Source organism: Photobacterium damselae subsp. damselae, assembly GCF_038086725.1.
Taxonomy (GTDB): Bacteria; Pseudomonadota; Gammaproteobacteria; order Enterobacterales; family Vibrionaceae; genus Photobacterium; species Photobacterium damselae.
The window spans coordinates 288,357-403,699 of the sequence record NZ_CP146971.1 but is presented as its reverse complement, the minus strand read 5'-3'; the positions used below and the strand labels follow the sequence as shown (position 1 = coordinate 403,699).

The following is a 115,343-nucleotide window of genomic DNA, read 5'->3' as shown; positions in this document are numbered from 1 at the left end:
TAATATAACAGTTAATCACGAAAATAAAAGGGCAAATTTAGATGAAAAGACCAAAAAGCTTATCAATGAAGTATTCAATCAATATCGTATTAATACCAATGTCCCCGCTATAAAAGCCCATTTGGTATATTTGGTAATCAAATTTTTGTGAAACTTAGCCTTAACTTCTTATTTTATAGATTTTTTGTTGTAATTCACTCTAGTTAATTCCTAAAATAGAGTGGTTTAGGATAGGTGACTATAAAGGTTCAAATTAGGATGAAGAAACGATTATTTCATCGAGGTTATCTAATTGAAAATAGCGATGGCGATCCAGATCACTGGAAAGCGGCAATAAACTTAAATGCTATTTCTGGTCGACTATCGGATATCAAAAAAAGTATTGATTGGTGGTGTGATATGAAGACGTTTATGCCGCCAGAGCGATTTAATACAGTCGCAAAACCGCAAGCTCAATATCAAACAGAAGAGTACCGTGGGTTTAAGTTGATCAATGACAGTGGAAAACCAAATGAATGGTACATCACGCTACGAGGCCAGTTATTAAAAGGCTCAACGGCGGCTATCAAGCAATATTTAGATAAGGTTCTGTTACAACTTGCAGCGCAAAAAAAATAAAGCCCTGTCAGAAGGGCTTCATTCGCTGTGATGTTTGTCAGTAATGTCTCTTAATTAATGCTTGTCTTTACTGTGTATTGATACATCAACAAGATAATCATCATTTAGCCAATTGCGTCCGATCAGCAATTTATATTCAAGTTTGCTGCGATTGCGTAGGTTAACTGCAACTGCTTTGTTCTTACCATTGAGTTCAAGATCCATCACTACTGCATAACGACGCTCAACCCCTTGAGCGTTGCGGATCTTACTTACACGAATAATTTTGCCCTTATAAGTAGCAACTTGGCCTTTCTCATTTTTGGTTTTAAATTCAACCTGTTCACCAAGATTATCTCGCATATTTGAGTTATCAGAGCCTAGCACTTTAATATCATATGCATTTATTGATGTAGTAGCAGCACCAGTATCAATACGAGCTTCATAATCCATATCTAGATTATTAACTCGAATCGTTTCAACTTGACCAACAATTTCTTTTCCGTCGCAACTAGATGCCGCATTTGCTCCAAAGGTAACCGCAGATAGTAGAATTAGCGTGCTAAGTAAGCCTTTCTTCACAATGTCTCCTAGATAATCTTTTGCATTTTTTTGTGATTTATCGCATCTAGTATAGTCTTCTTTTCTGAATATTTGTTAAATAACGATAAAAAACATCACTATAAACGGATTTTTTCAAGAAGTTGTTTGTAGCATTGTGATGACTTGTCAAAAAGAACAGTATCAAAGCCAAGTTGTTTTGCCGCTAATATATTATCCAGATTGTCATCAATAAAGAGGCTCTCTTCGGCCTTTAAAGCGTATCTATCAAGAAGTAGTTGAAAGATTTTTGGCTCGGGTTTTATCATTAATTCTTTGCCTGAGACAATGCCTCCATCAAATTGAGAAATGATAGGGTGTTGTTCATTCAATGATTCAAAAAAGGACTCTGACATATTGGTTAAATAAAATGTTTTGAATGATGATAGAGACAATTCAACGATATCAAGGGTCGCATTAATGAGTGTTAAACTTTGAATCACATGATGGATAAAATCTTCAATTTGGTTTTCAGGTAACCCTGTTCGGGCAGAAAATTTAGGGATCACTTCTGCGATTAACATGGTGCCTCTGTCGAGTGATATCCAATCAGGATGTTGGAGCACTTGTTGCAAGAGTAAATTTTGTTCTTCATCAGACGGAGTAAATGTTTTTACTATCTGGTTTGGATTCCACTCAAATAGAACTGCACCAAAATCAAAAATGACATTTTTTAACATAAGTGATTTCCGTTTTATGGCCTTTTACTGATAGTATGCATAAAATAAAGATTAGGTTAATACAGATAATCTTTCTGTGACCTTTTTATACAATACGATGAAATTTAAGAGATTGTTACAACATGACTTTAGTCTATTCCACAGAATGTGGACGAATCAAAGAAGAGAAAACACAACCAGAACGTCCAAAGGGTGATGGTATTGTTCGCATCCAACGACAGACCAAAGGTCGTAAAGGTAAAGGCGTTTGTGTCGTAACAGGTCTGGATGTTGAAGATACGCAACTAAAACTTATTGCTGCTGAACTTAAAAAAGTGTGTGGTTGTGGTGGTTCTGTTAAAGATGGCGCAATCGAAATTCAGGGCGATAAGCGTGATGTGATCAAAACTGCTCTTGAGAAGAAAGGCTATACAGTTAAACTGGCTGGCGGTTAATGCGATATTTTTCTCTAGCATAGTATTTGAAAGAAAAGGGAACGCGAATGTTCCCTTTTCTATTTAGAAATTACTTCGCACCAAACTGAGGAGTAATATCTTTGTAAGTATATGAATTTTCCATCTTAACAACAGTTGGCTCTTTAATTTGCTTGAGAGCTTGTGGAATATTCACTTTCATTTCCATTGGTGTTAGGTAGCTCTTAAAGTAATAATCTTTATTGGCAGTGTCTACAACAGATGTCCATACCGTATAGTCAGTTAGCGCTTCATGTTCTGGTGAACGAATAGCACCTTTAGGAATATCAAACGCATTCAATAAATGAAAAGCGGTAAACACTGCATCATCGACAGTCTTACTTGGTAAGCTTGCGTTTACAAAAGTTGCTGCACGCACAAAGCGGCTAGGTGATGTATAATCACCAGGTAGGCCTAACAAACCTGAACCTTCACCTGTTGGCGTGATTTTAACACCGTTAATTTCTACAGCTTCTTTGTTATATGGTGTTAAGCCAATGTAGTTACGAAGATTTGCAATATGCCAATCGTAAGTTGGGTTGTTTGTTACTACACCAATCTTATTTTCGTGAACCTGTAATCCAGCTTCTGTGTATTCAATAACAATTGAACGACCAGAAGGATCCGTTACAGCGTAATGGAATGGTGCAAAGGTTTTAATCTCATCAATATAAGAACCAACAACAACAATATTTTTAAGCCCTTCGATCACTTCATCAACAGTGGCAAAATTACCTAGAATATAATTACCCAGTTCTTCGCTGGAAACGGCTTTTGATTTGTTTTCGTCTGTAAGTTCAGCAAATTTGGCTAATCCTGAAAAGTAGAACGCACCAAAGTAGAGTCCTTTTTCATTGACACCATCAACAACCATTTTTTTGTCTAATGCATTAGCTCCGCCGAAACCATATTTTGCTGTATAAACAAGACCTGTATTCTTAGGATCATTAACTAATGACGTAATCTCTGTACCAGCAGGTACAATTGCGATGTTTGATTTAACATCAAAGCCAAATTCCATAGTACGAGCGGCAACAGCTTTGCCATCTTCACTTTTAACTAATATACCAGTACAAGCTTGAGTCAATACAGGTGCAAGTGTTAAGCCTAGCGCAACAGCTAAAATGGTTTTTTTAGACATTATTAATCCTTACAATAAAATGAATGAACATTGTAAAATTAAGTCTAGTACACATCTAATTTTAATATCTAATATAAAACTTTTAGTTATTTCATAGGCTTATGGAGTACGACAATCTTCGATAATTTGAGCTAAATGTTGGCCATAAATATCGTGAGAATTATTCCACCCAGCAGGATTCTCTAAATTAGGCATTGTCATATTTGCAGCATTAGTTAGTACAAGTGTGCAATAACCGTATGATAAATCGGCTATTTCATGACATGATGCACAAGTTCCAGTGCCAAGCTCTGTATGTGCCGGTGGGTTTTGCCATTGCTCTTGCTGTGAAACGGGGGTATAGCGAACAGCTGGTTCTAAAGTGTATTGATCTGATATATCTAAATTAGTACCAGGATGGATTAAGAAAACATTACTTCCACGATGACATTCAGTACAGTTTTCAGCAAGAATGTCCCCGTTGTGAATATCTTCAATAGCGAATGTTAAATCGTCTCCACCTGTGATCCGTAATCCATTTTCTTTACTCAAATTATCCCAAAAACATGCTTTTCCTGTTGTTGAACTTTGGCAAATAATGCCTAATAAAGATACAACACCAGACTCTTTCCGAGGTAAAGCGATACAGGTGCCTGCCACATTTGGATCAGAATAGGCCCAGATTTCTGTTAACTCATTTCTTAAAAAATCAACTTCAGCATCTCCCATGTAATTCCAATCACCTGAACCCCAATCAGGAGGAATAGGAACATTATTTTCTCTACAAGTTTGAATATAATCGTCTTCAGTATCAGGAATATATAAAGGTAAATGCTCTAAGATAGAGCGGGCAAAGAGGAAATCAGTTAAAACAGGAAAGTCATCAATTCGAGAGATAGGAAAGAGTAGGTGAGTATGATGCTGAAAAAGTCTAACAGAGGGCTGGTATCTTAGCTGAGTTTTTTGATCGGTTTCATCAAGCATTGCATTTAGCAACGCATTTTGGAACAAGACTGTTTCAGTTTCGGTTTTGAAGTCATAATTTGAAAAATCCTCGAGGTATTGTTGATATTTATTAACGGAGTCTTGTGGAATATGTTGCTTTAGCTCATCAATAAACTGACGCTGCATAGGAAGAATATCATCGGCCTTGATGGAGACTTCATCGCCGCCAGCAGTGTACATTTTGCCATAATATCCATTTGATAAATCGGATATTTTGATAGCAAGATCTTGAGGGGAATCATCGGATAGTGGATTTTGAGTTGTGTTATCTGAACTAGAATCCCCACCACATGCAACCATTGTGGCTAGAAAAGTAAAAAGAAGCGTTTTTTTCATGAGATGCTCACTAAACAAGAAATAACAAAGCTAATGCACAAATCATGCTCTAATAATAAAACAAAGTTTTTGAGCTATTATCAAAATTTCCATTTTAGCAACATTAGTAACGATATATGGATATTTTAGGAATCACTTCTATTTTATAGACTTACATCATTCCACTCTAACCATCGACAGAAAAAATCTGCTGTTTGTTACTTTATGGTAGTGAGCTTGTAAAATTTTCTGAGACGATAAAAACAAAACATAGTTCATAACAAATGTCTTTATATCGCCTTAAAAATCTATCTAAAAGGGTATTAAGAACGGTTTTCCCTTTATTTTTTATAACCTTATCTTCGTCCGTTTTAGCACATACATCATCTAATGGTTACTATTTGCCATCGGGTAATTATATCTACCGTTCACATATAAAATCATCAGTTAAGCATCATCGCTTATCATCAAAAACGCGCTCTAAAATACTTCATTCCTACCATCGTTGGGAGCATACACCATATAGATATGGCGGAACGACTCATCGAGGTATCGACTGTTCTGCATTTGTCGGAAAGGTATTTCGTGAGGTATTTAAAATCCACTTACCAAGAACATCCATGCAGCAAGTAAAATTGGGATTTAAAGTAAAGCGAGAAAATGCTCATTTTGGTGATTTGGTTTTCTTTAAAACAGGAGATTGGCATCATCATGTAGGTATTTACCTTGATCATGGTCGGTTCATCAACGCAACGAGCTCTCGTGGTGTAGCTATTTCAAATTTAAACCACAAATATTGGCGACATCGTTTTTGGCAAATAAGACGTTTAGTTGCGTAAACTCCAGCAGCAATTGAGACTCCAAACGCAGTATCTGTTACAGTCAGATGCTGCGTTTTTTTATTGTGTAATTTACAAATAAATTGAAGAACTAAGCAAACTGAACATTTGCTGCAGAGCTTAAATTTAAGTGTAAATTACCTATTTTATGGTAAATTGCCAATACTGTTAAATAGTCCTTATTTTCAAATGCTCCAAACTAAAGAGTAGAGTAGCTAAGGTGTTGTCTATGAAGATATGGCTTGGATTATATTAACTTGGAGATCTTATTTAACATAACCTATATAATGCGCACTAAGGTTGATAACCCAAAGTTAAAATGTCTCTTTTCTGCAAAGCTAAAATGTCCTGTTTTTCTATAGTGATCGGTATCTGCTGATCAATGTGAGTTAAACAAAATATGTTGGTGACCATGAATGACAAAGAGATATTTCGCTTAGGTACAATTCGTGATGTTTGCGAAAAACGGATCAGACGCAAAGATGCTGCTCAGCTTCTTAATGTCAGTGTTCGTCAGGTTCAACGATATCGAGATCTTCGGCCTTTGAATTCTTTATAGAGTTCAATGAAAAAGTTCATTAATCCCACAGATGGTTCCGCATTACTATACTCTTGAGCTGCATATGTAAAGTTTGATTGAAATTTTTCAATAGCTTCTTGAGGAGTTTGTGCAAGAATATAATCATCTTCAATTTCAAATCCTTGCTTTAGCAGTTGCGCTTTCTCATCGAGAAATGAGTTGCTGCCCATATCAAGGTAGGTGAATTTTTTACGTTTAGAATCTGGTATACAGAAGAATTGATACTTAGGCATAATATATCCTTAATAAATGCTTTATTGTGTATAATACAGTTTGCATAAAGTATAAAACATCATCTGTTTCACATATCGTGTCTTTTCTATCCTACGAATGTAGACCTATTTTTGAGTATTTCTTCTTTACATAAAAATGTCCTATTCCCCCTCTACCTAACGAAATCAATTCACTAACCATAAATGGTAAAGAGATATAACATTTTATGATTTTTTCGTCTTTTCATCGTATCTATTCGAATAGTACTCACAACTAAACAGTATTGAGTTTGTTAGCTATTCAATTCTTTTTTATTATAACTTATTGAATATTAATTGATTTGTATCTTGTTCGGGATCCGCTTCTTCACTCTTCTAAGAGTGTGTATTTGTAGATCAAACAATAATTATGAAACAGAGTCTTTATTTGCTCTTAATCGAGATCGTTATCACATAACAGTAAAGATAAAGTTAAGTTTCTCACATAATATATTTTTGGAGTTTTACTTCACTTACAGTTTGAAATATAAACTTAGGTAATCTTTCATTGTATGGTTAATTTATGTGAGGCGTTATGGAATGGTCTGCTGTTAACTGGTTTGTCATTGCTTTGTACTTTGCTGGTATGCTTGGTATAGGCGTATATTTTTCTAAGCGTAACAAATCAACGGATGACTACTTTAAAGCTGGCGGTCGTGTTCCTACATGGGTAACAGCTTGTAGTGTGTACGCAACTGCACTATCTTCAATCTCATTTATTGCGATTCCAGCATCAATTTATGCAAATGGCGCAATCATGGGACTTGCTCCTCTTGGCATCATGATTATGGTGGTATGGGCAGCTCTAGTTTTTGTTCCATTTTTTAGAAAAGTAAATGTAACAACAGCTTATGAATACTTAGGTAAACGTTTTGATCCCAAGCTATGTTATGTAGCAAGTATTTCATTTATCGTTTTCCATATTATTCGTATTGCTGTTGTTCTGTACCTACCAACTCTTGCACTACAGCAAGCACTACCAGGTGTCGACCCAGTTATTTTGGTGGGTTCAGTTGCACTTATGTGTGTAATTTATACTTCAATTGGTGGTATTGAAGCTGTTGTATGGTCCGATGCGATTCAAACTATTATCTTATTGGCGGGTGCCGTAGTGATTGCCGTTATTGGTTATAGTGCATCACCTGATGGTCTATTCGCAGCATTTGATCGCCTAGTTGCAGATCAAAAAACGCTTCCTGAGTCTGCATTTAATATCAGCTTCGCCGGTACAACTCTTATTGGTATTATTCTTGGTGGTGTGATCAACTCAATCTATAGCTATGTTGGTTCCCAAGATATCGTTCAACGTTATAATATTACTAAGACAACTAAAGAAGCGCAAAACAGCTTATTTATGAACGTACCATTGCTATTTACTAGTATGGCTATCTTCATTGGTATGGGTACTGCACTTTATATCTTCTTTGCTTTCACAGCTCCACTTCCTAGCGAGATTAATGGTAACGCAATTCTGCCTTATTTCGTTATTAAGTATGTTCCGGCTGGTTTATCAGGTCTTATCATTGCTGCAATCTTTGCTGCTGCGCAATCAACGGTTTCTTCAAGCTTGAATGCGATTTCAACCTGTGTCACTTCAGACCTTGTAAGTAAAGCGCGTCCAGATATGGATGACTCTAGTAAACTGAAAGTTGCAAAAGGTGCAAGCTGGATTATTGGTCTAATCAGTACCGCACTTGCTCTTCACTTCTTGAAAGCAGGTCAAGGCGATATGTTCCTTTACTTCCAAGCTATCACTGGCCTACTTGGTGGTCCAATTGCTGGTCTGTTCTTAGCCGGTATCTTTATTAAGCGTATCAATGCAAAATCAGCATGGTTTGGTTTCGGTATCTCAATCATTGTCGCAACCTATATTGGTGACCCAGCAGGATTACTAAGTGGTTATATCCCAGGCTATGTTAAACCACAAATCTTTGAGTTTATGATTTCACTAGTGGTTATCCTAGCATGTGTGGTTCCAGCTTATATTTCATCTTTCTTCTTTGTTACTTCAAATGAAGAATCAGCACGAGCTGAAGGGCTAACTTATGCAACAGCAACTGGCAGTAACTAAGATTTATGAGACAGAGGCTCTTGTTATCGGTAGCGGTATCGCCGGATTAGTCTCCTGTTTTAATCTATTACAGCATGGTTGTCAGACAGTATTAACTACAGATAAAAAGCTTGCCGGAGGGGCAAGCTTTTCTTCTATTAAAGGAAGTCTTGGTATACAAGTTACTGATAATGATGCACAAGATATCGAATTATTTAAAAAAGATCTGACTAGGATTGGCGTTGGTATGGATAATCCTGACCTTATCGATACCTATATTCAACAGTCTCCAAGATCAATTGTAGAACTTCAAAATATTGGGTTTAAACCGTGGCTGAGAAGTGATAGACGCCCTGCTTGTTTTGCGGATTATCCAAGGGATATCTATCTGATAAATGATTGGAGACAAGCCAAAGATAATGCAAAAAAAATCTTCAACCACCCTAACCTTCAATTATTAGAGGAACATAGATTATTAACTATTTTGACTGAAAATAATGTTGCCATTGGTGCTCTATTTATTACCGCCACCAACGATTATCTTCTGATTAAATCTAATAATATTGTTTTAGCTTGTGGAGGAATTGGCGGCTTATATCAACACAGTTTATATCCAACAGAAGTGAATGGTTCTGGACACTTAGCGGCTTTAGATGCTGGAGCAAAGCTGGTTAACATGGAGTTTGTTCAATTTATACCCGCCCTAGTGACACCTAAATACAATACTTTATTTGGTGAACATACCGCCAAGTATTGTACGAAATTAGCCGATGAATTTAATCAGGATCTACTTTTACATATACCTAAAGAACAGCAACAATCCCTATGGCAAGAATACAGTGGTTATGCACCATTTAGTTGTGACTTCCCTAGCCATATCATTGATTTAGCAATATTTAAAGCTATCTCTAGCGGAAGTCAATTTGCCAAAATATCTTTTTCAGAAAAGCTATATCATGATACTCAAGAGTTCTATACCTTATATCTTAACTGGCTAGAAAGCTTAGGCATAAATATGTGCCGAGATGAAATTGGTATTGCACATTTTGCGCATAGCTGTAATGGTGGAATACAGATTTCAACAGAAGGCGAAACTGCTGTCAGCGGCCTATATGCTGTAGGTGAGATTTCTTCTGCCATTGAAGGTGCTAATCGATTAGGTGGCAACTCTGTTGGTGGTGCTCTTGTCTTTGCAAAGCGAGCGGCAGATCATATAAATAATAAGAAAGATAAATCATTGATTGGTGATGAGCTGTTATTGAGTAAATTTCATCATTGGTATCATAAAGTTATAAATAGTGATAATAATGATTCTATTCGATCGCCAAGAGAAATCAGTCATCAGATACAAGCTATTCTAGCATCTAGTGCCAACATTGTACGGTCTCATAAACAATTACAACGCGCCTTAGCTCAGATAGATGCTCTGACTAAACAATTTTCAATTACAGAACATCAAACTTACTTAGGTTTCAATGCGTTATCGAATTTGCGTATGGCAAAGGTATTATTATCTTGTATGTTGGAAAGAACAGAAAGCCGAGGTGCTCATTATCGAGAAGACTTTCCGCAACGAGATCCATCGTCCTATCGTATTGAGATTTCGATGAGCCAGAATAATGATATTGAGCTTAATAAGATATTTAGGAGTTAATTTTGACTAAAGAAATTAATAATAGAATTCAAAATTACGATACGTCTATTTATAAATACTGTCTAGAACACAAAGAGAAAAGTGTTTTTGATTTAATGGCTTCTTTTTTCTCAGATAAATCAAATTTAGATAATAAGATACTGTTCAATCAGGCAGAACAAGTTGCGAAAGAGTTTAATCTAAATTTAGATAGTGATGTACTACTCTCTTTTTGTAATCGTTTAAGTATACTTCAAGCCTCAAATGCGATGAGTCAGTATATGGGTAAAATGGACAGTCATAAAAATATGAGTAAACAACATACAGCGAATATTGTCATGTTTGGGGACTCAATTACAGATTGGGGACCTTGGTATGAGCTATTTCCAGAAAAAAGTATTGTTAATCGAGGCATCGCAGGTGACAATACTCAAGGAATGCTATTTCGAATACAAGACATCCTACCGTTACAACCAAAGCAAGTTTTTTTTCTAGCTGGAATTAACGACTTAGCTCAAGGTTTTGCTGTCCATGAGGTGTTTTCACGTTATTGCTCTATGTTAGTTTTTTGCCAAGAACATGGCATTGAGCCGATTGTTCAATCCACTCTATATGTAGGATCTCGTTTAGCACAATTAAATCCTTTAGTTGAGCAGTTAAATCAAGAATTAAAGTCATATTGCGTTGATAAAAGTATTACCTATATCAATCTTAACTGTGTGTTGTGTCCAGAGAAAACATTATTGCCGAAGTATACTCGTGACGAACTGCATTTAACCGCTCTTGCCTATCAAGAATGGGCGGCGATCATTAAGCCTTTATTAAACGAGTAAAATAAAAAGCGAACCACTTCTAAGTAAGTGATTCGTTTTTATTTCAGAATATTATATTACTACTTCTGTTTTGCTAACCATGACTTCATAAATGCAACCTCGTGCTGCTGGGCTTTGACTATATTGGTTGCAAATGTTTTTATCTGCTCATTCTTTAGATAAGGCATAACAACTTCAGCCATTTTGATTGCAGCTTCATGATGTGGGATCATACCTTCAACAAAATCTATATTTGGATTACCAGTTAATTTTACTGTCATCATACCGTGCATAACTTGCATTGATTTTGTCATCATCTCTTGCGAAGCTTTCATATCGACGTCTTTCGGATTGATAGTCTTATGAGAGGCTAGCCATTTCTTCATAAAAACAACTTCTTCTTTCTGACTCTTAATAATGTTTTCAGCAAGTTGTTTTATTTGAGGATCAGTTAACGATGGTAAAATTTTCTCACTCATCACTATCGCGCCCTCATGATGAGGAAGCATTCCTGCAATAAAATCATAAGATGGCACACCTGTTAGTTTCAATGTGTGCATACCATGCATTGCAGCCATTGAATCATTCATCATGTTTTTTGATGCGGTTAAATTATCATGCCCATCATGTGCGTAAACAGCAGTAGATGATAATAAAGCAATAGCAATAAGGGACAAACTGACTTTTTTCATTATAAATATCTCATTGTGTCTGTGTTTAAAGAACAATAAGGTATCCAGTAACTGGAAGGTCAACATAATATTTTAATAATTAAAAAGGTAAGCAAAACGACTCTTTGCTTACCTTTTATAGTAAAAGACTATTTTTTAATACCTTCAACATGAAGTTCTAAATCAACATAACTTGAATCTCCCATCACTGGGATTTTAAACTCTGCTAATTCCAAACGAGTTGCACCGATAAAACCTATACGCTCACCACCCCAAGGATCTTTACCTGCTCCAATAAGTTCAGCAGCTATAATAATGGGCTTTGATTGGCCATGAAGCGTTAAATCTCCAAAAATTTCGAGATTACCATCCCCTTTATCTACGACTTTTGTACTAACAAATTTGGCCTGTGGGTATTTACTCGCATCAATAAAATCATTACTACGGACATGTTTATCACGTTCTGCATGATTTGAATCTAAGCTTTGGGTATTCACGATAACTTCAACATTAGATGCAGAAATATTTGTTGGATCGTAAGAAAATTGCCCACTAAAGTCATTAAATCGACCTTTAATAAAACTATAACCTAAGTGACTAATTTTAAAATTAATTGAAGCATGAGCCCCTTTGGTATCAATGATATAATCAGCCGAATTTGCCGAAAAAGACATCATTGCAGCAATTAACATCCCCGCTGTTTTTTTCATTTTGACTCTCCTATCATTTTTCGTAGCGTATTATCTTTATTGATAAAATGGTGTTTTAACGCAGCAAGTACATGCAGTAACACCATAAAAATCAAAGTCCATGCAATATAAAAATGCACCTTACCTGCAATATCCGACTGTTGGGTAAATAACTCTCCTGATCCAGGAATAGAAAACCAATTAAAAACATCAATGCTGCGGCCATCAGAAGTTGAAATTAAATAACCACTGACAAATAATCCAAACAAAAGAGCATACATAGCAATATGCCCAGCTGTCGCTAAATAAACTTCTATACGGTTTCCATCAATCTTAGGACTAGCCGTTAAATGCTTCCAAATCAATCGGAAAATCGTTAAACCAGCAAATAATATTCCCACCGATTTATGCCAGTGAGGTGCTGTTTGATACCATGTACTGTAATAGTTAAGGTCAACCATCCATAACCCAACACCAAACATGGATATAATAATTAACGCTGAAAACCAGTGTAAACATCGCGCCACATAATTGTATTTAGAGACAGAATTTTTTCTCATCAATTAACCTTAATGTCCATATCATGTTAATTTTTAATATAACTATAGTATTTGACAGAGAATTGAAGAAAGAAATTTCAAACAGGAATAGAATATTTTCACTTACATAATAACAAGAGAAGTAAAATGAAAAAGTTCCTACTTGTTGGCTGCCTGGCTCTATTCCTTACCGCTTGTAATGATGGTTCATCGGAGCAAACTCAATCAACAGCAACACAAAAGACAGCATCCGTTGTAACATCAATGCAATCTTCAGTTGCCATTCCTGATGTTTCTAAAGAACCACTACCTGTATGGATCAAACAAGCAAATAAGGTGACTGCTCCTATTGGAGACACCGTGATTGATGGTAAAAGTTTTACTGCTACAAACTATTGTAAACCTCACGCGTGTGGTAATAACTTTATGATTACCCTATCAAACCAAGATAAAAAAGACGTTTCTTTGGTTGTTTCAGTAAAAGATACAGACGGTGCAATTACAGAGCCGAGCAAGTATGCAACCTACTGGTTTATTGGAAATCCAGATCAATCAATGAAGGAAGCTTTAGTAAAAACACTACAGCAAAATCCTAATTGGAAATAACGTTAAAAAATGCAACGAGCAGGTTTCTATTGACCTGCTCCTTTTCAAATTAGAAATTAACTCACAATCCATGGTTCATGGATATCTAAATTAAATACTGCAACATCTCTATCTAACTCAAAATAGATTCTTTCTTCATACATATCGATTTCATCTTGATTATTGCACGGCCAGAAGAAATGAATACCATAACGAATATCAGCATATCCAACAGGCTGTTCAGCATCGACATGTACATTATCAACAACTAATGATTGATCCGCGAATTGATAACGTTGATCTTCGATATCATGCTTAGAAAAAAGAGGCTCAGCAAATTCTTTTTCATTTTCAATAATGCTAAGAGCGATACTCTCTGTCAGTGAATGAGATACATTTAACTGACATCGAATCATTTTTGTTACTTTCATTATATTTATCCTACAAATACCATATCTAATTAATATTCCTTTTTACGTCAGATTTCAAGCATAATGCGCACCATTAGTTACACTGTCACTGTTGAGTGATAAATATTTAATAGTGACATACTAGTCAATTTCGTGCTCGTTTCCCAAGATCTTATTTAACATAAAAACCAGATTGAGAGATCTAGTCATTATTTATAATGTGTTGTTTTATATGGCATTTAAATCTCAATCTTATATAATATCTCTTATAGCAGATTAAGAATTACGTAAAGATCCAACCTGAATTAATGCAAAACCTTATTCTTCGCAATAATGATCTCTTGGCTCCTAACCGATCATTAATTGAAACAAAACATAACTACGCAAGTTCAATTAGTATTAACCCAGCCCTTGCATATATCTACTCATTAGCAGCAACAGACACATCAGGAGGAAGAGTTAATGCGAAATACACTTTAGAGCGCTTTGCTCGTTTTAACTTAGGCCCTAGTTTTGTAAAAGTGGATTGGCAATTTTTAGTTAAACAGCCTCGCCTTATTCAAAATCTACTGCATTCGTTTTTTATTTATCGAGCAAAACAGAAAGCTGAAGCTAAACAGCTACGCCACTATTCTCTTAAAAATTTACAAGTTACTCCACTGATAAATGCGTTATTAGAACTATCTAACTGTATGTTTTTAAATGGGGAAATATCAGAATGTGAACTTAAAAAGTGGCAAAACCAGTTAAGTAATTATGTAATTGAAGATATTGAAACACCAATTGAGCCCTCTTCATCAGCCGAGAATCGCATTGATTATTCGCTTAGCTTGTCAGTTAGATCACAAATAAGTTTAGAAGCGTTTTCCTGTTTCTATATTGGTAGCTGTATTGAAAGAATGGATTGGTATCAGGTTCTTTATGCCCCTGTTTTACAGAATTTGATGCAGCAGTTTTTGAGTGAACGAAATGATCGGAACCTTATAAAAACAGGCAGTTACTCTCCTGCTACTGCAGATAATCTATTACGAATGCTCCGTGGTGTTGCCCATCATGCATGGTTAAGTGAATCAATTACAGTTGAAACACTAGAGCGCATAAAAGCAATTAAACTGCCTAGAGGTTCTCGCCAATCTAGCGGCCGATATTTAAGTTATAACGAGCTCGATAAAATCTCAGCTATTTGCCTAAATCAAACTAATAAAATCAAAGGGATACGTGATAATGCTATATTCTGGTTGATGTATGAATCAGGATTACGCCGTGCAGAAGTCGTCAATTTATCTCTCGATGACATTGATATTGATCGAGGTACGATCCATGTTGTCGGTAAAGGTAATAAAGAACGCTATGTGCCTTTTTCATTAAAAAGTGACTTATATCAGGCATTATCTAAATGGTTTGATATTCGATTAAAGTTACGTGGTAACATTTTTAATTCGTTGTTTTGTGTAGTCAATAAAGCACCAACAAGTAATAGCTAAATCATTAACGACGCAAAGCTTGAACGATTTATGTAAGCAAATTCAACGAATGGGATTTGAACGAATAGTATCTCCTCACGATTTCCGACATTCTGTTGCAACAAATCTACTTCGAGCTGGTCATGATTTATTACTGGTCAGTAAATTTATGGGTCATAGCAGTGTTACAACAACTCAGCGTTATGACCGCCGTAGTGACGATGATTTAAAAGGTTTGGCATTACGAAGATAAAAGCTAAGGCTGCTTAAAATAGCAGCCTTAGTTTTTTGATAAGAGGAATATTACTGCTATGCTAATGTCACCATCAAATAACCATTTAGAGCAAGAACTAAAGTCACAATAACCACACCCAGAATATTAACTGTTTTAGTGTTCTTGAACTCCCCCATTAAGCGTTCACTATTTGTAAACATAAGTAATGGAATAATAGCTAGAGCGATACCAAAGCTTAGCACTACCTGGCTCATTACAAGAATCTGAGTGGTATCAAGACCTAATCCGATAACAATAAAAGATGGAATCATTGTGACTGAACGGCGAACCCACATTGGAATCTTAAAGTGAACAAAGCCCTGCATAACTACTTGACCAGCCATTGTACCAACAACAGTTGACGATAAACCTGAAGCAATTAATGAGATACCAAATAACAATGAAGCCGCTTTACCAACAAGTGGTGTTAATGTCATATACGCTGTTTCTATTTCAGCAACATGTTGATTACCTGAATAGTGGAACACTGCAGCAGCCATAGCGACAATAGCGATATTCACGAAACCAGCAATAACCATCGCAATTAATACATCTACTTTAGTTGAGCGTAAACGAGTTTCTGTTTTCTCACCATAGCTATTTTTAAATAATGCAGAGTGCAGATAGATTACATGAGGCATAACAGTAGCACCAAGGATACCCGCAGCCAGATAAATTTCATGAGCACTATTAAATGAAGGAACGATAAGACCTTTAGATAACTCACTACCAGAAGGACCAGCATAAAATAGTTCAACAACATAAATAATGGCGACTAGCATTAATAATGAACCAATTACTGCTTCTAAAGGTTTCTGCCCTCTTTTATTGAGCATTAAAATAAGTATTGAAGCAACAGCTGTAATAATGGCACCTTCAATGAGAGAGATCCCAAAAACGAGCTGGAAACCAACAGCTGCTCCGATAAATTCTGCCAAGTCTGTCGCAATAGCAATAATTTCTGCCTGAATCCAATATGGACCTATTGCCCACTTAGGTAAATGATCTCTAAGATGCTCTGCAAGATTTTTTCCTGTAACAATACCTAATTTTGCTGAAAGATACTGAATAAGCATAGCCATTAGGTTAGCCCAAAGCACAACCCATAAAAGCTGATAACCATATGATGAGCCAGATTCAATATTAGTAGCAAAGTTACCTGGGTCAATATAACCAATAGCAGCAATAAAAGCTGGCCCAAGGAGCAATAGTTTCCGTTTAAATTTTGAAATAGTTGTATTATAAACTTCTGCTTTATCTGCAGTTGCAATAGACATAGACATAAATATTCCCCTCAATCATCTAAGGTTTAATTTACGCCACCCCCAAATGAGAATCAATCTCAAATAGATAGTCAAAAATGGAATCTTATATATCGCCTATTAATTTAATCACAACAATAGGTTTTTGTGATTAATCATCTAAGTGAAAGAAAAAGTAATACTTTATTCATAAATAAATTGTAAAAATAATGTGTACCATTATGTCTAATATTCTAAATGTGTGTTATTGCTTATTGGTATAATTAATTTAGATCGGGGTAAAAACAGATCATGAAATATCTCATTGTTTTACTGGATAAAATAAGTATTAGAAATAAGCCTAATCTAAGACCAAAGTATGATACTTATTAATCAATTTACATAATCAATTGATAGAACATATGAAAATATTATGTTAACGTATGGTTGTTAAATAAAAATAGAAAAGAATTAATTATGTAGTCAGTTAGTCACAAAGTTAGGGGTAAATGATATGGATATCAAAAACAAAGTCGATGATACAACGTCTTTTGATAATGATGTGATTCAACTTTATCTAAAAGATATTGCACACAAGCCTCTACTAACCAAAGACGAGGAAATCCTCTATAGTCGTAAAGCGCTTGTAGGTGACGCTAAGTCTAAAAAAGTTATGATCGAAAGCAATCTTCGTCTTGTTGTTAGTATTGCAAAGAAATATCGCGGCAGTGGCATGCAGCTAAGTGATATGATCGATGAAGGTAATATTGGCTTAATTACAGCAGTGGAAAAATTCGACCCTGAAAGAGGCTTTCGTTTTTCTACATACGCTACTTGGTGGATTAAGCAAACTATTGAACGAGCAATACATAATCAGGCTCGTACCATCCGCTTACCGGTTCACGTTTCGAAGGAAATCAATACCATTCTTCGAACTCATAAGCAGCTTATGAAAACAAATAATAGTGAGCCTACACACGAAGAAGTGGCTGACGAATTAGATAAAAGTGTTGAAGATATTTCAGCGCTACTCTCCTATGATGCACCCGTTATGTCTTTTGATCAGACGATCTCATCAGAAGACTCTAACTCTCAAACGATGGCCTCATTTATTTCTGACGATTCAGATAATGGCCCAGATGCCCAAATTGATAAAAATGATATACAAAAGCTCACCCTTACTATGCTAGAGGGATTAAATCCAAGAGATCGTGAAATACTATGTCGTCGTTTTGGTCTTATGGGTTATGAAGCTCAAACCCTTCAACAGGTTGCTGAAGAAGTTGGTTTAACTAGAGAGCGCATTCGTCAGCTTCAAGTAAGCTCTTTGAATAAACTTAAGAATGTTCTACAGCGCGAAAAATATGACCTTGAGTTACTATTTGCCGAAACTGCATAATGCAGACAGTTGATACGATAAGGCTCCAATGCTCAAAGTTGGAGCCTTTTTTGATCCAATTCACTCCTTTTTAATAATTACCTTCTACTCTTTACCAAAAAATCTGCGACCCATCTTATAAATATTGTTTGAATTTAAAACGAGAAGACCTCTTTGTCATGCTACAAGTTAACAAAATACAAAGAAGGTTAATATTATGAAATTGCTGATCTGTTGTACGATAGTTTTATCTCTTATCGTAGCGCCAACTTTTGCGAGTTCTAGCCAATCAAAAAAGGCTAAATGCCTCAAAGTTCGTGAAAATATTGCTAAGATTCAACAGAAAATGCGACAACCCTATTCCGCAAAACAAGGTCGTAAGTATCACAATAGCTTACATAAGCTCTATAAAGCTGAATTTAAGTACTGTACTTGAGGTGATCTTAGTTAGCCTAGATATAAAGTTATAGTGCATTAGATATGATTAATAAAGCCACTTCATGTTTGAGGTGGCTCATCTGAATTGTCGTCTATTTAAATCAAGGTATATAACACAAGTAACGATGCCAAACCCCAAATTGGTAAGTTGTATCGTTTTAACAAAATCCCGCCAGTAATAACAACGATCAGATCAAAGATACTATGTATTGATGAGGTAATCACAGGAGATATGAAGGCACTAGCAAGTAAACCAACTACACTTGCATTCACTAAACTTATCGCTATTTGTAATCTAGGATGACTAAATAAATCTTCCCATGCCGGTAAAAAAGCAAATAGCAATAATGCTCCAGGCAAAAAGACCGCAATAGTCGCAACAAGGCTGCCAAGAATAGGACTTGTAGTATAAGCAGCGGCACCCAAATAGCTTGCCATAGTAAACATAGGACCCGGTACTAATTGAGCTGAAGCATACGCGGTTAAAAACTTATCTGGTTCAACCAAACCATCCATCATCGGCTGTAGCAATGGTAACACGACATGACCACCACCAAAAACAAAACTGCCTGCTTGATAAAAGATGTTAAAAATATTAGCTATTGGTAATATGTTAGCGATAAATGGCATGCCTACAAGCAGTATGCAAAAGCAGCTCAAAATAACTAAATTAGGCTTCACCTTGGGTAACTGCTTAGGAAATTGTGTTGCTTCGTCCTGCCCTTTCTTAACAAAAGAGAGTATATAACCTATTACCGCAGCAGATAAAATCGGTAGGATTTGACCTAAAAGACCACTGCTAAAATAGACCCAAATAGCGGTGACTAGACAGGCAATGAATGTGACTTTTGAGGTTATATTTTTCTTCCCCATTCCCCATAATGCATCAGCAACAACAATAACCGCTAACAATTTTGCAGCTTGTATGACAGCATCGAGCCAACCGGAATTCGATAAACTGCTACTCATAACAGCTAGAAAAGTTAACAACGCAAAAGAGGGTAAAGTAAACCCAACAAAAGCTGCTAGAGCTCCAAGATAGTGCCCTTTTTTGTATCCGATAAACATGCCTAACTGACTGCTCGCCGGTCCAGGTAGAAATTGGCATAGTGCAACAGCCTGATTAAATTCACTGCTGGTTAACCATTTTTTATCTTCGACAAATGCTCGTTGAAAATAACCAATATGTGCAGCAGGTCCACCAAAGCTATAAAGTCCTAGAACTAAAAAGTGCCAAAAAACACTTAACATTTAAATCTCTCCATAAATACTTAATACTCAAGCAACCTAAAGTGCCGGATACGAATACATAGTACAAAGAGCCTTTAAATTAATCTAATCGTTAGTTTTAATGATATGAATCGATTAAATTAATGTTTATTTTCATCATCAAGCTCACTCTCTAACACGAACATAGTCGCGCCAAATCCATGATTGGGTATAATAACTAAAGCACTTACAATCGGTTAAAAACAATGCTAGAAAATCTTCATCAAATGGTCATTCTTGCAACAATCAGTCATGAACAAAACTTCACAAGAGCGGCTGATAGATTGGGAATTTCAAAGTCACAAGTGAGCAAGCAAATTCGCCTTCTTGAAGAGCGTTTAGGTTGCCAACTGGTTCAGCGAAGTACTAGAACCGTTGTTCTAACCGAGATTGGATTACAATATGCCGAGTATGGCCAGCAATTGTTAGATACGGTTAACGAAGCTGAAGCTATGGTGGCAGGTTATCGAAATGAAGTGAAAGGTGTTCTAAGAATCGGTATTGCTCAATCCTTTGGTAACCATCAAATTACTCCAGCTCTGGCTGAATTTCAGCAGCTACATCCTGAATTGGAGCTAGAAATCAGTTTATTTGATCATAGACCTAACTTGTTAGAAGAAGGGTTTGATTGCTGGATCGCCATTCATGAACATCCGCCAGAAGGAATGGTAGCGCGACGATTAGCTAACTGCCATTTTATGGTTGTCGCTTCGCCAGAATATATTGCCCAGCATGGAAAGCCCGAAACACCAGGGGATTTACGCCGCCATAACTGTATTACTTACCAAAGTCGTGAGCGAAAGTACGTTAACTGGGAATTTACTCGTGATGGTATTCATCAATCAATAAGAGCTCGTGGAACATATCGAATTGATAATGCACCTGCAGTACTTGATGCAACGGTAAGTGGTTTAGGTATTGCCTATCTATCAACATATCTACTGACAGATGAGATAGAGAAAGGAAAATTAATTCAATTACTACCCGAATGGAAAGCTGACTTAGAACTGCCTATTTATGCGGTATATCCAAGAAGAAAATACTTAGCCCCTAAGGTACGGAGTTTTATCGATTTTATGTCGGAACGAATGGCTAAACCGCCCTATCGAGATCATAGCCCATTTCTTGACTAAATCACTCGTTACCACCACATACCAAAGCTAAAAATAAAGCGACCTCTTAACAATTTAATTAAGTTGGTCGCTCTACTTATTATTAGAAAATAGTAAATCTAGGCTAATTTCTTTTTAGCAGGATATGCATACATCTTTTTCAATAAGTCTGCTTCACCAATTGATAGGGTTGCCAATTTTTCATTAAATTTAGCAATTTCGCTCTCAGTAACAGAACCATCTTCAATATCTGCTGCAATATAGTTCGCCGGGAACAGATGATAGTTTTTGGTTATTTGACGGTCAATCTCTTCCGCCAATTCATCAGGAGTTTCGAATGGCTGAGTAATGACGTCACCAAAAGCGATATGAATACGTCCCTTATAGCCAACAATACCTTTAATGATACTGTCGATATCTTCAAACTCACCCTTCTCATAGCTACCATGGGATTGAATTTGGTATAGCTCATGAGCTTTAGCTGCATCACACGGATCATTCTCGTAAGAAATGCTTACCGGAACAATGTTTAGCTTTGGCATAAATTCAGAAAATGCTTCTTTACGTTTGCGACCTTCCATAAAGAACATCTTCATTAAAGCAGGATCAGTTCTATCATTGCCATCTTTCGCTCGCCCCTCTTTTTGAGCGATCCAGATATTATGACCTGTTTCTAATGAATGAGAGATATAACCAGATAAAAGACCTAATGCTTTCATCATTTCACGAGGAGCTTTAACCGAACGTTTAACAATAAAGCTTTTGTTTAAACGCATTAGTTCTGTAGCACACGGTTTTTTTAGTAGATTATCACCGATAGCAATACGAACCGTATTAAAGTTTTCATGGAATAGAGCCCAGTTCACCATGGCTGGATCCATTGCTATATCTCGGTGATTAGAAACAAATAGATAAGATTGATTAGGGTCAAGCTTATCCAAACCACTCCACGTTACACCGTCACAAGAGTTATCCAGTGTTCCTTGCATATACTTAGCAACATGGTGTTGAATCTCTTCTACCGTTTTAACATTAGACCACTTCTTGATTAAAACTCGCTTAATCAAGGGGATCAATAACCAGCCAAACATGCCAGATGCTTGCGGAAAACGGTACTTCAAAATAGCATTGATAAATTCTTTATCATCAATCAAACGTGCAATCGCTGCACTGACTTCATCGTCATTGTAAGGACGAATCTCTTTATAAATATCGTTATTTGTTGGCACAATGATGCTTCGACTTTAATGAAAACTGCGCTATTTTACGCACATTTTAGGGTTTGCCCAACGGTAACCGCCAATACAGTAAATGGTTGGAGGTCTTACCAGAATAATTTGATTAAAACATATCCATTTTAATCAAAACAAAACGCGATAACAGTAAAACTTATCACTATTTCTTATAATTTTGTCCAATAATTGCGTGTTTACTTCTAGACTTGTTGACGATCTCTTCAAAAGACAAGATCATACCTACGCATTACCAACTAGAGACCTGCTATGAAACACGCGATCGAATTTACCCATCATAATCACCCTTTTTTACATGTTGGCTCTCGTAAAAAAAGTACTCATTCCTTTTTTATTGTGGTTGAGAAAGGAGCCGTTCTTGTTCGCCTAGGTAAAAATGAACATTTAGTTTCAGCAGGGACAGGATTTTGGCTCCCATTTGATTGCCTACATGCTTTAACCGCACTTCCTGGTACTAATTACTATCAAGTCGACTTTTCAATTCGTCTTACTACAGCTGTATGTAGCCACGCAGGTTTTTTCAAAGTTACGCCATTAATTGCTGCTCTTTTAGATGAATTAAGCCAAACAGCAAGCGAACAACATCAATGGGACGGCCCTGAAGGTCGTATTTTAAAAGTGCTTGCAGACAAAGCAGCACAGTTGAAAGTATCAACAAAAACTCTATCACCAGTGCTTGCTGAACGATATCATCCAGCATTAACACTGATTTTAAACGGTTCTAAAATCACAGAGAATAGCGATATCAAAGCGATAGAATCTGTGTTTAACCAGTCAGTGAAAGAGCTTGAATCTTGTATGGTGATGCGTGAAGCCATTCGATTACAGCGTTCAGGACGAAAACCATCTCAAATTGCGACTGAGTTATCGGTACCTGAAACTCTACTCAACACTTTAGCTTTACCTATATTAGGTAAGCCATTATAAAAAAATCCCCTTTGAGCGATCAGTTCAGCCACTCAAAGGGGATTTAAACAAGTTACTAGGCAGAAAGAATCAACCGCGTTTCTATTCTGCTTCGTGATACATGCGGGTTGTTAAAGCAATACGATTCCATGCATTAATAGTCACAATCTGCATTAAGCATTGCGCTGTTTTCTGCTCACCCATTAGCTTAATACAAGCTTGGTAAACTTCTTCAGATACTCCACCCTTAGCGATCTCAGTCACCTCATCAGTAAGAGCAAGTACTGCACGCTCTTCATCAGTAAATAATGGTGATTCTTTCCAAGCAGCAACAGCAAATAGTCGATGATCTGTTTCACCTAACGATTTAGCTTTATCTGTATGCATCTGAATACAAAAAGCACAACCATTGATAGTTGAAGCACGAACCTTAATAAGTTCTTTTAATTTAGGCTCAAGATCTGTCTGATCAAGATACCCTTCTAAGCCAAGCATAGGTTTATAAGCTTTTGGTTCTAGTGCACTTAAATCGAAACGATGTTGCATAATAAATTCCTCTAATATAACCACACCTAAATAAATTCAAAATAATTCTTGTCATTTATTAATGATGTGTTCTTAAGTTGAATGTATTGTGCATCAATTAATTAATGCATAGAATACCGCTAATAACTGAAATAGTTTTGCGCATAATGCAAAAGCAGCAAAGGTAATGCCTCAATGTTCAATTTAATCAAAATATTCCTTAAAGTCGTTGAAGTTGGCAGTTTTTCAAAGACCGGCCAAATTTTGAATATGGCACCTTCCTCTATTGCAAGAAATATAGATCAGCTAGAAAAAGAGCTATGCGTTACTCTATTTCACCGAACAACACGCCAACTAACACTCACAGATGAAGGCCAAGATTTCTATCAAGGTGCAACAGAACTAATCCATAACGCAGACGATCTCTTTAACCAAACCAAAAAACAGAATCAGCATCCTCAAGGTACAATTCGCATCTCGGTTTTTGAAAGTTTTGGTCGCCAATGGATATCACCTCTACTTCCAAAATTCCTGGCTCAATATCCAGAAGTTAAAGTTGAGATTGAATTAGAAAATCGAATGGTAGATATCAATAGCGAAAATATTGATTTAGGCATTCGAATTGGTCGCCCTGTTGACTCTGGATTACATGCTAGAATGCTGTTGCCAAACCAAACATGGCTTTGTGCTTCACTAACATATTTGGCCAATTCAGAACCTCTGAACAGCCCTCATGATTTGGAGAACCATAATTGTCTATTACTTAATAACGATAGACAAAAAGTTTACTGGTACTTTAATAATGGGAAACAGTGCTTAAGAGTATCTGTGGCGGGTAATATTACATCCAAAGGAGGAACACCATTAGTTGAGGCTGCCGTTGCCCATGGTGGCGTTGTTCTTATGTCAAATTGGATGATGGTTGATTTGGTAAAGGAGGGGAAATTAATTCGATGCCTTCCAAATTGGCATTCATCGTTGCATGAGGGCTCAAGTGGTGAAATCTATGCCGTATATAGTGGTAGTAAATTCCCTCGCCCAGCATTACGTGCTTTTATAGATTTTCTTGTTGCAGAGATTAACAATATCGACTTGTCGTTATAATACTATTCTCTCATCACATTCCTATTGAAAGGGTATCTGTACATGCATGGATAAGCCCGACTCTTCACGTTCGTGCCAGCGGTAATCAAATCTAAACCGAGGCGAATTTGGATCAGTGCCGGTCATACCAAAACTCATCTGAAGACCATGCTGTCGAATCCAGTCTTCGGGGTCATCCACATCTGCAGGTTGGTATTCATACTTTTCTGGAACCCAAAAACCCAACCCATAAAAAGTTGATGCTTGGTATTCGGTAAATACAGGTGTCTCAACATTCAATTTGTCCCAATGATTCCAAAAAAGTCTTCCCCTATCAAGGGTATCTAAACGCCATGGAGATGCGTAACTAAATAAACTGGAAGAACTCGGTGAAACATTGCAGGCATCAACAACGGCAACTTCACTCAATTCCGGTTGACATATCATAGCCGAGCAATCCCATGCAACCAAACTGCTTGAGAATACAAGCCATCCAATTAATTTAGTACTGCAATAAGACAATTAACCATTCCTATCTGTTCGATGTAAAATCAAATCGAGAACTATTCAGTAGTTTAGCGACATTTTCTGTTGTTAGATGTGAAATAGCTCGACCTTCCTCTAAATATTCCCGGATCTGTGTACTTCTTACTGAAACTGTTTCAGGACAAGCCAGTATTTGCCAACGTTTCAATATCTCTTCAAAGCGGTAAAATTTAGAGAAGTTCAATAAGTTATCAGGACCAATAACAAAAGTAAGATTTGCATTTGGATATCTCAGCTGCAATTGGCTCATTACATCGAATGTCGTAACCGCTTGACCATGAACCGCTATCTCTTGCTCTATTTGGCACAGTTCTAAGTTGCTTAATTGACTATCTTTAATGAAAGTCGATATTAATTCACACCGTAACTCGTAATCTAACATCACTTTGCCCCAAGCATGAGCGTAACTTGGAAGAACAAGCACCTTATCAAAGTGACTAAGACGCTCTAAAACAGATAGATGTCCAAGTGTTGGAGGATTAAATGCACTACCAAAGATCGCAATTTGAGGCTTCATAGGATGTTATTCTCTACTTTATGACGATAAATCACACAATATCATTACTTAGTAATAACAGTTTGGAAGTATTTTGCTTGAATTGACAATCGAGCATTGATCCAAAACATAACTTATCGCATGATTTTACATAAGGGTTAATCAGTTAGTGAGAAAGAACTCATTTTTCTGATTCAATTGATTAGATTTTGGGCTAAGTACCTAAGGTAGCATATAAAATGGAACAGCTAATTCGTCAGAACATGCGTGTTTTACCTTCAATTGACGTTGAGTTTGAGATTCAACGCCGAATTTCATTCATTCAAAAGAAGCTAAAAGTATCAGGCAGTAAGTCTCTTGTACTGGGTATTAGCGGTGGTGTTGACTCGACAACGTGTGGCCGTTTGGCTCAATTAGCCGTTGAAGGACTTAACAAAGAACATAACACAACAGACTACCAATTTATTGCTGTTCGTTTACCTTATGGCGAGCAGCAAGATGAAGATGAAGCCCAATTAGCACTTCAATTTATTCAGCCAACTCACTCTATTAGCATCAATATTAAAACGGGTGTAGATGGTACTCACGCAAGTACTCTAGACGCTTTAGATGGTACTGGATTGATTCCTAAAGATGAAGCTAAGGTGGACTTTGTTAAAGGTAATGTAAAAGCCCGTACTCGTATGATAGCTCAATACGAAGTTGCTGGATTAGTAGGTGGATTAGTTTTAGGAACTGATCATTCCGCTGAAAATATCACAGGTTTTTATACCAAGTTTGGTGATGGTGCCTGTGACCTTGCTCCATTATTTGGTTTGAATAAACGACAAGTGCGCCAAATTGCGGCCCATCTAGGTGCGCCTGAATCATTAGTGATAAAAGTACCTACTGCCGATTTAGAAGAGTTAGCACCTCAAAAAGCTGATGAAGATGCCTTATTAGTCAGTTACGATCAAATCGACGATTTCTTAGAAGGCAAAGATGTTGAACCTCATGTTATTGAACGTCTGGTTAATATCTACAAAGCCACTGAGCATAAGCGTCAGCCTATCCCAACTATTTACGAAGACGAATAAATCTCCGAATTACTTCAAATCGTGATAGAAAAAAGGCTTTGCAGGTATCATCTTCAAAGCCTTTTCTTATTTTGCCAAATTTAATGGCTAACAATATCAAAGCCCATTAAATTATCTAATTCCCACCAAATCGCTTCGCATAATCCTTGGCGATAAACGGCCTGCCTGAACTCAGCATATTCGCTTTTATACATTTGATAGTGTCTTTGTGAATTATATTTACTGGCACGAACATTAGCTAGCCTATCACAAGCTTTAACGATCAATGCAAGGCGTGCTGCTTCTTCCGTCTCATCGAGTCCAGAAAAACGTTTGTTGATTTCATTTTTTCTTGCACATCGATCTTCTAACTTCCCGTCGGACATATAATTTACAGCATCAGCTATGGTAAAACCAAAATCAGCAATCAATTCTTCTACGGTCGTTGAAGTATCCTCAATAACATCATGCAATTGAGCAATAATCATAGCATCAGTACCAAACGGTGTTGCTAATCGAGAAACCGCTTCGAGATGAAAGAAATACGGTACATCTCCATACATTTGCTCTTTATGTCTCGCCCGAGCCAGAGTTCTTGCCTTCATATAACGATTATTCATCATTAATCCCTTTCATCTTATACATCATACAAAGAGACAAAAATCAGTCTAACCGTATCTTATTTCAGCTATATCTATTTATCTAAGAGTTGTTTGGCGCTATGAGAATTAACGCACAATTTCAAAGGTAATAATGGCGACTTATGAGGAATGAAACGCTAAAAACAAAAAAGAGAGCCATATAGACTCTCTTAAATCAATCAGATTAATCGGATGACTTCCGTATTATTAATCTTGCTGTTCAGCTTTTTTCGCTGCTTCTGCACGGATCTGATCAGCAATAATCTTAATTGCCTCACCAGAACTAATACCTTGAGCCATTAATTCATGAATACGCTCTGCAGCTTCTTGCTGCTCACTGTGAGTTAAAGTAAGCATTATATCTATCTCAAATCAGTTTAATTAGAATCGCGTAGTTTAGAGCTTAATAATACAATTGTCATCCAATAGTTATTAGCTCTTTAACCTGGACGACCATCGGCACGGGGTTTAGTCAAAATTGGATAGTACACAATAGTAAATATAGAGAACGCAATCGCCCACAAAATGGCAGAGAAAACATAGCCATTAATAGTCAAACTTGGATAAACCCAAATCAATACACTACGAACAAGCGTTGATAATAATAAACAAACAAATGCAATTTGAACCCAGTATCCAACCTGTAGACTACGTCCTGTATGCCCTAATGAAACACGAGCCATCATAGACAAAATCATACCGCCGATACCACCAACAGTCATAAGATGCAGTGCAATACTATAGCTCACAACATGACTGACCATACTTAGGCCAATGGCGAAAAGTCCCAGAATCATACATAGATATGCGAGATGCAGGCTCCATAACAATGGCACTTTCAAAGTGGACAATGTACGCCAGCGGACAAATCGAATCATATTTGTCACTGCAGTCACCATCAGTAAATTGGCAACAATCCAATTATAATTGCTAGGTAATGGCAGAAACGTTGCGATAAGTAATAACCATACAGGAATTAATGCAGCATATTCGATCCATTTAACACGAGTAATCTGTTCAGTCTGAGTCCCTCTCCATGTAAAAAATGGGATAACTCGTCCGCCAACAACGAGTACGATAATCGCAATTACAACTAAAGCAACAAAAGAAGTTTGACGCAATGAGTTCTCAACGAGCCCCATCGCAATTAAATGAAGTTGGACATTTAAAGCTGTCAGTAACAACAGTAACGGTGCGAAAAAAAGATTATTCCATTGACGGCGAAGCAAAATGGGTTTCAACAAGAAATATGCTGCCAGAGGAATCCATGAGAGATCGATAAACATCCAAATGTAACTTGGTTGGCCAAATAGCAAACCAATTCTAGCAATTAACCATAACGTAAAAACGATTGCCAATTTAGTACTACGAATACCCTGAACGCCAGTCCAGGTCTGTACTGCAGTTAATAGAAAGCCAATAATGATTGCCCCAGTAAATCCAATCATCATTTCATGAGCATGCCACCAGATAGGCTGACCATACATTAAACCTGTGACATGGCTGCTACCTGACCAAAACATAGCCCAAACAACCATAGCAACAGCGGAGAAAAGAGCTGCAGATAAAAAGAAAGGTCGAAACGCTAACCTAAAGATAGGGATGATCTTTTGCTCTTTTTCGTTATCAAGAATTTGCATCATATTCGTGTACCTCTTAAAACATGCAAATATGATACACCTTTAAAGATGCAAATAAAATACACCATATGAAAAATGTGTCTAATTCGGGTATATAAGTTTAGCGTGAAGAATATAGAAGAACGGAACAGCCAATATTTGTCGATGTAAAAATATACAAATATAAAAAGGGCCCCTATCTGAAGCCCTTAGTTATTAACTTGACCAATAATTTATTACAGTGGAAAATCAACTGGTTGAGTGATTCGTTGAATATCTTTAATTGCGATATCACCTTGCCAACGACTCTTTATTAAGCCCACACTTAACCAATAGCGACCATCAGGTAAAGAAACTTCAGGTAACTCATTTGGTAAGTCTTTATTATTAATTCTTTGCGACCATACCGGCGTCCAAGAAGAATTGTTAAGATCAAACAAATCAACCGTTAACGCTGGTGTTGGACACGAAGGATTCTGAAAATAGTTATGCTCAATACGCCAATGAGAGCTATCAACCCAGCCAATCTGCTGCTTAAGAGCAGGCTCTGCTAAAACAATCCAACTATTCCAAGGCTTCTCATCTTCAGCTTGGATACTGAGTCGATAGAGACCGGCATGAATCGGTTTTTCCAATCTTCTGGCTTCAATATTAAAATATCCCCCCTCTTCAATGAGAGGTGTCCCCTTAATTATGTCCATATCAGGCCATCGACTGAAACTTATTGACTTAATTTTATTGCGGGTAAGACCAGTTATTGAAAGCTTGAGCATCAATTGGTTGGTATTTTGAATTACTTCTCGATTAACCGATAGCTGTGATAACCATTGCGGTAACACTTTTTTATTCAGACTATGACCACAATCATCCGTTATCGCTAAATCAAGAAGATTATTTAAATTTGCTTGATGAATCGCATCTGGCTGTTGCTGCCAAGCTTGAATAATGGTATCGAAAGATTCAGAGGTATGTCCTTCAAGTAGCTTTTCATTGGCAAGAGTATAAAGATTTTTGCTAATAAACCACTTTGCGCTAGCGCTCGGCGTACAAAACGCCGAGCCAACTAAAAAGAGTGAACAGAGAGAGGCTGTCAATCTTTTCATAGAATTAAGACTTCATTCGATAGCCAACGCCGCGTAACGTTTCAATCTCAATACCAACAAGCTTTTGACGTAACTGAAGGATATGAGTATCAACGGTTCGTGTTGTTGGGTAATGGTTATAACCCCAAACCTGATCCAATAGCTCATCACGAGTAAACACGCGACCAGCATTTTTGGCTAAAAATACCAATAGCTCAAATTCAGTACGCGTTAACGTAATAAACTCATCACCATGGCGAACTTCACGACTATCAAGATTGATCTCAATTTGTCCGGCTGTAATGATATTACTTGGCTCAGCATCGGCACCATTACTGCGTAGATGTACTCGAATACGAGCTAATAACTCTTCAACAGCAAAAGGTTTAGTCAAATAATCGCTAGCACCAGAATCAAGGCCAACGACTTTATCTGTAATAGAAACCATAGCAGTTAACATAATTACAGGTAAGGTTTTAATTTTTAACCAATCTTTGAGAAAATCAAGAGAGTCACCCTCCGGTAACTGGCGATCTAAAATTACGATCTCCGCTTGATCCCACAAACCTGCAACTTTCGTCGCACAGTCTGCGTATAAACAATTGTATCCGGCTTGCTTCAAGCTCTCGAGTAAACCATCAGCAAGGTTGCGGTCATCTTCAACCAGTAGCAGAGTCTGATTCACACGGTATCTCCAAAATAAAAGTTGTTGGTGGACCATCTAAACGCATAGTTCCACCCATACGACGTATCATCGATTCAACGATTGTTAGACCTAGACCTAAACCTCTTTCACTTACAAAAGGCTTTCGTAACCTAGCCCAGTCTTTTTTACCTAGTGGCCCCTGATCTTGTACCACTATTTTTACTTTTCCATCGTTGAAAGATGCGGTTAATGAAATTGGCGCTACCCCATATTTTGTGGCGTTTGATAATAAGTTATCAATACAAGTCCCTAGCCAATACATATTTAAGCTCACTTGACGATCTTGCTCTGGCAGCGTCAATGCAACTTCATACGGTTCAACTAAGAATTCTAACCACTCGTTAAACGATTCAATTTCTTGAACGCTCAATTCTTGCTGATTGGCTTGTAAGTAATCTTTACTTGCTTCTGCCAACTGGCGTAGTCGCCGTGAATCTTCGGTTAAACGACGAAACTCATCGTATAACTCTTCTGGTAATAAATCGAACTGACGTCGAAAACCTTCTACCGTCATAGCTAAACTAGCTATAGGTGTTCGCAGTTCGTGCGTAAGAATCTGTAATACTAACATACGTTCTTGCATTGCACGACGACGAGAGCGTAAACGCAATACACCCCATCCGATCAAAATACCTAAGTTGGCAACAAATAGTCCCACTAACAGATAGTATGTTATATGCGACTTGTCTTCTTCTTGCCAACAAATATTACCACTTTTAGCTAAGCAAAAATCATTATCACTCAATCGCTTAAAGTGAACATCATAACGATTTAGAACAGATGACCAGGTTGGCTGATCATAAATTTTATAATCATTATCATATCTAACCCATAACTCACCATTAGCAATAAAAGCATCAGCTCCTGCAATAAAAACTTTGATCTCTTCATCACTCATACGTTGCAAACGACCTAATATCGAGTTTGCTTCAGCTAAAGGTCGCTCTTTGATATGAAGATATCTATCCAGTTTTTTATTATCTTGCGGATGCTTTTCTAAATAACGGTATGCATAACTACCACCACCTGGGTGAATATAGCCAGCACGAACAAACCATCCTCGAGGTAACGGTGTACCAAAACACATCGCACGAACAAAAACCACAGGTTGAGTTACCAAAGGACTTACTGGCCATGGTCCCTTACAGACAAGAGACTGTTTATAGAGCTGTCGTAACGCTTTAAGCGGATACTTAGCTGATTGAGGCAGTAAAGACGAAGGCAACAGCAAAGGCGTTGGATATCGGCTCTGTAACTGACGGATATCGTAAGTTGCTAATGGCTCGGTTTTCAACAGATCGCCACGAATAGAACTCAACCGCTCAGGCAGACTCATAGAATCGGCAAAGCTTGTCGAGGACAAAAACAGAGACATTAACAATACGTACTTTTTCATAGGCTCAGTCTATCATTGATTTCGTTTTAGCATTGTCAGAGATATGTCATTACCTATTGCTAAAATCCACTTCTATTGTTACTTCTATCATCTTGATTTACAACTATTTATAGCAGGATTATTTATTAATACATAAAAAAACGCCGCTATCTGTGATAACGGCGTTTCATGGTAACAAATTTAGTTATGCTTATAGATGCTCAAGAATATCTAAGCAACTTTGTTTTGCATCACCAAATAGCATTTGAGTATTTTCTTTGAAGAACAATGGGTTTTGTACGCCTGCGTAACCCGTATTCATAGAACGCTTAAATACGATTACATTACGCGCATTCCAAACTTCTAGTACAGGCATGCCTGCAATTGGACTGTTTGGATCTTCCATTGCCGCTGGGTTTACAGTGTCATTTGCACCGATAACTAGTACCACATCTGTATCAGAGAAATCATCGTTGATCTCATCCATTTCTAATACGATGTCATAAGGCACCTTAGCTTCCGCCAATAGCACGTTCATATGACCAGGTAGACGACCTGCTACAGGGTGAATACCAAAACGAACATTAACACCTTGAGCACGTAGCTTGTCTGTGATTTCATGTACTGGGTACTGAGCTTGCGCAACCGCCATGCCGTATCCAGGAGTGATGATCACAGATTTTGCATCTTTAAGCAGTTCAGCAACTTCTTCTGCTGAAGCTTCACGGTGCTCGCCCTGCTCTTCTTCTGTTGATGCTACACCGCCATCAGTACCAAAACCGCCAGCAATAACACTAATAAATGAACGGTTCATTGCTTTACACATGATGTAAGACAGAATCGCACCAGAAGAACCTACTAGCGCACCTGTTACAATCAACAGATCGTTTGCTAGCATGAAACCTGCTGCTGCCGCTGCCCAACCTGAGTATGAGTTAAGCATAGAAACCACAACTGGCATGTCAGCACCACCAATTGAAGCAACAAGATGGTAACCAAATGCTAGTGCAATCAGTGTAACCAGAATCAACGCAATCATTGAGCCTTCTGCTTTCACAAAAATAAGCATTAGGATAAATGATGCAACGATAGCCGCTAAGTTTAGTTTATGGCGATGTGGCAGCATTAGTGGTTTAGAGGAAATAATGCCTCGTAGTTTAGCAAAGGCAACGATAGAACCGGTAAAAGTAACCGCACCAATGAATACACCAAGGAAGATTTCAACAAGGTGAATAGTCAGCATTGCGCCAGTCAAATCACCATGATCTAAATAGGTGTTAAAACCAACTAGAACCGCCGCTAGACCAACAAAGCTATGAAGAATAGCCACAAGCTCTGGCATTTCAGTCATTTCAACTTTCTTAGCGTAGTAGATACCAATCGCACCACCGATGATCATCGCGATAATGATCCAGCCAGTACCTTGTGCATCTGGGCCAAAGATGGTCGCAATTAACGCAATCGCCATACCAGCAATACCGTAGTAATTACCGTTACGAGCCGTTTCTTGCTTAGACAGTCCCGCTAGAGACATAATAAATAATACAGCAGCAACAATATAAGCTGCTTGCACGATACCTGCAGACATTTGTTACTCCTTATTTGTCTTTACGGAACATTTCTAGCATACGTTTAGTGACCGTAAAGCCACCGAATATATTGATGCTAGCAATAAGAATCGCAATAAACGCGAGGACAGAAACACCACTGTGTCCTTGTCCAATTTGCAGTAGAGCACCCACAATAATGATGCCTGAAATTGCGTTAGTTACTGACATTAGAGGTGTATGCAACGCATGGGTTACGTTCCATACCACGTAATAACCCACCACACACGCCAATACGAATACCGTAAAGTGAGAAAGGAATTCTGCAGGAGCATTATTCGCTACCCAGCCAAAAGCAATCGCTGCAGCTGCCAAAATACCGTATTTTTTCGCTGGAGAAGTCGGTTTTTCAACTTTTGGTGCAATGGCCGCTTTAGGTGCTGCTTCTTTTTTAGGAGCCGCAGATACTTTAATTGGAGGTGCAGGCCAAGTGACTTCACCCGCTTTAATCACAGTCAAACCACGAAGCACTTCATCATCAAAGTTGATATCAATGTTGCCATCTTTCTCTTTGCAAAGAAGTTTAACTAAGTTAACAAGGTTAGTTGCATAAAGCTGAGACGACTGTGTAGGCAAACGGCTAACCATATCGGTATAACCAATGATTTTCACACCATTTGCTGTTGTAATCACCTTATCAGCTTCAGTGTAAGCACAGTTACCGCCATTTGCTGCTGCAAGATCGACAATCACACTGCCCGCTTTCATTGAATCAACCATCTCTTTGGTGATCAATTTAGGCGCAGGACGACCTGGGATCAATGCTGTTGTAATGATGATATCAACATCTTTTGCTTGCTCTGCGTACAAACGCTCAGCCGCTTTATTGAATTCATCAGACATTTCTTTAGCGTAACCATCTCCCGTTGAAGTATCTTCTTTGTAATCCACTTCAAGGAATTCGGCACCCATGGATTCAACCTGCTCTTTTACTTCAGGTCGAACATCGAATGCGCGAACAATAGCACCTAGGCTACCTGCTGCACCGATAGCTGCCAAACCAGCAACACCGGCACCTGCAACTAAAACTTTAGCCGGCGGTACTTTACCTGCGGCTGTAATTTGACCGGTAAAGAAACGACCAAATTCGTGCGCAGCTTCAACAACCGCACGATAACCTGCGATGTTAGCCATTGAACTTAACGCATCAAGAGCCTGTGCACGAGAGATTCGTGGTACAGAATCCATAGCCATTACGTTAATGTTTTTCGCTGATAGCTTTTCTAATAGCTCTGGATTTTGGGCGGGCCAAATAAAGGATACTAAGCTAGCACCATCTTTAATTAACTCGATCTCATCAACACCCGTTTCTGGATTTACCTGAGGGGCATTAACTTTAAAGATCAGATCCGACTGCCACACTTCGTCGGTTGAAACGACTGTTGCACCTGCGGCTTCATAAGCTGCATCGTCAAAACTCGCTTTCACACCAGCGTTATGCTCAACCGCAACACTGAATCCCATTTTTAACAACTGCTCAACCGTTTTAGGGGTCGCAGCGACTCGCGTTTCGTTAGCGAATATCTCTCTAGGTACACCAATTTGCATAGCTAGTCCCTGAATATTGGCAAAAAAGTATGTTTTTGTATCCAACTTGATAATCAATATCAAGCCCTTGTGGTAAAAATACAAAAATCCCCAACATTTACGTTGAAAAAACCAACGATTTTCACAATCTAACAGAAATAAAAGAACATTTTTAACACAATCAAACTGGTCACACCACATTCATGGTTAACTCTCTGTTATGCAACAGATTTACATATTAAAGACGAGATAGCAAACCAGTCACCACAATATTTTCTGTATAGATAATGAGTTAAGTCAGTTTATTCGCTATTCATCAATCATTTTGTGACTGTGATTGACTTATCGATTTTTAGAAAATATTTCAGTTTTTTTTGCGATATGGGTTGAGGTTATAAATTTACAAACTTTTCACAAAACAAGAGGGAAATTCAACGTTTGCTACATAGCGTAGAGGAAGATATTGAGGATAAGGAAATAAAAAGATTAGGTACAATAAAGATGGCTAACGCCGCCCTATAGCCAAGAATTTTACACTTAGCTATAGGACTGGCTGGAAAAATGGATTACTTAAACATCGCATCGCCAGTTTGATCAATAAACATCTTGGCTTTATTGATCATAAATGTTTCGGCATCTTGCTTTGATGATAAAAGATCTGAACGGATAAACGCATGATCTTTTAACTCTCCTTCAACTTCTTTCGTAATACGTCCTGCAATACGAAACTGTCCATTTTCTGCTTTTGGTTCTGGATAGATTAAAAAGCCTTTATATTCGGTAGGCTCAATTTGAACCTTTAATTTATTTGCAGATTTTGTACCGAATAACCTAGAAAAAATTCCCATACAGCATCCTAGTTAACCTAATTGACGACTAGTATCAGAATAACTGCTAAGTCATTTTTATCAAAGGTAAAACAGAAATCACTATTACACTTAACGATATAAACCGATATCTTTCTGAAGATGTACCGGTAGATCACTAACGTTGTACTCTTTTACTGACTTAGAACGAATAAATAGAATATCCATAAAATGTGCAATCAATCCTTTGAATGAAACGGCATAAGTTTTCTGATTCAATACGTCATCAGATGTAACAGTTTCAAAATTCATTACCTGTGCCATGATTGCCTCTACTGAGTTATTTTGTTTAGTTGCCGTTATTTTAGTCATCTTTTTTGCTGACCTAAAATGACAAATTCTCCATTTCATCATTAGTAAAACTAATCCAAGCTTATTTAAATTAACTCAATTAGCGTTAACAACGAAAATAAGAAAATGTAACGGATTTCAACCGGATTAAACTCGGTTATAGAGCACTACCACAGAATAAATTATATTCGTCATTCAGGCTTAACTGAGGCAATAGGCCAAGTTACTGAGAGAAACACTCCGTTCAGGTTTGATTTTTCATTATAAAATTGACGTATATCAAATTAGTGATTTTAAACAATAAACCAGTCAACTTTATGAAAATAATCCTAATCCGAAAACTGATAAAGAAATAGCAGTTAATTCTACGTATAGCACAGTTATAAAGATTTTCTCTTGCACCCTACTCATAATTTACATACCCTTTTTAACGAATTCTCAGGGCGGGGTGAAATTCCCCACCGGCGGTAAATATCTATTTAGGTATCAGCCCGCGAGCGCTTAACGAGTTATTTAGTTAAGGTCAGCAGATCTGGTGCAAACCCAGAGCCGACGGTTATAGTCCGGATGAAAGAGGATCAGTGGTGAGTTTACGCTCATGGCTATGCTGTATCAGATGCGAGAGAAAGTATTATTAGTACTTTCCGTAGCTGCTGCTTTGTTGTATCTAATTGATACTCATCGTGCTTAGCAATATTATGCTGTGCAATACAGAATATACACTCCATTCTTTGGACACTATCTATCAACGCCCTGATTCTGGTAATGCCAATATCATGAATAGTTAGGGCTGCAAAAATCGCCTTTTTATGATCTTGGTATAAATTTTTTATACGGAGTTTTACCATGAATCAGTCCCTTTTAGCTCAATTTGGAACCCCTTTCGAACGTGTTGAAATCGCACTAAATGCAATCCGCCAAGGTAAAGGAGTGCTTGTAGTTGATGATGAAGATCGCGAAAATGAAGGTGATATTATCTTCGCAGCAGAAACACTCACATCTCAACAAATGGCGATTATGATCCGTGAATGTTCTGGTATCGTCTGTTTATGCCTAACTGAAGAACGTACAAAGCAATTAGAGTTACCTATGATGGTTGAAAACAACACTTCAGCCAATCAAACAGGTTTCACCGTAACTATTGAAGCTGCAGAAGGCGTTACTACAGGTGTATCTGCAGCCGATCGCGTAACCACAGTAAAAGCGGCAATCGCTGATAATGCACAGCCAAGCGATCTTAATCGTCCTGGTCATGTTTTTCCTTTAAAAGCAAACAGTAATGGCGTATTAGGCCGTCGTGGTCATACAGAAGCAACCATTGATCTTATGCGTCTTGCTGGATTAAAACCTTATGGCGTGTTGTGTGAGCTCACAAATCTAGACGGGACTATGGCTCGTCTGCCTGAAGTAATCAGCTTTGGTGAGAAGTTTGATATGCCAGTACTAACTATTGAAGATCTGGTTGCTTATCGACTCAATCAGCAAGAGCAGGTAGCTTAATATTGCCAATAAGTGCGCTATGAATAATTTGTAGCTTACTGTCTCGAAAACAAAGCCTGACGAACATTCATCAGGCTTTGAAATAATTTAGCGATTAATGTCTTACTTAGTGTCTCGCCTACTCTTTTGCTAAACATATCTACTTAGGCGACATCTGTTGCATTGCACTCACAAGGAATATACACAGTATAATTTTCTTCTGGAGCACTGAATTCACCCTTCATTCGAGCAAAATCTTCAAATGCATCAGCCATAGTAACATTCATCGCTTTCGGTTCAGAGACATAATCAAGTAATGGTGCATACCCTTCTTTACCTGTTGCAGTATAGCCAGAGGATACAGAGGTATACACTTTCTCATCGTCAACATCGATCCATTGACCATCTGATAAATGTTGTAACTGCTCTATACGTGTACCCTTAGTTGAACAACAACGGTAGGTATAACGAAGATCGGCCACATAAGGAAAACTTCCAGTCCCGGTTCCTTCTACTCCATTATCAATCGCATTATCAATCGCACCCTCTAATGCTTGGCGAATACGCTTACCTTTTACTTGATAAACCATTAAACCAATAGCAAATGGTAATAACTTACCAGCAACATCGGCGGGGGTAATAGGTCCCGGATTAAGTGAAGATCGCACGCCACCAGCATTATGGATACCAAAATCGATATCATAGCCAAGTTGACGTCCCTTCCAGACAAAACTCTGTACTACCCAAGGTGCAATTTGGCTTGGACCTTTCTGATCGGGAATACGTGTATGTCGTAAAGGCTCTGTGACTAACGCCACTTGCTCAACTTGCAGATTACGAACCGCAGGGCGATAGTGTTCATTCAATATGTTTTCAATAACAGGATCTTTAACACAAAAACGTACATTTGGTTGTTCAGTTAGATAATGTCTAACTGCATCATGACTGTCTTGATCTAAGTGCTCTGTACGCGTTGCATCTACCGTAAACTGTCGTCCAAGAAGTAACTGATTGACACCCGAAACTCGCTCGACAGTACCATCAGCGGCAAAATCAATATCAAGTTGACCCAACGCTAAGGCATTACACCCTGCTTGTACAACACAAGTACCATTAACCATACGCGCGTAGGTATCTGTTTTACCAAATCCAATGTTAGTAAAATCGCCTTGCATTGTATGTGAATGGCCGCCGATGATTGCTCCGAGCCCTGCCACTTCTTCTGCAAGTTCAAGATCACGATCATAACCAAGGTGACTCAGTACGATGATCTTGTTGATCCCTTGTTGATTTAGGTGTGATACCGTATCTCGACAAATTTGGCTAACATTCAAAAAGTGAGTGTCGGGATCTGGGTTTGCAATACCCACCATGTTTTCAAGAGCCAAGCCAAAAATAGCTACGGGCTCACCTAACACATCTTTTACAATATATTTCGCGGTCTGAGTTTGAACATCATAAGCATAGACATTCTCCTTATCACGAATAGGATTTGGCTTAGACTGATCTTCTTGAGACAAATCCCAGTTACCGGCTAATAATGGAAACTGCACTTGGTCCAAAAACTCGGCCAAAGGTGCATTTCCCATATCCAATTCATGATTACCTAACGCCATGGCTTCAATACCAATCGCATTGAGGAGTACAGCGTTTGCACTGCCCTTATAAAGAGAAAAATACAACGTACCTTGGAAACAATCTCCTGCATGGAGGAACATAAATTCACGTTGATTCAGGTAAGCTTGAGTTTTGATCTCTTTAACCGCCGATGACACTCGCGAAAAACCACCACAACTTGCGTAAACTGAAGTCTCAGACGAGAAAACATCAGCAGGAAGTGTTAGTGATATTGACGAAGGCTCAAAATTTGAGTGTGTATCGTTTATATGGGCAAAGGTAATTTTTGCACTACGGTTATTAATCATAAAGAAATCATCATCTCCCTCGTAGATTGCAGAAACTAAGACTACTAGGCGAATAAGTCATTTACGTTGCAGAGAATAGAGTTGCCTCTGTTTCATTCTGCACAACGGCTTATTACCCATCAGTCACACAGTTTGTTTAACTAAGCTATTACAGCTAGATATGTTAAATAATCTGCAAAAGTGGTGCCAAATATATGAATGGATTGTCTATCTGACTGAAACCAATATAACATTTTATCGTTAAGATCACAGAATAAATTCAGTACCGATCATGGTTGCGGTAAATATTGCGAGGATAAGGCCTAAGACATTTGAGGCTCTCTCTTATCTAGGCCTTAATCATTAGAAAGTATTATTAGTACTCGGTATTACAGGTAACGACCATGACGCTGTAAGAATTCAATCTTGTAGCCATCTGGGTCTTGTACAAAGAAAAACTTAGCCAGTAACGTTCCATCACGGAAGAATTCTTTAATTTCTGCAGGTTCATAACCCAAACCCATTAATTTTTCATGTTCGCTCTCTAAATCATCAACAGCAACCGCGATATGGCCATAACCCGAACCATGAGTATAAGCTTCTTCTACTCCCTCATTCCAAGTTAGTTCTAGTTCCATATCATTTTCATCATTGCGTAGATAAACCAAACTAAAGCCTTCAAAATCCAAACGCTCGGCAATATCAAGGTCTAGGGCATTCTTATAAAAAGCCAGTGACTTATCTAAATCACGAACTCGTACCATTGAATGAATAATCTTAGCCATACTGAAACTCCATTAACTCAGTGAGTATTATTGCCTATCAGTTAGTGTTCTATAAATAAACAAGCGCTCAATAAATAAGCAATGATAAACAATAACTTGTATTTTGCGTAGATACGCTTTATTAATTTGTAGAGATGATACCAATCTGTGACCTTGACTAGCAAATTCCATTTATATCTGCGCTAATCTTGTAACAGAGGTGATGATATGCATTTAGAACGTATTGAAATTTCAGGCTTTAGAGGGATAAAGCGTTTATCTCTTACTTTTGATGAACTCTCCGTGCTTATTGGTGAAAATGCATGGGGTAAATCTTCTCTGCTTGATGCTTTAAGTATTGCTCTCTCTCCTGATGCTCAGTTCTATAACTTCAAGTTCTCTGATTTTCATGTGGATTACACTCTGGGCAATAAAAAAATGACTCAGCTGCAAATCATTCTACATTGGAAAGAAGATGCTGAAGGTGAGCATATTGCACGTCGATATAAAGGATTTGAGCGATTCTGGGTTCTTAAGCACAACATTCGCCACCTCTATTACCAAATTGAAAGCGTTATTGAAAATGACAAGGTGATAACCTATCGCCGTTTTCTAAATCATCATGGTCGAGAAATTCATTGTGATGAAAATGATCGTATGATTAAACGCTGGATGGTCTTACACCCTGTTGTTCGTCTACGTGATGCTCGCCGTCTAAGGTATTATGACGATGATAACAAGCCGCTACACGATAGTAATAATCATGAGCAACTGCAGAGTAATAGTCATAGTGATAATCATGTGAATGGTAACGCGCAACAAGAAGCTCGGATTCAAAAGCGCTTAGATAACACCTGTCGTCGACTTATGACACAACCAGGTCATGTAAATTCAGGGGAGCTAAAAAGCAGTATTAAAGCGCTGCATTCGTTAGTTGATCACTATTTTGCTTTTGCCCCCCACCAGCGTCAGCGTAATTTTAATCGAGCTCATTTCCCTAGCTTTGCCCAATATGCAGAGCACCCATTTGAGCAACTTATTCCTAAAAATTTATCGAAACAAAACCAACTGGTGCTACTGGGCTTGCTGAATGCTTTTATTCGAGCTAGAGGCCCTGTTAGCTTAAAACGCCTTTCACGCCCTATCCTTATTGTTGAAGATCCTGAAGGTCGTTTACATCCAACCATTTTGCAGCAAGCTTGGTCATTTATTAGTTCGATGCCAATGCAAAAGATCTTAACCACAAACAGCCCTGAATTACTCTCTAGTGTACCGCTACAAAGTATTAAGAAGTTAATTCGACAGGCTGATAGAACCCAAGTATTTGAAGTGGGTAAGCGTACTTTAGGCAAAGATGAAACTCGCCGTGTCAGTTTTCATGTCAGGTTACATCGTCCTAGTGCGTTATTTGCCCGTGCTTGGTTATTGGTGGAAGGTGAAACCGAAGTATGGCTGTTTAACGAATTGGCTCGTTATTGTGGATATAACCTAGCTGCTGAAGGGGTTCAAATTATCGAATTTGCTCAAAGTGGTTTGCGCCCTTTGGTCAAAATTGCTCGCTCATTAGGTATAGAATGGCACCTTATCTCTGACGGGGACATGGCTGGGCGCAAATACGCTGAAACAGTACGTAATATGCTAGGTACCGACGCAGAGCGACACCGTCTTACTGTATTACCAGACAGAGACATAGAACATTATCTTTATAATCAGGGATATGAAGCGCTATTTAAGCAATTATCTGGCATTCAAGGTGATGCGCCAATTAACGCTCATAAGATTATTCAACGAGCACTTAAACGTCATGCAAAACCCGATGTGGCTCTTGCCATTGTCGAATACACTCATGAAGGCAAGGTTGATGAGGTACCCTTACTTATTCGCTGGCTACTAAAACGCATCGTCGCCATGTCCCGAGGTGTGAGTTGATTGGTTCTAATCGATGATATTATTAATGCTTAAATTCGATGTTCTTAGAAATTGAGTTCTTAGATATTGTACTCTTAACTATGGGATTTTTCGTTGTAGGTTGTTTTTGAAAAAATAAGGTCACTTGTCCGACTTTAATCCCAAATTTCTTAATATCCGCGAGATTAAACAGATGGTGTTCATCTTGTAAGTACATCCAATCATCAAATTGAACCTGATAGCTTTCATCACCTACGGGTAGATCTAGGGTATAACGCCAATTTATGGCATTACCTTGGGATTTTCCCGTTGCAGTACCAATCACATCGTTTGCCGTTCCTTGATAGACCCCCTCGCTCAATTGGGTAATATGCCAAATACGCTGTTGGGTTTCGCCATCAGAAAAAATAAAGTCTTCAACTAATGTCAGTTGATTATCTTTAACCGTACCTAAAATAGTAACCTCAAAACGTCTTGTCTGTGTATTGGTATAATCTTGCACCATCCCCCAAGCAATAACATGACCGTTAAAGTATTCGAACAAATCTAACTTAGGTTGCACATTTTGATAATCACTCATTTTTTGCGAACAGCTTAGTAACCAAGGGAGTATCATCAACATCATAAAAATTTGTAGATATTTGCTAGCCATAAATTACTCCCTACCAATTAACTCTAAACGTAATTTGGGATATGAACTGTTCGGTGATAGCCAAATAGCAAGGAAAGCGCGATTAAGACTTGGGTTTGAGATCGTTCCAATCACTTTATTTTGAAACAAGAAATACCCAACTTCATCTTGCACCACAAAAATAAGTCGATCACCTTGTCTTACATTGGGCCAAATACCCTGCAATGACTTTAACCATACTTGTCTCTGCTGTTGGCTATATCCTAAATGTTGCCACTGTTCATCGGTTGCCTGTAGTAAATCACTTGCATCAATCTCTCTTTCATAACGAATAATTAACGCGATATTATTGTCATTATTAGCTTGATACTGTCCCGAAGGTGTACGTAGCTGCGCTTGATAGATAGTCCACCAGCCCCATGTCAGTTCGGTATTACCAACAACAGGCCAATTCACCCAGCTAAAATGTTGCTCTGCATAGCTCTGCTCTGACAGCAATAAAGCCCCAATAAACAAAAGAGATTTAAAAAGCATAACGATTCCTCGCGCTTTCAGTTAAATCAAACCGAATCATGCCTTTGGCAACGAGCATATAGACGAGAAAATTTGGGTAACATCTTAAGTAGAAAATAGCTTAGTGCCGCCCAAATCAACATCAGCAGTGGCAACGTTAATGGAACCCCAATAGGCAAAGAGACCGCACCTAGCTTTTCTCCAGCCAAATAGCTCAATGCGCCACCGACGCTACCTAATACAATCAAAGGCTTCATTGGCAGTGATAACAACGTCTCTCTCATAATCCAAACCATAGAGGCAAAACCAAGCCACAGTAAAATCAACCAAAAGGGTAAAATAGGATCAAAGCTTTGGTATAAAGGATCGGTAGAATTAGGAAACGAAAAGAATCCAAACCGCTTTAATAAGAGATCAACCCAGATCCCAGGCATGGCGACACAGAGCGAAAATAAAATACTGCCGCGAAAACAGAGCCAAGCACACAGCAATATAGCTTGAAGAAATAAGATGTAATGGTATTGTCCCCAAACGGCTAAAAACCAATAACCATTAAATACAACACCAACAAAAAGAGTTGTCTTATTCATCTACATGCCTCCTCGAAGCCGTTCCATAGTGCTCTGTTAGTGGTATTTAGGTCTTTCTGCCACCAGCTGAATTGCACTGATTGTCTTTTCTAAAAAGCCCCCTTCACAGTAGCAAAAATAGTACCGCCACATACGGACAAACCGTTCATCATAGCCTCGCAGCGTAATCAGTTCGATATTCTGATTAAAATTTCGATGCCAATCATTTAAGGTACGAGCATAATCTAGCCCCATATCAAATATATCTCGAACCACAAAGTCGCTTTTCTCTGTCATAGTTTTAAGCAACACAGTCACTGAGGGTAAAAATCCACCAGGAAAGATATGCTTCTGAATAAAGTCAACGTTCTTGCTATAGCTGTCATAACGCTGATCGGCGATTGTTATCGCTTGAATGGCAAAACGGCCACCTGGCTTTAATAAAGATTGGCATTTTTCAATATACGTATCCAGATATTCACGACCCACCGCTTCAATCATTTCTATTGAAACAATTTTGTCGTACTCACCTGTTAAGTCACGATAATCTTCTAGTAATAAGGTGATTTGATCATTTAAGCCCAATGCATCTACTCGTTGCTGAGCCCATGCATACTGCTCTTTAGATATGGTGGTAGTAGTGACCTTACAGCCGTAATATTGCGCGGCATAAATAGCCATTCCGCCCCAACCAGTACCAATCTCTAACAAATGATCATCGGGTGTTAAAGCTAATTGCTGGCAGAGGCGATCCATTTTATTAATTTGAGCATGATAGAGATCGTCGAGTTCAGATTGGTAGATTGCGGCTGAGTACAACATATTACGATCGAGAAATGCACTGTAGAGATCATTTCCACGATCATAATGCGCGGAGATATTCTGCTTGGCATTGTCTTGATTATTACGTCGTAACTTATGGCTTAATTTGGTAGAAAGCTGTGTGATCCAAGAGGTTTTAGCTTCAATTTTATCAAGAGTCGCTAAGTTACGAGCCAATACTCGAATAACGTCGGTAACATTGGGGGATTCCCACCAGTGATCAATATACGCTTCACCTGCCGCAATGCTTCCCCCTTGGAGCAAGCGTTTGTAAAAGCTTTGGTTATGAATGGTAAGCTGAGCTTGTAGGTCACTGCTCTTATCACCAAAAAACAGTTGCTCTCCATTTGGCTCAGTTACCGTCAGTCCTGCGTGAGAAAGCTGAGATAAAAGAGCCATAACCACTTTGCGACTAATCTGAAATGAAATACTGCTGGTTAACGGCTTATCTAACGATTTAACGATTGTTGCAGGCTCTTTTAACATACTTCATCCCTCGTATTGATTATGAGCGGGTTGGATGGTTATAAAACGGCGCTTTCTTTATCCATAATTTCAGCGCCTGCCAATAAATCCCAATAATCACTTTAATGGTCATGATCGGTGTTAATATTAGTTGTTTGCCCAGTCGATGTCCTGTAAACGGCTGATATTTAAGTTTCATTGTGGCATCAAAAACTTTTATCGCTCCGGCTTGCTCAGGACAAGAATTCAAATATCTGCTTGTTTGGTGTTTATCATCCGTTAGAGTTAATGTCTCTAGATGTACGCTTAAAACAGTTTGTGGCTGATTGAGTAACCAAGAGTATCTTTGCTCCATCGGATTAAAAGGCGATACGTGAAAGGCTTTTAAGTGCTCTACAGTAAATCGCTGTGATGGTTTCTGGCATTTATCGCCTTCACTCTTTGTCAAAATGGGTAGCGCATAATAATGACGCTGATTCCATGGCGTATTGCTGACTTCAGCTAACACCCAACAAAGTTCATTGTGTTCATTAAAACAGTAATAAAGATTTAACGGACTAAAATACAATCCGCCATAACGCAAATGACCGAGCATATTCACCCGTGTTATTGCACTCATATCCATCCCAGTGAGTTGCGTTAACTTCTCTAATACCGCTTGCTTAAGTTCTTTACCTGTTGTCGGATAAGTTACATTGTCACTATTAAGGTAATCTTGAAACCGAAATCGAACCCAGCACCAAGGCCGGGTACCAAACCACCATTTCTGCTCTAATAACAAATCCAGTGAATCTAATTCAAGGTAAGTCATAAAAATGGGATAACAAAAACTGTGCTTTATCGGATTAAAACGACGATGCCTAACGGTACCTACGTATAAGCCATGTCCTGTGTAATCATCCCCTATGACCTTACCCATTACGCACTCCTTTGATAATTGCTCTGGCTGGGAAGCTCATTAATTGCTTCTATAACATCTAATGCACTTCTTACCCCATCTTCATGGAATCCGTTATACCAATAGGCACCACAAAACCAACTACGTTGAAATCCATTAATATCATGTCGTTTTTGCTGTGCCGCTATTGATTGAGTCGAAAAAACAGGATGAGAATAGGTAAATGTACGCAGAATTTTTGTCGGATCGATCCTTTCTGTCTGGTTCAAACTGACACAAAAGGTCTCAGCAGATTTCAGCCCTTGCAAGATATTCATATTGTAAGTTAACGCTGCTAAACGTTCACTGCCGTGTTCTGATGCTGGAAATAAATGATAATTCCAAGCTGCCCATGCTTTTGGTTCAATTGGTAATAAGTTGGTATCGGTGTGTAACACAACCTCGTTATCTTGATAATGAATATTGCCAAGAACCTCTTTTTCATTTATTGATGGTTTGGCCAACATAGCTAAGGCTTGATCACTATGACACGCGAAGATCACCTGATCAAAAGACTCGATTTGATGAAGCTCTGGTTGTTCCCGATTTTTGATCACAACATCTGCTCTGTCATGAAAACGATGCACAGTCAAAACTGGAGTATTTAGCCTAATATCAGCTTTAAGATCTAACAGCATCTTATTAATGTACTGACGAGATCCACCGGGGATCACTTTCCATTGCGGTCGGTGTGTAATATCAAGCAAACCATGATTTAAGAAAAACTTTAAGAAAAATGGCAATGGGAATTTACGCATATCACTTAAGGTTGAAGACCAAATGGCAGCGCCCATAGGCAAGATATAGTTGGTACAAAAATAGTCACTAAACCCATATTGATTGAGAAAATCCCCTAAAGTCTGACTCGAATCAAAATCTTGTCGTTCAATGGCTTTTTTAGCCTCTCGATTAAACTTAACGATTTCATATAAAAACCGGTAAAAACGGGGATTAACCAAATTAGCTTTCTGGGCAAAAAGCGTTGCTAGTGTGTGACCATTATATTCCAGCCCACTCTGCTGATTGTGTACACTAAAGCTCATTTGAGTATCTTGACCTTTAATGTTCAACTCTTTAAGTAAGCGCTCAAAGTTTGGGTAGGTACGATCGTTAAAAACAATAAAACCAGTATCTATCGCATAATGACCACTTTCAACTTCAACATCGACCGTTGCGGTATGCCCACCTAAGTAATCATTTGCCTCATATAGACTAACTTGATGCTGTTTTTGCAGATACCAAGCACAAGTCAGTCCTGATATCCCTGAGCCAATAATAGCAATCTTCATGACGATCTCCTTGTCATCTTGCGTACCATCCATTGTTGGATATTAACGGGCAATAACGCTATTAACTTCAGCCAATAGGTGAATTTGGTAGGGAAATGAATTTCCGTTTTTTTAGCCGTTATACCAGCACGAATAGATTGAGCAGCATCACTGACACTCATCAACATTGGCATCGCAAAATCATTCTTATCGGTCAGTGGCGTTTTAACAAAGCCAGGAGAAACCAGAGAAACAAAGATGCCTTTTTCTTGTACATCTAAAGCATAACTATAAGTAAGATAAGCAATTGCGGCCTTTGAGGCACCATAAGCTTCAGCGCGTGGTAAAGGAAGATAACTCGCCGATGAACCCATCACGACCAGATGAGTGTGGCTATCGAATCGAGTTTGTAATGCTTCAATACAATTGGCAATCCCAAACACATTAACGGTAAATACACGTTTAACCAATTGTGCGTCCATCTCACCATGATTGATATATTCACAGGTCCCTGCATTTAAAATGATCAGAGAAGGAATAGCAGGAAGCGAATGAAAAGCCTTATGTGTTTGCTCAAGGTCGGTGACATCAAAAACCAAAGCTTCAATAGCAGGATGCTCAGCCATTAGAGCCACCAGCTTCTGATTATTTTGTCCACAAGCGATGACCTGATAACCATCATTCGCATATTGCAGAGCCAGTTCACGACCGATACCAGAACTTGCCCCAGTAATTAACACACTTTTTGGGCAAGTCGCACTTAAATTGGAAGTGGTAACCGTATTGAGATCACTCATTGACCTAACCTCCCTTTAACGGTTTTAATTACCTTTCCAAGTAGAGGAAGTCCTTCATAAACCATGGCACCAAGATCAAAGTAGTCGCGATGGTAGATCACCTTATCTTGCCCAATGCGAATATAGGACATGCCGTCTAGATTTCTGATCTCACCTTTTTCGATTTTTGGATGTGAGTAAACCATGGTCCACTGTACACAAGCTTCATCATCGTGCTCAATAACGTTATGAATGAGAAAAGTACAGCTAGATATGTTGCTATAAAGAGAAACAAAATAATCAAACAATTCCTGCTGTCCCTCTATTCGATGAGCAGGATCTTCAAACACCACATCGTGATCATAAAGTTCATTAATCAGATCCAGTTTATCCTTGTCTAACTGACTGTATATATCAACAAACTTTGCAACGGTGGTATTGGTTATGTTTTCTATCATCCTGATACTCCTTACCGATTTACCCCAATGAGCTAGCTCTTTCGTATTAAAACTAGACTCATTAATGCAACTTGATGAACATAATCACAAAGTATTTATCTCTTTTGCGTTCTTAAACACCTCAATTGCCCGCAACCGTGCTTGTTTGTGATCAACAATGGGAGCTGGATACCCTTTTGTATCGCCGTGCCATAAATGTGGCGTATGAATATATTTATTAGGTACATCAACCAGTTCTGGAATCCATTTACGAATAAACTCCCCCTCAGGATCAAAACGCTCCCCTTGGGTTGTTGGATTAAACACTCGAAAATAAGGCTGAGCATCCGTACCGGTTGAAGCTGCCCATTGCCATCCACCATTATTAGAAGCAAAATCACCATCAATTAAGTGTTGCAAGAACCATCGTTCGCCATGATGCCAGTGCAATAAGAGATCTTTGGTAAGAAAACTAGCCGTAATCATGCGCAATCGATTATGCATCCAACCTGTTTGTTGTAACTGACGCATCGCCGCATCGACAATGGGAAATCCAGTTTTTCCTTGTTGCCAAGCCTTAAGATAATGTGAATCTTCATTCCAAGTAACATATTGGGTATAGGCTTGAAACGGTTGTCCTTTGCAAAGGTGCTTATACTCAGCCATAAGATGACGGTAAAATTCGCGCCAAATCAGTTCATTAACCCAAACAAAACCGCCACATTCTTTATTTATTTCCAAACAAGATGGAGCGATTTGCTGTACCGCTTTCAAACATTGCCGTACTGATAAGGCCCCTATTGCTAAGTAAGGGGATAACGTGCTGGTGCTCTCAAGAGATGGATAATCACGTTGCTGATGATAAACCCCCACTTTATCGCAGCAGAAGCTGTACAAATGCTGCAAGATCACTTCGTCATCAACCGGCCAAGTTAAACTAGAGACTTGGGGATACTGAAAGTCATAGTGTTGAACAGTCCCACATACCGCCAATAATTCCTCTATTTCTTGGCTCAGCTCCTTGTTAATATTTCCCACCATCGCGGTAGGTTCAACAGTCTGTTGCTTATATTGTTTAAGCCACGCTTTTGAATATGGGGTAAAAACTTTAAACGGCTCTCCCTGCTTGTTTAACACCGAACCTGGCGCTAGAGCACAATCATCATCATATTGAACAAGTGAAATTTGATAACGCTTTAAATTAGCCGCGAGTTTTTGATCTCGGTGTTCTTCATTTACTAAATATTGATTGTTACAGTGCACTGAAGCGATATTAAACATCAGACAGATCTCTTCTATTTTTTCTACAGTGCTATCAAAGTCTTCAGTTTCTAACACAATCAACGGAATAGAGAGTTCTGCCAACTGTTCAGTGAGCACAGCCAAGCGTCGTTTGATTAAATCTACTTGTATAGGGGCAACATGATGCTGATGCCATTGCATTGGGGTCGCTATATACAATGCGATAACAGGCAGCAATTGATTACACACCTCTGATAAAGCCGTATTATCAGTGATCCGCAAATCTGAACGAAACCACATTAAGTTATGGCTACTGATTTGATCGATTGACGAAGGCTTATCTTGCATAGCAGTACCTATAACTCACTTGTTTTAAAATCATTGGCATGAATCACTCGTAGACTGCCAGCTAAAATCATGGGAAACGCAAACGCTTGGTTAACAGCTATCAATTCTTGCAGTTGAGGTGTTGTTAGCTTATTTTCACCTACCACTACACAGGCTTTCCATGGCAAAGCGGTTAATGCATCCTGAAACCCGGTAAGTTTATCTGAGATGCTTACTAACGTAGTGACAGCGTAACCTTGATAAGTCAATAATAATGCCTTTATCCATATCAATTCCGATTGCTCAAAGCTTAATAACAAACATCTTGGCGCTTTGGGTTTAACCGCTTTTACCATAACCTCATTACAGCATTGCGTAATCACGCCTTGCCAAAATGCTGACTGGATGCCTTTTAAAGGATTATCAGTATCTGCTATACGGCAATGAATCGGCATTAATACTTGATCTACTAACATATCAAATGGATAAATTTTCATATTCTCAAGCAAAATTTTACTGAGTTTATGACTGTCCAATTTCTCAACTTCTGCCATCATCGCGTCAATTAATTCATGATGAAACTCTGTTGTTGCTTGTTCTCTTGCTTGTCCTTGAGTCTCTAACAACGGTTTTACTTTACTGATAGAGACCCCTTTTTTTAGCCAAGAGACAATCTGACGGATCTTAACAATATCGTCATGGGTATAGAGCCTATGTCCCTTTGGGGTTCTTTGCGGAACAATTAGGCCATATCGGCGCTGCCATGCACGAAGAGTTACACTATTAACCCCTGTGATCTCAGAGACTTCCCCTATGGCATAACGTTTTTCTGTTTGGTTTATTTCTGTCATAACGCGTATTTTATTTGTTTGTTACAAGGCATAACGCAAACGTAAGTTTTCCGGATATGGGTTTAGATACGCTTGTGATGCTAAATATTCGTCTGGATAAAGAGACAAATGATGGTTAATTAAAGTCAGCGGAGCAATCAGAGGTAAATCTCCACATCGATAACGCATGATCAACTCTCGAAGTTCTTCTTTCTGTTCCTTGTCCAGTTCACGCTTAAAGTAGCCCTGAATGTGCAGCAGAACATTCGTATTATTTTTTCGACTTGCGATATGTTTGATTGCATCCATAAAGCGTTGACGGTATTCCTCAAAGAAAGCATCAAGATCATCCCACTGCGATATTTCTGCAACAAATCGCCCCAATTCCCGATAAGCGGGCTGTGAATGAGCCATTAAGCAAAGCTTATATCGAGAGTGAAACTTAATAATGGCTTTAGCGGTGATCCCTCCCTTAATGGCTTGATAGAGATCATGTAAGGCGTAAACACGAAAGATAAAATTCTCTTTAAGATAAGGATCATTTAAACGGCCATCTTCTTCGACCGGGAGCCAAGGCATGTTTTCCATCAATATTTGAGTAAATATCCCTGCGGTGCCACCTGGTACGGTATTGCCATTTTCAATGTAAAGTTTGACTCGCTCCATGCCGCAAGTCGGCGATTTAGCGCAAACAATATAACCACATAAATGTTGAAGTTTTTCTGTTTGAGCTTGAGCAAACTCAGTCATTTGATCGGTAAAATCCACCGAAGCATCTTTTGTTGCGACTAGCCTAATTTGCTCTTCATGCTGTAGTAATCGAATGGTTTGACGAGGCACAGGCATCCCGATGCCAACTTCGGGGCAGACAGGTACGAATTTAACATATGAGTTCAATTCTTCTGCGGCAAAACGGCTGCGCTTATGGCCACCATCAAATCGAACCTTATCACCCAGTACACATGCACTAATACCAACTGGAATATCCATACCTCACCTCGCAAAACTTATACATCCTTATTTATTTGTACAACATGATTTCAAAAAATGCCAATTATTGTACAAAAAAAATATCTGTATAAGTTTGGACTTGGCTATGGGTTATTATCTGAATGAATTGGTTAAATATTAATAACAATCAACAGAAAAGATAAAAAAAACCAGCCTCATATTGCCAGAATGTATAAATCAGTTTAATTTTATCCAAATAAATGATTAAGAATTCTTAGTCATACACGATAGGGATATCACGAATAACAAAATGGCAACACACAACCACAATCATCTTGGCTGTATAAGAACCATGACAGAGACCTATTCACTTTTAATTATTGAAGACGATCTTAAACTGCAACAAATGTTAGCAGATTACTTCCTCACGCAAGGATTTACGGTACAAACACATTCTGACGGTAATGGAGCCATTGAACTGATCGAGTCTAGCAATCCAGATATCGTCTTATTAGATTTGATGTTACCCGGTAACGATGGCTTAACTATTTGCCGACAAGTTCGAGGTAAATATCAAGGTAAACTCATGATGCTAACCGCAAGTCATGACGATTTTGATCATGTTGCCGCGTTAGAGATTGGAGCTGATGACTATGTGGTTAAACCGATAAAACCACGAGTTTTACTGGCTCGTATGCGTATGTTACTACGCAGAGCAAAAATTCAACCAGATACTCCTGTTAATCTCAACGTACTAACCTATGGGAACCTAACACTACATAAGAATCGTAAATTATGTGAGTTCTCAGGCCAGAAAATCTGTATGACAGACAGTGAATTTGATTTGCTATGGCTGTTAGCAAGTTCACCAGATGCTCCATTATCACGTGATTTTTTAACTAAAGAATTACGTGGCATTGAATATGATGGGATTGATAGAACCATTGATAATAAGATTGTGAGTCTACGGAAAAAGCTGTTAGACGATTCTTCAACTCCACAGCGAATTATTACTGTCCGAGGTAAGGGCTATTTATTCGTTCCTGATACGTGGGTATAACAGGGCCACTTATGATGCGTCGCTTATATATTGAGTCATTTATTGGCCTTATTGTGTTGTTTGGCCTGAGTCTTTACTGTTATGAAGTCATTATTTACCGCTGGAATACAGATTATGACTATGTGCTTGAAGATTATGAAGCTGAAGCTCTACACGATTTAGTTGATAACATTTATCATAATGAAGGTTCAAAAGCGGCGTATCTCGCGATCGAAAAATATGCAACTAAAACCCGTCAAACGTTAACTGTTCACAATAAAGAAGAATTACCCGATGATGTAAAAACCTTCTTTTTTACCACAGCACCACAGAGCTACACCTACCATGATGAAGATCGAATTCTCTGGTTTCGATTAACCTTATCATCCGACTTCTATAGCTTGAAACCTAATTTTGATACCCCGTTACGACGAGCGATTGATTTTGATGACAACATGGTTTGGGTGTTCTTTATGGGAGGATTTGCACTCTATAGCATTTTATTTATCTGGTATTTAAGCCGACGAGTCCGATTATTAGAAAAAACGACCTTAGCCTTTGCTCATGGTGAGTTTGCTGCACGAGCTCGAACTGAAAGCCGATTTCGTGTTGGCACGCTAAATCAAAGTTTTAATTATATGGCTGATAAAATATCAAATCTGTTAATCAGCAATAAAGCGCTAACTAATGCGATAGCTCATGAACTTAGAACACCTATTTTTCGGATTCAATGGCAAGCAGAACTTCTTGCTGACAGTGTTAAAGATAAAGAGATACAACAAAAAATAGAGAGTATTGTTGAAGATACTGAAGAGATGGAGTCTATGGTCAATGAGTTACTCTATTATGCGAAAGTAGAACAACCTGACACAGAGCTACATTGCCAAGATATTGTTTTTAATCAGTATCTTAATGACATGTTACAAAACTGGGAAAAAACAGCACAAAGCAAAATCACCTTAAAAACTCCGTTTAAACAAAATATTGTGTCTTCTATTGATACTCAATTGTTTAAACATGTTCTGAATAATTTAGTCAGCAATGCCAGTCGTTATAGTAGAAAGCATATATTAGTTACTCTTTCTCAAGAGCGAGATTCTGTCTTTATTACGGTTGAAGATGACGGCCCAGGGATACCAAATGAGCACTGGCCCTACTTATTTGACCCTTTTTATAGTGCAGATCCAGCACGTAATAAGGCGCAGTCCGGTTTTGGCCTAGGTTTAGCGATAGCCAAACAAATTGTTGCACGACATAAAGGCCAAATTACAATCGGAGACAGTGCCTTATTAGGTGGTGCTAAATTTACTGTGATACTGCCTATAACCTGTCAGTGTGATCCTATATTAGATAGACCCAATATCTCTAAGTGACAATTAAATACAGTATCATGACAGATAATCAGGGAATAAGCCTCTAAGTTAGAGTGATAACAATACTTAGCGTCTACTCCCTATTATTATGATCAAACCTTCATTTTCTTATTCAAAACTCATTCTATTATTAGCTATTTATTTTGGCTTAGTACTTAATATCCCGCTCTATAAAGAACTCTACTATTTAACGCGAAACCAAGCTGTTATCCACTGGGGTTTTTTAGTCTCGATCCCTATTTTTGTCATTAGTACATTAAATTTATTATTTCAGCTTTTTGCTTGGCCAAAGATAACCAAGCCCTTTTTTGCCCTATTATTACTTCTATCCAGCACCATTAGTTATGCTTCTTTTCAGTACCGCACCATCTTTGATAGTGAGATGCTACGTAATTTAATGCAAACATACTCAGGTGAAGCGTTTGCCTATATTAGTATGTCATCCATTGTTTGGATTATAGCCTTTGGTGTTTTTCCTACCCTTGTTTTATTCATGACTCACATTAAGCCAGTAAATAATCAGTGGGGATTTATAAAACATAAATTACTATCGATGGGTGCAAGTGCACTTCTTATCGTTATTATTGGCGGCTTCTTCTATCAAGATTATGTCTCTTTAGGTAGAAATCACAGTGAAGTGAGAAGGTTAATCATACCGACACACTTTATATACAGTGCCAATAAATACATCAAACAGACCTATTTTTCTCCTCCAATGATTTATAGAGAAATAGGTACCGATGCGAAACAAACAGACAAAGCGTTAGCAAGGGCTAAAGAAAAACCGAGTTTAGTTATTTTAGTAGTCGGCGAAACAGCAAGAGCGCAAAACTATCAATTTAATGGCTATCACAAAGCAACAAACCCTTTTACGAGCCTACAAGATGTCATTTTTTATCCCAATGTATCAAGTTGTGGCACAGCGACTGCAATATCAGTACCTTGCATGTTTTCGGCTCTTAATAGAGACAATTACAGTCATGATATTGCTAACAATCAAGATAACGTTCTTGATGTCTTAAAGCGCGCCAACATTGATATATTATGGAAAGATAATGATGGTGGCGATAAAGGTGTTGCTCGCCATGTTACTTACCGAGAAATTAAACCTGATGTAAACAATCTAAACTGTAATGGTAGCAGTTGTTTTGATATGGCCTTATTCGATAACTTAGATAAAGAGATCGATAACATGCAAGGTAATCGTTTGGTTGTTTTACACCTAATAGGCAGTCATGGACCAACCTATTATCAGCGCTACCCGAAAAGCCATGAGATCTTCACTCCTGTATGTGCACGAGCTGATATTGAGAAATGCACAAGAGAAGAAATCACTAATACCTATGATAATACTATTGCATATACTGACTATGTGCTTAGTCAGTTGATTAACCAACTAAGAGCAAAAGAGTCATCATATGATACAGCTCTATTGTATCTTTCTGATCATGGCGAATCTTTAGGAGAACATGGCTTGTATTTACATGGCATGCCCTATCAACTCGCTCCTCGCTATCAAACAGAAATACCCATGATGTTATGGCTATCTCAAAGCTTCAGTATGGAAAATAATTTAGATCCTAATTGCTTAGAAGAGCAAGCCAAACTTTATCATTATTCACATGACAATTTATTCCACTCATTGCTCGGTTTATTCTCAGTTCGTAGTGAAGTTTATAACAAACGTCAGGATATTTTTGCCCAATGCCAAAATCGCCTACCAATTGATTACAATAAGTTACAACAATCAGACAGTCTCCAAAAATAAAACATAGTACATTAAGGCCATCAAAAATATGATTATTTCGAGCTAACTAAATAGATTCGTTTGAATAGAAAACAAATAAATAGAAGACAAACATGACAACACAACCTAAATTTATATTCCCCCTTTTTGCAGCTGTTTTACTTTCTGCTTGTGCTTATAACCAAAAACCTGTTGTTGATATGGAAGGCGTAAATCAAGAGCAATATCAACAAGACTTTGCTTACTGTCAAGGTTATGCCGAACAAGTAAGTAAAGGTGAAGCCGCTAAAGTTGCAGCAATTAATACCGCGGTTCCAACAGCAATTATGGGTGCCATCGCAGGTGGTATTGGTAACGGTGTTCAAGGTGCGTTAGGCGGTGCTGTCGCTGGTGGTACTATGGGGGCTGGTGTTGGTGCTTTTGGTGGTGCAACCTCAACCACTGAAACTCAGGCGTTAGTGCTGCGCCAGTGTCTAAAACAAAAAGGCTATAAAGTTTACGATCTAAGTTAAAGCTGACTTACTGAAAAAGGGGCCAATTGAGGCCCCTTTTGTATTTATGTATTTATCTTTTTATAAATTCTAGAGTACGCGAATGTTTATGCCCAGCGCGCTTTTGCCCATGCTTGCTGTGCCTTTTCGGGTAAAAATGTCCAAGCGACAATACGGGTTATTTTTTGCCCTTGGCTCATTTCAATAGTTTTAACATCAGCCGCTTTTACTTCTTTTAAGGTCTGATAAACCAACGGAAGTGTCTCTTTTTTAGAAACCAGAGTCGTAAACCACAAACACTGAGCCGAATGTTCAACACTTTGTTTTATCATTCGTTGGATAAATGCTGCTTCACCACCAGGGCACCATAATTCGGCTTTTTGTCCACCAAAATTTAGAACAGGCTTTGAGTTATTATTGTTTGCATCTACCTTGATACCAGTACGCTTTTTAGTATTTGCGGCAAGATTGCGTACCTTGCGCTCAGACCCTGCTGTCGCCTCTTCTAACGAGCTATGAAACGGCGGATTACACATAGTAAAATCAAACAAGTCTGTCGGTTTAATCATATTGGTATAAATACAATTAGCATCATTTTGCAGTCGAAGTTGAATCTGCCCTTTTAAGCTTGCATTACTCTCAACAATAAATTTTGCTGATTTGATTGAAATGGGATCAATGTCTGCAGCTGCAAATTGCCAACCATAGACGCGATGACCTACGATTGGATATACACAGTTTGCTCCAACCCCAACATCTAAGCCTTTAATACGCTTTCCTTGTGGGATCTTACCATTATTGGATGCCGCTAAAAGATCGGCTATATAGTGCAAATAATCAGCACGTCCCGGTATTGGTGGACATAAAAAACCGTCAGGGATATCCCAAAAGTCAACTTGGTAAAAATGCTTTAATAGTGCTTTATTAAGTACTTTTACAGCCATTGGATCAGAGAAATTTACCGATAAGTCACCATAAGGGTTTTTAGCAACAAATTGCGATAACTCAGGCAATGCTTTTGTTAGTTGCGGAAAATCGTAACGTGCGCGATGAGGGTTACGTGGATGTAAGCCCTTTTTAGGTGCAGTTTGCTTCTTTGATGACATGAAAGGTTCCTAAACCTATGACAGTAGATATCTTAATATTTTACCTACTAAATGGTCATACATCACGATTTGATGAGTAATTGTCTAAATAAAAACCATTAATGAGTTAATAACTGCGCAAGATCACAGTGACGTTGTCACAAAAAACAGAGCCTTATTTATATCTTATACTTATCTATAGAAATACCGCCCAATAAAAATCATAAGGGGTATGCTATGGCAACAGTTCAACATCATAAAAGGATGTTATATCTTGTTATTCTTGCTGTGTTCGTGCTGATTATTTTTCCTACTAAAACCTACAGCCAAGATAAATTAATTATTGCAACCTATCACTGCCCCCCTTTTGTGATACATCAACCCGATGGCAGTTATGAGGGATTAAGCATCTTACTGTGGCAACGAATAGCCGAAACGTTAAACATTGAATATCAGTTCGAACAGCACAGCCTAAAAGAGCTGTTAACCGCAGTTGAAACAGGTAAAGCCAATGTGGGTGTTTCTTGTATCTCAATTACCCCAGAACGCGAACGAGTAATTGATTTCTCACATTCCTTTTATGAAACCCACCTAGCCATAGCGGTAAAAAAGCAAGGATACTGGCAATCCATTGTTTCTATTTTTACAAATACTAGGCTACTCATGGTATTAGGATTTGTCTTTGCTTGCGCCTGTTTTGTAGGAGGTATTTACTATTTGCTAGAGCATAAAGTGAATGACAAGCTCTATTCAATGAAATCAACCCGCTCTCAATTAGTAGAAGGCTTTATACTTGGCTTACTGTTTATCACGAAAGGTCCATTTAATTACTATGAGTTTAAAACATTAACAGGGCGAGTCATTACGGTGTTGCTGGCTGTTGCAACTACGCTGTTTATTGCCAGTATTACCGCAGTTCTTGCCAGTACATTCACTTTAGGGCTTATCAATAGCGATATAAAAAGCCCAAACGATCTTGCTAATGTTTCAACAGGGGCCAAGCAAGCCTCTACCTCATCGTTATTTTTAACCAATCACAGTATTGTTCACACAACTTACCCAACTGTTGAAGACTATCTGACCGCTCTGGATCATAAAGAAGTCGATGCCGTTGTTGGCGATGATGCCATTTTAAAATACCAGATCAAAATAGCAAAAGAACGAGGTCAATTTGAGTCTCTAATTGTCTTACCTTACCAGTTTGAAAAACAAAACTATGGCTTTGCTCTTGAAGAAAATAGCCCATATGAAGAAGAGATCAATCGAGCGTTGTTAGAGTTTAGGCAGAGTAATGAATGGAGGCAGGCTTTATTAAAGTATTTTGCCCATTAATAAGCATCTAAGATTTTATGTCCAAAGCCCTTAGAGCTAACATCTAGGGGCTTTGGATAAAATTATGATAAGAGCTACAATATTACTTCCAACGAAACAGTTTGCCAAATTGACTAAACGTTGATGGATGATACGACCAGCAAAAATCAAACATTTCTAGCAACTCTGGATTGCCATACTTTGACAGACTCACGGCATGAAAACGGTTTCTCTGCTCTTTGAGCTTAGCAACCCGTTTTTGCATTTCTTCAGGCTGAGATGGGGCGATAAAATCAGAAAGAACAACCAAATCTGCATTTTTATACTTCTCACTTCCCATTAGATCAATTGATTGATCTAACACTGGGGCTAAATCTGTACCACCATGGAAGGAGTATGAAAGAAAATTAATCATCTCTTTCAAGCCATCTTGCTTAGTTAACTCATAGGTTATTTGTTGAGTTGAGAACATAATAACAAAGCAATCACGATCGTCTGCTAACGCTATTTGCATCAAACCATAAGCTAGCGCTTTCGCACAGTTTTCAGGAAAGCCAGACATAGAACCAGAGGCATCAATACAAACAATAAATGGTCCTTTATCCTGCTCAACCTGTTTTGATTGTCGTTTGAATGATTTGACCTTTCGAAGTTTACGATTAGTTCCTCGTACTCGATAATTCATCAAGCGTTTATCGACTAAGTGTTTGTAAAATACCACTTCTAGTTCAGGGTATGCCAAAAACATCGCTTCATTAGGTAACAACTTTGCTAAATCGTCACTTTCATGAATACCAACAATATCATCGGTGACATTGTCACTTTGCTCTTCCACCAGCTTGAGCTCTTCGACCTTAACGCGCTCTTTAGTGGGATCGTCAATTTCACTCGCCATTCGGCCTAACTTTTCAGCTATTTCCTGCAGGCCTTGATTCTTTTTCAAAAACTTGGCAATTGACTTCATGGTATCGACATCGGTGCGGGTTAACTTAGCTTTTGCCATATCCCACAGTCGACCAGCCCGCTTTTCATCCCCTTCATCAGCAACTTCTTTCATTTGCTGCATGGTTTCAATGCGTTGATATAAATCTCGGAGCAACTCATCTTTGGCATCAGTTAGCTCAGACTCTTGTACATCTTTGAGTGCTTGAACAAGATGCTCATACCATTGATCGCAGAAATAGCGTTGAAACATTGGGTTATGTTTATGATGATCGGCATCAACCAAACGCTTAGCTTTAAAATAGAAGTTAGAGCGCCCTTCTAGACTTTTGACAATATCACCAGACTTTGCCAGAAAGGTTTCTTCATCCCAATCTTTTGCTTGTTCGTAAAACTTAAACTCTTGTTGAATATTTTCACTAATACTCACCTTAGATAAGTTACGAGTCATCTGAGCTCGCCATTTCAGCATCTGATTTTGAATGGATGCTTTAATACCAGGAGTGGCCTCTGCTGCCATCAACAATTGAGGACGTACCATTATCTCATTAACCGCCGAGTCAATCATTCCCGACTCAGCTAACATTAAAGCAAGATTCAATCCTTCGGTTAACGGCATGCCCCCTCCTTATCAAATAACATCATTCTCAAGAGAAATACTCTGAAAGCTGATTGATACGAAATGCATTTTTCTCAATACTCAACTTAAGCTCGTTCACTGATTCAACCGAATCATTCAAACTTTGCTCAATTAAAGCCGGAACTGAGGTATTAATGAAGTTATGCGGTAAAGCGCCATGGAAACTGGCTCGGGACTTTTTAATATTGTGGTCAGCATCAACCAGTTTTGCCGTTGCACTCTCAACCTTAGTTAACCATTCTTGATGCTGAGTTGCCGTTAACCCTTTTGTACCTGCAATCCCGACTAGAACTGAGCGATTTGCAATATCTTTAATAACTAAGCGTTGCTCTGCATCAATCTCAAACTGTAGACGACATAAATGAGTGTTTTTATTTACATAGCCATACACATCACACTGTCCAGTTCGGATCTTCTTATCAAACTCTTCACCATCAACATAAACCCAGCGACTGTCACCAGGCTCTTGTTCTGATACAGATGGATTAGGCTCTAGCATCACCAGTTTGATCATGCGCGGATTGTTATTAATATTAAATCGTTTGGCGGTAGCAAAATTGTACTTAAACCACTCCTTGCGCAAAGTGGATTCGCGGGTGAACTTAATCGCGAGTTGTTGGGCAACATCACCGTTAACAGAATTGATAATGGTTTGAGCTTCATTCGCATCTTGGGTAACGACAACTTGGTTAAATGCTGTTTTTGTCGCAAACTCCGCCATAATTTGGTTAATCACATTTCTCGATTCAGGACTGCTCCATAAACAATCTTGCAGTAACAATAGATCAAGAGGATTAACTTCATGACGACCATTAAAGAACGCACTGGCTTTAAGTAAACGAATCGATTTTTTCCAACGACGGTCAGACACATACAATTCGTTATCAGCCAGCGACATCTCATCACTATCGCAATGCTTTTCTATCTGAGTTTTGATGTAATAGATACTCTCAAATATCTCATCCGTTAACACAACATCATCAATTTGCTCTTGCCATGAGGTATATTCTTCATCGGTAATTGCAAGTTTTGGATCCAGCTCTTGCAACGAAGGACCATCCCCCATCAACATCGCTTTAAAATTCTGTTTTTCTTGAATACGATTAACGAATACACGCACTAACATTCGGTCATAGAGAGCATCTAGACCACTGTCTGCATCTGGCAATTCGTTAGAAGCGGTGATCAGTAGTCGCATTGGAACAGGCAATACATCTTGTCCGTTCTTAAAGGTTTTCTCATTCACTACCGTAAGCAGGGTGTTTAAAATTGCTGGGCCCGCTTTCCAGATCTCATCTAAGAAAACCACTTGGGCTGTTGGCAAGTAACCCTCAGTTAAGCGTACATACTTACCGTTATCTTTAAGTTCTTGAATCGATAATGGACCAAAGACCTCTTCTGGCGTTGAAAATCGAGTCATTAAATAATCGAAGAAATGGCTATTATCAAAAGCTTGAATCAATCGTTTGGCAATTAAGCTTTTTGCGATACCTGGGGGGCCTAATAAGAAAACACTCTCTCCTGCTAACGCTGCAAGCATACAGAGTTTGATAGTCTCTTCTCGTTCATAAACGCCATTTGACAGTCCCTTAATTAATTTTTGGATGCGTTCTGATATCAGGGCATTATTTGTTGTTGTTCGATTTGCCATAGAAAACATATATCCAACCTCTAAGTATTCATTCCTTGCTAAACATTCATTACGACCAGGGCGTTGAATGTAACTGTTACAGCATTGTTAACCGAGTATATAGATCCTTTTTTGTAACTCAAAGATATCTATGCCAATTGTGCCAACAATCAATGTTTTCATTTATGAAATATTTATTGATCAATTTTTATGACTTAGGTTACTGATAATTCAATATTAGTATAATAAATACAGATTGTTATAGCCCAATTATGATTTAAGATGGTTTCCTTTCTAATAAATCATTAGGATTTCATATCTTTGCTATACAGGACAGAAATAAAATAGTCAGAAGCAATTTTGCGCCATTAACTTAGCTAGCACTTATTTAGCAACAGCAACCAAAATAGTATAAAAAAGAGTTCATTATTATGTATTTTCTCTCATATCCATCATCAATATATTGCTAAACACTTGTCAGTTTGTAACCATGTGCTCAATATAAACATACACGCATAATAATATGGGTACACTCTCTCAACTCTCTACACGCTTAATATCTATTGTCTGTCTCAGCATCCTTATTGCAGCATTCTTTATTTCTAACGGAACATTAAGTGTCGTAACATCCATTCTCACATTGGTATTAATTATCATGCTGTTACTGGAAGATTTCGGTAAGGCCATGAAGCTTCCATTGATTTTAGCGCTCATTTTGTACGGTTTCGGCGTTGCTATTGAGATACTTAATCAAGTTCCCGAACTTCGAGAGCATCCAATACTTAAAAATACTGATACGGTTTTTGTTCACCTAGGTGTTTTTATGATCTGCTTTTGTCTTATTAAGCTATTACATCAGCGCCATAGCCTAATCAAGAAATTGAATATTCAGATAAACAAAGCCAAACAATTAGAAGGGGAATTAAGCAAGCAAGCGCTTCAAGATGATTTGACCCTTCTTGGAAACCGACGTGCTCTGTTTCGTCGTTTTGATCAATTAGTACTAAAACATGAAAAAGGCATGTTAGCCTATATTGATATTGATAACTTCAAGCAAGTTAACGACGTCATGGGACATAAATCAGGAGATCATGTATTAGTTCAAATAGCGAAGATACTCGTTAAAACAGCACCAATAGGAAGCCATTATTATCGAATTGGTGGTGATGAGTTTGTGGTCCTATTTCCAACAAATAATGAAAGACATGTTCGCGACTGGATTGATACCTTATATCAACAGACTGAAGAGTTGTGCCAATATTACTCAATCAATTTAAGTGTGGGTCTTGCCCCATATCATCAAGGAAACTTAAGTGATCCTGACTCAATATTAGTCCAAGCTGATAGCGCAATGTATATCGATAAATCAAAGAAAAAGATATCGATGCGCTAATACAAATAAACCAATAACGTTCCTGTATCCTAATATAACTACGTGATTGAAAGATACAGGAGCGTTACTGTTTGTTTTCAGCTAATTTAGACTTTAATTCACTACAGGATATTTCTCCACTGCTCCCCATTCACTCCATGAACCATCATAAACCGTCAAATTTTCATACCCAGCCAGATCTGCAGCTAAAGCCAAAATACAAGCAGTAACGCCAGACCCACAGCTAAAAATTAATTGCTGATCCGCTGCAACAAGTGCAGAAAAGCGCGCAGACAACTCACTTGCAGGAAGCATACGACCACAGTTAAGTAATTCAGGGAAAGGAAGACTTTTGGCATTTGGCATATGACCGCTGCGAACACCGACTCTTGGCTCTGCAACTAAAGCAAAAAATCGATCGGCTGGACGAGCATCTATAACAGAGACATTAGAGTTATTTAGCTTGGCATACAAATTATCAGCATCAATAACCCAGTTGTTCTGATACTGGACATTAAATTTCTGTTCCACGACAGGCTGAGGGTCGTCTGTTTCAAGTTCATAGCCAGCCTCAATCCAAGCAGGTAATCCCCCGTCTAAAACAGACACACTATCATGACCCATGACCTTGAACATCCACCAAACACGCGGAGATGAAAAAATCCCCTGTGAGTCATACACAACAATATGTGAATGGTTATTAATCCCTAATTTTCCCACTTCTTGTGCAAACTGCTCTACTGTTGGCAGCATATGAGGAAATTCAGTATTTGGTGCAGCTATTTTCTGGTCAAAATCAAAAAACCGAGCTCCTGGGATACGCTGTTGCATCCATTCCTGCTCACCATTACGTCCAGTGTTTGGCATAAACCAACTGGCGTCTAATACCACAAGATTTTGATCCCTAATATGTTGTTTTAACCACTCCACCGTGACGAGTGATGAACCATTAGGATGACGCTTAACCATAGAACTCTCCCTCTCTGTCGCTATATTTCACTATTATTGATCCCATTAACATCATGATCCAATTGGTCAAATTCTGACATAGAGACTAAAACTCATTTATAGATTTGTTAGATATACTCTGTTCTGGTTATAAATAAAAGCGAGAAGCGTGATGGCTGTAGACAAAATGATTGCTAAAACCATGATGTTAGCGCTTCCTGTCGCTATTATTTTTTCGCCTTCGGGGCATACCAGCACTGACTTTAATAGCTCTACATGGTCGGTAAGTGTTGATAATGATGGCATATTAGGTACAGATAAAAATTATTCAAACGGCCTTTTTCTTGAGTACCATTCAGAACGAGTTAGCAATTTAGCTCTATCATCTCCATGGCCTTATAGGATAGTAGGCCAGCTTTTTTCATCCGATGCAGAACAAGCATTAAGTTGGAACTGGCGTATTGGCCAACAAATGTGGACCCCGAGTGACATTGAATCACAACAGCCACTTATCAATGAACGACCTTATGCAGGATTACTTTTTGTTGATTTAGGTATTAATCGTTATCAACCAAATCTTACGCAAAAATACCAACTTCGTTTAGGCACCGTTGGTCCCCGAGCTCTGGCTAAACACACGCAAAAAACGATTCATGACTGGATAGGATCTGATAAGCCTAATGGTTGGAACAACCAAATTAAAAATCAGTGGATTGCCAACTTTAGCTACCAGCAGCACAATACGCTCTACTCCTCTCCCATATCTGATTTTTTACACTCACAATGGGATGTCGCAAGTCTAGCAAGAGCAAGTATCGGTAATGATCAAAGTGATTTAGCGGCAGGGATATCGTTACGCTGGGGGCAAGACCTCACCAAAAGTTTAGGTGCCATTGGGTTTACCCCAGGAGAATTTGTTGATGTCAGTGCTTTGAGTGCAAGTCGTAGCGGTTATTTCCTTTTTACTGGTATTGAGGGTCGTTATAAATTTAATGACATTACAATTGAAGGAAAGCGACCAGATGAAACCTATCCCGCTCATTTAGAACCTTGGCAAGCATCTGTGGTATTAGGGGGCGTATTTTATCGACCTACTTGGGGGATTACACTGAGCTTAGCGACGCATACTAAAGAGTTCAAACAATCGATGGATACTACACACAGTAATGGCTCAGTAGAATTCTTTTGGCGTTTTCCTCAATAACGGACTAAAAATACCCACAAAAAAAGCAGCGATCGATATCACTGCTTTTTCATACTCACAATTTCAACAATTAACCAGCAACAACCTTTTGCACTAGAGCAGAAAGGCCATCTTGAGCAAAATCGTTACTTGTCGCCATCTGTTCAATTTCAGATTCAGTATAAAGTTTTGCATCATACACAACAACAATACTGGTATCGCCTGGCTGTAAGAATGTGGTTTCGCCATACTCGGTATAACGTGTAGCACCAATACTGATCACGGCTTGTGTTGGATACTGCGCTTTCTCTAGCAATTGAGCAATATTTTCTGTTGGACCAACATCTTGCTGATTATTCATGCGGTCCATGATCCAGTTCAGTAATTTCTGATGAAAATAGCTATAGCCACTCACTGGGCTATCTTCACCATATCGATGAATTTCACCATCTCGTTTATGGAAACTTGCGATACGATAAGAATCAAGAACACCACCCATTTTTAGGCTATCAACCGCAAGTAAAGTTTCTGATAACCCTTTCGTATTTGCGCCCCAGTTTTTCTTCTCACTGATTTTTTTCGCATTAGGTTTACGAATAGAACAATCATTGTAAGCCGCAAAAAAGCGAGGGTACAAACCCACTACCGTATTATCTATGTATTCAATATCACAAATTAAAGCCACTTCAGGCTCAATTTGTAAATTATCAGCATCATTAGGTGTTACAACCGTAGAGGATGACAATGGATATGTTGCAAGAAAGCCAGCGTCGTCTGCTGGAACATAGAAAGGAAAGATAGCTTTTGGTTGGATCTCTTCTTGTACTTTTACTTGAAGAAAATCTTTTGCTTCACCAGCTTGTTCTAAGTGTCCTGCAAAGTTACCTGCTACACCAAATCCAATCATTTTTTCAAACTTCATACTTATCCATTCCAAGTCAGTAAACTCAAAGCACTATAACCGTGCCCCTGCTTTCATTCAATGAACCCCAAAAGGTTTTACAGCAAAAGACTACTTGGGTCACAGGTTGTGATATTTCAGATTAATAACTAAACAAAACTGAGAAGTTTACGTCTTAATTTGCAGACAAAATCACAAGTTTTAGCCTAAAAATATTATGACGACGACTAGTCTATGCAATATGATTAATAAAAATAATAATAAGGATATTGTTATGAGAAATCGGCTAGAAAAATATCATGGAGAACTAAGGCACAGTCTTAGACAGTTTCCTAATTCAACCATTCCTGTAGAACATGTGATTACTCGCTTAGAAGAAATTATCCAAACAACAGCCAGTTGGATCATGCTCAATGATGCGATAGCAACAAACTGTTTGTTAAATGGCCACACTTATGTGGTGTATGACCCTGATAATAAAGAAGCGGTTTTAGAAGGAAAGATTGTACATGAAGCAGTATGGCTGAATGGACAATTTTTAAATGGTTGTCGCCCTCGTGCTGTGTTGCAGATTCCGAAGGATTTTAGAGGGTGAACTCCTGTTGAACTTCGAGTGCCAATACAACTTTGGCACTCTTCTGTCCATAGTCGCTCATAATTGATTGCAATAATAACCTCATCTCACTCTTTATGAAGTACAGGTACAAAAAATATATTATTTTAAATGGTTGTAATAAGATTAATCTGACGATACTCGATTTACTTTACGCAAAAAGTCATTCAATTCTCTACAGCCATATACTAAATGAATACATTGTTGCGTAATTATATCTATAAAAATCGTTCCATATCACAAATAAAGAATTCATAATAATCTGAATACATTTTATAATGTAGAAAAAGGATTATTCTATGAAAGTTAACTCAATATTATTAATTATTATCAGTGCGAATTTAGTCGCCTGTAATGACAGTGGAAATACCGTTTCCAGTGAGATCATATCAAAGCAAGAAATAGCCAGAATTGATACAAACATCAATAAGCTTTATCCCGACGCGGATAGTAAACTCAAGCAACATATTCTCAACGTTGCGGTTGAATCTTTGGAAAGTATGGTCTTTATTAAAGGCGGTACTTTTATGATGGGTGACTTTAAAGCCCCGTGTAGCCCGCTTGATTTAAAAAGAATGGATTGGACTCCTGAAGCATCTTGTAATACGGCATTAAGCATGACAAGAACAGGAGCTAACTATCAACATAAAGTAACATTGAGTAATTACTCATTATCTGATCATGAAACTACGTATTATGAAACAGACGCTTTCAATCGTTCAGAAAATAAGCCAGTTGCAAATCAAGACTCTCGTTACGATAAAGAGTTCCCGATACAAGATGAACAACTAAAAAATAGACCTTCCTCTACTAAATCATGGCAAGAAGCAAAAGATTATTGTTTATGGCTAGGTAAGTTAACAAACTACCCGATAGATTTACCGACTGAAGCCCAATGGGAATATGCCGCCCGTAACCGAGGAAAAAATATTTATTTCGCAACAAATAATGGTTATGCTCAAGAAATTGGAAGTCGTTATGTTAATAATGATGGGTCTATTCATGAATACACCAAAGAACAAGGTAATTATGGCTATTTTGGCGATATTAAGCGCTGGCCACCAAATCCTTTAGGATTATATGATATGGCTGGTAATTCGCGTGAATGGGTAAATGATTGGTATTCTAAAGATTACTATAAAGTTTCTCCTGAGTTAAATCCGCAAGGACCTGAAACGGGTACGGAAAAGGTTATACGTGGTTGGGGAGGTAACATGCCTCTTACTACCACGAGAAGTCACGAAAAACCGACTGACTCAAAATATATTTCTCGCCGTGGTTTTCGCTGTACCGTTCAATCCCCTACTTCCATATATTAAACAAATATATCGTTACGTAATTATATCCATAAAAATCGTTCCATATCACAAATAAAGAATTCATAATAATCTGAATACATTTTATAATGTAGAAAAAGGATTATTCTATGAAAGTTAACTCAATATTATTACTTATTATCAGTGCGAATTTAGTCGCCTGTAATGACAGTGGAAATACCGTTTCCAGTGAGATCATATCAAAGCAAGAAATAGCCAGAATTGATACAAACATCAATAAGCTTTATCCCGATGCGGATAGCAAACTCAAGCAACACATTCTCAACGTTGCGGTTGAATCTTTGGAAAGTATGGTCTTTATTAAAGGTGGTACTTTTATGATGGGTGACTTTAAAGCCCCGTGTAGCCCGCTCGATTTAAAAAGAATGGATTGGACTCCTGAAGCATCTTGTAATACGGCATTAAGCATGACAAGAACTGGGGCTAACCATCAGCATAAAGTAACATTAAGTAATTATTCATTATCTAACCATGAGACATTAGCGCTCTCTTTTGATGTCTTTAGACAAGCTCACAATTTACCATTCCTTAGTGAAGCATTTAGTCAATTAAAAAGAACTCGTGAAGACAAAAAATTCATGACACTACTTAAAAACACACCAATGCCAACTAAATCATGGCAAGAAGCAAAAGATTATTGTTTATGGTTAGGTAAATTAACGAACTACCCGATAGATTTACCGACTGAAGCCCAATGGGAATATGCCGCCCGTAACCGAGGAAAAAATGTTTATTTCGCCACAAATAATGGCTACGTCCAACAAATAGGAAGTCGTTATGTTGATAATGATGGGTCTATTCATGAGTACACCAAAGAGCAGGGTAATTATGGCAGCTTAGGTGAAATTAAACGTTGGCCTCCAAACCCTCTTGGTTTATATGATATGGCTGGAAATGCAAACGAATGGATGAATGACTGGTATTCCAAAGATTACTATAAAGTTTCTCCTGAGTTAAATCCGCAAGGACCTGGAACGGGCACAGAAAAAGTTGTACGAGGCTGGGGTGGAAGTATGCCATTGACCACAACGCGCTCTCATAGACCTCTAACAAATGATAAGTATTATCCAATGTTTGGTTTCCGCTGTGCAGTTCAACAAACCACCCCAATAAACCAAAAATAAAGCTCACTCCTCGAATAAATATATTATTCGAGGAGACTTCCTATAATGGCTTCATAAAATTATTAGTCATCTCTTTTATTTGCTGTTCAACTTGTTTTTTCTTCATAAATTTATTTCCTAACGAATATGGTGTAATAATAAATTTAATATTATTCACATCAAATATTTTTTCTATTCTATCAACATTCGCTAGTGTATGAATCCATGAATCAAATTCATTTTGTTGCTCTCCTGACAAGATAGCATTTATACGATTTAGGTTTGCAAAGATAACCTTTTCCGAACTGTCTTTCGTCCCGGTCTCATTCATGTGAGATAATACTTCAATAAATTTACGCCAACTCTTTACATACCCAGTAAAAATAAAACAAATCGCTTGTTCTTGTAAAGACTCATCCCAATTACGCCAATACGTAGTAACCAATGTGTTAAGCATCATCCCTACTGTTTCAGGAGGTAATGTTGCCAAAGAAACACCGCTATAAACGTTTTTATCTATAATATTTTTTGCTAATAATCTGGCTTCACGGCATTGATATTCAATATCATTAAAATCTCTCAATCGAGTTCCCCACCATAAACTGACGTTCATCACTCCACTGTTTAGTGCTTGCTCAATATTCTTAAAAGCATTATTTACAAATGCGCCATACGCAGCCTGATACAAATATTGGTACGTCCCTTCGTCAAGACAATTCAGCACTCGATATCCGATTGCATCAGCACCTCGCCAAATAACCGTCGCGAGCTCAAATAACGCCCCAAAGTCGATCACTGTACCAAAACCACCACTGGCTCCTGGGCCAAACACTAAACGCCCTGCACAGTGTATTTCAAATTGTCCATCATTTAACTGGATCTGAAAGTCGCCACCAATTCCGACACCTAATGCCAGATTACCCTCAGCTTTGAGTTCAGCTAATGATTTAAAATCGGCTTTTCCTGTATTACTCGGGTTTTCCCATTGCATGCTTCCCAGTAATTGTCCCCCTACTTGACCGCCAGCAAATCCTTCAGCAGAAAAACCAACTGCCCCTGATGAACTAATCCCTAGATTGCGATAAGGATTAAATACGATACCAATACCCGCGACATCTTGCGGTTTATTAGTCACGACAGCTTTTCCTTGTACCCATCCCCCGACCAAACAACTGATAGTTAATTCAGAATGCAAACGTACTCGACCAAGTGGATAACGCATCGACTCCTTTTTAGCGTCAATATAATCAATACATAACGAATAACCGCGTTCATAAGGATAGAAAGACGTGAATTTGAGTGAGCCTTCAAAAAGAGAAGCCGTTGCATCTGCTGCAAATCCTAAATCAAACTTAGCTTCTTTAACGTTTAAATCCCCTTTTGCACTTGCTTGAGCAGCAAAACGCAAAAGCTGAGCTTCTGATGAAGCGGCATAAACCGTTTCACCCGCACCATCCACCCAATTTTGAGTCGCCTTCCATTCTTTAGCTTTGTAACCATCGGCTTTCCACTCTTTGAGCTTCATTTCAATAGGGCCCACTAAACTGTGATTGGCACTTTCCCCCATCCCCTTTTTAATATCATCAATAATGGCCTGTCCTGCTGCACCCCAATTACCGGCACTTAATGCCGTTCGTAGCGCATTGGTTGTCTGAGCTCGTCGCCAATAAGAGGTTTCTCGCTCAAAAAATGCAGCGCGTACATAAACCAATCGCCCTTGACTGGCAATATACAGCTCGATAATTTGCAATGATGTAGTTGTAGAGGGAGATAAATACACACTTTTTTGACTAAAATTATCTTGATTAATCCCTTGTTTTACCGAGCTTTGTTCCTTAATTTTTTTATCCAACTTAGCCAGTTGTTGCTCTAAGTCGGTCATTTGTTTCATTAATTTTTTTGATGTTAATTCTTTTAAAATGCTTTCTGTTTTGTTAAAAAGAGGCCAATATGAGTCTACAAATTGTTTGCGTAATTTTATTTCTTCCAACTTACTTTTTAGATACTTCGCGTTTTGTTGCTCTGACGCTGAATTGTCATTCGATGTAGCCGATTCACGACCACAAAGTGCCCCTGCCTTCACTGCAATGTCATAACATTTCAATGCGCGCTTATGGTGCTGTTTAATTACTTCATCATCTGATTCATTATTCTTAGGAGCGTTATCAAGTAATATTTTATAATTGTTAATGAGCTTTTCAGTTTCAAGAATCTCTTTATCCAATAAATCTTTAGCAAATTGATCTATGGCATAAAAGTGCTCGGGGCTATCACCTGTTTTAAACACAACCTCATGAACTTCAATACCTTTGCATTGAGGACGACCCATCACCTCCCCAGTGGCGCTATCGGGTCTTTTTAAAACAGGAGGCACTTCAACCATTTCATCGGGTTGAGATGTCTCTTCTTGTACTGAAGGTAATGTGACCGTGTCACCAATTAAAATAAAATCAGGGTTCTGTTGATATTGAGGATTTAATTGCAGTAACTCGACAAACGAAATATTGTTATCAATCGCAATACCAATTAATGTATCCCCAGGTTTTATGATGTATGTCATGCTCATTTGCTGCAGCCTCCGTGGTGGGATTGCATCAACAATGTCTCTTCCATTTTATTCATTTTGTTTTCCGTTAGTACCCACTGATATGTTTTGAGATCTTGAAAATGAATATCTTCTTGCTGGGGAATATGTGCCGTTAACCACTCGTGATGAAACCAAGATAGTGTGACGGTTTTGTAAAATAACGCCCTTTTTTCATCTTCGCTCAATGCACTTATCAGAGCTAACAAACCACGAGGCTCAAAAAATCGAAACAGAGCCGATGCTTGTGATGTTTTTGCTGTTATTCGACCACGTAACAACGTTAAACACTCATCAAAATTAGCCTCTGATGAGAAAAAGCACCCAAGCGGAACCACCTCTGCTTGGCGATATAAACAAGCTAAGAATTCTTCGTTTACAGCAGTCAGATCTAGCAATACAGGTCCATCAGGAATGGCTTGATATATTGTTGAATCAAACAACGATTCTCGCCGTGGCGGCTCTGCCAATAATCCATATCGCCACTTATCTAATGATTCACAGCGGGTTGGCTCAATGATGGCGTAATGGTAAGTGTGGTTGGCCTTATGAATAATTGGGGCAGATAGGTTGACACCATATTGATTTAACGTTTGTGGATCGAGCATGTGTCACCTCCGCATGAGCAATGTTCTACGAGTACAGAGCCATTTTGTAATATGGCAGGGTAATCCAAAAATACATTTTTGATCTCCACAGGCTCTACTTTTGCTCCCATTGGTAAAGCAGGAGCACTTCCAGCATATCCAGAACCAGAACCAGCACTTCCACCTGAATTTAGATTAATTTTAGAACCGACAATGGACACACCAGAGCCATCAATCTTAATAAAGCTTCCACCAGCTTTTAAAGTGAGCTCTGCGCCAGCTTCAATCACAATCTTATTGCCGCCTTTAAGGTGTATTTCGCGGCCAGCATCAACCAATAGACTATTACCTTGTTTCAAATGCAGTGAGGCATCTGTCTCCACGGTTTGGTTACCTTTGGTATAACTTCGAGACTCGCCATCAACGGTTAAATGGTCATTGGCTTTGATGTGAGTAAATCGTTCATTGGCAATATCAAGGTGAAGATCGTGTTTGATGTCATCTTTGCGATCATTCTCAACCAGCAGATTCATGTCCTTTTGCGCATGGACATAAATCTCTTCTTTGCCTGCTTGATCTTCAAACCGTAATTCGTTGTAACCGTCACCTTGGTGGGTTTCTGTTCTTAATACAGTACGGGTTTTATGAGCAGGGAGATCGTAAGGCGGCTTATTGGTCGCGTTATAGGTACGCCCTGTAATAATTGGCTGATCAGGATCCCCTTCAAAGAAATCCACAATGACTTCATGCCCAACACGAGGCAGCGCCACCATGCCATATTGAGTTCCCGCCCAGCCTTGTGAGACTCGTACCCAACAACTGGCATTATCATCATTATTGGAATAACGATCCCACGGAAACTGAATTTTGACTCGACCAAACTCATCACAGTAAATTTCTTCGCCTTCAGGGCCGACAACACGAGCAATTTGAGGACCATCAACACGAGGTTTGGCATTAAATGGCGGTCGCCAAGGTTTGTGTCCCGGTATCACCACAAATTCATTGTTATAGGTTGTGACACCATGACCGCCCGCTTCTTCTAGCGCTTGAGGCTGAGTACCATGATGTTTGATTTCAACTAACAACCAATCACGATTGCACGCATCATCACTGTGATCTTGAAGAACAAATTTAGAACCAGCTAATAAAGTTTCCAGATTACTTTTTGCTTGTGCGGTTTCCGCATCTCGACGCAGAGCCTCTAACCGAAACTGAGTAAAGGGCTTACCACTCTCATCACTTTTATAGCGACCAGGATAGTCATAGTGTTCATAAATGGTTTGCTGATAATCTGCTTCTTTGGCTTGCTCTGTGAGCAAAAAACTGTAAGCCGGATTTTTGAAACTGTAATCTTTTAACTGTGCGGATGATGGACGAATTTGTGCCATTCGCTTAAATTGACGCACAAAAGGCAATGGGCTGATGCCACCGCTTAATCCGTTATAGGCCACGGGCTCAGGTAACATCGCCACGTTTTGCGTGTCGTCGGTGAAGATCACCGTATTTTTATTACCTTCGTGGCTAAATGAGAAGAAAATACCTTCTTCTGCGGCGATACGTTGTAAAAAGGCTAAGTCCGTTTCACGATATTGAACACAATATTCACGTTGCGGATACTGACGGGCTAACGCAAAAGCATAATCTTGTACATTCATCTCTTGCAGTAAAATAGAGATGATTTCAGGCGCCGTTTGAGTTTGAAAAATACGGCTATTATGACGCAGAGCTAAGCGCCCTATCGGCGGGATCATCTGTACTTGGTATAGCGTATGATGATGTCCTGTATCACCTTGGGAAAATCCCGCAACAATACCAAACCACTGCTGTTTTAATTCGCCTTCTCGCCATACCGATAAACTGCAATTGCGATCAACGGTGTCATTTGGGCTTAGCGATGGGTTACGGCTGGCAAGGTCAATAGAAAAGGAAAAAGGAAGGGACAAACCATCACTTCCTCGAAATTCAGTCACAGCAAATGTTGAGGCATCGAGCCCTTCTACCGTGAAGGTAAATTGTAATCCACTAGCCATAGCGACGTTACTCGTTATCTATTTTTTATTCTTTGTAGTGATGGTGATTAAGCACAGAAGGAAAAGAAATACGCCACAGCCAAAAGTGAGGCGCATTCCTCAAACTTGTGCGATTACGCTTCTAGCGGTGCACGCCAGTCGTCAGCACCAGAAGTACCTGAGATAGTGTGATCCCAGTTGATCTTACGGTAGGCCATAGACACCTCAATAAGCTGAGTGAAATCTGCTTTTGATGGATCTTGGCAATGAGGCATGTGAGTGTTGATATCAACAATGGTTGCGTCAGTCAGGGTTGTTGTGAAGTAATGCTCTTGCTTACCCTCAACAGACGTACGGTACCACTTCAGCTCAACTTTTGGCAGCATTTCACCAGAAGCCAGTGAGTTGTACATTAGTGGAACGGCTTTATTAAGCGCTACTGTAAACTTAAATGGCTTATGTACGCGTTGACCCGCAGGTTGACCTGATTGAGGATCCGTTGGAACGGTAACAATGTGCTTAAATTCTTGAACAAGCATCTGGTCTTCATGACCTTCAACATAGATGTTACCCACAGAATCAGCAGTAAATGCGCCAGCTGTAATGTTGCCCTGAGTTTTACCTTGGATTGAAATATAACAAGGAGTTGGCATGGAAAATATCCTTCTAATTTTATTGTTAAATGTTAAATCGGCATTTTTTGCCTACGTATTAAGTGCAGGATGTATGCCAACTTAGACAGAAATTTAACTCGTTGAATAAAAAGGAATTTAATTTTAAATATTTTTGAGAAGATTTTTTCTGGGCAAGATCTTGCTCAGAGGCGGGCAAGAAGTTGCCCAGCGAGCAAGATCTTGCCCGACAAAAAACAACATTTAACAAAAACAAAACATTTAATTTAACACTAAACCATAAAAAAAGACCTCAGACCGAATGGAACACGATCTAAGGTCTTTTTCACTCAATAATGTTAATTATCTTTATTTATCATCATCCAACTCAACTAATTTTGTTGAACCACCGTGAAATTTCTCACGTTTACGTTGAACAACCGCGAAGAAACCCGGAATTAAGAAGGTACCAGCAAGAAGCACACACAATAAGCCACCGGTTAAGGAAATACCTAAAGAGTTCTGACTGATATGCCCAGCACCTGATGCGAAGATCAGCGGTAAAATACCTAGGATAAATGACCATGACGTCATATTTACCGCTCGGAATCGTAGCTTACCACCTCGAACAGCCGCTTTATCAATATCAAGGTTATTATCTTCACGCTCGTTTTTCGCAAACTCAACAATCAAAATGGCATTCTTTGCGGCAAGAGCAATCAAGAGAACTAAACCAATTTGAGCGTATAAGTTCAATGGAATCCCCGTAATAGCTAAAGCTAAGAACGAGCCTAACGTTGCGACCGGTACAACTAAGATAATAGCTAGTGGAATACTCCAACTTTCATACTGAGCAACCATAAATAGATAGATAAAGATCAGAGCCAAAGCAAACGCGTAAATCGCCTGATTGCCCGCTTGAACTTCTTGATATGCCATACCAGTCCATTCAAACTGATACCCTTGCGGTAAAACTTCGGCGGCAACACGTTCCATTGCCGCAATGGCATCACCACTTGAATAACCCGGAGCCGGCCCACCTTGAATCACGGCAGAACGGTACATGTTATAACGCCAAGCCACATCAGGTTCAAAGACTTGATCAATGGTCACCAAAGTACTCAGAGGGATCATATCACCTTGAGAAGAACGAACATGGAAACGCTCTAGTGCTGATAAATCATTACGATAATCACTGTCAGCTTGTAGTGTTACCCTAAAGTTCTTGCCATACATCGTAAAATCATTGATGTACATAGAACCAAGATTACCCTGTAACGTCTGGAATATTTCAGTTAAAGGAATTCCTAGTTGTTTGGCTTTAACACGATCAATATCAACGTAAAAATGCGGAACGTTGGCGCGGAACGTACTGAATGTATATTGGATTTCAGGCTGTGCATTAGCCGCTTGAATCACATCTCCCATCACTTCGGCTAAATCGGTACGACTGCGGCCTAATGTATCTTCAAGAACAAACTCAAAACCTGAAGCCGCCCCCATACCAGGAACCGCAGGAGGTCCCATGGCAAAAACAATCGCTTCTGGTAACGTCATCGCAGCTTGTGCATTAATACGATTAGTAATTGCAAATGAAGAGTTATCTCCGGCCATATTATTACGTTCATCCCAAGGCTTTAGCTTGATGAACATAGATGCACCGTTAGATGCCGCAGCTCCCGTTAAGAATGCATAGCCATTAGCAATGGTCACCCCTTCAACCGCAGGTTCGGCCTCTACTATTTTACGCAGTTTGGCAGTTGTTTGTTCAGTACGAGACAAAGAGGCTGAATCGGGTAATTGAACGTTAACTAATAAGATACCTTTGTCTTCTTGAGGAACAAAAGCCGTCGACGTCGTTTTGGCATAAAAACCCACTGCTGCCACCGCAATGACAAATATCGCAGCAAGCAATGACGCTTTTCTAACTAAGAAACCTGCAATCGCACCATATTTTAGCGTTATCTTATCCAACCCTTTATTAAAGACTTTAAACCAACGAGCTGTATTGTCTCCCCCTTGTTTTAAAACCAGAGAACACATAGCAGGTGATAAAGTTAAGGCGTTAATAGATGAAATAACAACAGAAATACAAATGGTTAATGCAAACTGGCGATACATGATACCAGTAATACCCGGCAACATAGCCACAGGTAAAAATACCGCAAGTAGTACCAGAGTTGAGGTAATGATAGGACCTGTTACCTCTTTCATCGCAATTAAGGTTGCTTGACGAGGGGTTAAGGTTGGATCTTTTGCCATATTGGTATCAACGTTCTCGATAACCAAGATAGCGTCATCAACCACAATACCAATGGCTAATATCAATCCAAATAAAGTCACTGTGTTTATCGTAAAGCCCGTTGCCAACATAATGGCAAAGGTACCAATAAGAGAAACAGGAATCGCAACGACTGGAATTAACGTTGCACGCATACTACCTAAGAATAGATAGGTAACAGCAATAACCAATAAGATCGCTTCAATTAATGTCTTAACTACGCCTTTGATCGATTCAGCCACAAATAGCGTCGTATCGTAGCTGGTCTCGTACTCCATTCCCTCAGGCATATTGACTTTAAGCTTAGATAGTAGCTCCATCACAGCCTGACCACTTTCCAATGCGTTGGCATCAGATTGTAGTGACAGTGTCACGATAGAGGCAGGTTGTCCATTAAACAAGCCATTACCATCATAGAACTTTTTACCCAACTCAACTCGTGCAACATCTTTTAGGTAAACAATAGAGCCATCAGGGTTTGCACGCACAACGACCTGTTCAAACTCCTGTGCTGATTCTAAGCGCCCTTTTGTTACTAAGTTAAATTGCACTTCTTGAGCATTATTATAAGGAGGTGCGCCAACCTTACCAGCAGCGACTTGAACGTTTTGTTCAGCTAATGCGTTTTTGATATCTGTTGTCGTCAGTTTTAGGTTAGCCATTTTTTCAGGATCTAACCAAACACGCATGGCATACTCACCACCACCGATAACATTAACTTCACTGATCCCTTTCACACGAGCTAGCTGATCTTTTACATTCAAATTAATGTAGTTAATCAAAAACTGATCATCATATTTGCCATCGGGTGAGAAGAAGTTAAGAACCATCAATAGATCAGGTGAGCGTTTTTTAACCGTCACCCCAACCATTCGAACTTCAGCAGGAAGCTTTGATTCTATTTGTGAAACTCGGTTTTGCACATTCACCTGAGCCATATCAGGATCAGTGCCAATATCAAAGGTGACATTGAGACTGTATGATCCGTCATTGGCACTTTTAGATGACATATAGATCATATTTTCTACGCCATTTACAGACGCTTCAATAGGATCGGCCACTGCTTCTTCTACAACTTCAGCACTCGCACCTGAATAGATAGCCGTTACACTCACTGAAGGTGGACTGATTTTTGGGTATTCAGCAACGGGCAGATTTAATAATGCGATCGCCCCTGCTAAAGTCAAAATGATGGAAATAACCAAGGCAAATTTAGGCCGTTGGATAAAAAAGCGACTTAACATATCCCGTCCTTATGCCTTTGGCCCTGAGTCTTCATTTTGTAATCGCACAGTCATACCATTACGAATACGCTGCAAACCAATGGTGATCACTTCCTCATCCGCTTTTAGGCCTTGAGAAATGATAACACCTTGATCTGTTTGGGAACCCATTGTGACATTGCGACGCTCAGCAACCTCGCCATCTTTAAGAACCATAACAAAATCACCTTCTAGATCACTTTGCACTGCACTTCGAGGTATCACCATCACTTGTTGTGGCGTTTTCTCTCGTAAGAAGATCTGCACATGCTGACCTGGTAATAATTGCTGATTCGGGTTGGCAAATTGTGCTCGCATGGCAAGAGTACCTGTATTGAGATCTATACGGTTACCTACAAAATCAAGCGAACCAATCTCGGAATACTGCTGGCCGTTATTCAAGGTTAATACCACTTCAACTAAACCTTTATTATTGCCATTACCACTGCCATCGAGTTTGTCTAACCCCATATTTAGACGCTCTCGCTCACTGATGGTGAACGCGGCATGCATAGGGTCAAGACTCACCAAAGTTGTTAATACGCCAGATGATGGTGAAATAAGATCACCGATACTCACTTTGCTATCACTGACTCGTCCACTAAAAGGTGCAGTAATCGTGGTATGAGACAAATCAACCTTAGCGGCAGAATGCATCGCTTGAGCCGATTCTAGTTGGGCTTGCGCATTCAGTTTTTCAGCCAGCAAACGATCGTACTCAGACTTACTGATATTGCCTTTTGGAAGTAGATCCTGTGCGCGAGCAAAATCCATATTTGAGCGTTGTACTTGTGCTTTAGCTTGAGAAATAGCAGCAGCGGCACTTTTAACTTGGGCTTCATAAGCTGCCGATTCGATACGAAATAGAGGCTGCCCTTTCTTGACCATCTGGCCTTCTTCAAATAGGCGCTCTTTTAAATAGCCAGATACTTGAGCAGAAATAGCGACATCTTCAACCGCTTCTGTTCGACCAACATAGCTTTTACCTTGCTGATATTGGATAAGTTGAACCGACTGGGCTTGAGCAAGAGGTGCCATTGCAGGCTTTTGACCTGAAGCGGTCTCTCCACATCCAACCAATAAGGCAGAACCAATTAAGGTGGCTAACAAAAGTGGTTTTTTCATTGTTGTGACCATAGATTTCTCAGTATATAGAGCACTTGCTTAACCCAAGCAGCATTAAGCAAAAAAGTGCCATTAGCGATAATATCTACGGTACCAAGTTGGGGTTAATGAAAGCTGAATACAATCAGGGGATTAGTCACAATTTTAGAGGGAAAGTGTTGCAAAATATTTCAAATCAACAGAAATATATACTTAAGTGGAATTGATATGCGATTGTTATTAGATAATCTTAAACAATCAAACCTAAGTCACTGTTTATTAGCAAAATAATTGAAATACTAATGAAGAATAACCCAAAGAGCAAAATGTAATCAATGAAACATTTTAGATGCTTTTTCAGAGCAAGTTAACAATAAAAAAGGCCAGTAAAATACTGACCCTTAGAATATTTCATGCCTAACTGTTAAAACTTAATCTTTACAACATTCCACAGCGTGTTGTTGGTTATTAAGTTTATCGTGTAACCATACGCCAGACGCTTTCATCGCATATCCAAAAATGGCACCTACGACTAACGATGGAACCACCAATTTCCAATCACCAGCGGCAGCAAAGGTTGCACATGAACCGATAAAAGTTCCAGGGATGTATGCTAACCATGATTTTTTCGCTTGGATACACATAAAGAAAGCAACAATGGCTGTTACAAAGTAACCAATGATTTCAAGACTAACTAAACTTGAAAGCCAAATGATCACCATTGCCCAAAACACACCACTAAGCATAGTTAGCAAGCTTAAGCCCAGTCCTTTTATCCCATCTTTAGGACAAGCAAAATAAGCCGTGCAGCCTAAAAATCCCCCCCAACTTAATAAGCCAAGAGAAACCGCTACCCAAGCCCAGACGCCAGATAAAATTCCTGTTGTTAATGCTATTGCAGCTAATACGCTCATGATATGTCCCAGTCTTAATATATACCGATTAGGCAAAGAGCGTAGTCTACCTAACCAATAACTCAGATGAAACGATCTTGATCACGCAAAATCCATTTCGGTTGCATTGCTTTCTTTATATTTAGGACTCAGATCACAATTGGCCATCAATAATTCTACTTTACGGTTTTAAAATACTTCTGCCAATTTTCAGACATTGTTTGATAATGTTCGATACAAAATGTTTGGCGATCTTTGACATCTAACTTATTGATCTCATCAAGTAAGTTAGGATATTGCTTAGGTTCAGCGCCATAAACCAAACACAAAGTTGAAAAATAACGTTGTAAATCAAAACTATGTTCATCAATGTATTCTGATGAGTCGTAATAATCAGGCTTATCATCTGACTCAAATGCAAACATATCTGCCGCGCTTATCGCAATATCTGCACCATTTTTGACATAATTGATTAATACGATTGCAGCAAAATTATCAACCGCATCTTCTTCCTTACCTAAAATCGGAATACCATTATCATCGATGTATGCATGACCAACTTCATGTAATAGCGTATGCAAAATAGTATCAATTGCCGCCTCTTTTGCCGACTTACCATACATTTTTTGGTAACGATTCTGAGCAAAATAATGAATCGCTTGCGTATAAAATGCGTAAGGTATGAAGATAGTATGCAAGTCAGGATCGTATAATGGTCCATCCTCCCCGCCATAATGTATAGTCAATGTTTGGGAAAATGGAAAATGTTCATTAGATAATTTCCCAACCAACTGATTCACTCGACTTGCTCTTATTTCATCGTAAGCCAATTTTTGTGATTGGGTATTTGGAGACTGAAATGTATATTCAATCCCTCCTGCTGCTGAAGTGGTGCCAGATAACGTCGTACATATCAAAGCCGAAGCAAAACACAGTTTCTTAAACACTAGCCTATCTCTGTTCTTTCTTGTTATACCGAAAGAGTATACAGATACCACTTCAACTTTATGTCATAGCGGGAAGAAGTTTTGTCTGCAATTGTAATAATAGTAGCAAAACTGCTGTTTTCTTCATCGACAATAAGAACAGAGCGATTACAGCCTATCAAGAATATGCTAGCTTATAGCCAATAAAATGGACTCACCCTTGGAGCACACACATGGGACCTTTAATGCTGGATGTATCAGGTTTTGAACTTGATGCAGAAGAACGCGAAATTATCCAACATCCTACTGTTGGCGGTATTATCTTTTTTGCTCGTAACTATCATGATCGTAAACAGCTACGAGCACTGGTAAAAGACATTCGTCAAACGGCAAAAAAACCACTACTTATTGCAGTTGATCAAGAAGGTGGTCGCGTTCAGCGTTTTAGAGATGAATTTACTGCTCTGCCACCAGCACGTGCTTTTGCTCAATCACCTAACGGCTTAGATCTCGCAAAGCAAGGTGGTTGGTTAATGGCTGCGGAACTTTTAGCTATGGATATCGATCTTAGCTTAGCGCCTGTACTTGATTTAGGTTTTGATTGTAAAGCCATTGGTGATCGTGCCTTTTCTAACGATCCTGCTGAGATTGCTCTGTATGCGGGCGAATTTATTCAAGGAATGAAGCAAGCTGGCATGGCCGCAACAGGTAAACATTTCCCAGGTCATGGTGGCGTAATCGCCGATTCTCACTTAGAGACACCGTATGACTCAAGAGACAATATTAAACAACATGATATGCAAGTATTCCAAACATTGATCAATAAAGGTTTGCTTGATGCCATGATGCCAGCTCACGTTGTCTTTGATGCTTATGATTCACAGCCTGCCAGTGGCTCTGAATATTGGTTAAAGCAAGTGCTTCGCCAAGACTTAGGCTTTAATGGTGTTATCTTCTCAGATGATCTTAATATGAAAGGCGCGGATGTTTTAGGTAGTTATAGCGAACGTGCGGTGGCATCAATGAATGCGGGTTGTGACATGGTTATGTTATGTAATAACCGCCAAGGTGCAATTGAAGCATTAGATGGCCTACCACAAATTCAAGTACCAAGTCTTGAAGCTCTGCTTAAACGCCCTACTGGTGAATACAGCGATCTTGTGCAAACTCGGACTTGGATTGAAACCTCTCGCAATATTGCGCGTTTGACTCAAGAATGGCAAGAACGTCAGAGCTAATAGACCTATTTTACAGATAACAAAAAAGCGCCTTCCTTTTCGTTGGCGCTTTCATCTTTCTCTCTACTATCGACTTTCTACTGACTGCCGTTTTATTGTTAACTTGGCTTATAAACTGTCACGAGAATAGTCTACATCTTTAGTACACTTCTTCTCTTTTAAAATGATATATGCCGCACCAATAATAAAAGCAATAACCAGAATGGTTTTCATAACTGACCTTTATCTTCAATTGTAAACATTTGCCCAAAGCTAATGAAAAGCAGAAAATTTATTGAGCGATAAACTGTGAATCTACCAATCTAGAAGCAATTTTTAGACACGAATAAAGATACCTTATTTGTTTAAATATTGCACCATATAGTTTAGTTTATGTGCTTCTTCACGCAAAAAATTTATAAAAAAAGCGACCCTTATAATGAGTCGCTATGTATTACCAATTAAGTAGAATGTAAAGTTATAACCAACGTTCTTGAGTGGTAAAGCTTACTGAAAACCAAGCATTTCCAAGGTCATCTTTGAGTTTTTCCCAAATCTTTTGACGCACTAAATCTTGGCGTTTCATGCTCCACTGTTTATCGTCTTTGATCAGAATATTAACTTCTAAATCATATTGACGCCCCGTTTTTGCAAGGTGATGAGTATAATCATCAAAATTATATGTTTCAGAAAGCTCTGCAATAACGGTATCAACGTGAGTTTGAACTTCATCTTGAGGTGCAACTAATAGCACTTCTTTTACGTTACGACGTAAGACACTAATGGGTAATACAGATGCTGCAATAGCAAGTGTTGAAACCAAAATTGGGTCAACATAACGGTTCCACTGTGAATGACCAAGAGAATCAAAAATCATCACAGCAACAAAACCAACGAGAATCGCGGCACTTAAAATACCATCAATCAACCACTCTTGAGAGTCTACTCGCACCAATTCTGAATCCACAGAACGCGCAGTATATGTCTCAAAAAAGTAGATACCAAAACATGAGACGGTTGATAGCACAGCATAGACGAGTGCATCTTCAATTACGATATCACGACCACCACTGGCAATGGTTTGCACACCACTAACAAAGGCAAACAAACAGGTGACAAGGATGAGCAAGCCATTGACGACATTAATCAGCGGCTCGATATGAGCATAACCAAATTGGAACTGCTCGTCGTCGGGTTTAGATACAAGATATGCAGTATAAAGGCTAAGACCTGTCATACCCATACTGAGGAACGAAAACATGCCGTCTAACAAAATGGCGTTGGATCCGACATACAATCCATAACCAATACCCAAACTCGCTACCCAAATGGTACCTAGCAGGGAAAGTTTCAGCGCTAAACGTTCTTTACTAATTTTACGGCTGTGTGTTGCCATAAAATCCTCCTTATCGTTACTCAAAATAAAAACTAAAATTTGTGACTACTAACATAAATTTTATGCTTCCCACCCATTTGCAAGAGGCCAAATTTTTGCTAGTTGTACCCTTAGCTTACCATTAAAAACCGTTAAAAGAAAAAATTTACACTGTTTCTTTCATACTAACCATCTACAAAAAAGATAACACATCGAATAAAAAACAATAAATATCAACAAATTACAACATTAAAATATAAGATGCGTTAATAATAACGACACTCAATAATTCAGGCAAAAACAGTGCCTTAATCAGAGGGGTCAGTAGAAAAACTCTAATTGAAATGAATCTCTAACCGTTCAATTTCTGCATAAAATTCAACCAACTGTAAACGTGTAAGATCGTATTCAAATAAGGTCTTAGCACAATGTTGATCAGCCAGCTCTGGTTTATCCCCTTGCTGACCATTCTGATACATACAGATTGCATTTTGTTTGCATGACCTGTTTCGACTATCAATTAATGAAGCCCATGTGTCGCTAAATTCTGAAATTGCTTGATTGAGTTGGTTGATATTCTTTGTGCTAAGTTGGCCTTTAAGCTGTGATATGTGAATTTGATGGCGGGTTATCATCGATGCAAAAGAACGATCATAATAATCAACCGAACCGCTGTCACAATACGATTCAGCAAATGCGTCTTGCGCTAAAATGGCTGTGATATCGGGTTCTTTTTCAGCGCAAGCACTAAGGCTAAGTACCAACACGCTAAATAAATAGATTTTCATAATCACCTCACCATCAGAGCGTTTAAACACAGTGCTTTGATATTAAGTATGAACAAGGAAACTCTATTTCGCTTATTTTACAGACATAAAAAAACCGAAAGCCCTATTTTGAACTTTCGGTTTTTAATGAACAGATCCAATTTACGATCAGTTAACCGCAGTTGGTATACCCGTCTGTTGCTTTAACTCTTGTGCTAAACGCTGTTTTGCTGCGCTATCATCGCCAAGGCTCGCAATTAAAGAGTCATCGGCGGTTACAGGCTTAAATTCACCTAACTGCTCTTCATCTTTAGAAAGTGGTTGATGAACCTCAACGATAATTGAACCGTCTTTATCTACTGTGTGCTTTAACGGATCATTAATAATACGAACAGGAGTCCCTTTAGGTATTTGCGGGAACAACCATTCAATATCCCAAGGATTCATTCGAATACAACCAGAGCTTACACGCATACCAATACCAAAATCTTTATTGGTACTGTGGATCAAATACTCACCGTGGCCATAAGCTAAGCGCATTGCATAATCACCTAGCGGGTTATTTGGCCCAGCGGCAACAACGGGAGGTAGAGTCACCCCTTTAGCTGCGTATTCTTTACGAATATTCGCTGTAGGTGTCCAAGTTGGATGACGAATTTTCTGACTGATCGATGTCGTCATACTTGGTGTTTCACGCCCGACACGACCAATACCAATTGGGAACACATACACTTTAGATGGATCATCTTTCGGGAAATAGTAAAGACGAAGTTCTGCCAAGTTAATTGTCACGCCATTATGAGGTACATTTGGCAAAATCACTTGGGTTGGAATTTCTAACAACGTACCAGGTTGGGGTAAAAAAGGATCGACATCCTTATTCGCTGCCAATAACGCTAAAAAGCCAACATTAAACTTATTTGCGATATCAGACAGGCTCTCTCCTTTCTCAACTTCATAATATTCGATAGTACCAACGATATTGCTACCATCATCTGGTAACTTAAACTCAATCGCATTAACTGCACTTGAGAATAAGCACGTTAGTGAGAAAAGTAATGCACGATACACAACATCTACTCCTTCCTAGTCGTGATTGACTTATGTGTTTATACCCAAACCTAATTAAAAATATAGTGTTTAATCAAACTGATTTGGATATGGATATAATTAATCATATTACTTTATGTCTTATTATTGCGCCAGTGTAATCATTTGACTTGACAATGAACTAACTTGTGACTGTTATGCAACACTAAGCAAAGGTGATACCCACGGTTTCAAAACGTGCCATGGCGTTAAGATGATCAGAATGACCTACTTGGTAATAAGCTTTTGGCATACTCTTATCCAAACCTTTATTCACAAGTCGTTTATATTCTTCTCGAGTTACAATTACGTAATCTAATTGAGCATCCAGTAAATCTTGAATATTGGCGATGGTTGCTTGATCGTCTCGAACTAAAGCTTTTAATTGACCTATGATCACCGTCATTGGCAACCATAAATCACGACTCAACAATTTACGATCGCTGCATTGCTGCGCTTTAAGACTGTAGTTTGCCGTTGTAAATATGCCTAACCAATCTGGCTTACCATGACGAGTAACTAGATTATGCTTATAACAATAATACGCTTCACAATACTCTTTTAGATTATGGAAACGTTCGTTATACACTTCCAAATAAATATGTTGCAATTCTAGTTGCATATTAAATTGATTCACGTAATGAACTCTTATTCTTTTTTGAAATAAAAATAGGACTAACTCGGTCTATATGGAACAACGATGTCTAAATAAAGACGAAACCGATTTACGATGATTATAAAGGATTAGTCTGTGATCAAAAAATCCCAATCTTGGATGATTTCAGAAAACGAAGTCACGCCTGAAACAATTTTTAAGCAACGCCGTGATATTTTGCTCAAACTCGGTATCACCGCCACAGCCTTACCCTTTGCTGCGCAATCAAAAGCTGGGTTACTGGATCTTTTTTCCTCCGATGAACCGAGTAAAGCCGTTGATTATCGCCAAAACTTAACGGGGGTTAGCTCTCCACTTTCAACATCTGATCTTTCGTTAACACCAGAGAGTAAAATACTTGAGTACAATAATTTCTATGAATTTGGCGCAACAAAATCAGATCCAGCCCGTCTTGCTGCTAACTTCAAAACAGATCCATGGACAGTGGAAATTGATGGCTTAGTCAAAAACCCTATTAAGCTCCATCATGAAGATCTATTAAAGAAATTTACCATTGAAGAGCGTATTTATCGCATGCGTTGTGTAGAAGCATGGTCGATGAATATACCTTGGCTCGGATTTCAATTATCTGATCTATTAAAACTGGTTGAACCAACCTCTGAGGCAAAATATGTGGCCTTTCAAACATTGTATGATCCTAAAGAGATGCCAGGCCAAGCATCTCGAAGTCTCGGCGGTGGTATCGATTATCCTTATGTAGAAGGTCTGCGTTTAGATGAGGCTATGAACCCACTAACCCTGATGTCGGTTGGTTTATACGGTAAAACACTCGCACCGCAAAATGGAGCCCCTATTCGCTTGGTCGTACCTTGGAAGTACGGTTTTAAAAGCATTAAATCCATTGTGAGAATTACCTTAACCGATAAAGAACCGCCAACAACTTGGAATCGACTTGCCCCTCAAGAGTATGGTTTTTATGCCAATGTGAATCCTAATGTCGATCACCCTCGTTGGAGTCAAGCATCCGAGCGTTTTATTGGTCAAGGTAGTGTCTTTAGTAGCCGTCGCCAAAAAACGTTGATGTTTAATGGATACGAAGATCAAGTTGCCTATTTGTATAAAGGAATGGATTTAAGGAAAAACTATTAATGCGCATCACACCAAAGCAGATCACCATATTCAAGAGTATGGTTCATATCTTCTCTCTTATTTTTATGATTTATTTTGTCTTGCTTACTCTGCAAGGGGGCTTTGGTGCAGATCCGGTAAAAGGTATGGAGCATTTTACCGGTAAAGCGGCGCTTAATATGTTGATCCTTACTTTACTTGTGTCGCCGCTAGCTAAGGGTTTTCGTCAAGGTTTATTGATGAAATTACGCCGAATGCTGGGGTTATACAGTTTTTTCTGGGCAACGCTGCATTTTGCCATCTATATTAGTCTGGATTTAGGTTTTGATTTTTCCCTATTGGGTGAAGAAATCTTCAAGCGTCCATACTTAACTATTGGGGCGGTTTGCTGGGTGATCTTACTACTCTTAGCAGCAACATCATTTCAGAAAATACAGCGAAAAATGGGTAAAAAGTGGCAAACTTTGCACTATTGGGTCTATTTAGCTCTGATTCTGGCTCCAATTCATTATTACTGGTCGGTTAAATCGGGGCTTATCGAACCCAGCCTTTATCTTGTGGTCGCCGTGCTTCTTTTAATATGGCGAAAAGATTTCTTTATGCGCTTACTTGGGAAGTTTTCAATTTCAGTAAAAAGTTGAGGTTATTATTGAAAAATAACGACATATTGACACACAAAGAATAAGACAAATTACAAATATCTGATACGATAACCCTATTCATATGCATGTTGAGGTTATAGTTTGTGATTAGCGATATTCTGGAACTCAGTATTGAGCAATTTATGCAAGATTGCTTACAACTGTGTGAACAGCAATACCCCACAATCCATAACCGAGGCATGCGAGAACAGCACATCGCCAAAGCGCTATTACGTCGAATTCAAAGTGGACTGCAGCAACGTGGTATAGAAGCTGAAATTAGCCAACCGTTAGAGCTGAAGTCTCTATTTAAAATCACGACGACCGATAGTGAACTTTGGTTAGTCGCTCATCATTTTCTCAGTGCTAACCTTGCCACTCGTAAAGCATTAATTGAAACCATTGATCTGGTTGTTCAGCAACCTAAAGAGCGGGTTTCAAGCTACCTTCTGGTCATGGCCGATCATTGGTTTGATCGAACCAAAGCCAGTAAAGAGCTTCCTGCATGGTGGTTAGATGAACAACCTGAAGATTGGCAAGATTACCTTCATTCAGGAGTTCGCTTATTGCCAGCAGATGAGACTCTCTCGCACCTGCTGAATCAAAATCATTACCCTCTGCTCGTAATGGATCGTCAACTGCATCACCCTTTGATACACATAAAGCACCAAACGCGTGTAAAACGTTACGTTGTCATGAGTGCTTTATATCAACGACGCTAGTTAATACCCAGACTTTCTCTTTATTGTTCTCGAATTAGCCGATATTATTCGGACACTTAACCATTCTTCTCACTTCAAGGACTGAAGTTATGACCTCGCACGCCAATAGTGCCACTCTAGCCCTTCGCGATGATTCTATCTATGCTTTGTTTTGGCGCTATAGTTTACCAACCATTGCAGCTATGTTGGTTACGGGTGTTTACGTCGCAATAGATGGCATGTTTATCGGTCACTTTATTGGTGAGGATGGATTGGCAGCCATTATTCTTGGCTACCCAATTGGCTCGATTTTGTATGCCCTTGGTGCTCTTATTGGTATGGGTGCATCTGCACTAGTCTCAATGAAATTAGGTGAAGGTAAACAAAAGCAAGCTCAACTTATTGTCGGAAACGCTTTTAGCCTCTCTCTTATTATTTCTCTTATTACCTGTATTTTAGGCATTAATTACGGCAAATATGCTTTGATCTGGCTTGGGGCTGAAGGCCATATCTTACAAATGGCAACCGATTATCTGTTTTGGTATTTTGCGATGGGTGCTTTCGCCGTACTATCGATGGCCTTCTCAGCACTATTACGCAACGATGGTCAACCTAATCGCGTTACCTATATCATGATTTTGGGTGGTGTTTTAAATATCATCCTAGATTGGCTGTTTATTGTCGTGATCCCATGGGCGCTAACTGGTGCCGCTATTGCCACTATGTTATCTCAAGCGGTTACGGCTATTTTGTGTCTTCAACATTTTTTCTCCGACCGAACCCAACTAAAAATCACCTGGAATACGTTAAAACTTCGGGTAGCCATTGTTGTTCGTATTATTAAGTTAGGCACATCTAGCCTATTGATGTACATGTATTTATCGGTTGTATTAATGCTCCACAATAAAGCATTTTTAACGGTAGGTAGTGCCCTTCATGTCGCAGCATATGGCGTCGTAACCTATGCTGAATCTTTCTTCTATTTAGTATTTGAAGGGATCGCTCTTGGTATTCAACCTATCACTAGCTTTAACTATGGCGCAGGCCAACAACAGCGAGTATTGCAAGCTCGTAATTTAGCCATTGCTATTACCATCGCCTTCTCTCTATTAGGTGTTGTTGTCCTGTATAGTTTTCCAGAAACTGCAGTATTTGTTTTTGCTGGTGATAACCCGACCCTATTACCAGAGGCTGTCCAAGGCATGCAGCTCTATTTTTGGGGTCTACCTTTTGAAGGACTGCTTTTGGTTGGTGCAACCTATTTCCAATCGATTAATCGAGTCAAGCAAGCTTCCATTCTTACAGGAGGTAAACTGATCTTTATAACGCTTTTTGTCATTCTTTTTGCCAAATTATGGGGTGTAACTGGTGTGTGGCTAGCACTTCCTGTATGCAGTTTATTATTGGTTATCTGGATGGCTGGACAGATGATAAAAGAGCAAAAAAGTTATCAAAACGAAAACAAATGAGCTTGGTTTTATATCACATTATAGGTTGATAAATTTTGGGATAAATCACTAATGCAAACGATTTCTTTTGCAAAAAACTGGTGATTTAACCCATTTTTGACTCAAAGACAAGATTGTTTAAGATCGAGATCACAAATGAAAAGCAAGAAATGAAATAGTTATTTGCAATACTTTTTTGCTCTGTATTATCAACGCGAAATTCATCGTTCACGGTAATACTTCATGTTCAAAAAAACTTTACTTGCTGTATCGTTAGCTGCAACCTCTTCTTATGCTTTTGCGGTTGAAAATGTTGATCTATTAATTAAGAACGCTCAAGTTCTGACAATGGATAAAGACAAAACTGTGTTTGACCACGGTTTAGTTGCTATCAAAGGAAATAAGATCGTTGCCGTAACAGATGGCTCTGACATTAAAGAGTACCAATCAGCAAAAACTATCGATGCTGATGGCGATATCGTTATGCCAGGTCTAATTAATACCCATACTCACGTTTCTATGACGGTATTTCGTTCATTAGCTGATGATGTGCCTGATCGTCTGCATCGCTACATCTTCCCTCTTGAGAAAAAGCTAGTATCTCGTGATATGGTTCGCATCGGTGCGCAACTGGGTAACGTTGAGATGCTCAAAGGCGGCGTGACTACTTATGCTGACATGTACTACTTTGAAGATGAAGTAGCAAAAACCGTGGATCAAATTGGTATGCGTGCCGTTCTTGGTGAAACCATCATCAAGTTCCCAGTAGCAAGTGCGGCAACACCAGAAGATGGCATCAAGTATACGCTAAACTTTATTGAACAATATAAAGACCACCCTCGTATTACCCCTGCGTTTGCTCCTCATGGCCCTTATACTAATACCACTGAGATTTTGCAGAAGATCACTGAGCTATCGCTTAAACATGACGTGCCTGTGATGACTCACCTTGCTGAATCTGAGCGTGAAAACCAAGTGATTGCTGAGCGCTCTGGCGGCCTATCTCCTATCAAATACATGGAGTCTATTGGTGCATTAACGCCTAACTTTGTGGGTGCTCATGTTATTAATGCAAACGATGAAGACATTCAAATTCTGAAAAAGCACGATGTTGGTGTTGCGCATAATATGAGTGCGAACATTAAGTCAGCTAAAGGCGTAGCCCCTGCGATGAAGATGTTTGATGAAGGTCTTCGTATTGGTCTAGGTACTGATGGTCCAATGTCGGGTAATACATTAAGCACTATCGATGAATTTAACCAAGTTGCTAAAGTTCACAAGTTGGTAAATAAAGATCGCGCTGCAATGCCACCTAAGAACGTGATTGAAATGGCGACCATTGGTGCTGCTCGTGCTCTTCATATGGAAGATAAAATCGGTTCTCTTGAAGTGGGTAAATTAGCTGATGTTATCGTAGTTGATACAAAAGCGCCGAACATGGTTCCTGTCTACAATCCATACTCTGCACTGGTTTACTCAGCGTATGCCACTAACGTTAAACACGCGATTGTTGACGGTAAACTGCTGATGGAAAACCGTGACGTATTAACCGTCGATGAAGAGAAGATCCGTATTGAAGCACAAAAGTATGCAGACACTGTTCGTAAAACGGTCATTGAAAGCGGTGAAATCGTTCAGTAATGGTTGAATGATTTTATATTGAAATTTGAAGGGAGGCATTGTGTCTCCCTTTTGTTTTTATGGTGGTACTCGCCATCATGAGTACATTAATCAACAGAGATGGCACATAGACCTTCACTCATCGAACCTTGACCTTATTTGAGAATGGTCAGCCAGTCGAATCCAAATTCATCTCCATGATGCATTCGTCATCACTAAGTCCAGTATTCCAACCTTAATAGAAGAAAATAGTGTGTTTAACGTCGATGAATTGTTGGAGATTGCTGTGAGTGTTAATTAGAAGGTTGTGCAGTTGGCAAAGCATTTGGTGGGAATATTAGCCCCTGTTTATGGGGCTAGATTATACTTGGACAGAACCTTCTTAGAGTATTTATTTAAATTAGCAAAAAACGGATTATTTTTGATATGGCAAAACCTGTTCATATTAGTATCTACAGTCCACACGCATATAGCAATCGAGTAGACAGATTCGGCATCGGGAAAGGCTTTTGTCGAGATGCTTGCGACGTTTGAAATACACATTAGATGTGAGCACCAAATGGAGGAAATCTCTGTCGTTTAAGTGGTCGGTAAGTACAAGGAGCGAATGCCGTTTTAACAACGATAAGATAGAAAATTTTCTCCCTATACGAACAGCACGATCCGATAACCTCAATATTTAGAATGTAGTAACAGTTTGATCTGAATCTGCTTTTTTCATTGACTTGTAATCTATGATTTCTTTTCATGCACAAAAGTTACCACGGTGACGAATAAGGGTTCCATGAAAAAAGTTAATTTTTGCGATGCTCAATTAAGGCAGAACTACTTTGCTGTTCTGTCCCTGATAGGACTTATAACCTCTTTCTGCTTAATTGTGATTAAGGTTCCTGATGAGAACAGCACCAGATTTACTATCGGGGTATGTCTCGCTCTGTTCCTGTCCGCTGTATATGTTTATATGTGGTTCAGCGCAAATTCACGAAAATGTGCATCACTGACAATCAACAACTCTAAGATCAATATAAAAGTTGGTGATATCTTCAGTAATGAGGGGTTGAAGGTAATTGCTTTTAATGAATACTTCGACTCTATCGTTGATAACGATATTATTAGTAAAGGATCGCTTAATGGCATTTACATTAATACTCAGGTCGATGACTTAGCCGAATTCGACAATACACTCGATAACGACAGCGCCCTTAACAAAAAAGTTATTGATACAAATAATGACCGTGAAAAAGGTAAAAATAAAAAATACAAACTTGGCACAATCTACGAAAAAGATGATTTTCTCTTAACTGCATTTTCAAAGTTTGACGTTGACAATAGAGCCTATTTGAACATCGATGACTACATTGATTTTTTGCTCAATTTTTGGAATGAAGTTGACATTATCTATTCCGGCCGCTCAGTTGTTATCCCTCTTCTGGGCTCAGGCATTACCAGATTTAAAGGCTACGATACCATCTCAGAACAAGAGTTACTTGAGTTGCTGATATGGTCATTCAAAGTTAGTCGAATGAAGTTCACTTACCCTTCCACAGTAACCATTTTGATCCACGAATCTAAAGCTGACAAAATTAATTTCTACAGATTACAAGGAGATTAAACTTGACTAGACGAACAAAAATATATCTAGTCGCTGAATGGGACGGTGATAGAAATGCCATCGAGCAACTTCACAAATGGAATGACAGTAACTTTTGGTCTCTATCTTTCACTGACGCCCATGACATAACGCAGGCTCGAGATGGTAGTTTAAATTGCAGTATAAAGACTTCCCTTAATACCAGGATAGATGCTTCGAAAACATTCGTTCTCATTGTTGGCTCAAATACAAAAACAGCTAGAAATGGCAGTTGTCAGTACTGTGGTAGCTACAACGCCTATCAAAGTCGATGTGTCCGGGGGAAAACTGTTAGTTATAGCAGCTACATAGAGCATGAGTGCGCTAAAGCTGTTCGTGACAATTTAAAGATTGTCGTTTTATATAATGCTGCATCAATTGACAAAAATAAGTGTCCAGAGGTCATTAGGTATTCAGGAACTCACAAGGCGATGCAATATATAGAAAACTCTAAACGATACTGGGATTACAACGCTGTAAAAGATGCGATAACCAATTAATGAACTAGTTAGTTACCACTCTCGTAATCAGGACGGGAGCATACTTTGCTTGTTAATTGAGCAGCATGTTAGTTAGCTTAAAATCTGACTCATTTTTGTTTCAAAATCCCAAAACAAGCAAACACAGAAGTGCAAATACCAATCAAACTGCCTCCGTCTTAAGCGATTTTGTTAGTATGCTCTCACTTTGCCCTCGTACAACTAAACCTAACCATAGCACCATAAACACAAAACCCAACGATGACACCGAAAATGCCAAGCGTTGGGAATCACTCTTAAATGCTTGTTATACGATTATTTCAAACCAAAGCTTGAATTTGCAGCTTCACTGTAAATGCCATAACCACCGCCTGATGGTTGCTTTTTGACATTAAACTGACCTATTGCATCAATTAGGGGGGCTTTTTTAAAAGGTATGTGGATGGCATTAACCGAGCCATTTTCAATACGTTGCTTTAATGATTTCGGCCAGTAATGTGATAATTTTTTAGGGTCTCGTACAGCATAATCAGTATCATAAATGGATGACGCATATACGACAATTACGGGTAATTTACACTTATCAATAGCATGCTCGATTTCAAACGGCACCCAATCAGTATCATCTTTTGTTGTTTTACCAAGAATTAAAACAAGATGCTTAGAATTATTAAGCCTAGTAACTAAACGAGAGCGTAATGTTACTCTCTTGCTTCCGTCACGTACGGCGGAAGTTTTATCGTGGCTATTAATAAATGAGAAATCATCATCAGTTTTATTCGTCCATGCTTTCATCAAATTATAGAACTTAATGTCTGAGGCCGTAGGATCTGTCGTACTATTCGCGTGAAACGCGATATATGTACCATTTCTATATGCCATAATTAACTCTCTAATTTTTCATAGTAACTCTGAACTATATTAAGACTAATTTCATTCTTAATGCCTTGATGCAGGACAACCTCTAACCCATTTATTAATGACAATTTATCATTCAATGAAATCGACAAAAGCAAAAACTCTAACAATTTTTGCTTAGGTAAATCTAAACCAGAATGCCCACCACCTATCAAAGGAACATTAACCCTATTTCCTTGTGAATTCTGCTCAACATAGTCAAACAAGTCGCATAAAACTCTCTGATATTCGGATTTTGTTACTTCTGCACGATGGTTTCCATTAAATCTAGTTAAAGCAACTAAGTAGTAACTCTTACCATTGTAAGGAACACAAGCTACTGTTCCAAGCGGATAACGAGATTGATTTCCTTGCTTTCTAGCCTTATTAATTTCAATTGGCACTATATTTTTCAATGAGGAGGAAATCAGGCGCTTTAACTGCTTTTCATTACCACCAAAAAAGCGTTTTACGAAAATTCCATGAATTGTATTTGAGCTAACAACTTTTTCATCAACTAATGTGTCAAAGTAATCGTTTACAGGAATAACAACAATGCCGTCTTTTTCAAAAATATCACCAAAGCTCACATCAACCTTAAGGTTCTCTCCTAGTTTTAACTTTACTTTGGTTTTAGGTAATACTGAAACGACACCATAGATAATATTGGTTAAGACTATAAATCCTAAAAAGTACCATTCACACCCTTTGACAAGCTCATTCAATTGAACAGAAAAAATAGCCCATAAAACTGTCACAACACTACTTGTAATTCCGAGTGCGATCAATGTGTTACGTAAAAATAACTTCAAAAATTTCACCGCCACCTCTTTTAATCGTATGACGTCGAACATAAGGTGCGCCACGATGAACTCACCAAGCGCACTGAACTCCATACCAAACCGCCGAGTGTAATGCGGCACCTTGATGTTTTTGTTAGCTTTTTATCTCTGCGTAGGTTTCGATTCCCATGTCCAAACTGGTAGCGAACTAAAATTACGCACATAGTATATTTGTGCAGTAAACAAATTTAACCACCATTTGAAATTATTAGAAAATAATGCATTAACGCTAAGCTCTTGTTCAAAAGTCATAAATTCTGACAGTTTGAAAAATATATCATTTCTACTTTCAAATCTAGTATTGGTTGGTAGAGCTATTGGTGGATTTTTAAAGTAATTCTGATAATAATTGTAGATCTTAAAGAAAATACCTAAGTCAGAGAATGAAATCTCAAACCGACTGATCCATTGATTCTCAAATACAGTAACTTTTTTTGGAATGCCTTTAGGCCTGTGTGTTATTACATCAACTGGCAATAAATAGGCGTTTTTTAATACCCCCATATTATTGAACTTGAATATTAAATACACATCAGGTGCGCTTCCTTGCGTCAACTTTGCGCTCCCTTTAGAACCTTCCTTCGGTGACGTTGATTTAACCTCTACCAATGAATTCATATATTCAAAGTCATAATCAGGATGATTTGGTTCAATGTCATTCATATCAAGGGCATCGAACATAGCCAAAAATGCAATTTCACCAATCCTACCTCGGTATTTTCCCTCTTGATTTCGTGCCTTTGGCTGCCAAGGTATTGCAAGGTTATTCATCGTTGCCCATTTGATGACATCATCGTAAGGAATCCTTAAAGATTTGGCAACCTCTGAGATATTAGTGGTTTCACGGAATTTTTGTTGAATATCCCTATCATAATGTTGAGGTGTACGAAAACTACTTCTTATTAAACCTGCATCAGGAAAAAGGTTAAGTTTTAGTTTCAATCTTACTCCTTACTACATGAAAAGCTAACATTTTTAATCACACGCAGTCTCGTTTTACCGGCAGATGACTTTTTCAAACCAGCACCATAAGCCATTAAAAATATTGAGTTATTCACCATAACTCTCATTTTGTACCGCCAGAAAAACAAGCCTTCGCGTTAACACTTTTTAACTATTCGTATTATCTCAGCGAGATTATCGCCATGTCTTTGTTTAACAACAACTTATCTATTTAATTTATTGACAAATTAGACTGAAGCCTCGACAAAACAAGCCATTTTACATACTTGTACTTAACCTAATCCTAATAAACTGTATAAATAAACAGCAAAAGACAGGCGAGATTGCGAACCAATTTTAGAAGAAGTTCGACGACATATGCGAATTCGGGGATATAGCCTCAAAATTGAAAAGGCCTACATATATGGGATTAAATGATTTATTCGCTTCAACAAACTCAAGCAATTGAATTTTGTCACGGAGTTAGATTAGAAAAAATAAGTCAAATTAAGCCTTGGTGGTGTATGTGCTGAATCGGTCGAAACAAGGAAAGGGGCATTAATGTGCTAGTTTCATAGCTTTCTATCGAAAACAACTAGTCATCAATCCAGCCTTAATATCTACCAAGCTTACCTATAAATGAGCCATCAATACGCATCAAATCTCTTAATTCATTATCTATATAACAATACGAAAAATCAATAGACTTTCCATACAAAACAACACATAACGCCTTATTATTTACACCCAAAAGGAAAGACCATTCCATTATGAAATATTCAACTTGGAATGGTGTAGAAACACTTCAGGACGAGACTGTACTTGAACAACATTCTTAACTTTCAACAGCCATAATAGGCATTGGTTTCAATTTGGGACTCAGTGCGTACCAAATTGTGTTGGAACCCTTAGCGCAATTTGACAAATTAGGGAGTTTGATACAAAACTTGCTTTGCTGATTTGACTGTTCGATAGTGAACCAAAATCATAACAAGTTATCACCCATTAAAAAAAACAATAACTTACATGAAAACATAGAATCTATTGGTGCAATAACACCAGAAATACTTCAATCCTCATTGCTTCTTCAGTTGAATAACCGTCAACACACTCAAGAGTAAAAAGAATGCGGGATCACTCCAGCCAAAACCAACAAATATACCTTTAATACAAGCGTACAACGTAATGATTACGCCTAGCACATTAGTAATAAGTAACGCTTTCAATAACTGTTTTGCTGTTTTACCTGATTCAATCTCACGCAGCATTATACTTACCGCAGCAATACCGCCTAAAAAAATTGAAGTATGCTGAGAAAGAAACAGCGCATACTGATCATTTATCTGCACGCCATACATAGGCCGCATCACTGTTGGTGTAAAAAATAACGCCACAGCAAAGGTCGCATATATCACACCATGGAAAGTTAAAAAGGTACGGTTTGTCATCACCCTACTCTCCCATTGGCGCGTGAGTAATCAAACTCAAAGGTTCGTTAATATCAAAAATTTGACCACGCACCTCAGAAACCCCCATTTGTTGTAAGCGCTTAGTGTGCATCTCTAAGTAAGCTTGTGCTGTCTCTTCATCTTCAAAGAGATAAATGCCTCCACCTAACTTATCTTTCTCACTTTCCGTCCAAATTTTCCAAATCATTCCTGGTTCTTGGTTAATAGAGTGCGCTAATGCAACTAAAGCATCAGACATGTCCTTACCAAAAGGCCCATGAAATTCAAAATCAACTTGTAATAACTTTGCCACAGTGAGTATCCCCTAAATCAATAATTCATTTCGATGGTTGGATTATTACCTTTATAAAACTGACAAAAAAGTTCATAATTTTGCCATAACCTGTCGAAAATACTGACCAATGAGATTTAAAACAACATTAGAACAATGGCAAACCCTACAAGCTATCGAACAATCAGGCAGTATACAATCTGCGGCAATTGCTCTTAATAAAAGCCACACCACACTTATTTATTCGGTGAAAAAGCTAGAAGATCAGCTAGGTATTAATCTTATTGAGGTGAAAGGTCGAAAAGCTGGATTAACCGAACATGGGAAGGCTCTATTACGTCGTGCACAATCAATGTTAGAGCAAGCACGAGAACTTGAAATGATCAGCGAACAACTTAGCAGTGGTGTAGAATCTCAGCTTGTTGTTGCTATCGATCATCTTTGTGATCAAAGTTGGCTTTATATGCCGCTTAGTCAATTTCTTACTCAAAATAGTACGACATCAGTTCAAGTTATTGAAACATCATTAAGTAAGACTACAGAGATGGTGGTAAATGAACTTGCAGATATCGCTATCATCAATCTACCTATTACAAACTATCCAGCAGAAGCGTTCGGGACAACGACTATGGTACCCGTTATTGCTGCTCACCATCCTCTAGCGCAAAAAGAACATATATCTTTGGCTGACTTTGCAACAATTAGTCAAATAGTGGTTCGAGATTTAGGTCCTTCAGATAAAGACAAACAAAATGTTGGTTGGCTATTAGGTCATCAGCGGATTACGGTTGATAATTTTGATCACGCCCTTGCTGCAGTAGAACAAGGTGTTGGATTTTGTCGATTACCAAAGCACCTTATAGAGCAACGTCAAAGCAGCAAGATCAAAGAGATCAATATTGAATATTCTAGTCAGTATCAAGTTGCATTACATCTAACTTTGCCCAAAGGCGCGAAAAGTGGCCCCGCAGCCCTTGCTCTATACAAAACCCTATTAGAAAGCACGGCTTCGCGAGTTTGATAACGCATTTTTACTCTGACAATTCGTTACTTGCCTATTAAGCATATTCAAAGATAATAAAACCATGCTTATTATGGATTTTGAAAATGAAAATAGTCAAAACGGCGATGCTTCTTACTGCCCTATTCGCTTATGCTCCATCTGCAATAAGTGACACTGTCACAAATGGTAATCAAGAAGAAATCTTTAATGACATCCAAAATGATACTATTTATGGCTCATGGAAGATTAAAACGCCGCAAAAAATAGGGAAACGAATTGTTGCTGGCGCTTTGTACTTCGAGAAAAACGAACAAGGCCAGAACCAGTTCACTTTTGCCCTATTAGAGTCGAATGGTCATCATGGTTGTACTGATTTTATCGCGAATGGTCATGTTGAGTTTATCAAAGATGGTGATGTGTTTGCTCAGCAAGGATATTGGAAGTTTTTTATTGATGAGGACGTAAAAACGCTTCATTCAGGCGATCTATTCCGAGCGGAGGATCATCTTATTCTAAAGCTTAATAATGCCGATGATGAGTTAATTTTACAGCCAGTATCAAAAGATCAATTAGAGCACGATGTCTCGGTTGCTTGTCAGGCTAACAAAGATATTCCTGAATGATTTCATCTCGTTAGGCTCAACAAACATCATAGATATAAAGCCAAATAATAGATTGATAGTTTTATTTGGCTTCATACCGTGATTATTAACTATTCGAAGAATGCTGGATGATAGCTTACCTCACCAGATGGGATCTCACCTTCTAATGCTTTAACCAAAAAGAATTCAGGCGGCACACCATCAAGAGTCAGTTTTGGTGAAGGTGTAAACCCAAAGCGAGTATAGTATTCAGGCTCACCGAGAAGAACGACACCTTTAAAACCTAATTCTTGTGCTTGTACTATTCCTTGTTGGATAAGCGCATGACCAATCCCCTTACCTTGTTGGCTTGGAATCACAGATACCGGTCCAAGGCCGCACCATTGGCTCTTCTTTCCATTAATGCGTACAGGAGAAAATGCGATATGCCCGACAAGTTGCGAATCATCTTCACACACAAGCGAAATAGTCAGCGCATTACTCTCACGAAGTTTATTTACAATGAGATGTTCTGTTGGCTTTGCGCCTGGTTCATGATGTGGGTGATTTTCAAATGCTGCGTAAGTTAGTGATTCGATCTGTTCGATATCTAATGGGCTTTCAGCTCTAATATTCATAGCGTTATATTCTTTATTAATTATGTATATGGCTAAACTATAAAGTGTAAAGCTATAGACAGGTCAATAAAAAATTATAACCATCTTCGCACTTTTTTCTGGTAGTTCGTGTACTCATTGCCAAAACGCAACCACAATGCTCGCTCTTCTGGTTGAATCTGAAATCGGTCTAAATACCAGATAAAACCCAAGACAAAAACTAAAGTTAGCGGGGCTTGCAACCACATCGCAAGAGCCGCTGAACAGAGCACAAAACCAATATACATAGGGTTTCGACTTATTTTAAATATCCCATGTTGAACCAGTTCACTCGCTTTTTCTGGTACCATTGGATCCACTGTAGTTTGAGCAAGACGAAACGAATAAACCGCAGAAAAGCAGAATAGTAAACCAGCAATCATTAATGTTAGTGCTAGCATCAAATAGATTGGATTAGGCGTAGTGAATACGCTGCGATCAGAAAATAAAGGGAGCAGGCAAAACATAATAAGGAGTTGAACCAAGGGCGGAATTTTCTTTTCAAGTCTGATCATGCTGCCTCTCTACACAAACATTGTTGTTTACTTTGCATACAGAGTAATAAAAAAGCATGCGGTTGAATGCATGCTTTTACGAATCATTTTCAGTCTCAAATTATGATCACAGTTAGATATGCTTTGCTAAAAACTGTTGCAGCTTTTCTGTGACCAATTCTGGCTGCTCAAGGTTAGAGATATGTCCTGCTTGTGGAATAACCACATATTCACTGTCTTTGATCGCATCATGCATTAGTTGCGCTTCTAGCGGTGGACGAGGCATATCTTCCATTCCTACCATGATCAGTGTCGGTAATTGCAAATGTTCAATATCATCAAATGTATCACGACGACCAAAAACCATCTTGCCAACTCGTGCAACGGCTTGAGCTTTATCACCTTGAAGTGCCGCTAATGAGCTACGAAACGCACTGACTAATTCAGGGTTTTGCTGTTCACCGTTGCGAGCGAAAAACATTGGCGTTACCACATCAATCATCGGTGGCGGTACCATCTTCAATTCAGCGATAGTATCAAGCATTTGGAAATATTTGGCACAGGTTACCTCTGGCTCATAACCGATAAACGTATCCATCATAACCAGCGCTTGCACTCGCCCTTGAGCTTTGATTGCTAATTCAGCCCCCCACATACCGCCAACAGATAAACCAACAATGGCAAATTTATCAATCTTTAGGTGATCAAGCAGAGCTAAAACATCATCGGCATAATCGCGTAACGTATTGGTTGAACTTGGCGCAGCATCTGAACCACCATGAGCCCACAAATCAGGAACAATACAGCGATAGTGCTGGCTAAGTACATCTATCTGAGGTTGCCACATCTTGTGATCCCATAAATAGCTGTGCCCAAAGACAATCACAGGGCCTGTACCTTGGTCTAAATACGTCATGGTTTGAGAACCAACAGAAAATGTTTGCATCCTTTATCCTTCGAGGCAAATGTTAACCCGTAACTGGGTATACTTATAGCACATTTAATCATAAATAAACTACTAGTTAACTACAGCTTAGTCCTGAAAAATAGTTATAATTACAAAGCCATACTAAAAACGACAGGTACTTACTTTTGCTGATCACAACCAATCACGTTTACAAATCCGATGCACTTAGCTGGCTAAAGGAAATTCAAGATCAGTCTATCGATTTGGTTATTACTGATCCCCCTTATGAATCTCTAGAAAAGCATCGCGCAGTTGGCACTACAACTCGATTGAAGCAAAGTAAAGGATCCAGCAACGATTGGTTTCGTATTCTACCTAATGATCAATTTGAACCTTTATTACAAGAGATCTATCGAGTTCTCAAAAAGAATTCGCACTTTTATTTGTTCTGCGATCAAGAGACGATGTTTATCGTAAAACCTATTGCGGAGAAAATTGGTTTTAAATTTTGGAAACCTATCGTGTGGGATAAATGTGCAATCGGCATGGGATATCATTACCGATCTCGCTATGAATTTATTCTGTTTTTTGAGAAAGGTAAGCGAAAGCTAAACGATTTGAGTGTTCCCGATGTTTTAGAATTTAAGCGCGTGTGGCGAGGATACCCAACAGAAAAACCCGTTGAACTTCTAAAAACACTAATAGCCCAAAGTAGTGAGCCTGACGATATTGTTATCGATCCATTCTTTGGTTCAGGCTCAACATTGGTGGCAGCCAGTCAACTTCAGCGCTATTACATAGGCTGCGATGTTTCCGACAATGCCCATCAGCATTTTAGTCAACGTATTTCAGAGCTCTAACTCCAGCTGTTTTAGATAGGCGTACATAAACTCAGTGCGCCTCCCCGCCTCTTCTTGAGCCGATCTGGTGTTCATTGTATCGGTGAGTTTTAGTAGCTTGGTATAAAAGTGATCAAGCGTATATTGGCTATCATCAGGTGATCGCTGCTGACAGAAAGGATCATCAAGCTGATAAAGCGGCCTTTTAAGCTTTGCACTAACTAAAATACATCGCGTTACCCCAATAGCTCCTAACGCATCAAGGCGATCGGCATCTTGCACAATTTGAGCTTCTAAGGTTGTTGGTGTGACTTGCGCACTGAAACTGTGAGCGACAATTGCATGGTGAATCGCTTCAAAATACTCAGATGGGTAGCCAATACTGTTTAAAAATTCGACTGCTTTGTCTGCTGCTTTGTACGAGCTTAAATGACGGTCTGGATGATCTTTTGGATAAGAAAAGCAATCATGCAAGTAAGCCGCAGGTAGAACAATTGCTATGTTCGCCCCCTCTTGCTGACATAACATTTTGGCACTTTTAACCACCCTAAGTATGTGGTCGACATCATGTGCCATATCTTGGCTTATTTCTGATTTTAAATACTCAACTAAATCGACTTCAAATGCCAAGCAATCCATTTTATTTCCTTATTAAACCCACTAAACGACGAGAAAAAAGAGCAACCCATTCGCTGCTCTTCTTCTGTTTATTCGTGACGATCACAATATTTAATTTTAACTTTTTTGATCCCTTGCTGATAAAACACCCATGCCATGATGCCTGCCGCAAAGTTACCTAACATCGCCCCAACAAACAGACCATGTAAGCCAGCCAGTTTCGCTCCCAACCAAAGTAGAGGCAAGAAGCAAACAAACAGACGTAAACCCGAAATAACCAAAGCGCGCATTGGGAGTGCCAACGCATTACAGATCGACACCATCAACATACAGATACCTAAAGAGCCTAAACTGATAGGTACCCAAGTAAGGTGAATAAGTAAGATAGAGCTTACAGATTGTTCTGGTGTGAGTAGCGTAACAAGGTACGGTGCCACCAGCCATAAAATTACTGCGATAACCAATTGCCATACAAGCACAAATCGAACAGCAATAGAAACTAATGCTTTGATCTTTGCAATCTCTTTGCTGCCAAGCATACGACCAACCATTGGAGGCATAGCCATGGTTAACGCTAACACAGTTACAATTGAGAAAAACTCTAAACGTGACCCCATTGCCCAAGCGGCAACAGCAGATGCGCCGAAACCCGCCACTAATTTGGTTGCGACCATTGAAGAGACTGGCGGTAATAACTGACTTAACATCGCTGGAGCCATAATATGCCCCAGTTCCTTAATGGAATAAATAATATCTAGTCCATGCCAGTTAAAGCTCATCCATTGACGTTTCATTACGAGAGGAAAAACAATCAGCATACCTAAAGAGAAAGAGGCAATCGTCGCCCAGGCAGCACCATTAATACCTAAACCAAACTTAAAGATGAACAGAGGATCCAGTACCATATTAAGGACACTGGTTATCATCATCATAACGCCCGGCAGCATGGTGTTACCATTGGCTCGGCATAAACTGTAAGCAAAATAGAGCATAGCTCCAACCCAAGTACTGCCTAACCAAACTGGCCAATAATCCTGAATTACGGGATAGACATTAGCGGGAGCATCTAACAGCTGTAAAATCGGCTCTCGAATAGCCCAAATCAGTAAACAGATGAGAAATACACCAATTGCGCCAGTTGCGACAACCAGTCCACCAAGTTGTTTGGCTCGTTGAATTTCATTAGCGCCAATAACTCGAGAAATCAGTGCTGTTGTTGCAATCCCAAGCCCAACTTGTAAGCCAATCACCACCATCCCCATAGGTAGAGTGAAACCTTGAGCGGCAAGAGGAAGAACGCCCAATTGACCAATAAATGCACTATCAACTAGTTGGAAGCTCATTAAAGAGAGGACGCCAAACAGCATTGGCCACGTCATGGTAAATAACTGACGTGCAAGGCCCGGAAAATATTCTGATTGTTGAGATGATGATCGCATGATGAAACGCTATTTTTGCAAATTAGCCTAGTAGTTTACTGGGTTTTATTCGGTAATAATAGCGTCTAGTGTATTGTGGTATGAAGCCTTGCATAATGTTAACAAGGCTACGGTTTATGATGGTTAATAATTATTGATACCAATTAGCGTATGACTAACTTAACCAAATCGGCAGGTCGATAGTAGAGCGATTTAAGAACTTTACCTTGACGAATGATCTTATCTTCTAGCTCAACATCTTTAGCACACTTCACAATAAGGTACTCGCCCTTCGGAGTTGAAGTCACTTCGATATTTTGTTTCGCATAATGGGCTTGAGTGTCATCGAACTCTTGTTGATTGCGACATACTTTACTCATATTACTCGAGTGAATTTCATCCCAACAGGCGACAAAATCAATATTTAGACGCTGTGCTATCTGAAGTAGCAAATCAATCAAATAGCTTATGCCTAAGTTATCAGAGACTTGCTTATCACCAAGATGAACTAAACGACCCATTAAAACATAAACAGAATCAACAATAGCATCGGCTTGCTCAACTAAAGAATCAGCTTCGGCAAGCTCAGTCATTTCCTCAACAGCGAGAGAAGTATGTAGTGTATCTGATTGTTCATTAAGAGATTCTGGCGCTTCAATAGCCAAATCAAAGGTCTCTCTAAACTCTCGAATATCACGATAGAGATGGTCATATAAGGGTTGGTCTAAAACAGTCAATTTCATATCGCGATTCCTTTTCGAGTAACAAACAGCGGGCGATCCTAATCCAAACTGAACCAAGTTACAAAGGCAATATGATTATTTTGATAAAACTATGACAGTTCATTTCTATTCCTTATACTCAGCCTAAATCAAACGAAATGAGTTTTATTCTCTATCTTAAAGTCACATGGAGCTCTCATCTTTTCATGCCAGAGCGACTTCCTAATTGATAAAACAAAATACTCTCTTTATTTGCTATTAGGTGTAAACTAATAATAATCCTACCTATACCATTTCATGTCTATTGAGCATAAAATACAGCTATGCAAGGTTATGAAAACTCAATTTCATAGCAGAGATTTTCTGTTGGAGCAGTAATGATCACAGGACACCGCGGTGCAAAAGCAATTGCACCAGAAAATACATTAATTTCATTTTCGATTGCCGCTCATTGTGGCGCAAAATGGATTGAGACCGACACCCAGCTTAGTGCTGACCTTGTGCCAGTTATCTACCACGATAAGAACATTAGCCGCTGTACCAATGGTTCAGGTATTGTTCGTAAACTAACCGTAGATGAATTAAAAAAATTCGATGCTGGAAGCTGGTTCGACCCTCAATTTAGTGAAGAGACGATTCCGACATTAGAAGAGTTACTTATTTGCTGTGACCATAATAACCTCAATTTGAATCTTGAAGTGAAGGTTCATGACGAAGATGAAGCCGAACTGCAAGTAGAAAAGACCATTGATGTCATTAAAGCGCATGGCTTTCCCATTGAAAAACTGATTCTATCTAGCTTTTCATATCGCGCAGTAAAACATTTTAAAGCATATTGGCCAGAAGTTCGCCGTGGTTTAATTATTGAAGAGTGGGTTCCTCAAATTGACCGCCTTGATGAAGAGTTAGAGCTTTTCAGTATCCATTTGGATCATCACCTATTAACTGAAAGCCTAGCTTCTGAAATTAAAGCAGCAGGAAAAGAGCTTCATATCTGGACAATGAATGATTTAAACTCAGTGATGAAATTTCGCCGCTGGGGTGTAGATAATATCATCACAGATAACCCAGGTGATTTAATCCCGATCGACAGTGCTTTCGATCTAGGCTATAGCGAATAGCTTAATCTTTTCATCACATCTACCTAGGTGACTCAATTAAACTTAGGTAGATGCTTCTCTTAATCAAATGAGTGTTTCGGCAATATCTATTATTGAAATTTATCTTTCCACAATATTTGCCCGCTAACATATGAAAATTAATTAAAATACCCTCCTATTTTATTCATCCCCTATTCAAATAATATCCAATATTTTTATAGGGATTAATGCCAAGCTGATTGTCACTGATTTTGGTCTAAGAATCGATTTTTTCTGTCTATAGTTATTAGACGGCGTTAGGTCTTGCTAAGTGAACCATAATCCGCCATGGAGAGTTGTACCCTATGTCTGTATACGACACCATTTGTATTGTCGCAGCAATTGCTGTTTTTATTTCAATGTTCAACCATAGGTTTGGTAAATTTCAAACCACGATAGCCATCACTGGTTGGTCTATGATCATCGCTTTTAGCATCATGCTATTAGGCAAAATGGGGGTGATTGACTTTAATGACGAGCATTATCTGGTTCAGTTAATGAACAACATCCAGTTTGATGATTTCTTACTTAAAGGTGTTTTAGGCTTCTTATTGTTTGGTGGTGCTCTAAATATTGAGCTTAGTCATCTTAAAGACCAAAAAATTGAAATATCCATTCTTGCTCTTGCAGCAACCTTATTTTCGACCTTCTTTATTGGTACACTTTTGTGGGCTATCTTAGCGGTAATAGGCGTTAATATCGGCTACATATATTGCTGCTTGTTTGGTGCTCTTATCTCTCCAACAGACCCAATAGCCGTGTTAGCGATTGTTAAGAAACTGAAAGCACCACAGCGTATATCAACTCAAATTGAAGGCGAATCACTGTTTAACGACGGTGTCGGTTTGGTCATCTTCGTCACTCTATTTGAGGTCGCATTCGGTAACCACGCTCCAACCGTTTCCGGTACTGTCGCCCTATTTATTCATGAGGCCGTTGGTGGTATTGCTTACGGTTTAATTATTGGCGGTATATTCCACTATTTAATTAAGCACACCCACGACAGCATGATGCGCCTAATTTTGACTATGCTGGTTCCAACCTGTGGTTATGTTATCGGTGAACAATTAGGGGTATCAGCGCCATTAGCCATGGTTACTGCTGGTATCATCATTGGTAACTGGACTCGTTCACTGATCAGCGCAGAAGAATCACATCAACTTAGCCACCTGTGGGAATTAGCAGATGAAATCTTAAATGCGATTTTGTTCCTATTAATCGGCTTTGTTATGGTGACTTTCTCTTTCCATGCCGTAGATTTAGTGGCTGTTATCATTGCTATACCTTTAGTATTGTTGAGTCGTTATATCAGCGTTAAACTCTCTTATGTAGGTTTTGGTTTCTTTAGACGATATAACCCAATGTCGGTGAAAATCTTAACTTGGGGTGGTTTGCGAGGTGGCCTTGCTCTTGCTATGGCGATGGCGATTCCAACCGGGATCCCAAGCGGTTTTGAAGGCGTTGATATCAAAGAGCTTATTGTTTTAATGACCTATGCTGTGGTTGTCTTTTCTATCATTATTCAGGGTTCTACTATTACCCCAATGATTGAAAAAGCTAAAAAATACGAAGAAACCGGTTATTAAGGTCTAGCACCTAACAAATATCCAACAGCTTAGATGCATCGCGATATATTGATTATACCGACCCAATTAATTTAACGTTGATTTGGTCGGTATTTTTGTTTTAACGTTATAAATACGGCACCGAACCATAGCAAATAGGCTTTATTGTGATAGAAAAAATTGAGCTACCAGCAGATTATTATTTAAGTAATTTTAAACAATTATTATCAACGGTTTCTCAATACCACACTCGCCTGCTTACTAATGAAGAGATCGCTTGGATTGAGTCATTTTACCGATTAAATTCTGACGCTCAAAAGCTATGGGTTCGACTTCTAACTCGCAAAGGACTTTTGTTTAGAGTAAATAAGTTAAAGTACACAGAAATAAATCATCTTCAACAGGCGGTATCTCAGCTCGCTATGAATCATTTTGTGACCACAGAGATAGCAACTTTAGTTGAATCCAATCAAATTGATATCGATGCCTTATTCAGTCTTTATACAAAAGCAGAACTGTTTACCCTATTTCCACTATCAGTCAGTACAAACCTGAAAAAAGATAGCGTTATAGCAGAGATTCAAAACCATTTTTCGCCCGATATAATTATTTCTCAGCTAACTCAAGACCCAATTTTGTATGTTGCGCAACAAAATACCCTAACCACACTATTGTTGCTTTTCTTTGGCAATAGTCATCAAGATTTAAGTCAATTTGTCTTAACCGACTTGGGGCTTCATCGCTTTGAATGTTACAGCATAGATAATCAAACTCAGCTATTTCAAAATCGCGAAGACTTAGAGCAATGGCTGCTACTGTCAGAATTATCAGATAGATATTACCTCGCGCACAAGAACAAGGATTATCATCTCATCTGTTTATTAACAGAAGATCTACCAAAGCCCTATTTATGGACGCCTCTAGAACAAAAACGACAAAAGCTGCTCAATAATCTGGCTCGGGATCTTGAAAGGGATAAACAGTATTCATTGGCTCTTACTTTATATAAACAAACACAAAGAGAGCCCAGCCGCGAGCGTCAAACTCGAATATTAATGGAACTTGATGATTATCATACAGCTGAAGTGATAGTTCAGGCTATTCAAGCCACTCCATACAGTGATGACGAACTTGAAGTGGCACATCGTATTAAAAAAAAACTTATGAAGAAACTTGGCAAACCTTATCATGCTCCAGAGCAGTTCCAGCCGATAAGCCATGTTCTAACCCTTGATAATCCACAACTAGAGCGCGTTGAAATAGTGGCTGCGAACTATTATCAACAGCAAGGATGGCAGGTCTTCTTTCTTGAAAATACTTTTTTAAACAGCCTGTTTGGCTTAGCTATGTGGGATATTATTTTTGCCCCAATCAAAGGCAGCTTTATTAATCCTTATCAATTAGGCCCACTTGATATGTTTCAACAGCAATTTTACGCTCAGCGTCAGGTTGATATTGAGCAAAGACTTAAGCAAATAGAAAGTGGGCAATATAACGATTGGGAACAGATTTATCAGCAAAAAAAAGGGATAAGTAATTATTGGGTTACTTGGCCTCTTTTCACCACGGAAGTACTGGAACTTGCACTTAAGCATATCCCCTCATCAACGATGGTCGTTCTGTTTCGTCGATTGTTACAAGATCTTAAACATAATCGAACAGGTATGCCTGATTTAATTATGTTTAACGAAAAAGATTATCTTTGGGTTGAAATCAAAGGTCCTGGAGATAAGTTACAAAATAACCAGCTTCGTTGGCTTCAGTTTTTTTCACAGCATCACATCCCAGCAGAAGTTGCTTATGTGCAATGGCAAGAATCGACCTAAATCCAATCTATCGCACAATCAAGATTGGATAAGTTTTCAATCGCTAGATGAGCATCTCGGACAGGCGTTTTTCGTGTGGTCTTTAAAAAACCATGAAGAAGAATCAGATTATGATCACTTCGAGTAAAAAGAATACGAGCTGACTGCTGGCCACAATCGATACGTAGCTTATAAATGAGACCTTTATATTTCCAAATTTTAGGATTCAAGGTTTTTAAACTCTTGCAAGGGATAATATCACCATACTCTTGATAGCGAGTAAACTTACTGCGGATCAAGCTCAAAAATTCCGTTGGGATAGATTGAAAGAAAACTGCTAGTGGATCGACATGTTCATTAAGAGAAATAATTTGGATTTTCATGATTAATAGTCAGTTAAGTATGTTTCTTAGTAAAACAAATCATCAAGCCATTTTCGAATCAATTTTTCTGAAGCTTTGCTTTAATAATCTTTAACTATTCATTGACCCAATCAATACAGCATAGGTATATACTGTATTAAATATTCAAATCAAATCGCTCTCACTAAAACTTATGAGATAACTTGATTATTAATCTTAATGACTCAATGGATGAAACAATGAAAGGAAAACGATTTTCTCTAACTTTACTGTCTTTGCTTGCTCTACCTACTCTAGCAGCAACGCCTAGTTTTGATTGCACCAAAGCCAGTAGCAGCGTCGAAGAACTTATCTGCTCAAATAATGAATTAGCAACATTAGATAACACATTGAATACGGTTTACAAACAAGCGATGGCAAATTATCCAAGTGCTGAAAAGAAACAGCAAAAAGCCATGCAGCGTGGTTGGATTAAAGGCCGCAACGAATGTTGGAAAAGCAGTGATGTGCCATCGTGTGTTGCAGATAATTATCGAGACCGAATTCTAGAATTACAAATCACAGGAGGCTTACTTAAAGCACCTGAAACCATTACTTTACAATGTAATAATGAAAAACAACTCGTAACAGTCGCGTTTTATAACCAAACCGATCCTTCAAGTATGGTTTTTACTATGGGGGACGCTCAAATCATCGCTCAGCAACAGCCGACGGCCAGCGGTATCCACTATTCTGGACAAAATCTAGAGTACATTGAACATCAAGGTAAGATTGATATTACTTACATGGCGAAAAAACTGCACTGCCTAGCACAATAATATGTATTAGACTCTTATCTTACTGCACCATTAGTAGGCTTAAATTGAGAGTAATGAGTTAAATGGCCCAAATGCAATGTAATATTGTTGGGCCAATTGCTAATTCTATCCCTCTCAACTTACCTTCACTAGTGCATTAGCCAGATAATCAATATGCTGTTCTTGTAATCCAGCAATATTAATTCTGCCATCACCTACTGCGTAAATAGCATATTCATCACGAAGTCGTTGGATTTGAATAGGAGATAGGCCTGTCACAGAAAACATACCTTTATGCTGAGCTATAAAATCAAACTGGTCAGAGCCTAAATTGCGAACCGCAACAGCAAGTTGATCTCGTAAGCCAATAATACGATGATTCATGCTAATAAGCTCTTGCTGCCAAATACGAGTCAAATCCTCGTTCGTTAGAATATCGGCCACCAGTGCCGCACCATGATCAGGTGGCATCGTGTAAGTTGAACGAGCTAATGTCAGAATACGTCCTTTTGCCTTTTGTGCATCAGATAACGTAGCCCCTATTACTATGGCAGCTCCCGTACGCTCACGATATAAGCCAAAGTTTTTTGAACATGAAACAGCAATGAGCATTTCTTCGACATGGTTAGCCATATACTTTAGACCAAGACCATCTTGCACTAACCCATCGCCAAACCCTAAATAAGCCATGTCCACAAAAGGGGTAAATCCATTTTTAACCGCAAGATCTGTTACTGCTTTCCAGTCCTCAAAGCCAATATCAGCACCTGTTGGGTTATGACAACAGCCATGCAACAAAACAACATCGTCTTTACCCGCAGCAGCTAAAGCATTTAGCATAGCTTCACTATTAACTTGCTTGCTTTCTCGATCAAAGTAAGGATAAAACTTAACCTTCAAACCAGCCGCTTCCATAACCGGTTTATGATTAACATAGCTTGGATCGGTAAGCCAAACGGTTGTATTTGGTTGAGCTACATGCATTAAATCAGCCAGCATACGCAGTGCGCCACTTCCACCTGGAGTTTGAACACCAGCGGCACGGCTATGAGCTTGTGTACCAGATAGAAGCAGGTCTATCATCACTTCATTAAATAGCTCATACCCTGCAAGTCCAACGTAAGACTTAGTTTTTTGGCTTTCAAGCAATCTCTCTTGGGCCAACTTTACCGCAGCCATAATGGGCGTTTCACCCACACTATTACGATAAACACCAATACCGAGATCGATTTTTGTATCACGAGTATCTTCTCGAAATGCTTGGGTCAACGACAAAATAGGATCCAGCTGGGCTGGTGCTAAGTCTTTAAACATACAATCAATTCCATTTAATTTTGTGAAATTTTATTCACGTTATCACTTCCTTTTTGCAACGTCATTAAAAAGTTGATCCAGATTAAAAATTGGTCCAATAACATGGTGAAGTGCCATCACTTATCTACACTAAAAAGAGGGAAACGCCTAATCATTGGGAGGCGATATGAAAAATAACTTAGACATCATCACGCTACTCTCTGCTTACGAGAAAATCTGTAAAAATGGGAAATTAACTGAGAGAGGGACCGAGCTGAACGGTATTATCTGTAGTGAAAGTCATGATGGTTATAACGTGTACTTTGCTGATGAAGAAGTCAGTTTGGATATCAATTTTCACAACACCTATCGCTTTTCAACTGTCAGTAATGAGCACAATATTAATCACACTCAAGCTGATCATATTGATGTTGATGAAAAGAAAATTAAACAATTTAAAGATAAACTTTGTGAAATAAACCGTAGATATTGATTAACCTCACTAATATACCCAAGTAGATGAATAGCTTAATTTAGCCAAAATCTCTGGGTATATTCTTGTGCTTATACTCACTATTAGATAATGAGAACAAACGACTTAACTCTAAATGTTAAAATTAATTGTTTTTTCAGATGGAGTTTGAGTAATGAATTTAACCCAAGTTATTGGAGACGTTAGAATCACCCGAATTCAAGAAATGTCAGGCCTTGGCTTTACGTTTAAATTGATGTTTCCAAATTATAATAAAACTGAAATAGAAAAGCATAAACATTGGCTTAGCCCTAATTACATGGGAGAAGAAAATGAACAAATGTATCAAAGTCAAAGTAGTTGGATAATCGAAACGCCACAAACAACGATCTTTATTGATCCAGGAAATGGAAACGACCGCCACCGACCAGGAATGGAACGATTCAGTAATTTACAAACCCCCTACCTAGAAAAAATAGCCCAATCCGGTGTTACTTTAGAAGATATCGATATTGTACTTTGCACACATTTTCATTCCGATCATTTTGGTTGGTCAACTCAATTAGTTGATGGAAAATTTGTAGCCACATTCCCAAATGCTAAGTACTTATATTCTAAATCTGATTTTGACTGGTGTGAAAATATGGATCCTAGTCAAGAGGGCCAAATTGTTGATGGCGGAGAAAGAATTGTTTGTGAAAAAGGAATGCTTCCAGGTATTACAGCTGCCACAAAACCTGCTCTTGAAGACAGTTTATACCCTATTCTGGATTCAGGTCATCTGACGTTAATTCCGCAAGAAGATAGAAAAATTGATGACTATGTTACTTTAAAAAATGCAGCAGGACATACCCCAGGTACCTTTAGAGTAGATATCGAATCTAATGGTGAAAAAGCGATTATTTCAGGCGATATAATGCATCATCCAATTCAAGTATATAATTGGGATTGGAATAGTATTTTTTGTGTTATTCCAGAGCAAGCTAAGCAACAAAGATATGCTCTATTAAAAGACTGTTCAGAGACTAATGCATTATTGCTTCCTACACACTTTAATAATCCTACCGCTTGTAGAATAAAAGAAACAGAAAAAGATAAATTTGAATTAATTTGGGAAAACATGTAACAAATAAGATCATTTTTTCGAATTCAAGAAGGTCA

General features: G+C 38.7%; 112 protein-coding genes and 1 riboswitch. Of the genes, 44 read left to right on the top strand and 68 right to left on the bottom strand.

Translation table 11 applies throughout. The features are described 5' to 3' along the window. Positions 1-258 precede the first annotated feature (258 nt). Positions 259-618: a DUF3319 domain-containing protein gene (locus tag WAX86_RS16580; protein ID WP_341489715.1), complete on the top strand. Its 360-nt coding sequence runs from the start codon at positions 259-261 to the stop codon at positions 616-618. A gap of 54 nt (positions 619-672) precedes the next feature. On the opposite strand, the gene WAX86_RS16575 is transcribed toward WAX86_RS16580, so the two are convergent. Both WAX86_RS16575 and WAX86_RS16570 read right to left on the bottom strand, forming a co-directional pair. After that, entirely contained in the window at positions 673-1,179 is a 507-nt protein-coding gene (locus WAX86_RS16575) for a RimK/LysX family protein (protein WP_341489714.1), read from the bottom strand. A gap of 98 nt (positions 1,180-1,277) precedes the next feature. After that, complete coding sequence (locus WAX86_RS16570; protein WP_341489713.1) at positions 1,278-1,877, bottom strand: HAD family phosphatase; 600 nt, start codon at positions 1,875-1,877, stop codon at positions 1,278-1,280. A 122-nt stretch (positions 1,878-1,999) separates the two neighbouring features. On the opposite strand from WAX86_RS16570, the gene yciH reads away from it, so the two are divergent. Next, positions 2,000-2,311: a stress response translation initiation inhibitor YciH gene (gene yciH, locus WAX86_RS16565; RefSeq protein WP_005304940.1), complete on the top strand. Its 312-nt coding sequence runs from the start codon at positions 2,000-2,002 to the stop codon at positions 2,309-2,311. 70 nt (positions 2,312-2,381) lie between these two features. Here yciH and WAX86_RS16560 read toward each other — a convergent pair whose 3' ends face one another. Together WAX86_RS16560 and WAX86_RS16555 are read right to left on the bottom strand one after the other, a co-directional pair. Next, a complete protein-coding gene (locus WAX86_RS16560) occupies positions 2,382-3,470 on the bottom strand; it encodes a linear amide C-N hydrolase (protein ID WP_069530474.1) in 1,089 nt (362 codons plus the stop codon). A gap of 99 nt (positions 3,471-3,569) precedes the next feature. After that, entirely contained in the window at positions 3,570-4,790 is a 1,221-nt protein-coding gene (locus tag WAX86_RS16555) for a hypothetical protein (protein WP_341489712.1), read from the bottom strand. Positions 4,791-5,053: 263 nt separating this feature from the next. Here WAX86_RS16555 and WAX86_RS16550 point away from each other — a divergent pair, with 263 nt between their 5' ends. Beyond that, on the top strand, positions 5,054-5,608 hold the full coding sequence (locus tag WAX86_RS16550; RefSeq protein ID WP_081282934.1) for a C40 family peptidase: 555 nt from the start codon (positions 5,054-5,056) through the stop codon (positions 5,606-5,608). 519 nt (positions 5,609-6,127) lie between these two features. On the opposite strand, the gene WAX86_RS16545 is transcribed toward WAX86_RS16550, so the two are convergent. Next, positions 6,128-6,421, bottom strand: a complete 294-nt coding sequence (locus tag WAX86_RS16545) for a hypothetical protein (RefSeq protein WP_341489711.1) — start codon at positions 6,419-6,421, stop codon at positions 6,128-6,130. Positions 6,422-6,974: 553 nt separating this feature from the next. On the opposite strand from WAX86_RS16545, the gene WAX86_RS16540 reads away from it, so the two are divergent. From WAX86_RS16540 to WAX86_RS16530, 3 genes are read left to right on the top strand one after another with little or no spacing between them, the layout of a single operon-like run. Next, positions 6,975-8,510 (top strand): sodium:solute symporter, encoded by a 1,536-nt coding sequence (locus WAX86_RS16540; RefSeq protein WP_065171051.1) that lies wholly within the window; start codon positions 6,975-6,977, stop codon positions 8,508-8,510. Next, the gene (locus WAX86_RS16535; RefSeq protein WP_238070786.1) at positions 8,485-10,143 is read left to right on the top strand and encodes an FAD-binding protein; all 1,659 of its coding nucleotides are present in this window, start codon (positions 8,485-8,487) and stop codon (positions 10,141-10,143) included. Before WAX86_RS16540 ends, WAX86_RS16535 begins: the two co-directional genes overlap by 26 nt. A 2-nt stretch (positions 10,144-10,145) precedes the next feature. Then, positions 10,146-10,955 (top strand): GDSL-type esterase/lipase family protein, encoded by an 810-nt coding sequence (locus WAX86_RS16530; RefSeq protein ID WP_238070787.1) that lies wholly within the window; start codon positions 10,146-10,148, stop codon positions 10,953-10,955. A 59-nt stretch (positions 10,956-11,014) separates the two neighbouring features. Here the strand turns inward: WAX86_RS16530 and WAX86_RS16525 are convergent, their stop codons facing one another. From WAX86_RS16525 to WAX86_RS16515, 3 genes are all read right to left on the bottom strand, one after another. Further along, positions 11,015-11,626 (bottom strand): DUF305 domain-containing protein, encoded by a 612-nt coding sequence (locus WAX86_RS16525; protein WP_237035844.1) that lies wholly within the window; start codon positions 11,624-11,626, stop codon positions 11,015-11,017. Between the two features lie 128 nt (positions 11,627-11,754). After that, positions 11,755-12,315 carry a YceI family protein gene (locus WAX86_RS16520; RefSeq protein WP_238070788.1) on the bottom strand — a complete coding sequence of 187 codons (561 nt, stop codon included), beginning with the start codon at positions 12,313-12,315 and terminating at the stop codon, positions 11,755-11,757. After that, a complete protein-coding gene (locus WAX86_RS16515; protein ID WP_086368048.1) occupies positions 12,312-12,854 on the bottom strand; it encodes a cytochrome b in 543 nt (180 codons plus the stop codon). The genes WAX86_RS16520 and WAX86_RS16515 overlap by 4 nt, the downstream gene beginning before the upstream one ends. Before the next feature lie 126 nt (positions 12,855-12,980). Between WAX86_RS16515 and WAX86_RS16510 the strand changes: the two genes are divergently transcribed. Then, on the top strand, positions 12,981-13,439 hold the full coding sequence (locus WAX86_RS16510; protein WP_238070789.1) for an Ivy family c-type lysozyme inhibitor: 459 nt from the start codon (positions 12,981-12,983) through the stop codon (positions 13,437-13,439). 56 nt (positions 13,440-13,495) lie between these two features. On the opposite strand, the gene WAX86_RS16505 is transcribed toward WAX86_RS16510, so the two are convergent. After that, positions 13,496-13,834, bottom strand: coding sequence for a hypothetical protein (locus tag WAX86_RS16505; protein ID WP_138222091.1), 339 nt, complete (start codon positions 13,832-13,834; stop codon positions 13,496-13,498). 302 nt (positions 13,835-14,136) lie between these two features. Between WAX86_RS16505 and xerC the strand changes: the two genes are divergently transcribed. Both xerC and WAX86_RS16495 read left to right on the top strand, forming a co-directional pair. Further along, positions 14,137-15,312 (top strand): tyrosine-type recombinase/integrase, encoded by a 1,176-nt coding sequence (xerC, locus tag WAX86_RS16500; RefSeq protein ID WP_341489710.1) that lies wholly within the window; start codon positions 14,137-14,139, stop codon positions 15,310-15,312. A 19-nt stretch (positions 15,313-15,331) separates the two neighbouring features. Next, positions 15,332-15,544, top strand: coding sequence for a tyrosine-type recombinase/integrase (locus tag WAX86_RS16495; protein ID WP_165761793.1), 213 nt, complete (start codon positions 15,332-15,334; stop codon positions 15,542-15,544). 56 nt (positions 15,545-15,600) lie between these two features. On the opposite strand, the gene WAX86_RS16490 is transcribed toward WAX86_RS16495, so the two are convergent. After that, positions 15,601-16,848 (bottom strand): Nramp family divalent metal transporter, encoded by a 1,248-nt coding sequence (locus WAX86_RS16490; protein ID WP_376788120.1) that lies wholly within the window; start codon positions 16,846-16,848, stop codon positions 15,601-15,603. Positions 16,849-17,320: 472 nt separating this feature from the next. On the opposite strand from WAX86_RS16490, the gene rpoS reads away from it, so the two are divergent. Both rpoS and WAX86_RS16480 read left to right on the top strand, forming a co-directional pair. Beyond that, positions 17,321-18,205 carry an RNA polymerase sigma factor RpoS gene (gene rpoS, locus WAX86_RS16485; RefSeq protein WP_065171059.1) on the top strand — a complete coding sequence of 295 codons (885 nt, stop codon included), beginning with the start codon at positions 17,321-17,323 and terminating at the stop codon, positions 18,203-18,205. Between the two features lie 196 nt (positions 18,206-18,401). Continuing rightward, positions 18,402-18,620, top strand: a complete 219-nt coding sequence (locus WAX86_RS16480; RefSeq protein WP_341489709.1) for a hypothetical protein — start codon at positions 18,402-18,404, stop codon at positions 18,618-18,620. Positions 18,621-18,718: 98 nt separating this feature from the next. Here the strand turns inward: WAX86_RS16480 and chrA are convergent, their stop codons facing one another. Beyond that, complete coding sequence (gene chrA, locus WAX86_RS16475) at positions 18,719-19,873, bottom strand: chromate efflux transporter (protein WP_341489708.1); 1,155 nt, start codon at positions 19,871-19,873, stop codon at positions 18,719-18,721. Between the two features lie 224 nt (positions 19,874-20,097). On the opposite strand from chrA, the gene WAX86_RS16470 reads away from it, so the two are divergent. After that, the gene (locus WAX86_RS16470; protein ID WP_005304909.1) at positions 20,098-21,024 is read left to right on the top strand and encodes a LysR family transcriptional regulator; all 927 of its coding nucleotides are present in this window, start codon (positions 20,098-20,100) and stop codon (positions 21,022-21,024) included. A gap of 98 nt (positions 21,025-21,122) precedes the next feature. On the opposite strand, the gene WAX86_RS16465 is transcribed toward WAX86_RS16470, so the two are convergent. Next, positions 21,123-22,232, bottom strand: a complete 1,110-nt coding sequence (locus WAX86_RS16465) for a 1-acyl-sn-glycerol-3-phosphate acyltransferase (RefSeq protein WP_005304906.1) — start codon at positions 22,230-22,232, stop codon at positions 21,123-21,125. 273 nt (positions 22,233-22,505) lie between these two features. Between WAX86_RS16465 and WAX86_RS16460 the strand changes: the two genes are divergently transcribed. After that, positions 22,506-23,183 carry an AraC family ligand binding domain-containing protein gene (locus WAX86_RS16460; protein ID WP_341489707.1) on the top strand — a complete coding sequence of 226 codons (678 nt, stop codon included), beginning with the start codon at positions 22,506-22,508 and terminating at the stop codon, positions 23,181-23,183. Positions 23,184-23,264: 81 nt separating this feature from the next. On the opposite strand, the gene WAX86_RS16455 is transcribed toward WAX86_RS16460, so the two are convergent. Beyond that, complete coding sequence (locus WAX86_RS16455) at positions 23,265-23,708, bottom strand: carboxymuconolactone decarboxylase family protein (protein WP_341489706.1); 444 nt, start codon at positions 23,706-23,708, stop codon at positions 23,265-23,267. Between the two features lie 174 nt (positions 23,709-23,882). Here WAX86_RS16455 and WAX86_RS16450 point away from each other — a divergent pair, with 174 nt between their 5' ends. Further along, positions 23,883-24,791 (top strand): LysR family transcriptional regulator, encoded by a 909-nt coding sequence (locus WAX86_RS16450; RefSeq protein WP_341489705.1) that lies wholly within the window; start codon positions 23,883-23,885, stop codon positions 24,789-24,791. Between the two features lie 21 nt (positions 24,792-24,812). Here the strand turns inward: WAX86_RS16450 and WAX86_RS16445 are convergent, their stop codons facing one another. Together WAX86_RS16445 and WAX86_RS16440 are read right to left on the bottom strand one after the other, a co-directional pair. Continuing rightward, the gene (locus WAX86_RS16445; RefSeq protein WP_065171065.1) at positions 24,813-25,217 is read right to left on the bottom strand and encodes a hypothetical protein; all 405 of its coding nucleotides are present in this window, start codon (positions 25,215-25,217) and stop codon (positions 24,813-24,815) included. An 85-nt stretch (positions 25,218-25,302) separates the two neighbouring features. Beyond that, positions 25,303-25,833, bottom strand: coding sequence for a nicotinate-nicotinamide nucleotide adenylyltransferase (locus WAX86_RS16440; protein WP_237034059.1), 531 nt, complete (start codon positions 25,831-25,833; stop codon positions 25,303-25,305). Between the two features lie 218 nt (positions 25,834-26,051). On the opposite strand from WAX86_RS16440, the gene nadE reads away from it, so the two are divergent. After that, complete coding sequence (gene nadE, locus WAX86_RS16435; protein WP_065171067.1) at positions 26,052-26,888, top strand: ammonia-dependent NAD(+) synthetase; 837 nt, start codon at positions 26,052-26,054, stop codon at positions 26,886-26,888. 80 nt (positions 26,889-26,968) lie between these two features. On the opposite strand, the gene WAX86_RS16430 is transcribed toward nadE, so the two are convergent. The 10 genes from WAX86_RS16430 to WAX86_RS16385 all read right to left on the bottom strand — a co-directional run bounded on the left by WAX86_RS16430 (position 26,969) and on the right by WAX86_RS16385 (position 36,554). After that, positions 26,969-27,487, bottom strand: a complete 519-nt coding sequence (locus tag WAX86_RS16430) for an HD domain-containing protein (protein ID WP_044173481.1) — start codon at positions 27,485-27,487, stop codon at positions 26,969-26,971. Between the two features lie 228 nt (positions 27,488-27,715). Continuing rightward, entirely contained in the window at positions 27,716-27,865 is a 150-nt protein-coding gene (locus WAX86_RS16425; RefSeq protein ID WP_005304893.1) for a YoaH family protein, read from the bottom strand. An 83-nt stretch (positions 27,866-27,948) separates the two neighbouring features. Beyond that, a complete protein-coding gene (locus tag WAX86_RS16420; RefSeq protein WP_341489704.1) occupies positions 27,949-29,151 on the bottom strand; it encodes an NnrS family protein in 1,203 nt (400 codons plus the stop codon). A gap of 212 nt (positions 29,152-29,363) precedes the next feature. After that, on the bottom strand, positions 29,364-30,230 hold the full coding sequence (locus WAX86_RS16415) for a DUF2861 family protein (RefSeq protein ID WP_044178534.1): 867 nt from the start codon (positions 30,228-30,230) through the stop codon (positions 29,364-29,366). 4 nt (positions 30,231-30,234) lie between these two features. After that, entirely contained in the window at positions 30,235-30,894 is a 660-nt protein-coding gene (locus WAX86_RS16410) for a response regulator transcription factor (protein WP_005304882.1), read from the bottom strand. Next, on the bottom strand, positions 30,869-32,311 hold the full coding sequence (vxrA, locus tag WAX86_RS16405) for a sensor histidine kinase VxrA (protein ID WP_065171619.1): 1,443 nt from the start codon (positions 32,309-32,311) through the stop codon (positions 30,869-30,871). The genes WAX86_RS16410 and vxrA overlap by 26 nt, the downstream gene beginning before the upstream one ends. A 190-nt stretch (positions 32,312-32,501) precedes the next feature. Beyond that, positions 32,502-33,878 carry a Re/Si-specific NAD(P)(+) transhydrogenase subunit beta gene (gene pntB / locus WAX86_RS16400; RefSeq protein WP_069531438.1) on the bottom strand — a complete coding sequence of 459 codons (1,377 nt, stop codon included), beginning with the start codon at positions 33,876-33,878 and terminating at the stop codon, positions 32,502-32,504. A gap of 10 nt (positions 33,879-33,888) precedes the next feature. Then, a complete protein-coding gene (gene pntA / locus WAX86_RS16395; RefSeq protein WP_065171637.1) occupies positions 33,889-35,445 on the bottom strand; it encodes a Re/Si-specific NAD(P)(+) transhydrogenase subunit alpha in 1,557 nt (518 codons plus the stop codon). Between the two features lie 545 nt (positions 35,446-35,990). After that, positions 35,991-36,272, bottom strand: a complete 282-nt coding sequence (locus WAX86_RS16390) for an HlyU family transcriptional regulator (protein ID WP_238070795.1) — start codon at positions 36,270-36,272, stop codon at positions 35,991-35,993. A 90-nt stretch (positions 36,273-36,362) separates the two neighbouring features. After that, positions 36,363-36,554 carry a hypothetical protein gene (locus WAX86_RS16385; RefSeq protein WP_106224171.1) on the bottom strand — a complete coding sequence of 64 codons (192 nt, stop codon included), beginning with the start codon at positions 36,552-36,554 and terminating at the stop codon, positions 36,363-36,365. Positions 36,555-37,011: 457 nt separating this feature from the next. Beyond that, positions 37,012-37,164: riboswitch (FMN riboswitch) on the top strand. Between the two features lie 263 nt (positions 37,165-37,427). Between WAX86_RS16385 and ribB the strand changes: the two genes are divergently transcribed. Continuing rightward, positions 37,428-38,081: a 3,4-dihydroxy-2-butanone-4-phosphate synthase gene (gene ribB / locus WAX86_RS16380; protein ID WP_341489703.1), complete on the top strand. Its 654-nt coding sequence runs from the start codon at positions 37,428-37,430 to the stop codon at positions 38,079-38,081. A gap of 143 nt (positions 38,082-38,224) precedes the next feature. Here ribB and WAX86_RS16375 read toward each other — a convergent pair whose 3' ends face one another. Both WAX86_RS16375 and WAX86_RS16370 read right to left on the bottom strand, forming a co-directional pair. Next, a complete protein-coding gene (locus tag WAX86_RS16375; protein ID WP_341489702.1) occupies positions 38,225-39,985 on the bottom strand; it encodes a bifunctional metallophosphatase/5'-nucleotidase in 1,761 nt (586 codons plus the stop codon). A gap of 368 nt (positions 39,986-40,353) precedes the next feature. Then, positions 40,354-40,749: a VOC family protein gene (locus WAX86_RS16370; protein ID WP_044180210.1), complete on the bottom strand. Its 396-nt coding sequence runs from the start codon at positions 40,747-40,749 to the stop codon at positions 40,354-40,356. Between the two features lie 207 nt (positions 40,750-40,956). Here WAX86_RS16370 and WAX86_RS16365 point away from each other — a divergent pair, with 207 nt between their 5' ends. After that, a complete protein-coding gene (locus tag WAX86_RS16365; protein WP_341489701.1) occupies positions 40,957-42,657 on the top strand; it encodes a DUF2813 domain-containing protein in 1,701 nt (566 codons plus the stop codon). A gap of 22 nt (positions 42,658-42,679) precedes the next feature. On the opposite strand, the gene WAX86_RS16360 is transcribed toward WAX86_RS16365, so the two are convergent. The 11 genes from WAX86_RS16360 to WAX86_RS16310 form a co-directional block, all read right to left on the bottom strand. Beyond that, a complete protein-coding gene (locus tag WAX86_RS16360) occupies positions 42,680-43,288 on the bottom strand; it encodes a DUF3833 domain-containing protein (protein WP_341489700.1) in 609 nt (202 codons plus the stop codon). Positions 43,289-43,291: 3 nt separating this feature from the next. Further along, positions 43,292-43,801: a chalcone isomerase family protein gene (locus tag WAX86_RS16355; protein ID WP_138976542.1), complete on the bottom strand. Its 510-nt coding sequence runs from the start codon at positions 43,799-43,801 to the stop codon at positions 43,292-43,294. Between the two features lie 26 nt (positions 43,802-43,827). Continuing rightward, positions 43,828-44,370 carry a DUF2878 domain-containing protein gene (locus WAX86_RS16350; protein WP_106224146.1) on the bottom strand — a complete coding sequence of 181 codons (543 nt, stop codon included), beginning with the start codon at positions 44,368-44,370 and terminating at the stop codon, positions 43,828-43,830. Between the two features lie 36 nt (positions 44,371-44,406). Continuing rightward, on the bottom strand, positions 44,407-45,657 hold the full coding sequence (locus WAX86_RS16345; protein ID WP_176285214.1) for a cyclopropane-fatty-acyl-phospholipid synthase family protein: 1,251 nt from the start codon (positions 45,655-45,657) through the stop codon (positions 44,407-44,409). Between the two features lie 19 nt (positions 45,658-45,676). After that, positions 45,677-46,555, bottom strand: coding sequence for a DUF1365 domain-containing protein (locus tag WAX86_RS16340; protein WP_341489699.1), 879 nt, complete (start codon positions 46,553-46,555; stop codon positions 45,677-45,679). Beyond that, complete coding sequence (locus WAX86_RS16335) at positions 46,555-47,862, bottom strand: FAD-dependent oxidoreductase (protein WP_341489698.1); 1,308 nt, start codon at positions 47,860-47,862, stop codon at positions 46,555-46,557. Before WAX86_RS16335 ends, WAX86_RS16340 begins: the two co-directional genes overlap by 1 nt. Then, positions 47,859-48,638, bottom strand: coding sequence for an SDR family NAD(P)-dependent oxidoreductase (locus tag WAX86_RS16330; RefSeq protein ID WP_341489697.1), 780 nt, complete (start codon positions 48,636-48,638; stop codon positions 47,859-47,861). Before WAX86_RS16330 ends, WAX86_RS16335 begins: the two co-directional genes overlap by 4 nt. Next, positions 48,635-49,075 (bottom strand): nuclear transport factor 2 family protein, encoded by a 441-nt coding sequence (locus WAX86_RS16325; RefSeq protein ID WP_065171608.1) that lies wholly within the window; start codon positions 49,073-49,075, stop codon positions 48,635-48,637. The genes WAX86_RS16330 and WAX86_RS16325 overlap by 4 nt, the downstream gene beginning before the upstream one ends. 84 nt (positions 49,076-49,159) lie before the next feature. Further along, the gene (gene phrB / locus WAX86_RS16320) at positions 49,160-50,644 is read right to left on the bottom strand and encodes a deoxyribodipyrimidine photo-lyase (protein ID WP_341489696.1); all 1,485 of its coding nucleotides are present in this window, start codon (positions 50,642-50,644) and stop codon (positions 49,160-49,162) included. 8 nt (positions 50,645-50,652) lie between these two features. Continuing rightward, entirely contained in the window at positions 50,653-51,474 is an 822-nt protein-coding gene (locus WAX86_RS16315) for a MerR family transcriptional regulator (protein WP_341489695.1), read from the bottom strand. Between the two features lie 21 nt (positions 51,475-51,495). Beyond that, positions 51,496-52,443: a DUF523 and DUF1722 domain-containing protein gene (locus tag WAX86_RS16310; protein ID WP_341489694.1), complete on the bottom strand. Its 948-nt coding sequence runs from the start codon at positions 52,441-52,443 to the stop codon at positions 51,496-51,498. A 313-nt stretch (positions 52,444-52,756) separates the two neighbouring features. Between WAX86_RS16310 and WAX86_RS16305 the strand changes: the two genes are divergently transcribed. From WAX86_RS16305 to WAX86_RS16290, 4 genes are all read left to right on the top strand, one after another. Next, complete coding sequence (locus WAX86_RS16305; RefSeq protein WP_341489798.1) at positions 52,757-53,464, top strand: response regulator transcription factor; 708 nt, start codon at positions 52,757-52,759, stop codon at positions 53,462-53,464. Positions 53,465-53,478: 14 nt separating this feature from the next. Further along, the gene (locus WAX86_RS16300; protein WP_341489797.1) at positions 53,479-54,816 is read left to right on the top strand and encodes an ATP-binding protein; all 1,338 of its coding nucleotides are present in this window, start codon (positions 53,479-53,481) and stop codon (positions 54,814-54,816) included. An 88-nt stretch (positions 54,817-54,904) separates the two neighbouring features. Beyond that, entirely contained in the window at positions 54,905-56,584 is a 1,680-nt protein-coding gene (locus WAX86_RS16295) for a phosphoethanolamine--lipid A transferase (RefSeq protein ID WP_341489693.1), read from the top strand. Between the two features lie 92 nt (positions 56,585-56,676). After that, positions 56,677-57,075: a glycine zipper family protein gene (locus tag WAX86_RS16290; RefSeq protein WP_065171603.1), complete on the top strand. Its 399-nt coding sequence runs from the start codon at positions 56,677-56,679 to the stop codon at positions 57,073-57,075. Positions 57,076-57,161: 86 nt separating this feature from the next. Here WAX86_RS16290 and rlmF read toward each other — a convergent pair whose 3' ends face one another. Beyond that, positions 57,162-58,160 (bottom strand): 23S rRNA (adenine(1618)-N(6))-methyltransferase RlmF, encoded by a 999-nt coding sequence (gene rlmF, locus WAX86_RS16285; protein WP_065171602.1) that lies wholly within the window; start codon positions 58,158-58,160, stop codon positions 57,162-57,164. Positions 58,161-58,376: 216 nt separating this feature from the next. On the opposite strand from rlmF, the gene WAX86_RS16280 reads away from it, so the two are divergent. Next, a complete protein-coding gene (locus WAX86_RS16280; RefSeq protein WP_341489692.1) occupies positions 58,377-59,471 on the top strand; it encodes a transporter substrate-binding domain-containing protein in 1,095 nt (364 codons plus the stop codon). 82 nt (positions 59,472-59,553) lie between these two features. On the opposite strand, the gene viaA is transcribed toward WAX86_RS16280, so the two are convergent. Next, positions 59,554-61,011, bottom strand: coding sequence for an ATPase RavA stimulator ViaA (viaA, locus tag WAX86_RS16275; protein WP_005304814.1), 1,458 nt, complete (start codon positions 61,009-61,011; stop codon positions 59,554-59,556). A 28-nt stretch (positions 61,012-61,039) separates the two neighbouring features. Then, on the bottom strand, positions 61,040-62,692 hold the full coding sequence (locus WAX86_RS16270) for an ATPase RavA domain-containing protein (protein ID WP_341489691.1): 1,653 nt from the start codon (positions 62,690-62,692) through the stop codon (positions 61,040-61,042). Between the two features lie 493 nt (positions 62,693-63,185). On the opposite strand from WAX86_RS16270, the gene WAX86_RS16265 reads away from it, so the two are divergent. After that, positions 63,186-64,055, top strand: a complete 870-nt coding sequence (locus tag WAX86_RS16265) for a GGDEF domain-containing protein (RefSeq protein WP_068968965.1) — start codon at positions 63,186-63,188, stop codon at positions 64,053-64,055. A 93-nt stretch (positions 64,056-64,148) separates the two neighbouring features. On the opposite strand, the gene WAX86_RS16260 is transcribed toward WAX86_RS16265, so the two are convergent. After that, entirely contained in the window at positions 64,149-65,003 is an 855-nt protein-coding gene (locus WAX86_RS16260) for a rhodanese-like domain-containing protein (protein WP_341489690.1), read from the bottom strand. A 151-nt stretch (positions 65,004-65,154) separates the two neighbouring features. On the opposite strand from WAX86_RS16260, the gene WAX86_RS16255 reads away from it, so the two are divergent. Continuing rightward, positions 65,155-66,186 carry a lipid A deacylase LpxR family protein gene (locus tag WAX86_RS16255; protein WP_341489689.1) on the top strand — a complete coding sequence of 344 codons (1,032 nt, stop codon included), beginning with the start codon at positions 65,155-65,157 and terminating at the stop codon, positions 66,184-66,186. Between the two features lie 70 nt (positions 66,187-66,256). Here the strand turns inward: WAX86_RS16255 and WAX86_RS16250 are convergent, their stop codons facing one another. After that, positions 66,257-67,087: a DUF5718 family protein gene (locus WAX86_RS16250; protein WP_005304802.1), complete on the bottom strand. Its 831-nt coding sequence runs from the start codon at positions 67,085-67,087 to the stop codon at positions 66,257-66,259. A gap of 253 nt (positions 67,088-67,340) precedes the next feature. On the opposite strand from WAX86_RS16250, the gene WAX86_RS16245 reads away from it, so the two are divergent. The 3 genes from WAX86_RS16245 (at position 67,341) to WAX86_RS16235 (ending at position 70,140) form a co-directional block, all read left to right on the top strand. Continuing rightward, positions 67,341-67,661: a hypothetical protein gene (locus WAX86_RS16245; RefSeq protein WP_065171597.1), complete on the top strand. Its 321-nt coding sequence runs from the start codon at positions 67,341-67,343 to the stop codon at positions 67,659-67,661. Between the two features lie 317 nt (positions 67,662-67,978). After that, complete coding sequence (locus WAX86_RS16240; protein WP_341489688.1) at positions 67,979-68,998, top strand: SUMF1/EgtB/PvdO family nonheme iron enzyme; 1,020 nt, start codon at positions 67,979-67,981, stop codon at positions 68,996-68,998. 107 nt (positions 68,999-69,105) lie between these two features. After that, on the top strand, positions 69,106-70,140 hold the full coding sequence (locus WAX86_RS16235) for an SUMF1/EgtB/PvdO family nonheme iron enzyme (protein ID WP_341489687.1): 1,035 nt from the start codon (positions 69,106-69,108) through the stop codon (positions 70,138-70,140). Between the two features lie 40 nt (positions 70,141-70,180). On the opposite strand, the gene WAX86_RS16230 is transcribed toward WAX86_RS16235, so the two are convergent. The 8 genes from WAX86_RS16230 to WAX86_RS16195 form a co-directional block, all read right to left on the bottom strand. Continuing rightward, positions 70,181-72,685 (bottom strand): LysM domain-containing protein, encoded by a 2,505-nt coding sequence (locus WAX86_RS16230; protein ID WP_341489686.1) that lies wholly within the window; start codon positions 72,683-72,685, stop codon positions 70,181-70,183. Then, positions 72,682-73,311 carry a DUF4123 domain-containing protein gene (locus WAX86_RS16225; RefSeq protein WP_341489685.1) on the bottom strand — a complete coding sequence of 210 codons (630 nt, stop codon included), beginning with the start codon at positions 73,309-73,311 and terminating at the stop codon, positions 72,682-72,684. The genes WAX86_RS16230 and WAX86_RS16225 overlap by 4 nt, the downstream gene beginning before the upstream one ends. Then, a complete protein-coding gene (gene tssI / locus WAX86_RS16220) occupies positions 73,290-75,323 on the bottom strand; it encodes a type VI secretion system tip protein TssI/VgrG (RefSeq protein WP_341489684.1) in 2,034 nt (677 codons plus the stop codon). Before tssI ends, WAX86_RS16225 begins: the two co-directional genes overlap by 22 nt. A 113-nt stretch (positions 75,324-75,436) precedes the next feature. Next, positions 75,437-75,955, bottom strand: coding sequence for an Hcp family type VI secretion system effector (locus WAX86_RS16215; protein ID WP_005304755.1), 519 nt, complete (start codon positions 75,953-75,955; stop codon positions 75,437-75,439). A gap of 327 nt (positions 75,956-76,282) precedes the next feature. After that, positions 76,283-79,438 carry an efflux RND transporter permease subunit gene (locus WAX86_RS16210; protein WP_068945487.1) on the bottom strand — a complete coding sequence of 1,052 codons (3,156 nt, stop codon included), beginning with the start codon at positions 79,436-79,438 and terminating at the stop codon, positions 76,283-76,285. A 9-nt stretch (positions 79,439-79,447) separates the two neighbouring features. Beyond that, positions 79,448-80,581: an efflux RND transporter periplasmic adaptor subunit gene (locus WAX86_RS16205; protein WP_341489683.1), complete on the bottom strand. Its 1,134-nt coding sequence runs from the start codon at positions 80,579-80,581 to the stop codon at positions 79,448-79,450. Positions 80,582-80,991: 410 nt separating this feature from the next. Next, entirely contained in the window at positions 80,992-81,474 is a 483-nt protein-coding gene (locus WAX86_RS16200; RefSeq protein WP_044180163.1) for a DUF1097 domain-containing protein, read from the bottom strand. Positions 81,475-81,629: 155 nt separating this feature from the next. Further along, a complete protein-coding gene (locus tag WAX86_RS16195) occupies positions 81,630-82,400 on the bottom strand; it encodes a DUF4344 domain-containing metallopeptidase (protein WP_106260122.1) in 771 nt (256 codons plus the stop codon). 212 nt (positions 82,401-82,612) lie between these two features. Between WAX86_RS16195 and nagZ the strand changes: the two genes are divergently transcribed. After that, positions 82,613-83,617, top strand: a complete 1,005-nt coding sequence (nagZ, locus tag WAX86_RS16190; RefSeq protein WP_036765583.1) for a beta-N-acetylhexosaminidase — start codon at positions 82,613-82,615, stop codon at positions 83,615-83,617. A 457-nt stretch (positions 83,618-84,074) separates the two neighbouring features. Here nagZ and WAX86_RS16185 read toward each other — a convergent pair whose 3' ends face one another. The 4 genes from WAX86_RS16185 to WAX86_RS16170 form a co-directional block, all read right to left on the bottom strand. Beyond that, complete coding sequence (locus WAX86_RS16185) at positions 84,075-84,992, bottom strand: cation diffusion facilitator family transporter (RefSeq protein ID WP_005304742.1); 918 nt, start codon at positions 84,990-84,992, stop codon at positions 84,075-84,077. A gap of 314 nt (positions 84,993-85,306) precedes the next feature. Further along, the gene (locus WAX86_RS16180) at positions 85,307-85,759 is read right to left on the bottom strand and encodes a hypothetical protein (RefSeq protein WP_138222012.1); all 453 of its coding nucleotides are present in this window, start codon (positions 85,757-85,759) and stop codon (positions 85,307-85,309) included. A gap of 147 nt (positions 85,760-85,906) precedes the next feature. Beyond that, positions 85,907-86,809: a L,D-transpeptidase family protein gene (locus WAX86_RS16175; RefSeq protein ID WP_044180156.1), complete on the bottom strand. Its 903-nt coding sequence runs from the start codon at positions 86,807-86,809 to the stop codon at positions 85,907-85,909. 184 nt (positions 86,810-86,993) lie between these two features. Then, complete coding sequence (locus tag WAX86_RS16170; protein WP_231970733.1) at positions 86,994-87,464, bottom strand: hypothetical protein; 471 nt, start codon at positions 87,462-87,464, stop codon at positions 86,994-86,996. Between the two features lie 138 nt (positions 87,465-87,602). Between WAX86_RS16170 and msrP the strand changes: the two genes are divergently transcribed. The 7 genes from msrP (at position 87,603) to WAX86_RS20300 (ending at position 95,111) form a co-directional block, all read left to right on the top strand. After that, positions 87,603-88,592, top strand: coding sequence for a protein-methionine-sulfoxide reductase catalytic subunit MsrP (gene msrP, locus WAX86_RS16165; RefSeq protein ID WP_341489796.1), 990 nt, complete (start codon positions 87,603-87,605; stop codon positions 88,590-88,592). Continuing rightward, on the top strand, positions 88,592-89,212 hold the full coding sequence (msrQ, locus tag WAX86_RS16160) for a protein-methionine-sulfoxide reductase heme-binding subunit MsrQ (RefSeq protein ID WP_341489682.1): 621 nt from the start codon (positions 88,592-88,594) through the stop codon (positions 89,210-89,212). Before msrP ends, msrQ begins: the two co-directional genes overlap by 1 nt. Positions 89,213-89,316: 104 nt before the next feature. Next, the gene (locus WAX86_RS16155; protein ID WP_341489681.1) at positions 89,317-89,934 is read left to right on the top strand and encodes a hypothetical protein; all 618 of its coding nucleotides are present in this window, start codon (positions 89,317-89,319) and stop codon (positions 89,932-89,934) included. Between the two features lie 89 nt (positions 89,935-90,023). Then, the gene (locus tag WAX86_RS16150; RefSeq protein WP_005304733.1) at positions 90,024-91,382 is read left to right on the top strand and encodes an MATE family efflux transporter; all 1,359 of its coding nucleotides are present in this window, start codon (positions 90,024-90,026) and stop codon (positions 91,380-91,382) included. Positions 91,383-91,604: 222 nt separating this feature from the next. Further along, positions 91,605-93,002: an amidohydrolase gene (locus tag WAX86_RS16145; RefSeq protein ID WP_005304731.1), complete on the top strand. Its 1,398-nt coding sequence runs from the start codon at positions 91,605-91,607 to the stop codon at positions 93,000-93,002. A gap of 763 nt (positions 93,003-93,765) precedes the next feature. Next, a complete protein-coding gene (locus WAX86_RS16140; RefSeq protein ID WP_341489680.1) occupies positions 93,766-94,593 on the top strand; it encodes a macro domain-containing protein in 828 nt (275 codons plus the stop codon). 2 nt (positions 94,594-94,595) lie between these two features. Beyond that, entirely contained in the window at positions 94,596-95,111 is a 516-nt protein-coding gene (locus WAX86_RS20300) for a TIR domain-containing protein (protein ID WP_376788119.1), read from the top strand. 294 nt (positions 95,112-95,405) lie between these two features. Here the strand turns inward: WAX86_RS20300 and WAX86_RS16135 are convergent, their stop codons facing one another. From WAX86_RS16135 to WAX86_RS16115, 5 genes are all read right to left on the bottom strand, one after another. Beyond that, the gene (locus WAX86_RS16135; protein WP_341489679.1) at positions 95,406-95,972 is read right to left on the bottom strand and encodes a TIR domain-containing protein; all 567 of its coding nucleotides are present in this window, start codon (positions 95,970-95,972) and stop codon (positions 95,406-95,408) included. Positions 95,973-95,974: 2 nt separating this feature from the next. Further along, on the bottom strand, positions 95,975-96,808 hold the full coding sequence (locus WAX86_RS16130; RefSeq protein ID WP_341489678.1) for a macro domain-containing protein: 834 nt from the start codon (positions 96,806-96,808) through the stop codon (positions 95,975-95,977). A 123-nt stretch (positions 96,809-96,931) separates the two neighbouring features. Further along, positions 96,932-97,771 carry a hypothetical protein gene (locus WAX86_RS16125; RefSeq protein WP_341489677.1) on the bottom strand — a complete coding sequence of 280 codons (840 nt, stop codon included), beginning with the start codon at positions 97,769-97,771 and terminating at the stop codon, positions 96,932-96,934. A gap of 1,076 nt (positions 97,772-98,847) precedes the next feature. After that, on the bottom strand, positions 98,848-99,219 hold the full coding sequence (locus tag WAX86_RS16120) for a hypothetical protein (RefSeq protein WP_341489676.1): 372 nt from the start codon (positions 99,217-99,219) through the stop codon (positions 98,848-98,850). A 4-nt stretch (positions 99,220-99,223) separates the two neighbouring features. Then, positions 99,224-99,532, bottom strand: a complete 309-nt coding sequence (locus WAX86_RS16115) for a monooxygenase (RefSeq protein WP_086958781.1) — start codon at positions 99,530-99,532, stop codon at positions 99,224-99,226. A gap of 109 nt (positions 99,533-99,641) precedes the next feature. Here WAX86_RS16115 and WAX86_RS16110 point away from each other — a divergent pair, with 109 nt between their 5' ends. Both WAX86_RS16110 and WAX86_RS16105 read left to right on the top strand, forming a co-directional pair. Next, positions 99,642-100,532 carry a LysR family transcriptional regulator gene (locus WAX86_RS16110; RefSeq protein ID WP_138222393.1) on the top strand — a complete coding sequence of 297 codons (891 nt, stop codon included), beginning with the start codon at positions 99,642-99,644 and terminating at the stop codon, positions 100,530-100,532. Between the two features lie 86 nt (positions 100,533-100,618). After that, entirely contained in the window at positions 100,619-101,137 is a 519-nt protein-coding gene (locus tag WAX86_RS16105) for a hypothetical protein (protein WP_138242572.1), read from the top strand. An 89-nt stretch (positions 101,138-101,226) separates the two neighbouring features. Here the strand turns inward: WAX86_RS16105 and WAX86_RS16100 are convergent, their stop codons facing one another. From WAX86_RS16100 to WAX86_RS16090, 3 genes are all read right to left on the bottom strand, one after another. Then, on the bottom strand, positions 101,227-101,733 hold the full coding sequence (locus WAX86_RS16100) for an N-acetyltransferase (RefSeq protein ID WP_341489675.1): 507 nt from the start codon (positions 101,731-101,733) through the stop codon (positions 101,227-101,229). Between the two features lie 74 nt (positions 101,734-101,807). Further along, on the bottom strand, positions 101,808-102,266 hold the full coding sequence (locus WAX86_RS16095; RefSeq protein ID WP_158134117.1) for an isoprenylcysteine carboxylmethyltransferase family protein: 459 nt from the start codon (positions 102,264-102,266) through the stop codon (positions 101,808-101,810). A 112-nt stretch (positions 102,267-102,378) separates the two neighbouring features. Further along, the gene (locus tag WAX86_RS16090) at positions 102,379-103,191 is read right to left on the bottom strand and encodes an alpha/beta fold hydrolase (protein WP_005304727.1); all 813 of its coding nucleotides are present in this window, start codon (positions 103,189-103,191) and stop codon (positions 102,379-102,381) included. A 146-nt stretch (positions 103,192-103,337) separates the two neighbouring features. On the opposite strand from WAX86_RS16090, the gene WAX86_RS16085 reads away from it, so the two are divergent. Further along, entirely contained in the window at positions 103,338-104,012 is a 675-nt protein-coding gene (locus WAX86_RS16085) for a site-specific DNA-methyltransferase (protein ID WP_068968583.1), read from the top strand. On the opposite strand, the gene WAX86_RS16080 is transcribed toward WAX86_RS16085, so the two are convergent. From WAX86_RS16080 to WAX86_RS16070, 3 genes are all read right to left on the bottom strand, one after another. After that, positions 104,001-104,630 (bottom strand): HD domain-containing protein, encoded by a 630-nt coding sequence (locus tag WAX86_RS16080; RefSeq protein ID WP_106341222.1) that lies wholly within the window; start codon positions 104,628-104,630, stop codon positions 104,001-104,003. The genes WAX86_RS16085 and WAX86_RS16080 overlap by 12 nt on opposite strands. A 68-nt stretch (positions 104,631-104,698) precedes the next feature. Then, a complete protein-coding gene (locus tag WAX86_RS16075; protein ID WP_341489674.1) occupies positions 104,699-106,048 on the bottom strand; it encodes an MATE family efflux transporter in 1,350 nt (449 codons plus the stop codon). A 143-nt stretch (positions 106,049-106,191) separates the two neighbouring features. After that, positions 106,192-106,770, bottom strand: a complete 579-nt coding sequence (locus tag WAX86_RS16070) for a nucleoside triphosphate pyrophosphohydrolase family protein (protein ID WP_005304722.1) — start codon at positions 106,768-106,770, stop codon at positions 106,192-106,194. Positions 106,771-107,126: 356 nt separating this feature from the next. Here WAX86_RS16070 and WAX86_RS16065 point away from each other — a divergent pair, with 356 nt between their 5' ends. The 3 genes from WAX86_RS16065 to WAX86_RS16055 all read left to right on the top strand — a co-directional run bounded on the left by WAX86_RS16065 (position 107,127) and on the right by WAX86_RS16055 (position 111,279). Continuing rightward, on the top strand, positions 107,127-107,870 hold the full coding sequence (locus tag WAX86_RS16065) for a glycerophosphodiester phosphodiesterase family protein (RefSeq protein WP_086958771.1): 744 nt from the start codon (positions 107,127-107,129) through the stop codon (positions 107,868-107,870). A 323-nt stretch (positions 107,871-108,193) separates the two neighbouring features. Beyond that, positions 108,194-109,474, top strand: a complete 1,281-nt coding sequence (locus WAX86_RS16060) for a sodium:proton antiporter (protein ID WP_005304716.1) — start codon at positions 108,194-108,196, stop codon at positions 109,472-109,474. Between the two features lie 146 nt (positions 109,475-109,620). Beyond that, positions 109,621-111,279, top strand: a complete 1,659-nt coding sequence (locus WAX86_RS16055; protein WP_341489673.1) for a VRR-NUC domain-containing protein — start codon at positions 109,621-109,623, stop codon at positions 111,277-111,279. On the opposite strand, the gene WAX86_RS16050 is transcribed toward WAX86_RS16055, so the two are convergent. Continuing rightward, the gene (locus WAX86_RS16050; protein WP_065171500.1) at positions 111,276-111,641 is read right to left on the bottom strand and encodes a type II toxin-antitoxin system RelE/ParE family toxin; all 366 of its coding nucleotides are present in this window, start codon (positions 111,639-111,641) and stop codon (positions 111,276-111,278) included. The genes WAX86_RS16055 and WAX86_RS16050 overlap by 4 nt on opposite strands. Before the next feature lie 218 nt (positions 111,642-111,859). Between WAX86_RS16050 and WAX86_RS16045 the strand changes: the two genes are divergently transcribed. Beyond that, a complete protein-coding gene (locus WAX86_RS16045) occupies positions 111,860-112,438 on the top strand; it encodes a lysozyme inhibitor LprI family protein (RefSeq protein ID WP_341489672.1) in 579 nt (192 codons plus the stop codon). A 114-nt stretch (positions 112,439-112,552) separates the two neighbouring features. Here WAX86_RS16045 and WAX86_RS16040 read toward each other — a convergent pair whose 3' ends face one another. Beyond that, positions 112,553-113,731 carry an amino acid aminotransferase gene (locus WAX86_RS16040; RefSeq protein ID WP_341489671.1) on the bottom strand — a complete coding sequence of 393 codons (1,179 nt, stop codon included), beginning with the start codon at positions 113,729-113,731 and terminating at the stop codon, positions 112,553-112,555. A gap of 166 nt (positions 113,732-113,897) precedes the next feature. Between WAX86_RS16040 and WAX86_RS16035 the strand changes: the two genes are divergently transcribed. Together WAX86_RS16035 and WAX86_RS16030 are read left to right on the top strand one after the other, a co-directional pair. Continuing rightward, a complete protein-coding gene (locus WAX86_RS16035) occupies positions 113,898-114,203 on the top strand; it encodes a DUF3081 family protein (protein ID WP_065171492.1) in 306 nt (101 codons plus the stop codon). Between the two features lie 154 nt (positions 114,204-114,357). Beyond that, complete coding sequence (locus tag WAX86_RS16030; RefSeq protein ID WP_065171491.1) at positions 114,358-115,308, top strand: MBL fold metallo-hydrolase; 951 nt, start codon at positions 114,358-114,360, stop codon at positions 115,306-115,308. Positions 115,309-115,343 lie beyond the last annotated feature (35 nt).

Coding starts and splice junctions, on each gene's coding strand:
- xerC (WP_341489710.1), top strand. CDS start 14,137: ATGCAAAACCTTATTCTTCGCAATAATGATCTCTTGGCTCCTAACCGA.
- WAX86_RS16180 (WP_138222012.1), bottom strand. CDS start 85,759: ATGAAAATCTATTTATTTAGCGTGTTGGTACTTAGCCTTAGTGCTTGC.
- msrP (WP_341489796.1), top strand. CDS start 87,603: ATGATTTCAGAAAACGAAGTCACGCCTGAAACAATTTTTAAGCAACGC.
- WAX86_RS16480 (WP_341489709.1), top strand. CDS start 18,402: ATGAAATTGCTGATCTGTTGTACGATAGTTTTATCTCTTATCGTAGCG.
- WAX86_RS16345 (WP_176285214.1), bottom strand. CDS start 45,657: ATGTTAAAAGAGCCTGCAACAATCGTTAAATCGTTAGATAAGCCGTTA.
- WAX86_RS16090 (WP_005304727.1), bottom strand. CDS start 103,191: ATGCAAACATTTTCTGTTGGTTCTCAAACCATGACGTATTTAGACCAA.
- WAX86_RS16520 (WP_238070788.1), bottom strand. CDS start 12,315: ATGAAAAAAACAGCGGGGATGTTAATTGCTGCAATGATGTCTTTTTCG.
- WAX86_RS16150 (WP_005304733.1), top strand. CDS start 90,024: ATGACCTCGCACGCCAATAGTGCCACTCTAGCCCTTCGCGATGATTCT.
- WAX86_RS16445 (WP_065171065.1), bottom strand. CDS start 25,217: ATGATATGTCAACCGGAATTGAGTGAAGTTGCCGTTGTTGATGCCTGC.
- WAX86_RS16430 (WP_044173481.1), bottom strand. CDS start 27,487: ATGAATAATCGTTATATGAAGGCAAGAACTCTGGCTCGGGCGAGACAT.
- WAX86_RS16515 (WP_086368048.1), bottom strand. CDS start 12,854: ATGAGAAAAAATTCTGTCTCTAAATACAATTATGTGGCGCGATGTTTA.
- phrB (WP_341489696.1), bottom strand. CDS start 50,644: ATGCAAGATAAGCCTTCGTCAATCGATCAAATCAGTAGCCATAACTTA.
- ribB (WP_341489703.1), top strand. CDS start 37,428: ATGAATCAGTCCCTTTTAGCTCAATTTGGAACCCCTTTCGAACGTGTT.
- WAX86_RS16045 (WP_341489672.1), top strand. CDS start 111,860: ATGAAAGGAAAACGATTTTCTCTAACTTTACTGTCTTTGCTTGCTCTA.
- WAX86_RS16095 (WP_158134117.1), bottom strand. CDS start 102,266: ATGATCAGACTTGAAAAGAAAATTCCGCCCTTGGTTCAACTCCTTATT.
- WAX86_RS16210 (WP_068945487.1), bottom strand. CDS start 79,438: ATGTTAAGTCGCTTTTTTATCCAACGGCCTAAATTTGCCTTGGTTATT.
- WAX86_RS16420 (WP_341489704.1), bottom strand. CDS start 29,151: ATGATGCAAATTCTTGATAACGAAAAAGAGCAAAAGATCATCCCTATC.
- WAX86_RS16415 (WP_044178534.1), bottom strand. CDS start 30,230: ATGAAAAGATTGACAGCCTCTCTCTGTTCACTCTTTTTAGTTGGCTCG.
- WAX86_RS16145 (WP_005304731.1), top strand. CDS start 91,605: ATGTTCAAAAAAACTTTACTTGCTGTATCGTTAGCTGCAACCTCTTCT.
- WAX86_RS16185 (WP_005304742.1), bottom strand. CDS start 84,992: ATGGCAACACACAGCCGTAAAATTAGTAAAGAACGTTTAGCGCTGAAA.
- WAX86_RS16110 (WP_138222393.1), top strand. CDS start 99,642: ATGAGATTTAAAACAACATTAGAACAATGGCAAACCCTACAAGCTATC.
- WAX86_RS16440 (WP_237034059.1), bottom strand. CDS start 25,833: ATGAAGCCTCAAATTGCGATCTTTGGTAGTGCATTTAATCCTCCAACA.
- WAX86_RS16300 (WP_341489797.1), top strand. CDS start 53,479: ATGCGTCGCTTATATATTGAGTCATTTATTGGCCTTATTGTGTTGTTT.
- WAX86_RS16535 (WP_238070786.1), top strand. CDS start 8,485: ATGCAACAGCAACTGGCAGTAACTAAGATTTATGAGACAGAGGCTCTT.
- WAX86_RS16030 (WP_065171491.1), top strand. CDS start 114,358: ATGAATTTAACCCAAGTTATTGGAGACGTTAGAATCACCCGAATTCAA.
- WAX86_RS16105 (WP_138242572.1), top strand. CDS start 100,619: ATGAAAATAGTCAAAACGGCGATGCTTCTTACTGCCCTATTCGCTTAT.
- WAX86_RS16315 (WP_341489695.1), bottom strand. CDS start 51,474: ATGACAGAAATAAACCAAACAGAAAAACGTTATGCCATAGGGGAAGTC.
- WAX86_RS16365 (WP_341489701.1), top strand. CDS start 40,957: ATGCATTTAGAACGTATTGAAATTTCAGGCTTTAGAGGGATAAAGCGT.
- WAX86_RS16230 (WP_341489686.1), bottom strand. CDS start 72,685: ATGAGCATGACATACATCATAAAACCTGGGGATACATTAATTGGTATT.
- WAX86_RS16100 (WP_341489675.1), bottom strand. CDS start 101,733: ATGAATATTAGAGCTGAAAGCCCATTAGATATCGAACAGATCGAATCA.
- WAX86_RS16335 (WP_341489698.1), bottom strand. CDS start 47,862: ATGAAGATTGCTATTATTGGCTCAGGGATATCAGGACTGACTTGTGCT.
- WAX86_RS16205 (WP_341489683.1), bottom strand. CDS start 80,581: ATGAAAAAACCACTTTTGTTAGCCACCTTAATTGGTTCTGCCTTATTG.
- WAX86_RS16555 (WP_341489712.1), bottom strand. CDS start 4,790: ATGAAAAAAACGCTTCTTTTTACTTTTCTAGCCACAATGGTTGCATGT.
- WAX86_RS16450 (WP_341489705.1), top strand. CDS start 23,883: ATGTTCAATTTAATCAAAATATTCCTTAAAGTCGTTGAAGTTGGCAGT.
- nagZ (WP_036765583.1), top strand. CDS start 82,613: ATGGGACCTTTAATGCTGGATGTATCAGGTTTTGAACTTGATGCAGAA.
- rlmF (WP_065171602.1), bottom strand. CDS start 58,160: ATGTCATCAAAGAAGCAAACTGCACCTAAAAAGGGCTTACATCCACGT.
- WAX86_RS16470 (WP_005304909.1), top strand. CDS start 20,098: ATGCTAGAAAATCTTCATCAAATGGTCATTCTTGCAACAATCAGTCAT.
- WAX86_RS16340 (WP_341489699.1), bottom strand. CDS start 46,555: ATGGGTAAGGTCATAGGGGATGATTACACAGGACATGGCTTATACGTA.
- WAX86_RS16250 (WP_005304802.1), bottom strand. CDS start 67,087: ATGAAGTTTGAAAAAATGATTGGATTTGGTGTAGCAGGTAACTTTGCA.
- WAX86_RS16225 (WP_341489685.1), bottom strand. CDS start 73,311: ATGCTCGATCCACAAACGTTAAATCAATATGGTGTCAACCTATCTGCC.
- WAX86_RS16270 (WP_341489691.1), bottom strand. CDS start 62,692: ATGTTTTCTATGGCAAATCGAACAACAACAAATAATGCCCTGATATCA.
- WAX86_RS16065 (WP_086958771.1), top strand. CDS start 107,127: ATGATCACAGGACACCGCGGTGCAAAAGCAATTGCACCAGAAAATACA.
- WAX86_RS16545 (WP_341489711.1), bottom strand. CDS start 6,421: ATGCCTAAGTATCAATTCTTCTGTATACCAGATTCTAAACGTAAAAAA.
- WAX86_RS16425 (WP_005304893.1), bottom strand. CDS start 27,865: ATGCTTACTTTAACTCACAGTGAGCAGCAAGAAGCTGCAGAGCGTATT.
- chrA (WP_341489708.1), bottom strand. CDS start 19,873: ATGTTAAGTGTTTTTTGGCACTTTTTAGTTCTAGGACTTTATAGCTTT.
- WAX86_RS16310 (WP_341489694.1), bottom strand. CDS start 52,443: ATGGATATTCCAGTTGGTATTAGTGCATGTGTACTGGGTGATAAGGTT.
- WAX86_RS16330 (WP_341489697.1), bottom strand. CDS start 48,638: ATGAGTGATCTCAATACGGTTACCACTTCCAATTTAAGTGCGACTTGC.
- WAX86_RS16070 (WP_005304722.1), bottom strand. CDS start 106,770: ATGAAATTGACTGTTTTAGACCAACCCTTATATGACCATCTCTATCGT.
- WAX86_RS16260 (WP_341489690.1), bottom strand. CDS start 65,003: ATGGTTAAGCGTCATCCTAATGGTTCATCACTCGTCACGGTGGAGTGG.
- WAX86_RS16360 (WP_341489700.1), bottom strand. CDS start 43,288: ATGGCTAGCAAATATCTACAAATTTTTATGATGTTGATGATACTCCCT.
- WAX86_RS16580 (WP_341489715.1), top strand. CDS start 259: ATGAAGAAACGATTATTTCATCGAGGTTATCTAATTGAAAATAGCGAT.
- WAX86_RS16550 (WP_081282934.1), top strand. CDS start 5,054: ATGTCTTTATATCGCCTTAAAAATCTATCTAAAAGGGTATTAAGAACG.
- yciH (WP_005304940.1), top strand. CDS start 2,000: ATGACTTTAGTCTATTCCACAGAATGTGGACGAATCAAAGAAGAGAAA.
- WAX86_RS16235 (WP_341489687.1), top strand. CDS start 69,106: ATGAAAGTTAACTCAATATTATTACTTATTATCAGTGCGAATTTAGTC.
- WAX86_RS16390 (WP_238070795.1), bottom strand. CDS start 36,272: ATGGGAATTTTTTCTAGGTTATTCGGTACAAAATCTGCAAATAAATTA.
- WAX86_RS16460 (WP_341489707.1), top strand. CDS start 22,506: ATGAAACACGCGATCGAATTTACCCATCATAATCACCCTTTTTTACAT.
- WAX86_RS16265 (WP_068968965.1), top strand. CDS start 63,186: ATGGGTACACTCTCTCAACTCTCTACACGCTTAATATCTATTGTCTGT.
- WAX86_RS16540 (WP_065171051.1), top strand. CDS start 6,975: ATGGAATGGTCTGCTGTTAACTGGTTTGTCATTGCTTTGTACTTTGCT.
- WAX86_RS16035 (WP_065171492.1), top strand. CDS start 113,898: ATGAAAAATAACTTAGACATCATCACGCTACTCTCTGCTTACGAGAAA.
- WAX86_RS16455 (WP_341489706.1), bottom strand. CDS start 23,708: ATGCAACATCGTTTCGATTTAAGTGCACTAGAACCAAAAGCTTATAAA.
- WAX86_RS16050 (WP_065171500.1), bottom strand. CDS start 111,641: ATGAAAATCCAAATTATTTCTCTTAATGAACATGTCGATCCACTAGCA.
- WAX86_RS16215 (WP_005304755.1), bottom strand. CDS start 75,955: ATGCCAACTCCTTGTTATATTTCAATCCAAGGTAAAACTCAGGGCAAC.
- WAX86_RS16350 (WP_106224146.1), bottom strand. CDS start 44,370: ATGAATAAGACAACTCTTTTTGTTGGTGTTGTATTTAATGGTTATTGG.
- WAX86_RS16325 (WP_065171608.1), bottom strand. CDS start 49,075: ATGATAGAAAACATAACCAATACCACCGTTGCAAAGTTTGTTGATATA.
- WAX86_RS16370 (WP_044180210.1), bottom strand. CDS start 40,749: ATGGCTAAGATTATTCATTCAATGGTACGAGTTCGTGATTTAGATAAG.
- viaA (WP_005304814.1), bottom strand. CDS start 61,011: ATGCCGTTAACCGAAGGATTGAATCTTGCTTTAATGTTAGCTGAGTCG.
- nadE (WP_065171067.1), top strand. CDS start 26,052: ATGGAACAGCTAATTCGTCAGAACATGCGTGTTTTACCTTCAATTGAC.
- WAX86_RS16375 (WP_341489702.1), bottom strand. CDS start 39,985: ATGATTAATAACCGTAGTGCAAAAATTACCTTTGCCCATATAAACGAT.
- WAX86_RS16280 (WP_341489692.1), top strand. CDS start 58,377: ATGGCAACAGTTCAACATCATAAAAGGATGTTATATCTTGTTATTCTT.
- WAX86_RS16120 (WP_341489676.1), bottom strand. CDS start 99,219: ATGACAAACCGTACCTTTTTAACTTTCCATGGTGTGATATATGCGACC.
- WAX86_RS16385 (WP_106224171.1), bottom strand. CDS start 36,554: ATGGCACAGGTAATGAATTTTGAAACTGTTACATCTGATGACGTATTG.
- pntB (WP_069531438.1), bottom strand. CDS start 33,878: ATGTCTGCAGGTATCGTGCAAGCAGCTTATATTGTTGCTGCTGTATTA.
- WAX86_RS16510 (WP_238070789.1), top strand. CDS start 12,981: ATGAAAAAGTTCCTACTTGTTGGCTGCCTGGCTCTATTCCTTACCGCT.
- WAX86_RS16200 (WP_044180163.1), bottom strand. CDS start 81,474: ATGAGCGTATTAGCTGCAATAGCATTAACAACAGGAATTTTATCTGGC.
- WAX86_RS16080 (WP_106341222.1), bottom strand. CDS start 104,630: ATGGATTGCTTGGCATTTGAAGTCGATTTAGTTGAGTATTTAAAATCA.
- WAX86_RS16135 (WP_341489679.1), bottom strand. CDS start 95,972: ATGGCATATAGAAATGGTACATATATCGCGTTTCACGCGAATAGTACG.
- WAX86_RS16075 (WP_341489674.1), bottom strand. CDS start 106,048: ATGCGATCATCATCTCAACAATCAGAATATTTTCCGGGCCTTGCACGT.
- WAX86_RS16305 (WP_341489798.1), top strand. CDS start 52,757: ATGACAGAGACCTATTCACTTTTAATTATTGAAGACGATCTTAAACTG.
- WAX86_RS16570 (WP_341489713.1), bottom strand. CDS start 1,877: ATGTTAAAAAATGTCATTTTTGATTTTGGTGCAGTTCTATTTGAGTGG.
- WAX86_RS16560 (WP_069530474.1), bottom strand. CDS start 3,470: ATGTCTAAAAAAACCATTTTAGCTGTTGCGCTAGGCTTAACACTTGCA.
- WAX86_RS16525 (WP_237035844.1), bottom strand. CDS start 11,626: ATGAAAAAAGTCAGTTTGTCCCTTATTGCTATTGCTTTATTATCATCT.
- WAX86_RS16505 (WP_138222091.1), bottom strand. CDS start 13,834: ATGATTCGATGTCAGTTAAATGTATCTCATTCACTGACAGAGAGTATC.
- WAX86_RS16490 (WP_376788120.1), bottom strand. CDS start 16,848: ATGTCTATGTCTATTGCAACTGCAGATAAAGCAGAAGTTTATAATACA.
- WAX86_RS16295 (WP_341489693.1), top strand. CDS start 54,905: ATGATCAAACCTTCATTTTCTTATTCAAAACTCATTCTATTATTAGCT.
- msrQ (WP_341489682.1), top strand. CDS start 88,592: ATGCGCATCACACCAAAGCAGATCACCATATTCAAGAGTATGGTTCAT.
- rpoS (WP_065171059.1), top strand. CDS start 17,321: ATGGATATCAAAAACAAAGTCGATGATACAACGTCTTTTGATAATGAT.
- vxrA (WP_065171619.1), bottom strand. CDS start 32,311: ATGAAAAAGTACGTATTGTTAATGTCTCTGTTTTTGTCCTCGACAAGC.
- WAX86_RS16245 (WP_065171597.1), top strand. CDS start 67,341: ATGAGAAATCGGCTAGAAAAATATCATGGAGAACTAAGGCACAGTCTT.
- WAX86_RS16255 (WP_341489689.1), top strand. CDS start 65,155: ATGGCTGTAGACAAAATGATTGCTAAAACCATGATGTTAGCGCTTCCT.
- WAX86_RS16040 (WP_341489671.1), bottom strand. CDS start 113,731: ATGTTTAAAGACTTAGCACCAGCCCAGCTGGATCCTATTTTGTCGTTG.
- WAX86_RS16140 (WP_341489680.1), top strand. CDS start 93,766: ATGAAAAAAGTTAATTTTTGCGATGCTCAATTAAGGCAGAACTACTTT.
- WAX86_RS16060 (WP_005304716.1), top strand. CDS start 108,194: ATGTCTGTATACGACACCATTTGTATTGTCGCAGCAATTGCTGTTTTT.
- tssI (WP_341489684.1), bottom strand. CDS start 75,323: ATGGCTAGTGGATTACAATTTACCTTCACGGTAGAAGGGCTCGATGCC.
- WAX86_RS16240 (WP_341489688.1), top strand. CDS start 67,979: ATGAAAGTTAACTCAATATTATTAATTATTATCAGTGCGAATTTAGTC.
- WAX86_RS16355 (WP_138976542.1), bottom strand. CDS start 43,801: ATGCTTTTTAAATCTCTTTTGTTTATTGGGGCTTTATTGCTGTCAGAG.
- pntA (WP_065171637.1), bottom strand. CDS start 35,445: ATGCAAATTGGTGTACCTAGAGAGATATTCGCTAACGAAACGCGAGTC.
- WAX86_RS16290 (WP_065171603.1), top strand. CDS start 56,677: ATGACAACACAACCTAAATTTATATTCCCCCTTTTTGCAGCTGTTTTA.